At 36.4% G+C, this 115,343-nt stretch carries 106 protein-coding genes and 1 pseudogene (1 of these 107 running past the window's edge); 18 read left to right on the plus strand and 89 right to left on the minus strand.

Annotated features, from left to right (window positions below):
• Together ACFSUL_RS18055 and ACFSUL_RS18060 are read right to left on the minus strand one after the other, a co-directional pair.
• On the minus strand, positions 1 to 1,021 hold the 5' portion of the coding sequence (locus tag ACFSUL_RS18055) for an acetyl-CoA C-acetyltransferase (protein WP_377937285.1). It extends 161 nt beyond the left edge of the window; 1,021 of the gene's 1,182 nt are visible here — the first part of the coding sequence; it begins with the start codon at positions 1,019 to 1,021; its stop codon lies off the left edge, out of view.
• Between the two features lie 170 nt (positions 1,022 to 1,191).
• On the minus strand, positions 1,192 to 1,389 hold the full coding sequence (locus ACFSUL_RS18060) for a hypothetical protein (RefSeq protein ID WP_377937286.1): 198 nt from the start codon (positions 1,387 to 1,389) through the stop codon (positions 1,192 to 1,194).
• A 503-nt stretch (positions 1,390 to 1,892) separates the two neighbouring features.
• On the opposite strand from ACFSUL_RS18060, the gene ACFSUL_RS18065 reads away from it, so the two are divergent.
• The gene (locus ACFSUL_RS18065) at positions 1,893 to 2,387 is read left to right on the plus strand and encodes a sigma-70 family RNA polymerase sigma factor (protein WP_377937287.1); all 495 of its coding nucleotides are present in this window, start codon (positions 1,893 to 1,895) and stop codon (positions 2,385 to 2,387) included.
• Positions 2,388 to 2,659: 272 nt separating this feature from the next.
• Here ACFSUL_RS18065 and ACFSUL_RS18070 read toward each other — a convergent pair whose 3' ends face one another.
• The 19 genes and pseudogenes from ACFSUL_RS18070 to ACFSUL_RS18160 all read right to left on the minus strand — a co-directional run bounded on the left by ACFSUL_RS18070 (position 2,660) and on the right by ACFSUL_RS18160 (position 27,564).
• On the minus strand, positions 2,660 to 3,079 hold the full coding sequence (locus ACFSUL_RS18070; protein WP_377937288.1) for a universal stress protein: 420 nt from the start codon (positions 3,077 to 3,079) through the stop codon (positions 2,660 to 2,662).
• Between the two features lie 17 nt (positions 3,080 to 3,096).
• Positions 3,097 to 3,975, minus strand: a pseudogene (locus ACFSUL_RS18075) (SulP family inorganic anion transporter).
• 158 nt (positions 3,976 to 4,133) lie between these two features.
• Entirely contained in the window at positions 4,134 to 6,086 is a 1,953-nt protein-coding gene (locus ACFSUL_RS18080; RefSeq protein ID WP_377937289.1) for an LTA synthase family protein, read from the minus strand.
• 473 nt (positions 6,087 to 6,559) lie between these two features.
• Positions 6,560 to 7,030 carry a Cys-tRNA(Pro) deacylase gene (gene ybaK, locus ACFSUL_RS18085; protein WP_377937290.1) on the minus strand — a complete coding sequence of 157 codons (471 nt, stop codon included), beginning with the start codon at positions 7,028 to 7,030 and terminating at the stop codon, positions 6,560 to 6,562.
• An 837-nt stretch (positions 7,031 to 7,867) separates the two neighbouring features.
• On the minus strand, positions 7,868 to 9,325 hold the full coding sequence (locus tag ACFSUL_RS18090) for a 4-hydroxyphenylacetate 3-hydroxylase family protein (protein WP_071412666.1): 1,458 nt from the start codon (positions 9,323 to 9,325) through the stop codon (positions 7,868 to 7,870).
• A 171-nt stretch (positions 9,326 to 9,496) separates the two neighbouring features.
• Positions 9,497 to 11,062 (minus strand): o-succinylbenzoate--CoA ligase, encoded by a 1,566-nt coding sequence (menE, locus tag ACFSUL_RS18095; protein WP_377937291.1) that lies wholly within the window; start codon positions 11,060 to 11,062, stop codon positions 9,497 to 9,499.
• Positions 11,063 to 11,093: 31 nt separating this feature from the next.
• A complete protein-coding gene (locus ACFSUL_RS18100) occupies positions 11,094 to 11,903 on the minus strand; it encodes a cyclase family protein (RefSeq protein WP_377937292.1) in 810 nt (269 codons plus the stop codon).
• 65 nt (positions 11,904 to 11,968) lie between these two features.
• Positions 11,969 to 14,125, minus strand: a complete 2,157-nt coding sequence (locus ACFSUL_RS18105) for a hydantoinase B/oxoprolinase family protein (protein WP_377937293.1) — start codon at positions 14,123 to 14,125, stop codon at positions 11,969 to 11,971.
• A gap of 25 nt (positions 14,126 to 14,150) precedes the next feature.
• Entirely contained in the window at positions 14,151 to 16,247 is a 2,097-nt protein-coding gene (locus tag ACFSUL_RS18110; RefSeq protein WP_377937294.1) for a hydantoinase/oxoprolinase family protein, read from the minus strand.
• Positions 16,248 to 16,321: 74 nt separating this feature from the next.
• Complete coding sequence (locus ACFSUL_RS18115; protein ID WP_377937295.1) at positions 16,322 to 17,659, minus strand: MFS transporter; 1,338 nt, start codon at positions 17,657 to 17,659, stop codon at positions 16,322 to 16,324.
• Positions 17,660 to 18,045: 386 nt separating this feature from the next.
• Complete coding sequence (locus tag ACFSUL_RS18120) at positions 18,046 to 20,034, minus strand: sigma-54-dependent Fis family transcriptional regulator (RefSeq protein ID WP_377937296.1); 1,989 nt, start codon at positions 20,032 to 20,034, stop codon at positions 18,046 to 18,048.
• A 113-nt stretch (positions 20,035 to 20,147) separates the two neighbouring features.
• Entirely contained in the window at positions 20,148 to 21,203 is a 1,056-nt protein-coding gene (locus ACFSUL_RS18125) for a zinc-dependent alcohol dehydrogenase (RefSeq protein WP_377937297.1), read from the minus strand.
• A complete protein-coding gene (locus ACFSUL_RS18130; RefSeq protein ID WP_377937298.1) occupies positions 21,203 to 21,328 on the minus strand; it encodes a hypothetical protein in 126 nt (41 codons plus the stop codon). Before ACFSUL_RS18130 ends, ACFSUL_RS18125 begins: the two co-directional genes overlap by 1 nt.
• Before the next feature lie 111 nt (positions 21,329 to 21,439).
• Positions 21,440 to 22,606, minus strand: a complete 1,167-nt coding sequence (locus tag ACFSUL_RS18135) for a dihydrolipoamide acetyltransferase family protein (RefSeq protein WP_377937299.1) — start codon at positions 22,604 to 22,606, stop codon at positions 21,440 to 21,442.
• A 121-nt stretch (positions 22,607 to 22,727) separates the two neighbouring features.
• Positions 22,728 to 23,741 carry an alpha-ketoacid dehydrogenase subunit beta gene (locus ACFSUL_RS18140; RefSeq protein ID WP_071412675.1) on the minus strand — a complete coding sequence of 338 codons (1,014 nt, stop codon included), beginning with the start codon at positions 23,739 to 23,741 and terminating at the stop codon, positions 22,728 to 22,730.
• Positions 23,742 to 23,751: 10 nt separating this feature from the next.
• Complete coding sequence (locus ACFSUL_RS18145; RefSeq protein WP_377937300.1) at positions 23,752 to 24,756, minus strand: thiamine pyrophosphate-dependent dehydrogenase E1 component subunit alpha; 1,005 nt, start codon at positions 24,754 to 24,756, stop codon at positions 23,752 to 23,754.
• Positions 24,757 to 24,913: 157 nt separating this feature from the next.
• A complete protein-coding gene (locus tag ACFSUL_RS18150; RefSeq protein ID WP_377937301.1) occupies positions 24,914 to 25,681 on the minus strand; it encodes an SDR family NAD(P)-dependent oxidoreductase in 768 nt (255 codons plus the stop codon).
• Positions 25,682 to 25,750: 69 nt separating this feature from the next.
• Complete coding sequence (locus tag ACFSUL_RS18155; RefSeq protein WP_377937302.1) at positions 25,751 to 26,389, minus strand: MBL fold metallo-hydrolase; 639 nt, start codon at positions 26,387 to 26,389, stop codon at positions 25,751 to 25,753.
• A gap of 647 nt (positions 26,390 to 27,036) precedes the next feature.
• Positions 27,037 to 27,564, minus strand: coding sequence for a YceI family protein (locus ACFSUL_RS18160; protein ID WP_377937303.1), 528 nt, complete (start codon positions 27,562 to 27,564; stop codon positions 27,037 to 27,039).
• Between the two features lie 260 nt (positions 27,565 to 27,824).
• Here ACFSUL_RS18160 and ACFSUL_RS18165 point away from each other — a divergent pair, with 260 nt between their 5' ends.
• Positions 27,825 to 28,361, plus strand: a complete 537-nt coding sequence (locus tag ACFSUL_RS18165) for a peroxiredoxin (protein ID WP_377937304.1) — start codon at positions 27,825 to 27,827, stop codon at positions 28,359 to 28,361.
• A gap of 196 nt (positions 28,362 to 28,557) precedes the next feature.
• Here ACFSUL_RS18165 and ACFSUL_RS18170 read toward each other — a convergent pair whose 3' ends face one another.
• Positions 28,558 to 29,265: a PadR family transcriptional regulator gene (locus tag ACFSUL_RS18170; RefSeq protein WP_377937305.1), complete on the minus strand. Its 708-nt coding sequence runs from the start codon at positions 29,263 to 29,265 to the stop codon at positions 28,558 to 28,560.
• 23 nt (positions 29,266 to 29,288) lie between these two features.
• The gene (locus ACFSUL_RS18175) at positions 29,289 to 30,512 is read right to left on the minus strand and encodes an MFS transporter (protein WP_377937306.1); all 1,224 of its coding nucleotides are present in this window, start codon (positions 30,510 to 30,512) and stop codon (positions 29,289 to 29,291) included.
• Between the two features lie 483 nt (positions 30,513 to 30,995).
• On the opposite strand from ACFSUL_RS18175, the gene ACFSUL_RS18180 reads away from it, so the two are divergent.
• The gene (locus ACFSUL_RS18180) at positions 30,996 to 31,463 is read left to right on the plus strand and encodes a hypothetical protein (protein ID WP_377937307.1); all 468 of its coding nucleotides are present in this window, start codon (positions 30,996 to 30,998) and stop codon (positions 31,461 to 31,463) included.
• Positions 31,464 to 31,529: 66 nt separating this feature from the next.
• Here the strand turns inward: ACFSUL_RS18180 and ACFSUL_RS18185 are convergent, their stop codons facing one another.
• Complete coding sequence (locus ACFSUL_RS18185) at positions 31,530 to 32,867, minus strand: ATP-binding protein (protein ID WP_377937308.1); 1,338 nt, start codon at positions 32,865 to 32,867, stop codon at positions 31,530 to 31,532.
• A 597-nt stretch (positions 32,868 to 33,464) separates the two neighbouring features.
• Here ACFSUL_RS18185 and ACFSUL_RS18190 point away from each other — a divergent pair.
• On the plus strand, positions 33,465 to 33,890 hold the full coding sequence (locus tag ACFSUL_RS18190) for a DUF2621 domain-containing protein (protein WP_071412680.1): 426 nt from the start codon (positions 33,465 to 33,467) through the stop codon (positions 33,888 to 33,890).
• A 128-nt stretch (positions 33,891 to 34,018) separates the two neighbouring features.
• On the opposite strand, the gene ACFSUL_RS18195 is transcribed toward ACFSUL_RS18190, so the two are convergent.
• The 3 genes from ACFSUL_RS18195 to ACFSUL_RS18205 form a co-directional block, all read right to left on the minus strand.
• Positions 34,019 to 34,501, minus strand: a complete 483-nt coding sequence (locus tag ACFSUL_RS18195; RefSeq protein ID WP_377937309.1) for a CcdC family protein — start codon at positions 34,499 to 34,501, stop codon at positions 34,019 to 34,021.
• A gap of 159 nt (positions 34,502 to 34,660) precedes the next feature.
• On the minus strand, positions 34,661 to 35,023 hold the full coding sequence (locus ACFSUL_RS18200; protein WP_377937310.1) for a response regulator: 363 nt from the start codon (positions 35,021 to 35,023) through the stop codon (positions 34,661 to 34,663).
• Positions 35,024 to 35,146: 123 nt separating this feature from the next.
• Positions 35,147 to 35,854, minus strand: a complete 708-nt coding sequence (locus ACFSUL_RS18205) for a cytochrome c biogenesis CcdA family protein (protein WP_377937767.1) — start codon at positions 35,852 to 35,854, stop codon at positions 35,147 to 35,149.
• Between the two features lie 360 nt (positions 35,855 to 36,214).
• Here ACFSUL_RS18205 and ACFSUL_RS18210 point away from each other — a divergent pair, with 360 nt between their 5' ends.
• Positions 36,215 to 36,391, plus strand: a complete 177-nt coding sequence (locus ACFSUL_RS18210; RefSeq protein ID WP_084778410.1) for a Spo0E family sporulation regulatory protein-aspartic acid phosphatase — start codon at positions 36,215 to 36,217, stop codon at positions 36,389 to 36,391.
• A gap of 166 nt (positions 36,392 to 36,557) precedes the next feature.
• On the opposite strand, the gene ACFSUL_RS18215 is transcribed toward ACFSUL_RS18210, so the two are convergent.
• Positions 36,558 to 38,354, minus strand: a complete 1,797-nt coding sequence (locus ACFSUL_RS18215; RefSeq protein WP_377937311.1) for an ABC transporter ATP-binding protein — start codon at positions 38,352 to 38,354, stop codon at positions 36,558 to 36,560.
• Between the two features lie 3 nt (positions 38,355 to 38,357).
• Entirely contained in the window at positions 38,358 to 40,106 is a 1,749-nt protein-coding gene (locus ACFSUL_RS18220; protein ID WP_377937312.1) for an ABC transporter transmembrane domain-containing protein, read from the minus strand.
• Positions 40,107 to 40,388: 282 nt separating this feature from the next.
• Between ACFSUL_RS18220 and ACFSUL_RS18225 the strand changes: the two genes are divergently transcribed.
• The gene (locus ACFSUL_RS18225; protein WP_377937313.1) at positions 40,389 to 40,985 is read left to right on the plus strand and encodes a YdcF family protein; all 597 of its coding nucleotides are present in this window, start codon (positions 40,389 to 40,391) and stop codon (positions 40,983 to 40,985) included.
• Positions 40,986 to 41,058: 73 nt separating this feature from the next.
• On the opposite strand, the gene ACFSUL_RS18230 is transcribed toward ACFSUL_RS18225, so the two are convergent.
• From ACFSUL_RS18230 to yneA, 8 genes are all read right to left on the minus strand, one after another.
• Entirely contained in the window at positions 41,059 to 42,198 is a 1,140-nt protein-coding gene (locus tag ACFSUL_RS18230) for a CamS family sex pheromone protein (RefSeq protein WP_377937314.1), read from the minus strand.
• A 299-nt stretch (positions 42,199 to 42,497) separates the two neighbouring features.
• Positions 42,498 to 42,713 (minus strand): YneF family protein, encoded by a 216-nt coding sequence (locus ACFSUL_RS18235; protein ID WP_071412685.1) that lies wholly within the window; start codon positions 42,711 to 42,713, stop codon positions 42,498 to 42,500.
• Positions 42,714 to 42,796: 83 nt separating this feature from the next.
• Positions 42,797 to 43,237, minus strand: coding sequence for a sporulation inhibitor of replication protein SirA (gene sirA, locus ACFSUL_RS18240; protein ID WP_377937315.1), 441 nt, complete (start codon positions 43,235 to 43,237; stop codon positions 42,797 to 42,799).
• Between the two features lie 88 nt (positions 43,238 to 43,325).
• Complete coding sequence (locus ACFSUL_RS18245) at positions 43,326 to 43,892, minus strand: GNAT family N-acetyltransferase (protein ID WP_377937316.1); 567 nt, start codon at positions 43,890 to 43,892, stop codon at positions 43,326 to 43,328.
• A gap of 31 nt (positions 43,893 to 43,923) precedes the next feature.
• Positions 43,924 to 45,930 (minus strand): transketolase, encoded by a 2,007-nt coding sequence (tkt, locus tag ACFSUL_RS18250; RefSeq protein WP_377937317.1) that lies wholly within the window; start codon positions 45,928 to 45,930, stop codon positions 43,924 to 43,926.
• 428 nt (positions 45,931 to 46,358) lie between these two features.
• The gene (locus ACFSUL_RS18255) at positions 46,359 to 46,592 is read right to left on the minus strand and encodes a DUF896 domain-containing protein (protein ID WP_377937318.1); all 234 of its coding nucleotides are present in this window, start codon (positions 46,590 to 46,592) and stop codon (positions 46,359 to 46,361) included.
• Positions 46,593 to 46,753: 161 nt separating this feature from the next.
• Entirely contained in the window at positions 46,754 to 47,419 is a 666-nt protein-coding gene (locus ACFSUL_RS18260; RefSeq protein WP_377937319.1) for a YneB family resolvase-like protein, read from the minus strand.
• Positions 47,420 to 47,436: 17 nt separating this feature from the next.
• Positions 47,437 to 47,763: a cell division suppressor protein YneA gene (gene yneA / locus ACFSUL_RS18265; RefSeq protein WP_377937320.1), complete on the minus strand. Its 327-nt coding sequence runs from the start codon at positions 47,761 to 47,763 to the stop codon at positions 47,437 to 47,439.
• A 159-nt stretch (positions 47,764 to 47,922) separates the two neighbouring features.
• Here yneA and lexA point away from each other — a divergent pair, with 159 nt between their 5' ends.
• Positions 47,923 to 48,543 (plus strand): transcriptional repressor LexA, encoded by a 621-nt coding sequence (gene lexA, locus ACFSUL_RS18270; protein WP_071412690.1) that lies wholly within the window; start codon positions 47,923 to 47,925, stop codon positions 48,541 to 48,543.
• Positions 48,544 to 48,895: 352 nt separating this feature from the next.
• Positions 48,896 to 49,081, plus strand: coding sequence for a hypothetical protein (locus ACFSUL_RS18275; RefSeq protein WP_377937321.1), 186 nt, complete (start codon positions 48,896 to 48,898; stop codon positions 49,079 to 49,081).
• A gap of 174 nt (positions 49,082 to 49,255) precedes the next feature.
• On the opposite strand, the gene glnA is transcribed toward ACFSUL_RS18275, so the two are convergent.
• From glnA to hflX, 4 genes are all read right to left on the minus strand, one after another.
• The gene (gene glnA / locus ACFSUL_RS18280; RefSeq protein WP_377937322.1) at positions 49,256 to 50,590 is read right to left on the minus strand and encodes a type I glutamate--ammonia ligase; all 1,335 of its coding nucleotides are present in this window, start codon (positions 50,588 to 50,590) and stop codon (positions 49,256 to 49,258) included.
• A gap of 41 nt (positions 50,591 to 50,631) precedes the next feature.
• The gene (locus ACFSUL_RS18285) at positions 50,632 to 51,042 is read right to left on the minus strand and encodes a MerR family transcriptional regulator (RefSeq protein WP_377937323.1); all 411 of its coding nucleotides are present in this window, start codon (positions 51,040 to 51,042) and stop codon (positions 50,632 to 50,634) included.
• A gap of 141 nt (positions 51,043 to 51,183) precedes the next feature.
• Positions 51,184 to 52,461: a methionine gamma-lyase family protein gene (locus ACFSUL_RS18290; RefSeq protein ID WP_377937324.1), complete on the minus strand. Its 1,278-nt coding sequence runs from the start codon at positions 52,459 to 52,461 to the stop codon at positions 51,184 to 51,186.
• An 11-nt stretch (positions 52,462 to 52,472) separates the two neighbouring features.
• A complete protein-coding gene (hflX, locus tag ACFSUL_RS18295; protein ID WP_377937325.1) occupies positions 52,473 to 53,726 on the minus strand; it encodes a GTPase HflX in 1,254 nt (417 codons plus the stop codon).
• A gap of 246 nt (positions 53,727 to 53,972) precedes the next feature.
• On the opposite strand from hflX, the gene ACFSUL_RS18300 reads away from it, so the two are divergent.
• Entirely contained in the window at positions 53,973 to 54,584 is a 612-nt protein-coding gene (locus ACFSUL_RS18300; protein ID WP_377937326.1) for a trimeric intracellular cation channel family protein, read from the plus strand.
• Positions 54,585 to 54,774: 190 nt separating this feature from the next.
• Here the strand turns inward: ACFSUL_RS18300 and spoVK are convergent, their stop codons facing one another.
• From spoVK to cotE, 20 genes are all read right to left on the minus strand, one after another.
• Entirely contained in the window at positions 54,775 to 55,713 is a 939-nt protein-coding gene (spoVK, locus tag ACFSUL_RS18305; protein ID WP_377937769.1) for a stage V sporulation protein K, read from the minus strand.
• A gap of 717 nt (positions 55,714 to 56,430) precedes the next feature.
• Positions 56,431 to 56,664 carry an RNA chaperone Hfq gene (hfq, locus tag ACFSUL_RS18310; RefSeq protein ID WP_377937327.1) on the minus strand — a complete coding sequence of 78 codons (234 nt, stop codon included), beginning with the start codon at positions 56,662 to 56,664 and terminating at the stop codon, positions 56,431 to 56,433.
• 28 nt (positions 56,665 to 56,692) lie between these two features.
• The gene (gene miaA / locus ACFSUL_RS18315; protein ID WP_377937328.1) at positions 56,693 to 57,643 is read right to left on the minus strand and encodes a tRNA (adenosine(37)-N6)-dimethylallyltransferase MiaA; all 951 of its coding nucleotides are present in this window, start codon (positions 57,641 to 57,643) and stop codon (positions 56,693 to 56,695) included.
• A gap of 120 nt (positions 57,644 to 57,763) precedes the next feature.
• Complete coding sequence (locus ACFSUL_RS18320) at positions 57,764 to 58,558, minus strand: aminoglycoside adenylyltransferase domain-containing protein (RefSeq protein ID WP_377937329.1); 795 nt, start codon at positions 58,556 to 58,558, stop codon at positions 57,764 to 57,766.
• A 56-nt stretch (positions 58,559 to 58,614) separates the two neighbouring features.
• Entirely contained in the window at positions 58,615 to 60,999 is a 2,385-nt protein-coding gene (locus ACFSUL_RS18325) for a penicillin acylase family protein (protein WP_377937330.1), read from the minus strand.
• A gap of 171 nt (positions 61,000 to 61,170) precedes the next feature.
• On the minus strand, positions 61,171 to 61,977 hold the full coding sequence (locus ACFSUL_RS18330) for an alpha/beta fold hydrolase (RefSeq protein ID WP_377937331.1): 807 nt from the start codon (positions 61,975 to 61,977) through the stop codon (positions 61,171 to 61,173).
• A 151-nt stretch (positions 61,978 to 62,128) separates the two neighbouring features.
• On the minus strand, positions 62,129 to 62,875 hold the full coding sequence (locus ACFSUL_RS18335) for a metallophosphoesterase family protein (protein ID WP_377937332.1): 747 nt from the start codon (positions 62,873 to 62,875) through the stop codon (positions 62,129 to 62,131).
• A 547-nt stretch (positions 62,876 to 63,422) separates the two neighbouring features.
• Entirely contained in the window at positions 63,423 to 63,527 is a 105-nt protein-coding gene (locus tag ACFSUL_RS18340; protein ID WP_377937333.1) for an arsenic metallochaperone ArsD family protein, read from the minus strand.
• 106 nt (positions 63,528 to 63,633) lie between these two features.
• Positions 63,634 to 64,053: an arsenate reductase (thioredoxin) gene (gene arsC / locus ACFSUL_RS18345; RefSeq protein WP_377937334.1), complete on the minus strand. Its 420-nt coding sequence runs from the start codon at positions 64,051 to 64,053 to the stop codon at positions 63,634 to 63,636.
• A 24-nt stretch (positions 64,054 to 64,077) separates the two neighbouring features.
• A complete protein-coding gene (locus ACFSUL_RS18350) occupies positions 64,078 to 65,373 on the minus strand; it encodes an arsenic transporter (protein ID WP_377937335.1) in 1,296 nt (431 codons plus the stop codon).
• Positions 65,374 to 65,388: 15 nt separating this feature from the next.
• On the minus strand, positions 65,389 to 65,733 hold the full coding sequence (locus tag ACFSUL_RS18355) for an ArsR/SmtB family transcription factor (RefSeq protein WP_377937336.1): 345 nt from the start codon (positions 65,731 to 65,733) through the stop codon (positions 65,389 to 65,391).
• A 155-nt stretch (positions 65,734 to 65,888) separates the two neighbouring features.
• Positions 65,889 to 66,092: a hypothetical protein gene (locus ACFSUL_RS18360; RefSeq protein WP_377937337.1), complete on the minus strand. Its 204-nt coding sequence runs from the start codon at positions 66,090 to 66,092 to the stop codon at positions 65,889 to 65,891.
• A 43-nt stretch (positions 66,093 to 66,135) separates the two neighbouring features.
• Positions 66,136 to 67,512: an FAD-dependent oxidoreductase gene (locus ACFSUL_RS18365; RefSeq protein WP_377937338.1), complete on the minus strand. Its 1,377-nt coding sequence runs from the start codon at positions 67,510 to 67,512 to the stop codon at positions 66,136 to 66,138.
• A gap of 76 nt (positions 67,513 to 67,588) precedes the next feature.
• Positions 67,589 to 67,924 (minus strand): ArsR/SmtB family transcription factor, encoded by a 336-nt coding sequence (locus ACFSUL_RS18370; RefSeq protein ID WP_377937339.1) that lies wholly within the window; start codon positions 67,922 to 67,924, stop codon positions 67,589 to 67,591.
• A gap of 146 nt (positions 67,925 to 68,070) precedes the next feature.
• Entirely contained in the window at positions 68,071 to 69,531 is a 1,461-nt protein-coding gene (locus ACFSUL_RS18375) for an aldehyde dehydrogenase family protein (protein ID WP_377937340.1), read from the minus strand.
• 97 nt (positions 69,532 to 69,628) lie between these two features.
• A complete protein-coding gene (gene mutL, locus ACFSUL_RS18380) occupies positions 69,629 to 71,524 on the minus strand; it encodes a DNA mismatch repair endonuclease MutL (RefSeq protein WP_377937341.1) in 1,896 nt (631 codons plus the stop codon).
• Between the two features lie 45 nt (positions 71,525 to 71,569).
• Positions 71,570 to 74,182 carry a DNA mismatch repair protein MutS gene (gene mutS / locus ACFSUL_RS18385; protein WP_377937342.1) on the minus strand — a complete coding sequence of 871 codons (2,613 nt, stop codon included), beginning with the start codon at positions 74,180 to 74,182 and terminating at the stop codon, positions 71,570 to 71,572.
• A 305-nt stretch (positions 74,183 to 74,487) separates the two neighbouring features.
• Positions 74,488 to 74,853, minus strand: a complete 366-nt coding sequence (locus ACFSUL_RS18390) for a VOC family protein (protein ID WP_377937343.1) — start codon at positions 74,851 to 74,853, stop codon at positions 74,488 to 74,490.
• Between the two features lie 214 nt (positions 74,854 to 75,067).
• Positions 75,068 to 77,236: a DNA topoisomerase III gene (locus tag ACFSUL_RS18395; protein WP_377937344.1), complete on the minus strand. Its 2,169-nt coding sequence runs from the start codon at positions 77,234 to 77,236 to the stop codon at positions 75,068 to 75,070.
• A 289-nt stretch (positions 77,237 to 77,525) separates the two neighbouring features.
• Positions 77,526 to 78,065 carry an outer spore coat protein CotE gene (gene cotE / locus ACFSUL_RS18400; protein ID WP_071412712.1) on the minus strand — a complete coding sequence of 180 codons (540 nt, stop codon included), beginning with the start codon at positions 78,063 to 78,065 and terminating at the stop codon, positions 77,526 to 77,528.
• 378 nt (positions 78,066 to 78,443) lie between these two features.
• On the opposite strand from cotE, the gene ACFSUL_RS18405 reads away from it, so the two are divergent.
• Positions 78,444 to 79,187, plus strand: coding sequence for a class I SAM-dependent DNA methyltransferase (locus tag ACFSUL_RS18405; protein ID WP_377937345.1), 744 nt, complete (start codon positions 78,444 to 78,446; stop codon positions 79,185 to 79,187).
• Positions 79,188 to 79,236: 49 nt separating this feature from the next.
• On the opposite strand, the gene ACFSUL_RS18410 is transcribed toward ACFSUL_RS18405, so the two are convergent.
• From ACFSUL_RS18410 to ACFSUL_RS18420, 3 genes are all read right to left on the minus strand, one after another.
• Positions 79,237 to 79,665 carry a RicAFT regulatory complex protein RicA family protein gene (locus ACFSUL_RS18410; protein ID WP_377937346.1) on the minus strand — a complete coding sequence of 143 codons (429 nt, stop codon included), beginning with the start codon at positions 79,663 to 79,665 and terminating at the stop codon, positions 79,237 to 79,239.
• A gap of 1 nt (position 79,666) precedes the next feature.
• On the minus strand, positions 79,667 to 81,232 hold the full coding sequence (gene miaB / locus ACFSUL_RS18415) for a tRNA (N6-isopentenyl adenosine(37)-C2)-methylthiotransferase MiaB (protein WP_377937347.1): 1,566 nt from the start codon (positions 81,230 to 81,232) through the stop codon (positions 79,667 to 79,669).
• 274 nt (positions 81,233 to 81,506) lie between these two features.
• The gene (locus tag ACFSUL_RS18420; protein WP_377937348.1) at positions 81,507 to 83,075 is read right to left on the minus strand and encodes an IS1182 family transposase; all 1,569 of its coding nucleotides are present in this window, start codon (positions 83,073 to 83,075) and stop codon (positions 81,507 to 81,509) included.
• A gap of 241 nt (positions 83,076 to 83,316) precedes the next feature.
• Between ACFSUL_RS18420 and ACFSUL_RS18425 the strand changes: the two genes are divergently transcribed.
• A complete protein-coding gene (locus tag ACFSUL_RS18425; protein WP_377937349.1) occupies positions 83,317 to 85,008 on the plus strand; it encodes a hypothetical protein in 1,692 nt (563 codons plus the stop codon).
• Between the two features lie 141 nt (positions 85,009 to 85,149).
• Here ACFSUL_RS18425 and ACFSUL_RS18430 read toward each other — a convergent pair whose 3' ends face one another.
• Positions 85,150 to 86,331 (minus strand): hypothetical protein, encoded by a 1,182-nt coding sequence (locus ACFSUL_RS18430; RefSeq protein WP_377937350.1) that lies wholly within the window; start codon positions 86,329 to 86,331, stop codon positions 85,150 to 85,152.
• 269 nt (positions 86,332 to 86,600) lie between these two features.
• On the opposite strand from ACFSUL_RS18430, the gene sat reads away from it, so the two are divergent.
• The 5 genes from sat to ACFSUL_RS18455 all read left to right on the plus strand — a co-directional run bounded on the left by sat (position 86,601) and on the right by ACFSUL_RS18455 (position 92,040).
• A complete protein-coding gene (gene sat, locus ACFSUL_RS18435) occupies positions 86,601 to 87,755 on the plus strand; it encodes a sulfate adenylyltransferase (protein WP_377937351.1) in 1,155 nt (384 codons plus the stop codon).
• Between the two features lie 33 nt (positions 87,756 to 87,788).
• On the plus strand, positions 87,789 to 89,567 hold the full coding sequence (locus ACFSUL_RS18440) for an SLC13 family permease (protein ID WP_377937352.1): 1,779 nt from the start codon (positions 87,789 to 87,791) through the stop codon (positions 89,565 to 89,567).
• A gap of 17 nt (positions 89,568 to 89,584) precedes the next feature.
• Positions 89,585 to 90,193 carry an adenylyl-sulfate kinase gene (cysC, locus tag ACFSUL_RS18445; RefSeq protein ID WP_377937353.1) on the plus strand — a complete coding sequence of 203 codons (609 nt, stop codon included), beginning with the start codon at positions 89,585 to 89,587 and terminating at the stop codon, positions 90,191 to 90,193.
• Positions 90,194 to 90,269: 76 nt separating this feature from the next.
• Positions 90,270 to 91,061: a 3'(2'),5'-bisphosphate nucleotidase CysQ gene (gene cysQ, locus ACFSUL_RS18450; protein ID WP_377937354.1), complete on the plus strand. Its 792-nt coding sequence runs from the start codon at positions 90,270 to 90,272 to the stop codon at positions 91,059 to 91,061.
• A gap of 97 nt (positions 91,062 to 91,158) precedes the next feature.
• Positions 91,159 to 92,040: a glycosyltransferase family 2 protein gene (locus ACFSUL_RS18455; RefSeq protein ID WP_071412722.1), complete on the plus strand. Its 882-nt coding sequence runs from the start codon at positions 91,159 to 91,161 to the stop codon at positions 92,038 to 92,040.
• Between the two features lie 118 nt (positions 92,041 to 92,158).
• On the opposite strand, the gene ACFSUL_RS18460 is transcribed toward ACFSUL_RS18455, so the two are convergent.
• The 8 genes from ACFSUL_RS18460 to ACFSUL_RS18495 all read right to left on the minus strand — a co-directional run bounded on the left by ACFSUL_RS18460 (position 92,159) and on the right by ACFSUL_RS18495 (position 100,112).
• Positions 92,159 to 93,055, minus strand: coding sequence for an NAD-dependent epimerase/dehydratase family protein (locus tag ACFSUL_RS18460; RefSeq protein WP_377937355.1), 897 nt, complete (start codon positions 93,053 to 93,055; stop codon positions 92,159 to 92,161).
• On the minus strand, positions 93,052 to 93,885 hold the full coding sequence (locus ACFSUL_RS18465) for a dTDP-4-dehydrorhamnose reductase family protein (protein ID WP_377937356.1): 834 nt from the start codon (positions 93,883 to 93,885) through the stop codon (positions 93,052 to 93,054). The genes ACFSUL_RS18460 and ACFSUL_RS18465 overlap by 4 nt, the downstream gene beginning before the upstream one ends.
• Positions 93,882 to 94,871 carry an SDR family NAD(P)-dependent oxidoreductase gene (locus tag ACFSUL_RS18470; RefSeq protein WP_377937357.1) on the minus strand — a complete coding sequence of 330 codons (990 nt, stop codon included), beginning with the start codon at positions 94,869 to 94,871 and terminating at the stop codon, positions 93,882 to 93,884. The genes ACFSUL_RS18465 and ACFSUL_RS18470 overlap by 4 nt, the downstream gene beginning before the upstream one ends.
• A complete protein-coding gene (gene wecB, locus ACFSUL_RS18475; protein ID WP_377937358.1) occupies positions 94,861 to 95,955 on the minus strand; it encodes a non-hydrolyzing UDP-N-acetylglucosamine 2-epimerase in 1,095 nt (364 codons plus the stop codon). The genes ACFSUL_RS18470 and wecB overlap by 11 nt, the downstream gene beginning before the upstream one ends.
• 170 nt (positions 95,956 to 96,125) lie before the next feature.
• Entirely contained in the window at positions 96,126 to 97,106 is a 981-nt protein-coding gene (locus tag ACFSUL_RS18480) for a glycosyltransferase family 4 protein (protein WP_377937359.1), read from the minus strand.
• A gap of 100 nt (positions 97,107 to 97,206) precedes the next feature.
• Positions 97,207 to 98,397 (minus strand): glycosyltransferase family 2 protein, encoded by a 1,191-nt coding sequence (locus tag ACFSUL_RS18485; protein ID WP_377937360.1) that lies wholly within the window; start codon positions 98,395 to 98,397, stop codon positions 97,207 to 97,209.
• A 131-nt stretch (positions 98,398 to 98,528) separates the two neighbouring features.
• A complete protein-coding gene (locus tag ACFSUL_RS18490) occupies positions 98,529 to 99,269 on the minus strand; it encodes a glycosyltransferase (protein ID WP_377937361.1) in 741 nt (246 codons plus the stop codon).
• Positions 99,270 to 99,332: 63 nt separating this feature from the next.
• The gene (locus tag ACFSUL_RS18495) at positions 99,333 to 100,112 is read right to left on the minus strand and encodes a sulfotransferase domain-containing protein (protein WP_377937362.1); all 780 of its coding nucleotides are present in this window, start codon (positions 100,110 to 100,112) and stop codon (positions 99,333 to 99,335) included.
• A 203-nt stretch (positions 100,113 to 100,315) separates the two neighbouring features.
• Here ACFSUL_RS18495 and ACFSUL_RS18500 point away from each other — a divergent pair, with 203 nt between their 5' ends.
• Together ACFSUL_RS18500 and ACFSUL_RS18505 are read left to right on the plus strand one after the other, a co-directional pair.
• Entirely contained in the window at positions 100,316 to 100,846 is a 531-nt protein-coding gene (locus ACFSUL_RS18500) for a sulfotransferase domain-containing protein (protein WP_377937363.1), read from the plus strand.
• Positions 100,840 to 101,070, plus strand: a complete 231-nt coding sequence (locus ACFSUL_RS18505; RefSeq protein WP_377937364.1) for a hypothetical protein — start codon at positions 100,840 to 100,842, stop codon at positions 101,068 to 101,070. Before ACFSUL_RS18500 ends, ACFSUL_RS18505 begins: the two co-directional genes overlap by 7 nt.
• 178 nt (positions 101,071 to 101,248) lie before the next feature.
• On the opposite strand, the gene ACFSUL_RS18510 is transcribed toward ACFSUL_RS18505, so the two are convergent.
• The 16 genes from ACFSUL_RS18510 to ACFSUL_RS18585 form a co-directional block, all read right to left on the minus strand.
• On the minus strand, positions 101,249 to 101,956 hold the full coding sequence (locus tag ACFSUL_RS18510) for a glycosyltransferase (protein ID WP_377937365.1): 708 nt from the start codon (positions 101,954 to 101,956) through the stop codon (positions 101,249 to 101,251).
• A 128-nt stretch (positions 101,957 to 102,084) separates the two neighbouring features.
• Positions 102,085 to 102,495 (minus strand): M67 family metallopeptidase, encoded by a 411-nt coding sequence (locus tag ACFSUL_RS18515; protein WP_377937366.1) that lies wholly within the window; start codon positions 102,493 to 102,495, stop codon positions 102,085 to 102,087.
• Positions 102,482 to 102,613: a hypothetical protein gene (locus tag ACFSUL_RS18520; protein ID WP_377937367.1), complete on the minus strand. Its 132-nt coding sequence runs from the start codon at positions 102,611 to 102,613 to the stop codon at positions 102,482 to 102,484. The genes ACFSUL_RS18515 and ACFSUL_RS18520 overlap by 14 nt, the downstream gene beginning before the upstream one ends.
• 22 nt (positions 102,614 to 102,635) lie before the next feature.
• A complete protein-coding gene (locus ACFSUL_RS18525; protein ID WP_377937368.1) occupies positions 102,636 to 103,541 on the minus strand; it encodes a coiled-coil domain-containing protein in 906 nt (301 codons plus the stop codon).
• 211 nt (positions 103,542 to 103,752) lie between these two features.
• Positions 103,753 to 104,934, minus strand: a complete 1,182-nt coding sequence (locus tag ACFSUL_RS18530; RefSeq protein ID WP_071412735.1) for a BMQ_0737 family morphogenetic spore coat protein — start codon at positions 104,932 to 104,934, stop codon at positions 103,753 to 103,755.
• A gap of 944 nt (positions 104,935 to 105,878) precedes the next feature.
• On the minus strand, positions 105,879 to 106,199 hold the full coding sequence (locus ACFSUL_RS18535; protein ID WP_071412736.1) for a hypothetical protein: 321 nt from the start codon (positions 106,197 to 106,199) through the stop codon (positions 105,879 to 105,881).
• 124 nt (positions 106,200 to 106,323) lie between these two features.
• Positions 106,324 to 106,587, minus strand: a complete 264-nt coding sequence (locus ACFSUL_RS18540; RefSeq protein ID WP_377937369.1) for a hypothetical protein — start codon at positions 106,585 to 106,587, stop codon at positions 106,324 to 106,326.
• Between the two features lie 48 nt (positions 106,588 to 106,635).
• Positions 106,636 to 106,881 carry a hypothetical protein gene (locus tag ACFSUL_RS18545; protein WP_377937370.1) on the minus strand — a complete coding sequence of 82 codons (246 nt, stop codon included), beginning with the start codon at positions 106,879 to 106,881 and terminating at the stop codon, positions 106,636 to 106,638.
• 87 nt (positions 106,882 to 106,968) lie between these two features.
• Complete coding sequence (locus ACFSUL_RS18550) at positions 106,969 to 107,403, minus strand: hypothetical protein (RefSeq protein WP_377937371.1); 435 nt, start codon at positions 107,401 to 107,403, stop codon at positions 106,969 to 106,971.
• A gap of 143 nt (positions 107,404 to 107,546) precedes the next feature.
• The gene (locus ACFSUL_RS18555; RefSeq protein WP_377937372.1) at positions 107,547 to 108,413 is read right to left on the minus strand and encodes a 2-oxoacid:ferredoxin oxidoreductase subunit beta; all 867 of its coding nucleotides are present in this window, start codon (positions 108,411 to 108,413) and stop codon (positions 107,547 to 107,549) included.
• Positions 108,414 to 108,416: 3 nt separating this feature from the next.
• Positions 108,417 to 110,159: a 2-oxoacid:acceptor oxidoreductase subunit alpha gene (locus ACFSUL_RS18560; RefSeq protein WP_377937373.1), complete on the minus strand. Its 1,743-nt coding sequence runs from the start codon at positions 110,157 to 110,159 to the stop codon at positions 108,417 to 108,419.
• Positions 110,160 to 110,654: 495 nt separating this feature from the next.
• Positions 110,655 to 111,578 (minus strand): dipeptidase, encoded by a 924-nt coding sequence (locus ACFSUL_RS18565; RefSeq protein WP_377937771.1) that lies wholly within the window; start codon positions 111,576 to 111,578, stop codon positions 110,655 to 110,657.
• 264 nt (positions 111,579 to 111,842) lie between these two features.
• Positions 111,843 to 112,103: a stage V sporulation protein SpoVS gene (gene spoVS / locus ACFSUL_RS18570; RefSeq protein ID WP_019391885.1), complete on the minus strand. Its 261-nt coding sequence runs from the start codon at positions 112,101 to 112,103 to the stop codon at positions 111,843 to 111,845.
• 371 nt (positions 112,104 to 112,474) lie between these two features.
• A complete protein-coding gene (locus ACFSUL_RS18575; RefSeq protein ID WP_377937374.1) occupies positions 112,475 to 113,275 on the minus strand; it encodes a TIGR00282 family metallophosphoesterase in 801 nt (266 codons plus the stop codon).
• A 294-nt stretch (positions 113,276 to 113,569) separates the two neighbouring features.
• Positions 113,570 to 114,343, minus strand: coding sequence for an enoyl-CoA hydratase/isomerase family protein (locus ACFSUL_RS18580; protein ID WP_377937375.1), 774 nt, complete (start codon positions 114,341 to 114,343; stop codon positions 113,570 to 113,572).
• Positions 114,344 to 114,562: 219 nt separating this feature from the next.
• Positions 114,563 to 115,324, minus strand: a complete 762-nt coding sequence (locus ACFSUL_RS18585) for an SDR family NAD(P)-dependent oxidoreductase (RefSeq protein WP_377937376.1) — start codon at positions 115,322 to 115,324, stop codon at positions 114,563 to 114,565.
• Positions 115,325 to 115,343: the final 19 nt, after the last annotated feature.

The raw sequence follows: 115,343 nt of genomic DNA on the forward strand, positions 1-115,343 counted from the left end.
GAACATTCGTAATTTCCCGGTTTAGGCCTAATGCTTTTTCTACCGCCAAATATTGAGCAGCAAAGGCTTCATTCACCTCTACTAAGTCCATATCCGCTAATGTGAGGTCGGCACGCTGCAAAGCTTTTTTAATTGCAGGAACAGGACCAATCCCCATAATCGTTGGATCTACTCCAGCCACTGCCCATGATTTAATACGCGCAATCGGCTTTAGTTGATTCTCTTGGACAGCATTTTGACCAGCAATCAGTAATGAAGCGGCTCCATCATTTATTCCAGAGGCATTTCCTGCTGTTACCGTTCCGTCTTTTTTAAATGAAGTTCTTAGTGAACTCAACGATTCTACGCTGGCATCTGGCTTTATATGTTCGTCCTCTTGAACTGCGATACTTCCCTTTCTCGTTTTCACTTCCACTCCCACAATTTCCTCGGCAAAAATCTGATTTTCTCGTGCTTTTGACGCTCGTTGGTTTGATTCTACTGCAAACTGATCTTGTTCTTCTCGTGAAATTTCATATTGCTCGGAAAGCTTTTCTGCTGTCATTCCCATTCCATTTCCTGTGTATTGGTCTGTTAAAGTCGCTAACAGCATATCATCAAATGCTAGATTTCCCATTTTTGAACCGCCAAAGCGTTGCTCAAAGTTAGAATAAGGAGATTGTGACATGTTTTCTGCTCCACCGGCAAGTACGATATCAGCATCTCCTACTAAAATATGCTGTGCTCCACTTACAACTGCTTGAAGTCCTGAGCCACATAAACGGTTTAATGTTAGTGCTGGAACCTCCTGTGGAATTCCGCTATGAAGGCCAATATGTCTAGAAAGATAGGATGCATTTTTTTCTGTATGAATGACATTTCCATAAATAACGTGATCAACTTGCTGTGGATCCAACTTGGATCGCTTCAAAGCTTCTACTGCTGTAGCTTTTCCAAGCTCTGTTGCACCTGTTTTTGCAAAGGACCCTCCGAACCTTGTAAAGGCTGTTCTTGCTCCGTCAATAATATACACATCTTTCATTCTAATATCCTCCTATTCTTTCATTTAATCCAAGTGAATGTTTACAAAATGTTATAAGCGAATGATTTTCCTTCCGTCACGACGGCTTCTTTTTTTGGCTCATTTCGTAGAGATGTTGTTTGTTGTTTTTCGGATAGAAGGAACGAAGCGTTTGAGCGTTCCTTTCCGCTTCAGGCACTAGACTCCGCGAGGAGGAAGTCTAGTGCCTGAAGCTCCAATCCACTCTGCGTTTTCCATACTGTTACAATCAACAATCTTTTAGAAAACAGCTTTTTCTTTATCATTTCGATTGCTGAAGCTAGCATTTTATTCTTCTCTTCGAAAGTTTCACAATTATCACCCGCCAATTTATAACCGCTTACTAACAAACTTGTAATCCCATCCTACGATTAGTCTAAATTAGCTGCTCCAAACGGAGAGAAATAGTAAACCCAGTTCAATTTTAGGTATATTCTAATTTTCTGATTATTCTATCTCCTTATACTTTATCAGCTATTTTTAGACACTGCAAATATTTTCTACTATTATTCAAATTCAAAAATACCTCTAATAAGATATGCGTATATTATAGAAAAATTCCGCCAAAGTACTTCTAGCAACGAATCTGCCGATAAATTATTCGTCAGATTGTGTTCTAAAAGGGGTTTTCCCACAAATAATCCCCCTCCCACTTCTTCTCACTAACAATAAAAAACTACCAAACTAATGGTTTCTCCTAGGAAACCTATATTTCCCTATAGAGAAATTCTACGTTTCGGTCCACAAGTATCCAGAAATGAGCGTTTTCCCTTTTTGTTCCAATTCTTTTTCCTTTGTAAAGTAGAGCTACCTAGGAATAACAGAAAGGCGCGCTTTTCAGAAGGAATTTCTTTTGGAGAACTTTGAAGCGTTAGAAAAACAATTTGAACCAATGATTCATCAAATTATGAATTCACTATCTATTTATAAAAACAAGAACGAATTCTATCAAACTGGATTAATTGCCCTTTGGGAAGCACGCGAACGATTTGATCCGGGAAAGGGAGCATTCTCATCCTTTGCTTATTCGTATATAAAAGGAAAAATGTTAACCGAGATGACGAAAGAAAATAAAAATGAGGAGAGAAATATCCATCCGAAAGAAGCGTTTTGGGGATCTGTCAAGGATGAGCATTCCGACTATATGTTTAACGGAAAAGAACTACTCCTTCCTTATTGTGAAGATTTAACGGACAATCAGAAAAAATGGGTATTGTATACTTTTTGTGATATGTTAACCGTTCAAGAAATTGCCGACAAAGAAAACGTCTCTTGTTCGGCTGTAAAGAAGTGGCGGAAGGGAGCGAAGGAGAAGTTGCGGAAAGTAGCGCATACTATTTTGGATTAGGTAGATTGCTATAGTGGTAATTTTTCATCAAAACCGCTAGAAGGTTGTGCATACAAGTGATGCTTCTAAAACTGTACTACAATCTCCTACACATTCTAGTTATGAATTGTTTACTAGGAGCGTGTTCATGTTCCATTTCCGCTATAAATCTAGTATGAATCCGATGCCTGTCCCTCACACTTGTTAACATCTAAAGGATGAGGGCAGGTAACTCTATCTAGATTGAATGAGAAAATAGGTTGATTAACCACTACTACCAACCTATTTACCACCTACTTAACAATCAAAACCGGACAATTTGCACGTTTCGCAACTTTATGGCTTACACTTCCTAATACAAATTCCTGAAGCCCATTTAGTCCCCTGCTTCCAATGACCACTACGTCAATGGCGTTTTTGTTAACATACTCAACAATGGCAGGACCTGGTTCTCCATGTAAGACTTTAATTTCATATGATACACCAGCTTCTTTTGCCTTTCCTTCTACTTCCTTCATTCTTTCTTTGCGAGAATCTTGAAGGTCAGCAGAATTCCAGTTGCTTATAACGTCCGATTTAGCTCGATTAGCATCAACAACATACACCACTTCTATTGTGGAACCTACACTACATTTTGCAATATGTATGGCATTTTCTGCTGCACGTTTTGAATGCTCTGAACCATCTGTTGCTAGTACTATCTTTTTATACATCGTGAAAACCTCCCTGCTTAACGAGATCCCAGCTTATTTGCTAATTTTCCAACCAATTCTGTACTATCCTCATTTAATCCTGTTACATCTACTTGGACACCGTTTGCTTCGAACTTAGAAACAATCTTGTCCACAGCAGCAACAGCGGAATCATCCCATATATGTGATCGACTTAAATTTATTTCTACTCTTTTTACCTCTTCTTTGTAATGAAACATTTTTACTAGTTCCGTGACAGATGCAAAGAAGAGTTCACCGTTTAGTAAGTATATTCTTTTATTTTCCTCTAAAGAACTTTCTACACGTACTTTTGATATTTTGGAAACAAAGAAAATCGCGCTTAATAATATGCCGGTGAAAACACCTATAGCTAAATTATGGGTTAAAACGACCGTTATGACCGTGATAACCATCACAAGCGCATCACTTTTCGGGAGTAAATGTAGTGTTCGCAACGAGTTCCAATCAAATGTGCTTATCGACACCATAATCATAACACCAGACCAGACCAGCTAAGGCAACCATCGGTATTTTCACTACTATCTCACCTAGTACCACAATTAAAAACATTAGAAAAGGATAATGTTCTTTCAATTGACGAACTGCCTTTACCGTTCCATATTTAATAAATATGGAAGTCCATGTTCTGGTACTAAATCAATAAACAAAAGTGCCATTGCACCTGTTGCAGCCGATATCATCCCCGGTCTACCGCCGACAAAAGCGATGGTTACCGCTATGGTAAAAGAAGCGTACAATCCCACCATTGGGTCTACACCCGCGATAATGGAAAAAGCAATGGCTTCCAGGATAAGTGCAAGGGCAACAACTAGACCTGACAAGATATCACCTTTAATATTTCCGAACCAAGATTGTTTATAGGTGAGTTGTTCCAAAATGAATCCCCCTTTTTAATAATGTGTTCTTTTGGAACAATTCCTATTAATTTGTGCTATCACCAAAACACTTTCATTACACAAGGTTGATTTAATTTAATTTTAGTCAACAAAAAAAGCCGCCTGAGAAAAATTCCTCAGACAGCCTTCCATTTATATTACTCGTCAACTTTATCCGTTTCCGATTCGTTATAGTTATATTCTGATGGATCCACTGGAGTAAAGCCTTCCGGTGTGTAGAAGCGTAATAAATCTCCATTCACTACTCTATCAGAGAGTGATAATTTTTCTTCTACATTTTCCCTATACAGCTTCGCCTCTTCTAGTCTATCCTTTTCTAATTCCATTCCCGTAGTGGAATCATAGTATTTACCGCTAATAGAGGTAATTTCAGAACTAACAAAATCCCCGTTTCGGAAAGGAATAATATCATCATGCTGTTCAGATAATAAGTCTGTTCCAAATTGGATATACTCTTTTGTATCAGTTCCTAGCAAGTGAAGAAGTGTTGGAAGAAGATCAATTTGTCCACCGTATTCGTGGTTCACTCCACCTTCCATGCCTGGTACACGAATAAATAATGGTACACGCTGTAGACCAGTACTTTCAAATGGTGTTATTTCTTTTCCAAGAACTTTTTCCATTGCTTTGTTATGGTTTTCGGAAATTCCATAATGGTCACCATACATAATAATAATAGAATTATCGTACAGACCAGATTCCTTCAAGTCTTCAAAGAATTGTTTCAATGCTTCGTCTGCATAACGGGCTGTCTGGAAGTACCTATCAACAGATTTATCCCCCGTTGTATGCGGTGCGATTGTAGCATCTTCCTCATCAATATGATACGGATAATGATGTGATACGGTAATAAATTTTGAATAAAACGGTTGAGGTAATGATTCCAACATTGGAATAGATTCCTCAAAGAACGGTTTATCCTTTAAACCATAATCCGCCATGTCTTCAGGATTTAGTTCATAGGAATCTGCATCAAAAAACTTGTTCATTCCAAACGATTTATAAATTTCATCACGATTCCAGAAACTTCCTGAATTCCCGTGGAAAACCGCAGACGTATAGCCTTGCTGACCTAATATAGCTGGTGCAGCTTGGTACGTATTTAACCCTTTCGTTGTAAAGGCTGAACCTTGTGGTAATCCATATAAGGAATTTTCTATCATAAACTCCGCATCAGCCGTTTTACCTTGAGCTGTTTGATGGAAGAAGTTATCAAAATAAAGTGTATTTTCTTCACTAGTTAATGAGTTTAAAAACGGTGTTACTTCTTCTCCATGTAACTTGTAATCAATAAGGAAGTTTTGAATTGATTCAAGATGTACATAAATTACATTCATGCCTTCTCCAGCACCAAAGTATTTTGGATTTGGTTCAGCATAGTTAGATTTTGTAAAATTAATTACTTCTGTCATATCGTCGCTATCTGCCATAACTCTTTGGGCAGATGCTTTCGTACTTTGAACCGCGTCATAAATAGTGTAATTGTACATACCTAAATATTTCACAATGTAATTTCGGTCGAATCCTCTTGTTAATAATTGAGGACGATCTGATTCTGCTAGCCCTAGGTTCGCACTAGAAATAGCTAGTGAAAATAAAAATAATGCAACCACTCTGCGACGATTCATATCTTTGATTTCAATTTTCACGAAACGAAATGCAAGTAATGCAATCAAAAGAATGATATCAACGAAGAATAAAATATCATATGGTTTTAAAAGAGACGTTACACTACTACTTACATCCCCAAAGTTTTGTGTCTGCGTTAAAGTCGGTAATGTAATAAAGTCATTAAAGAATCGGTAATATAAACTATTAGCGTATAAAAGGAACGATAAAAGAAAATCAATAACAATGAGCCAAATATACTTTTTTCGTCCTTTAAAAAAGAAAGCCAATCCCAAAAATAGTAAGGAAGATCCTAAGGGATTTAAAAATAGTAGAAACTTTTGTAACGAATTTTCAATACCTAAGTCAAATTGTGTTAATTGAACTAAATATGTTTTCATCCAAAGAAAGAAGACAGCCACAAAGAAAAAGCCGATATATTTATTCAAAAAACCTTGACTTTTTTGAAATAAAGTATTCATTTTTGCACCTACCTCCTAGTAGATTATTAGATTTATTTTTGTCATTTTTATAGATACTATTGAAATCAATTAAAAAGCAATAAAAAGCATCGCAAAAACCTATTATACTTTCTTTACTGAAAATGTCAAATCCGGCTATTTTAAAAGGGCAGACCACAAACCTCAAGTGCCTGACCCTCCATGCCTTAATGCATAAGGACATCGGTGGTCAGACACTCAAATTAGTAAAAAATTCGTTTTAGTTTTTATAATTCGAACAGATCATTTTATCAAGTTGCCTATGTAGGACAGCATCGAGAGTTCTAAATGGCATTGGCAAAGTTCCACTAGAATAATCCCATTTGTTTCAAACAGAACATTCATCCTTTTAACTTTAGACATACACCTACTTCTTATATCTATATATACGAACGTAGGGGAAAAAAGTTTCAAGAAATTTTGAATTAACAAGGCCATTTTACATGAATAAATTTTTATTTTGTTAATTGAAGAAACTGTGCTTCAACAATATCTGCAAGCTTCCCTGGTTCTAGTTCAATTTGCATCCCTATTTTACCAGCACTTACGACAATCTTCTGTAAATGATCAGCACTACTGTCAATAAAGGTTGGATAATTCCTTTTCATGCCAACAGGAGAACAACCACCACGAACATACCCTGTCCATTTCTGGAGATCCTTCACTGGAAGCATTTCCACTTTTTTCTCCCCTGCCGCTTTTGCTGCTTTTTTTAAATCCAGCTCCTCCGCTACCGGAATGACAAAGATAAAAAGGTTTTGTTCTCGATGAGCAACTAGCGTTTTATAAACCATTTCTTTTGGTCTATTAATTTTTTTTGAAACTGCAATTCCATCTATCTTCCCATCGCCTACATCATATGTTAGAACATCATAATCGATTTTCTTCCTATCAAGTATTCTCATCGCATTTGTTTTACTACTCATTAGGATCACCCTCCTATTGCATTTGCAGAGCAGAATTTTCAATGGTGTTTCTCGTTTTCAATAGGTACCTAAAATGGAATGATACATTACTCAATCTATTTCTATTTCGTCTGAAAGAAGAGAATGCATGAGTGAGTCTTCCATTCATTCCAACTTTAGCGCGAAATTAGGTGAAGTATCCTTTCTCATTCCCAAATGCCCCCTAAACCGAATACCCATTTCTATAATTATACAATTATTACCATAGAAGAGACAAGACTTAGCTCTTGCCTACTTTTACTCTATTTTATCGAATTCTGTAATTTACTTAAGAAAAGAACTTCTTTAGTCCCTATTAAATATTGACTATTTTCAAAAGCAACGTTACAACAGGGCAAAGAACAAACGTTGAATTGCATTGAAAGGCCGATAAAAGATGAGGGCTAAAGGTCACTCGCTGTTATGACCTAATCCTAAAATAATCACTTGACTTGGCTAAATGGATTCGCTTTTTAACGAATGAGGGCGATAATTGTTGAGATACTTTAGTAAAAGAAGACGACAACATTAGAAAGGAGATAAATAGGAAGGAAGAAAGAAGCAATAAGAGATGTTGCCTTGAGAATGTTGGAAAAAGGAGTGGAAATTGAGTAACTAGTGAATTTTACCGGATTGACAACAGAATTAGTGGAAGAAAATCGTTTAGATGAAAATTCTTTTTATGATAACTCAAAAGTACCAATTACTTTTACTACCTTCTTGTATAGCTTGAAATCTTTTATTAGAATTTTGTAATCCACCCGAGTAGATGCAAATACCACCTACTCGGGTATCAAGTTTAAAGTCTAAGTCTATAAATTAGCGATTAACCTCACTAGTCTCCTCTGTATCTTTGACAATTTCATTAGCAAATTTTATCTTTTCTCCCCACTTGATGGATCTTTGAATTACTACTTTCTGTGCTTGAGGTGACCCAGCACCATGCATGCACTCAATAATTGGTGTAGAACCTGTCATATTTTCAACAAGACGGCCCATTTTAATTCTCTGAATAGGATCTGTGTTTTCACCAGTGCTATAGTATTTATGAATATAAGGAGCAATTTTTGGATTTTCTAATTCTTTTTCTGAAGGAAGTGTGGCAACAAAACCACCTGCTAAGTCTTGAGAAATTTTTGTTACTTCTGGGTAATATCGAGCTGTATTTAGTTTAGAAGCATTTGCAAGAACCGGATCGACAAACGCTGTCCCACAGCCATTTTTAGAACAGTTATACGAACAGGAAAGTGCTCCACTATACATCGTTTCCACTAAATGAGCCATTTCCGATAGTTTATCTTTTACATGGCTAGCTTTCGAAATACCATGCATATCAGCAATTGATGCTGTTGCGCCAATGAGTACGTCTAGATTTCCAGCTTTACAGGCTCCATAGTTTTGACGATGGTATGATGCAAAACGGTCCACAAGCTTTCCTGTGTATTTTGTTTCCTTGTACATAAATACATTTTCCCAAGGGACAAATACATCTTCAAAAATGATGAGTGCTTCGCCGCCTACTACACCATATTTGGCGTTCCCTTGATCGATTTTCCCTTCCCATTTTCGACTGTCATTTACTTGTCTACCAAAAACATAAACGACGCCTTTTGCATCTGCAGGAACAGCAAAGGAAAGCGCATAATCTTCATCTTGTGGTGACATCGCAGAGCCTGGCATAACTAAAATTTGATGGGAATTGATTGCACCTGTTTGATGCATCTTGGCACCACGAACAACAATCCCATCCTCTTTCTCCTCCACTACTCTTACATATAAATCAGGGTCATGTTGTTCTGATGGCCTTTTCGAACGATTACCTTTTGGATCTGTCATTGCCCCATCTGTCATATAATCATTGTTTTGTGTATTAATTAAAAAGCGTTTAAATTTTTCATGATAGTTCGTACCGAGATCTTGATCCATTTCCCATGTTGTGGAGTAAAGCGTAATCAACCCGTCCATTCCAACACACCGTTGAAAACAAGTCCCTGTTATTTGTCCTGCCACACGAAGCATCATCGCTTTCTTAACAAGGTCTTCTTGGTTTTGTGGAATATGTGTCCAACGGTTAATCTTGTTCCCAGTAAGATGGGATGTCGCACTACCAAGCTCTTCATATTCCTCCTCTGTCCCTAATTTATACGTTACAGAGGCTGCGTTAATATGCGGTCGCATTGCAGGGTGATCGACGACATTTTCTACTTTCTCTCCCATAAAATAAACTTCTTTTTTCTGTTTCCGTAAGCTTTCAATATACTCTTCTTGGGTCATCATAATGTTTGTCCTCCTTCTTTTTAGTCCATGTATATTCGAGTAATATAAAAAAGATGATGTAAAATCCCCCATTATAGATTTAGTTCCCATGTAAACAGTTACATTTATTCACAGTCAGATCTATGCTTGGTTCTTTTACATCATCCATGTTATTCACAATCTAGTAGTCTATTACCTTACAACACTTGAGTCTTTATCTAATTTACGTAGTTGTCTACGTAATACTTTCCCTGCAGCATTTCTCGGAAGCTCATCGATAAACTCCACACTTGTTGGCTTTTTGTAGCTTGCCAAGTATTTTTGACAATGTTGAATAATTTCTTCCGGTTCTAGTTTTGCATTCTCTTTTGTCACGACATACGCTCGCGGCGTCTCCACCCATTTTTCATGTGGTACACCTATAACGGATACATCGTCCACTAATGAATGTTTTCGAATCGCTTGTTCTACTTCTGCAGGATAAATGTTCTCTCCTCCACTAATAATCATGTCTTTTTTGCGATCGACGATAAAAATATAGCCTTCTTCATCTTGACGTACTAGGTCGCCGGAATGAAACCAGCCATTTCGAAGTGCTTCTGCCGTTGCAGTTGGATTTTTATAGTATTCTTTAAAAACAGTTGGCCCTCTGTAGACAATTTCTCCTACTTCTCCTTGCTCAACATCATTATCCTCCTCATCGACAATTCGAACTTCCACATTAATTGCCGGCAACCCTACTGCACCAACTTTTCGTTTTGTATCCTCCCCTTTAAGGAAACATGTATTGGAGGACATTTCTGTTTGACCAAAAGCATTAACAATTTCAACTAACGGAAACGCTTTAATAATCCCTTCAATAACTGGGATTGGGGCAATCGATGCTCCCCATAATGCCTTTTTAATTTGTTTAAGGTTATACTTAGACAAATCTTGCTCGATAATTTGCTGCCATTGTGTAGGGACAAAATAACAATGCGTGGCACGGCTTTTCGAAATTAATTCTAATGTAGATTTTGGATCGAAGCCCGTACTTGCAGTTAACACATTCGTCCCACCGACAAAGATAAATGGTAACACACCATTTAACCCTCCAATATGGAATAATGGTAGCCCTGATAACCAAACAGAGTCATTTGTTACTTGCATTTCTTGCGACCAGTTCGTTGTATTCATCCAAAGATTTTTATGTGTCAAAACCGCCCCCTTAGGACGTCCTGTTGTTCCGGATGTATACATGATGAATGCGTCCGATTCATCATGTACATAGACGTTAGGCTCTTCAATGCTTTCCTCTGCAATCAATTGTTCATAATCCTCCGAATAAGAAGAACGTTCTCCTTCTAATTGAACAGCGTACCTGACAACTTTATCTTTCATTAAATTGTCTGCTACCTCAGCAAACTCTTTTCCAAAGATTAAAACCTCACTGTCAGAGTTCGATAAAATATAGCGCACTTCCTCTTCTACAAGCCGAAAGTTAATTGGCACTGCAACAGCCCCAAGCTTATTACAAGCAAAGAAGACCTCCACTACTCGATGTGAGTTATAGGATATGATTGCTACTTTCGTGCCTTTTTGTACATTTTGTTTCGCTAATGCATTTGCCAATTGGTTTACGCGATTATTTAACATTCTATATGTCAATTCTGTTTCTTCAAATACTAGCGCTAGTTTTCCAGGAGTTTTTCGAGCATTACGTGCTAACATTTCTCCTAGATTTAGTGATCGCCAGTTAGCCTGTGGATAATTACTCATATTGGGAAAACCTCCTTTCTTCTTTCATTTATTACACTACTGCGATTGGACGGATTGGAGAGCCTGTTCCTCCAATGATATTTAGTGGAATCATAATAAAAGTAAACTCATAAACGTTTTCAGCAGAAAGTTCCTCTAAATTCACCATTTCCATAATAGGAATTCCGGATTCAGCAAGTAAGTGCGTATGAACAGGTAGCTCCGCACTTGGCCATACTTCATAAGCAAGTGTATCGGCCCCAGTCATTAACGCGCCTTTACTAGAAATCCACTTAGCCCCATCTAAATCAACCCCAGGACAGCCGCTATGATGTCCAGTGTAAAGATCATTATTATCAAAATGTTGAATCCAGCCAGTACGAACGAGCACGATATCATTCTCTTGGATTTCCACACCTTGTTTTTCCGCTGTTTTTTGTAAAAGTTCCCCATTAATTGGTTCTTTAGCGTCCATATGGTCGACACCTAAATACCCCGCGACATCAAGCAATACCCCTCTTGTAATAACAGGAGGAATTTCATTTACTCCTCCTTGTGCTAATCCTTGTTGGCCATGCTGAGTTTCATTTGCATCAATATCGCCATAAATTTTCCCTTCTTTCGCAATATGACCCAATGCATCCACATGTGTACCGACATGTCCCCCCATGACAATTAAGTCATTCGATGGAGAACAACAGCCATTTTGATAGTCCCCATGCTTTGCCCACTGTGCAAATAAAAATGGTGGGTGTAACGGTGCGTGTGGCATGAAATTTTTCAATGGCATTCCTAAATCAAAGATTTTCCCCTTACTAATTGTTTTTAAAACGTCTACTGTACTTTTAGTTGCTGTAAACATTGTAAAACCTCCCATTTAATTTGATATAGTGATAGATTTATTGGAATATAGAATGAATCTATTGGTTAACCGTTTTTTCGAATTGCTGTTTCGATGAGAACCCCACAGCTTGGACAGTAAGATTCTTCTAAAAATAAGTCCGCTTGCTTTCGCTCTTGAATTTCAATATTCAAGCTCTTTAATCTGTCTGCTAAAGGATATTCTTTCGTTTCTACCTTTTCTCTCCAATTTTCCTCGGTAGTAGAAAGTGATGCCTGACAACAAGCACATTTTAGGGCATTATCCTGTGAAATTAAGCCAAATTCCGTATGATTTTTTTCTAAATACGTGACAGGCTTTCCAATTCTGTCTGAAAGCATTTTTGTTCGTAACGCTTCTGTTCCTTCGATATCAGCTTCATTTAAAGAATCTATCAAGACACCATAAACAATTTTTGCTGTTTCTTGCGTTATATAGCCATCCGCTACATCTTTAGCGACTTTATGGATCCCCCTAAATAACGGATCTCCGTAACCACCTCCACCGCCAGTTAGTTGGCGGAATACATCGTTTTCTGACAACTTAATGTTCGTAGCATGATTTGGCAAAATTTCCTCATCGCCGAGTTCAGCTAGTTTGGGCATCCGATTATTACTTTCAATATACGACTGCGCATTTGCATCACGATGAACTTTATAAAGGTTTGTTGCTCCCGGATAACCACCTAAAACACCTCTTGATGGTATTTCTGCCATTGCATTTTCGAGTGTTCCAGATAATGCTTCTGTACCGTATGGAATCCAAGCTATGTCAATTCCTTGTCCACCACGATTAAAGCCGTGACCACCGGAGCCATAATTCAACGATCTCCAAAGATATAACATCGGATATAATCCTTCATTAATTTCCACATCCGGAATCGAGTTGCCTAGCATAACTTCGTGACAAGATATATCTAGCCCGTCTCCTATTGATTGCCCTCCAAGTCCACCACTTCCACAGTCTAGTACAGCAAACGCCGTATAGTTTCCAGCTTTGTCTAATCCTACCCAGCTATTGCCTGGCCATGAATAGTGGCTTAACGCAGCTGTTCTTTCCCTAATGGCTGGGTCTTCACTTCTTTGGAGTGCTTGCACCATCCCTTCCCATAACGCTCGTCCTGCTCCAAGACCACCTTCCATATGTCCGCATGAAACAGGTGCTGGCACTGTCGGATTTACAACAGTTCCTGGTTCGCCAAGCTCTATCTCGATTGGTCGTAATATCCCTGCATTGATAGGAATATCAAAAGCCAGTCCAATCATCATTAGACCATTTACAATACCTAGCATGACCCCGGAACCTGCGTTAATGAAAGCATCTAATTGTGGATCCGTATCACTAAAATCAAAATGTAAAGACGAATCTTTTACCGTTAGGGTACAACTTACTCTCACTAATTTGTTATCACCATAACCGTCATATTCTACCCAATCCTCTGTTTGAAAGATGCCATTTGGTATTTTAGAAATCTTTTCGCACATCTGTTTTTCCGAAAGAGCTTTGTTTACTTTACAGTATTTTCTGTATTCTTCGAGCCCAATTTGGTCGATAAGCTCCGTAACTCTTCGCTGACTAACGTTATTTGCTGCAATTAAACTTTTAATATCATTCACTACCGTTTCCGGTAGACGTACATTACTTCTAATTAAGTTAAATAATTCATAATTATATTTCCCTTCGCTCACTAGCCTTGTCGGAACAAATCGCAAAGCTTCGGAATAAACGTCACGTGCAACAGGAGCCCAACCGCCAGGAGACATTCCACCGATATCCGCAATATGTGCGTTCGAGAAAGACCAACCAATAAATTCATCCTTATAGAAAAGTGGACTAATTATAGCGACATCTCCCTGATGAAGAGCACCAGCGGTATGCGGGTCATTCACAATAAAATGATCCCCTGGTTTGATGGATTCCATATCATAGTAATTTGGAATACTTTTTACCCCTTCAACAGAAGAACCGATATGGGTAATAACATATCCTGAAAAAGCAATATGTTCATTTTCTTCATCAAATATAGCAGTACAAAAATCCTGTGCTTCCGTTAAAATGGGAGAACCTGACGTTCTTTTTAATGTTGTCGCCATTTCACCAACAATGTTTACTAATCGCATTTGAACAACTTCTGCTGTTACTGGGTCATAATCAACACGATTCAAAGTAGATGTAGTTATCTCATCAATTGTTTTAAGCTTCATAAATTCCCCTCCTAGTAAGAGTTTATTATCTAACTTCCATAACGTAGTTTAGGTATTCGTCTTTGGTGATGTTAGAGTTTTCTGGCACGTAAATGGTCGTATCACCAGCTTCTACAATTGCGGGGCCACTAATTTGATCTCCGACAGAGATATTTTGTGAAACAAAAGTTGGAATTTGTCTCGCCTCGTTCATGTCTGGTAAAAACACTTCACTATATTTATGTGCTTCCACCTTCTCTTTTCCTTCTACTTCATTGCTTTTAATTTTCGGTTTAACTGTCTTTCCTACGCCTGTTACACGGCAATTCAACATAATGACATCGGAACCTTCCCATGCTGTACCTTTTCCATACAACCGTTCATATGTTTCAACAAAGTTAGCAATGATTTCTTCTTTATCTAACTCGGTAATATTTCCATCTGGTAGCGGGATTGTAATTTCAAATGCCTGTCCAGCAAATTTAAAATCACCTTCTTTTATTACTTCAATATTCTCATCAGCAAAACCATTGGAATATAAAGCATCCTTGGCTTGATTTACTAAGTTATTTAATAACTCATTGATATCCGCTGTTTGGCCATTATTCACATTCCAGTTTACTGTCTGGGCAAAACTTCGGATATTATCCGACCATAACAACCCATAAGCAGAGAATACAGATGAGTTTGCTGGAATAACTACCTTTTTAATTCCTAAATTTTTACAAATCGGTGCAATAAATAACGGGCTTGCACCGCCATAGGAAATGACAGTAAATTCGCGTGGGTCAAATCCTTTTTCAATGGATACCGACCTTGCAGCATTACTCATCGAATCTACGACAATTCGATATAAACCGGAAGCTGCTTGATTGACATCCCATCCAAGTGGGTCAGCAATTTTCGTCTTTATTGCTTCAATCGAAGCCTCCTTGCTTAATTCCATTTCCCCACCGAGGAATAAATCGGGGTTAATCATACCTAGTGCTACAACAACATCTGTTATTGCTGGGTTTTCTCCACCTTGCCCGTAACAAGCAGGTCCAGGAAATGATCCGGCACTTTCTGGCCCGACTCTTGGCGCGTTTCGGTCATCAATCCAACAAATACTTCCACCACCAGCACCAATAGCTGTAATATCAACCATACTTAACCCTGTCATAAACCGATTCAGTTCAGCACGGTGTCCTAAACCGAGTTGATTATCTTTAATTAACGCTGTATCAAAGCTCGTTCCACCCATATCGGCTGTAATAACGTCCTTCAGTCCTAACAGTTTCCCTAGGTTATTCGCACCCAGTACTCCACCAACAGGACCTGAGTTGATAAGGTTAATTGCGCGATACTTCGCTTCTTCTGACGATAAAACTCCACCAATTGACTGCATTAGTCCTACCGGAACATGTAACCCACGTTCTCTTAATTCGCTTTCCAAAATATCTACGTATTTTTCTACCGCTTGTCCACTAAACGAGTTTAAAACTGTTGTCACCATTCGTTCATATTCCCGTTCAACCGGATAAATTTCACTTGATATCGTAATAAACTTATCGGGATACATTTCCTGAACAATTGCTTTAATTTGTTTTTCATGCTTTGGATTTTTAAATGACCAAAGTAAACAAACCGCAAACGATTCTACCTTTTCTTCTTCGACAAGATAACGTATCTGCTCTCTTACTTGATCAACGTCTAGCTCAATTACAACCTTTCCACTAGAATCAACACGCTCATCTACTTCTACGATAGCGCTTCTTTTCACTATCTCTGGTAGATTTGTTTGGGTATGCATATTATATTCATTCGTTCTTGCCGACCGGGCGATTCTCATCGTGTCTTTAAAACCCCTCGTTGTAATCAATCCGACAGTATCCCCTTTTAATTCGGCGATTGCATTGGTCACAATAGTCGTTCCGTTAATAAATAACTCGGTTTTACTTAACAAATTTTCAATTTCCGTATTCAATTTCTTTGAAACCTTTGTTAAGGCATTAATAATCCCTTCTGTATATCTCCCATGAGTTGTCAGTGCTTTCGCTCTATGTACATTTCCTTCATGGTCTGATAAAACTAGATCCGTAAACGTACCACCAATATCGATTCCAACATGATATTTCGTCTCTTTTTCGACTAAAACTTCCACCTGAGATCCCCCTTTGTTTCGAGTGTATAGATGTGATAGATAAACAGAAACATTGTTTCTGTTTATCTATCTATTTATACTTCTATAGCATCTTTAACCTCTTCCGTTTGACTAGTTTCTTTTTGTTGATGAATCATAATTTCTTTTGACATGTATATCAATACAATTGTCGCAAGGAAGACAATTCCACCAATTAACCAGACTTTGCTAAAAGCGGCAGAGCCTGCTACTGATGTGTTTACCCAGCCGCCACTCATACTAACGAGTGCATAACCAAACGCAACTTGTAATGCAGAACCCAGTCCATTTAATGTACCTATAACTTCTGGTCTAGCTATTCCAGACCAATAAACATTGATAGTACCCCAGAAGTACACATTACTTACAGCGGCAAACCCATAGACTAATAAGGCATAAACCAAATAGTTAGGTACAAAGAAACTAGCAATTATAAAGGAAATACCCCCAATAGCCGGTCCAATAGCTAATGCAGCCCTTGTATACCCTTTACATAATTTATTTACGACCCAACCATTTGTAAAACCAAGAACCATTGGTATTGCATACATCAAAGAAATAATTACTCCAGCAGTAGAAGGAGAAACATCGAAGCCATTAATTAACCCAGTAGATCCCCATGTTGTTGCTAACCAGTTTGGTGTTGTTGCCAACCCAGCGGCAATCGCCATAAAATACACACTTGGGTTTTTTAGCACTTCTTTAAAATAGCTCCATTTAAATTTATCAACTTGTAGTCCCGATTCATTGCCATCATGAATGAATTTCATCTCTTCTTGAGAGATTCCTTGTTTCTCTTCCGGGCGATCCTTTACGACTAATGAAAAAAATAGCAGGATTGGAAGTCCAAGAATCGTGACCGTAATAAATGACATCTCCCAGCTAAAGATCCCCGCGATTGTAAGTCCGATTGGTCCAGCTAATGCAAATGCTGCCATTGTTGAACTGAACCAAAGAGCAGTGTATCTTACCCTTTCATGAGCTGGAAACCACAATGCCAATAAACGATTACAAGGTGCCCATAGGAGACCGAAAAACATGCCAAAAATGAAATTTCTCCACCAAAGTTGAGTAAAGTCATTTACAAATATTGTAGAAGCACTGATGATGGTACAGCCAATTAAACAAGCAATTAATAAACGCTTGGCACCAATTCTATCTGCTAAAATCCCTGCGATGAATAAAAATGGAAAATAGCCAAGTAAATAAGCAGAAGAAACGGAAGCGATCTCTGTTGTTGATAGCGCAAATGCCTCACCCCAATACGGTGTCAATGTTCCAAATATCGCCTCATCCAGCCAAACAACAAAATTTGTAAGAATTACTGCAAGGAAAACGGTATGACGTTTCCTCCATCCTTTCATTTGGATGGTACTTTCAGCAGTAGTTGACATTTTTCCATCCCCCATTTTTTATAGATTCATCAACAAAAAGACACTTCTTCTAGACCACCCCCTCAAAAAAAGATCCTCTAATAACTTCTTTAAAGTTTAAACACGATGATAGAAAACACTTACAAATAATGGATTTTTCGCATTTTCTCTTTTGACTCTCTTACCTATTTATATGCAATTTCCATGCCAAACTGAATATTCCCAATTTTTCAATATTTAATAAGACAACTTCTTTATTTTTCTATATTTCGTAGGAATTTTATTAGGAAATTCTTATTTTTGATTGAGTATTCCACTTTAATAACTTTCCTCTATAATACATACAAAAAAGACCCACCCGTTTTTATTAAACCGTGTGAGTCCTTAAAAATGTGTTGCTCCATTATTTATTTTTTTCCTTTTTTCATATATTCCTTAATATTTATTTGATAATCACTCGCCCAACGGTATAACGTACTTGAGGAGACACCTAATTTTTTAGCGGCTGCTGCGGCACTCTTACTATTCTTTAATGTCATAATTAAAGTATCTCTTTTTGTATCATTAGCGACTGACTGATAGAGACTTTCCGGAGTATTCTTATCCTCAAGCTGCATCATTAAATAGTCTGGTAAATATTCTTCTGTGACAAATGAATCATCACAAAAAATCTCTATTTGTTCCATCACATTTTTCATTTCTCTAAGATTTCCTGGCCATTCGTACTCATAAAAACGTTTTAAAACATCTACACTTAATGTTTTCTGCGGCAGAAAATGTTTGGCCAATAATTCGATATCCTGTTTTCGCTTTTGCAACGAAGGTATGTTAATTGAAATAACATTTAATCGATAATACAAATCCAAACGAAATTTATTCTCTTTTACTAAAGAAAATAGATCCTTATTTGTAGCAGCAATTACTCTAATATCAATTGGTCTTGAAAAATTAGATCCTACTGGCGTAATCTCTCTTTCTTCCAACACACGTAATAAATGGGCTTGTAATTCTAGAGGCATATCACCAATTTCATCAAGAAATATCGTACCTCCATTTGCTTCCTCAAACTTTCCCGTTTTTCCGCCCTTTACTGCATTCGTGAACGCACCTTCAACATATCCAAACAACTCACTCGCAATTAAATCTTTCGGAATAGCTGCACTATTAATAGCAATAAATGGTCCGTTTCGTCTCATACTTTCATTGTGGATTGCCTGGGCAAATAGCTCTTTACCTGTCCCGCTTTCCCCAATGATTAAAATACCTTTATCCGTTGTAGCCGCTTTAGAAGCAAGTTTAATCGCTCGTTTAAAGCCATTATCTTCACCAATTAGAGAAGAAAAAGTATATTTTGCTGTATTTTTTATTATTTCTTTCTTTTTCTTTTTCTTTAAAATAATTATATTTCCTAAATGGTCTCCCTCGACAATGATTTTTCTTGATGTAAACAGTATTGTATACTTCTCATCATGAGGCAAAGTTAATGTATCCTGCAACACTACATCATTTCCACTAATCTTTTCCTTTAAATTTTCAGAGAGCTGCTGTAATTGTTCGATATCACTTAATTTACGTTTAAGCATATCTGCTATTGGGACTTTTAACATATGAGAAGCAACCTTATTTAAACGGATAATTTCTCCCAATCGGTTTACGATGATTATCCCATCTGAAATCGAATCAACCGCAGCATTAAAGTAATTGTTCATTAAATATGTTTCTTTTTGAATACCTTTTTGCTCGATTAATTTTACAATTGTGTCGGCTGCTGTCTTAACAAGTCCTAAGGAATGAGGATTTGCCGAACGTACATATCCGATTAACGTAATGACACCAATAATTTCATTTGTAAATGGGTCTTTAATTGGCGCACTGGAACAGTGAGAGGTATGCCATATTGTACTATAATGTTCGCCACCTATTACTTGAACCGCTTTTCCTTGTACCAGTGCTAGTCCGATTGAATTCGTGCCTATCCACTGTTCACTCATATTAGCCCCGACTGTAAAGTTTACATATGCAGCATTAATTGCTATTTCACTATCACCACATAAATCTAACACAACCCCGTCTTTGTCACAGAATGCAATAATACTATCCGTCCCTTTCACGATATCAAACAGATCATCCATAAACGGTCGGATTAAAGCTAAAATATCTTTATTTCCTTCTTGTTTTTGGATTAATACCTTTGGAGAACATATCGGAGCTTGGTTTACATTTGGATTAACACCATATTTTTGCGAACGCTTCCACGAAGACAGAATAACTGGACGAACCTCATTAAGAACAACGCCATTCTTAAAATAATTCGCCCAAGATTTTTTTAATTCCTTTTCCTTTTCTGATACTTCAGGAGAGCGAAAGCGCCCTTTATAAGTATATATGTCTACCATATTATTTACCCTCCAAACAAAAGGTTATAGAAAGACAGAATTAGTCTTCTAATACAGATTCCTCATTCAGTACCCGTGTTAGGAGAGATGACTGACGTAGCATGCCATTATCACTAAAACTCAATCATAACCTTTACTGATTCGTGTGGTTTCATTTGTGTTTCAAATGCTTCCTTTGCATGAGTAATCGGAAATACATGGGTAATTAGTTCTTTTGTATTTACTTCCTTATTTTTTAACAATTCAACAGACTTCGTAAAATTTCCTCCTAGGCACCCTAAAATTTTTGGCGCTTTGTGTACAATTTTCGTTGTATCAAGTGCTGCTTTCTTTTCAGGAAGACCAACAAATGCGATCGTTCCACCACTTCTCACCATCTCAAAAGACTGTTCTACTGCAGATGGTGCACCAGCTGCATCGACAACAATATCCGCCATTGCTCCTTCATTAAAATGGTAAGGACCTACCCCTACGATTTCTTTTACCCTTTCTAGCACATTTTCTTTTACAGCGTTTATTACATGATCTGCTCCTAATTTTTGCACATATTCTAACCGTTGTTCCGATACTTCTGTAACAACGATCTCATCAACCCCTGTTACTTTAAAAATCTGCATTATAGCATTTCCAATTAAACCTGCTCCCATAATAACAACTTTATCCTCTCGTTTCGGAAGGCATTGATCTACCGTGTGAGCTGCAACAGATACAGGCTCAATGGTCGCTGCCGTAAACTTATCCATTTCGTTCGGTATAGGAAAAAACGAAATATTTTTCTTGGCATTCGGGATAAGTAAATATTCAGCAAATGCACCGGGAAGTCCATAACCAGTTGAAGCCTTAAACAAATTCGGACATAGGATGAATTGCTTATTTTTACACCAATAACAAGAACCACAAAACTCGGAATAAAACCCAGTACCTCTTTCTCCTACTTGTATATCCTGAACATTTTGTCCCGCCTTCACTACTTCTCCAGAAAACTCATGCCCCATTATTTGCCCTTTGTTTATATACAATCCAGTTCCATAACTATGAACATCTGATCCACAAATGCCACATGCGTCAACCTTTAATAAAATATCATTTGTACCAACCTCTGGAATATCAATAGTCTCCACTCTAAGGTCACGTGCCCCATAGTATACAGCTGCTTTCATTGTTCCCATTATAAAAACCCCTTTACTAATTGATAATATTTATTTAACGTAAATTGTTTTGCCCACGACGGATTGTTTTTTCTTTTCCCGAGCCACTTCTCTTCTTTGTTCAATCGATTCATCTGGATTTTCAATCAGTTCCTTCTTATTCCTGGAGTGTTTTCACACTAGCGAATCACTTTTTCCTCTCTAAATACATTCCTCTTTTTGAAGCAAACTGTAAAAAAAACTGTAAGAGTAATCTCTTACAGTAAGTCGTCAATCGTGATATTTTCTAATGTATTTTTCACTTCATTTGTAAATTGTGCGCCTGCAACACCATCAATGAATCGGTGATCATAACAAATAGATAGTGTCATAACTGGCGCTACAACGATTTCATTATTCTCGTTCACTACTGGAGTTTTGCGAATCGCACCGGCAAACACCAAAGTAGATTGTGGTGCATTAATGATTGGAGTTCCTGTTTCAATTCCTAGACTACCAAGATTCGATACCGTAATTGTACCGTTAGCATAATCTTCTAACGTCAATTGGTTATCTTCCGCCTTTTGCGCTAAATTTTTCACTTCCGTAGAAATTTCAGAAACAGATTTCGATTCTACATTTTTTATAACCGGAACAACTAAACCATGCTTACTATTAACAGCAACAGATACATTCACTTCATCATAAATGACAATCTCTTTATCTTCTAATTTACTATTAACGATTGGAGTTGATTTTACTGCACTGCCAACAGCTTTTACAATAATGTCGTTTAATGAAACATTTTCAATCTCTTTTTTTACATTTAAAACATTTTCCATATTTACAGAAACCATTTGCGTAAATTGAGGAATGTTTCTCCAACTATCTAGCATATTGTCTGCCATTGCACTTTTTACATTATTTAATGTAATTCTTTCTTTTACTGGAATATCGGATGTTGGATTTGACGCATTTCGAATATCCTCTTCCGTAACTATTCCGTTTTTACCTGTCCCAACAATATTATCAATGTTGACTCCGAGTTCTTTTGCAAGTTTACGGGCCCGAGGTAAAATTCCCCCAGTTCGCTTTTGTTTTTGCGGTTGCGGCTTTTCTTCTTTAGGAGTTTCTAGTTGTTCTGTTGCTGCAGCAGTCTCAACACTTGCAGGCGTATCATTTGTATATGAAGATAAATCAACTTCTTCCCCTTCATCGGCGATAATAGCAATAACCGTATTAATGGGAACTTCCTCGCCCGCAGGTATAATTACTTTTTTCAAGACCCCTGATGCTTGGGATTCAATTTCCAATGTTGATTTTTCTGTTTCTAATTCGAATAAATAATCCCCTTTTTCAACGGATTCGCCTTCTTCTACGAGCCACTCAGATACCGTACCATTTTGCATCGTTACACCTAAGCGTGGCATTTTTACCTCATTCATTTCTCCCACTCCTGTCAGCGTCAATTTTTATCTATTTTCTATTCAAGAATTAATAGGTTACTTTCGCTAGGTTCCGAGTTTCTAGCTCACAATGCAAGCTAGAAACCCAAATTCTATTTCATTAGTACTCCATTAACTCGTTGACTACATCAATAATTTGTTCTTCACTTGGGCGATAAAACTGTTCTAGATAAATGCTTTGGGCAATAGGAACATCTGGACTTCCAATTCTTTTAATCGGTGCATGAAGGTCAAATAATGCTTCCTCTTGAATTTGAGCAGAGATTTCGGCACCAGATCCCCCTGTTGTTGGTTCTTCATGGACAATTAATACACGTCCTGTTTTGCGTACGGAATTTAAAATTGTTTCCATATCAAGTGGAGCTAGCGTACGAGGGTCGACTACTTCTGCCTCCACCCCTTGTTTAGCTAAAGATTTTGCTGCGTTTAAGGCTGTTTGAACTTGAAGAGCTGTTGCAATGATTGTTACGTCAGATCCTTCCCGTTTTATATCTGCCTTCCCTAGTGGAATTAAGTATTCGCCTTCTGGAACTTCTCCTTTTACATCATATAAAACCTTATGTTCGAAAAAGAGTACCGGGTTATTTTCACGAATTGCCGATTTTAACAAGCCTTTTGCATCCGCTGGAGTCGATGGTACACAAATTTGCAAACCTGGTGCATGCATAAAGAGGGCTTGTGGACTTTGCGAATGCTCAGGTCCAGCTCCACCAGCAATGCCAATTGGTAACCTTAGCGTTACAGGAACTTCCATTTGTCCACCGTGCATCCAACGCCATTTACCTAATTTATGGAAAACTTCATCAAATGCAACTCCCACAAAGTCGCCGAATTGTAACTCTGGGATTGGTCTCATTCCACCTGAAATGGCCATTCCCAATGCTGCAGCAACTATAGTTGTTTCGGCAATTGGCGTATCAAATACTCTGTTACCAAACTTTTCGTGTAGCCCCTTAGTTGCACCAAATACCCCACCAAACTTACCAACATCTTCACCAAATAATACTGTGCTAGGATCTCTTTCCATTTCTTCCGTAAGTGCCTCTATAATGGCTTGACGCATATTTAATGTTTTTACCTTTACTTCTCCTGCATTCGTTGATATTGTCATCATTTATTCCCCCTTAAGAAAATAGTCCTTCATAAATTCTTTCTGGTCCTGGTAGTGGAGAATCTTCTGCTTTTTTAATAGCTTCGGCAACTTCTTCCTCAACTTGTTCATCTAATTTTATTAACTCTTCTTCCGAGCAAATTCCTTCATTAAGTAACCTTGCTTTATAATTTTTAATTGGATCTCTATTTTCTTTCCAATCTTGCAGTACTTCAGGATCCACATAATCATAAGGATCTCCCTCAAAGTGCCCGCGATGGCGGAATGTTTTTGCTTCAATAAATGTTGGACCTTCTCCTCTTTTCGCTCTTTCTACTGCTTCCTTCACTACTTCATGCATTTGGAGAACATCATTTCCATCCACGACACAGTTTGGAATTCCATATCCTTCCGCCCAATCGGCAATATGTTCTTTTACAGAATGCGTTTCTGAAACATGACACGAGATTGCATACTCATTATTTTCACATATATAAATAAGCGGTAATTTATACAGGCCCGCCCAGTTCAATGAGCCATGTAATGGTTCCCTTGATGCAGCACCATCACCGAAATACACAAGCGTTACTTGGTCTGTTCCTTTAAATTTCGCTGAATAAGCAGAACCTACGCTAATCCCAAGTTGGGAACCAATCGTACCAGCTTGTCCTAATACTCCTCTTTCTGGATCTGCACTATGAACAATTCCTGCACCTAGCCCTTTTGTTGTTCCTTCCAATGTTCCTAAGAAGTCTCCATACAGTTTCGAAAGTGGCACACCCTTTGCAATCTTCTGATTACAACCACGATGGTTATAATAGATAAAGTCTTCGTCTCGAAGATTATTAACAATAGAACCAACGGAGACACCCTCTGAACCGATGCCAGAATGATAGAATCCTGAAACCTTACCATCTTGTATTAATTGAATTAAATTTTCATCAAACTTCCGAATCTTTACCATTTTTTGATAAAAATCCAATAATTCATTTTTACTATAATCTTTTAAATTAATTTCTTTTTCATAGATTTTTGCCACGAAACTCACTCCCTTTATAAAATTAAAAATATTTATTTTAAAAGAATATTCTGAATTATAATTCTATAAGTCTACCTTATTTTTTCATATAGGCTGTTTTCGTAAAGTGTATTGTTTGTGGGAAATGGACCGTTCCTTTCCGCTGCAGGCATTTGCTTTATACAGCGCTCCATCCACCATCTACCGGCATGATTAAACCAGTAATAAAGCTTGATTCATCAGAAGATAAAAATAATGCTGCTGATGCAATTTCTTCTGGTTTCCCTACTCTTTTAAGAGGGTTAGTAGCAAAGTTTTTTGCGATTTTTTCATTATCGAGCACTTCTGCTATCATCGGAGTATCAATTGCTCCTGGACAAATACAATTCACTCTAATATTATGTTTCCCATAATCTACTGCCATAACTCTAGTTAATGCGACAACACCCCCTTTAGAGGCTGTGTAGGCATCAGCGCCTGTAACGCCCAAGATTCCATTTAATGAAGAATTATTAACAATGTTACCGCTTTCTTGTTCTATCATAATGGGTAACACATATTTCGACATAAGGTACACACCATTAAGATTAATAGACATGATTTTATTCCAGTCCTCCAAAGGTGTTTCCATAAGAGAGGCCATTTTATATTTTGACCGTGCTGAAAATCCTATCCCGGCATTATTAAATAAAATATCAATACGACCAAATTTTCCGACCACTTGATCAATGACCGAACGTACATTTTCTTCGCTAGAAATATCCGTTTTTATGAATATAGCCTCATGACCCTCGTCGATGATTTCTTGTTCGACCTGTTTCCCATTCTCTTCATTCCATTCGACAATAACTACTTTAGCTCCTTCTTTTGCAAATAATTTTGCTGAGGCTTTCCCTTGACCGCTACCTGCTCCAGTAATAATTGCGACCTTGTTTTTTAATCTCATAATCCTCTTTCCTCCTTTGTAAACTCTTAAAATTGAAACTATTCATTAACAGTAACTCTATAGATTCTATTAATAAAACGCCTTTATATTTGGTAATAAATTATTTTCCTTCTCAAATTCGAGTGATGTTACCTCACCATGGCCAGGATAAATAGTAATATCACCAGAGAGTCTATAAAGTTTGTTTTTTATAGAATCCTTTAGAACTTCCCTATTTCCAAATGGAAGATTTGTTGGACCTACAATCCCAGCTAATAAGGTGTCCCCTGTAAACAAATAGTCATTACCCAACAAGAAACATGTACTCCCCGGGGAATGCCCTGGAGTATGAATCGCTTTAATGCTGAAAGAACCACATTGAATTAATTCATCACCATTTAATAAAACATCCGGCCACTCACTTTCAACAGGTTTATTCGTTTGAGCTGAGCGGTTTAATTCTGGATCAAGCAACCATTCTGCCTCTAAGTGATGAACAATTACCGAAGCGTCTGTATAGTTTTTAAGTAAATTTAATCCAGCAATGTGATCATAGTGACAGTGAGTTAATAAAATATAATCGACTTTCCTTTCACTAATATATTGAATTAATTCATGAGGGTTTTCACCTGGATCGATAATGATACAAAATGACTCGTCATCTGTAATAACATAACTATTCGTTTTAAGATTTCCTAACGTAAATTGTTGTATATTAATCGGTTTCATTCGAAGCTTCCTCCTGTCTGTCATCCAAAGAGAAAACAAATAATGTTCATATAATTCTTGTAGATGTCCATTTCATGTCAAAGCATTATCTAGCAAAAAATCACATTCAACATGAAGATATGTAAGTATTTATTATTACACTTAAGAAATTCCCAATAATTCTTATTATTGATAAAAATCTAGCTAACGATATTTTTTTCGCTGTTTCTACTAAATATCATCGCATTCCTCCCTTCATTTCATTTGTTACCTTCTAACATGCAAGTAGTGTGCCAACTTCTTTAACCACGTCGCTATCTCTTTATTAAGTGACTAAATTTTGAATTCGTCCCATTTTCAATAAAAACAACAGGAATATTCTCATTATTAGTAATTTTTCTCAATCTAATAGTTTAGGTTTACTTGATTGGTTTGAAAAACAAAATGACCTAGTAACAAAAGATTCAATAATAATCTTTTGTTACTAGGTCATCCTTACTGCTATTCTGTTTGTATCTTAAATCAATGATGAGGCTAAGGCATGGAATTGTATTGCGGTTAGTTATGGTCTCGTACAAAGCCAAGGACAGAATTAACAATTTCTTTTAACTAATTTTATAGCCGCACATAAAAAAGCGCAGCAATCAGCTACGCTTTCTTACCAACTATTACTCTACAATAAATTCTAAGTTTGCACTTAATTTAACATCTTTGCCAACTAGTACTCCACCAGTTTCTAGCGCTGCGTTCCAAGTTAAGCCGTAACTTTCACGATTAATTTTCCCTTCAATATCAAAACCAGTTACAGTACTGCCGTCCATTGGGCTTTTAGACGTTCCGTTATACTCTACAGTGAACGTTTCTGTGTTGGTAACACCTTTGATTGTTACTTGTGCTGTTAATTCATACTCTTCGTCGGAAACTTTTTTTATTGATTGACTTTGAATTTTAATTGTCTGATAGTTTTCTACATCAAAGAAGTCGCCTGAACGTAAATGACCGTCGCGATCTTCGTTGTTTGTATCAATAGATGCAGCATTGATTGTCGCCTCAATTTTTAAGCTTTCCAAATCAGTTAAATCTCCTTCAAGTACAACATCAAAGTCTTTGAATTCCCCTTTTGTTTTCGCTACCATCATATGTTTTACTTGAAAAGCTACCCCGCTGTGTACTTTGTCTAATGTGAATTTTGTCATGTTATCTATTCCCCCTGCATTTTATTAACTAAGTTACTTTATGTAACTAAATACAAAATGATTATTCAGCGATGTCAAACAATTTGTTTTTTTATAATTTAAATTTACCATTTTTATATGTATTCAAACGTTACCTTTACTATGTCAAAAAAGATGATGGAATCCACTTTTATAAAAACTTAAAGCTAAATATTTTGAAAGTCATACATCTGTTAGGTATAATAACCTAGTTAATTGATACTAGAAAGGATTGTGCACACATGCTAAATATCGGAGTCAAAGCACCCGACTTTAAACTGGATTCGGTTTCTACTTTATCAAGCTTACCTATTCCAACAACGCTAGAAAACTATAAGGACAAATGGGTTATCCTTTTCTTCTATCCTTTTGACTTTTCTATCGTTTGCCCAACTGAAATTCGTGTCATGAATAGTTACCTATCAGAATTTGAGAATCTTAATACGGAAGTGCTAGCAATAAGTACGGATAGTATTTATACCCACCGTGCATGGTTAAAAGCAGACCATCCAAATGCTATAGGGGATATTGATCTTACTCTTGCATCCGACTACAGTAAAGATGTATCTAAAGCATATGATGTGCTAGATCCTAACACAGGTGCTGCTTATCGTGCTTTATACATAGTAAACCCGAATGGAGTTATTGAGTACGCAACAATGACAAACCATAATGTAGGCAGAAGTGCTGCGGAAACGCTTCGTGTACTTCAAGCATTACAAACTGGTGGAATGTGTCCTATGGATTGGACTCTAGGCGATAAAACAATAGAATCATAGGTTTAAAAAGAAGCTAGATTGACTAGCTTCTTTTGTAACTACTCAGTCACCTATCTCATATGAAGGTGGCTTATTTTCTATATCTTTTAGTTTTAATACTATCCCCCACCCCTTAAAAATTTCCAGATAAATGGAATGTCAAGCACCTTGAAATCTTGCTATCCGTTATTGCAGAATAAATCACCTCATACCGCTGTTACCTATTTCTACCTTTATCATCTATTAAATCACCAAAATACTCTAGAAAGATATCTTCGACTTCCGAAAATGAAACAGCAGTAGGAAATGGAACTTCGGCATGTTCAGTTTCAGCATATGTATTCTGTGTTTGAGCAGCCTCCTCTTTTCCCCAAAGATTTTTACACGCTTCCACTAAACGTATTGTTTCCTCACACCATTTAATATATTGTATTTCTTGTTCCATCCCCCGTTTTAGAACGGCCGTGCTCATTAAAATTCTTGCCTTCATGACATTTCTTTCTTTTATACTTTCCCACCTTATTTGGATGATTTCCCTCATCTTATCTAACCGCTGTTGACGCTCTTTTTTATACATTTGTAGTTTAAGCAAAACCTCGCCTACAGGGATATTGTCCATAAAAAATGTTTGCATAAGAAAAACATCTTTCATTTTTGGTGCTTCAGGGGGAGCAAGTAACCAGTTCATTAGCCACTCTCTTCCCTTTCTTGTTATCGTATAAACCTTTTTATCCGGTTTTCCAGCCTGAGGAACAAGTTCGCTACTAATTAGCTCTTCTTTTTCGAGTTTATTTAATTCCGGGTAAATTTGTGAAAGGTGAGAGTGCCAGAAAACACTCATGACATCATCAAATTCTCTTTTGATATCATACCCACTTGCTTCCCACTTGCTTAAAAAACCAAGTATTCCATACCGCAAAGACATTACCTTCATCCTTCCTAATAATATTAGATAGCACTTGTGTTATTGTATTCTTTTGTATAACCATTCCCTAATGGTGGAATAAAGTAGATTCCGAAAATACCTATCATATATAAAATGCCAGAAAAAGCAAGAATAGCGTTCAGTACCCCGAAATTACTTATCAGAACACCTACTAACAATACACCTGGCAATGCCATTGAGCTTGAAATCATATTGTACAAACTAAAAGTTCTTGTGTAATTTTCGCTTGAAACAACATCTTGCAAATACGTAACAAACGTCACATTAAAACAGCCTAATGCTATTCCTTGAATAAAGAAAAACGGAAGGATAAATAGCCAATTTGTAATAAAAAAGAGACTTCCTATACTTATACCTAGAGCAAAAAGTGGTGGTATAATCAACCACTTTCTTTCTATCTTTTTATACCACCTCGGAACGATTGATGCTCCAATAGCTATACCAAAAAGTGACGCAGTACCGATAAAACTTAAATTCTCGACTCCCACTAATAATACATCGGTCAAAAAAGAGATTAAAATTAAATCGACCGAAGTAGCAAAAAACATAGCCAAAGCTAAAAAAGAAAATAATAATCGAAGTTGAGGATGTCTAACGATATACTTTATTCCTTCCTTCATTAATTTCCATTGACCTCGTTTCTTCACTGGCTGTTTCTTCACCATAGGAGTAATTTTCCTAATAAAAACTAATGAAAAAAGAAGAAGCCCTGCGGAGATCATTAATAAAACAGAAGGGATAAGAGACCATTTTACCATTAATGCAGTAAATACTTGCCCGAATATTTTAACAACGGTAAAACCTAATTGTAACAAACTGTTAGCTTTCGGACGATGTTCATTTTCTATAATCTGTGGTAAAAGCGATTGATTGGCAGGAGTAAAAAAGAGACCTAAGATACTTAAGACTATTAGTAAAAGGTATACCCATTGATAAGCTATGAAGGACATCACAAACAAAAAGGCAAGTAGCATCACTATACGAAACGCATTTGAATATATCATAACTTTCTGTAAGGATTTATTATCTAACCAAGCACCAATCGGTAAGGCCAAAAGCGTAACCGGCAAATAATAAGCAACATAAAAAAATGTAAATGCTTCACTTGAATTTGACTGAATTTCTATCCACTTCAATAATGAAAAAAACATGACAGAATCTGCAAACACACTTAAAATTCTTCCTAAAAACAAATGGCGAAAAGCGCTGTGGTATTTTAGTAACAATTTAATATCCCCTTTCTGCACATGAATTGTTACATATATCTTACCTCTCAATCCACTATATGTAAATATTTATATATAAACATTTACATATAAATTATTCAATAAATAACTCACTCTAATCAATGAGGAAATAAATTTTATAAAAAGAGGCTCAATTTCATTTAGAACTGAGCCCCTCACCAGTTATCTTGTTACTTTTTCAGACTGTTCATAGATAAAAAAACGTACACTTATCAATTTTCTACTAAATTATACGGTGTGAAAAATTCACAATTTAGCTTTCTAAAATCCTTTTTACCCAAATTTAAAACATGAACCCTTACCTTACTTAATTGATGAAATTTTTCCCCTTTAATTCTACTATTCGTAAGTTATAAACAATAACAAAATTTCCCCCGACAAGTAATGTTGAAATTCTATAAGAAAACGAATGTAAATACGTTTTTCGGTAATAACTATAATAAAACCAAGATGGGGGATAGCATGACACGTATTTTACTTTATATCGCTCTAATATTACCGTGGTTTTCTTTATTTTTTATAAGAAAATCAACTATAAAACGATTTATGCCTGTTACAATATTCACGGCTTTGCTGATGACAATTGTTTTCCAAATTGCCTACACGTATGATTGGTGGGTAATCCATGAGTACATTGCTCCTTGGGGGCATATGATTGATGTTAGCTTTGCCTATGGAGTGTTTGCGGTCGGGACACTTTGGATATTTATTTTGACTCATCATTCTTATGTAAAATATTTGATAACAAATATGGTTTTTGACGGATTTTTTTCCTTTTTTGTTTTTGATATTCTTGACAAACTAGGCATCGGTACAATAAAAAACTTAAAGGAATGGCAGTATTTTTTAATCATGCTCCTCGTTTCTGTTATCATTTATATTTATTTTCGCTGGCAGGACACGATATGGAAAGAAGATGATCACGAGTAAAGCACGTAAAAAACAGGTGACTCCTTTCTTGGTGTCTCACCTGTTTTCTGTCCTGAAAGAAATAAATTAACCAACCGGCGCTTTCAACATGCCGGTGCTTTTCTTCCATTTCTTCTTTAGTTTTACTTCTTCAAAATTCAAGCGGAAGGTAGTTCCTTCTCCTTCAAAGCTTTGAACTTGAACATCTGCTCGGTGATCTCGTAGGATCCTTAAACAAATCGTTAATCCTAAGCCGGTACCTTTGGTCTTTGTAGTGAAGAAAGGCTCTCCTAGTTTATCAAGAGTTTCTTTTTTCATTCCCGCTCCTTCATCTTCTACACTTACGAAAACTTTTCCGTTCTCTTTGCCAGCTTTGATTGTAATAGTACCTCCGTTTGGCATTGATTCTATCCCATTTTTTATTAAATTAATAAAAACCTGTTTTAACTGATTCTCGTCCCCTCGTATATTAAGGGTATTTTTTTGAAACTCCGTATGTATGTTCACATTATAAAGGATGGCGTTTGTACTTAGTAATTGCGAAACGTTGTAGAGCGTGTCAACAATATTAAACTCTTTAAACACGATAGCCTGTGGTTTTGCTAGGATGAGTAGTTCACCAAGTACTAATTCAATCCTCTTAATTTCTGCAAAAATAATGTCTAAATATTCTCTTTGCTTTTTAGTTGCATTATCCCGCATAAGTTGAAGAAAACCACTAATAGAAGTTAATGGATTTCTAACTTCATGTGCAATGCCTGCAGCAAGCTGGCCTGCCACAGCTAATTTTTGTGACTCAATTGCCAATTCTTCATTCATTTCTAATAACTCTTCTTCTGTATGTATCCGTTCCGTAATATCCATAATAGTCCCAACTGACCCAATGAATCGACCATTATTATCATAATGAAATTTCAGATGAATTTCTCCCCATAAAACGCCGCCTTCTTTCTTTTGATAACTTACATCAAATTTATGTTTATCTTTCCCCTCATCTTTCAACCTTTTTAATAGAGGCAGAATCTCTTGGCGGTCTCCTAAAGAAAGAAAATGGAAAGCATTTTTATATAGACTTTCGATAACAGAGTATCCAGAAAGTGACTGCCACGCTTGATTTAAATATAAGAAATGACCCTTTTCGTCCGTTCGAAACACTACTTCTTCAATATTTTGTAAAACATGCTGCATCTCATCATTGATCTTTTTATTTTCTGCTTCCTTTTCTTTCATCTCTTGAAGGTTATTATTGTTGATATCATAAGACTTTCCCGAATAAAAGCCAACAACACAGAGAATGACAGTATACAAAAGATCTAATGGAAGATTAATTGGGCTTTCTAATAAAAAGTAAAAGATAAAATTCCAAATAATAACTAATAAAAAACCGATCAACATCCCAGCAATTCTACCCCGATATTTAGACATCTTCTCCCTTTAATCCCCCTAACATTAAATATTAACTCGAAAAAGTAAGAATTTTTGCGAAACTTGTCTTTTTACTAGTATAACAATTAACAGAGGGAATTGGAATAATATTCTTATCTGTTTATCAATAGAAGAGGATTTTCTTGTCACTTTACTGTACGTTGTCTATAATTATAGACGATATCTATTGCTTTTTTGTCTAGTTTCAGTGGCTAGAGGATAGAGGTCATTTGAGTACAAACAGCCGAGGTCAAAGAACGACCTCATTTGTTTTCAATCAAATGCTTGTCGCCTCTGATTAAGCTGCTTACACTTTTCGGGTTGTCTAGTTCCAGCGGCTAGCCCCTCGAGGTCATAAGCCATTCATCCCAAAAAGGCAAAGAACGCCTTTCCGGGATGCTCGTCTTATGCTATGCCTGAGGCTGATCGAGCCGCTTACACTTTTCGGATTGTCTAGTTCCAGCGGCTAGCCCCTCGAGGTCATAAGCCATTCATCCCAAAAAGGCAAAGAACGCCTTTCCGGGATGCCCGTCTTATGCTATGCCTGAGGCTGATCGAGCCGCTTACACTTTTCTAAAAAGAAGTTGAGGTGAAAGTATGTTAGACGGTTGGTTTTTATATTTTATCCTTTTTTGGGTTGTCTTTTTAGTGGTTTCTTTTGCTATTGGAGGCTTCTTTATGTTCCGAAAGTTTTTAAAACGATTACCAAAAGAAGACGGAAAATCCGATATGGATTGGGAAGAGTACTATGTTGACCAAACTATCCATTTATGGAATAAAGATAATAAGGATATGCTAAATGAACTGGTAAGCCCTGTACCTGAACTATTTCGAGATGTCGCAAAGCAAAAAATTGCAGGTAGAATTGGAGAACTCGCTCTGAAAGAAAAAGCATCTTCTATCACAATAGATTTAATAATCCGGGGATACATATTGGCAACACCGAAAAGAGACCATAAGTTTTTGCGAAAAAAACTAGATGAAATGCAAATTGATGTATCTCCCTATGAGAGTCTGTTTTAAAGTTATTTCGATATAGTGAAAAGAAGAATAAAAAATGTTCTTCATTCTTGTAACCCCAAGTAAGAACAGTAACAAAAAGGATGACCTCAATTGGTCATCCTTTTTGCTACTCTCTTTTCTTCAACCACTTATATGGAATTTGGCGAAATCATATTTTTCTTCGTTTGATGGAGCTTTTTGTACTGAAGATACATCGCCACTCTCCAAGGAACAATCATACCAAACGCGAGTATCCAGAACATCCCACTCAATTCTCCATAATCAATAGATGTGCTCAACACTAACTTGGCGATAATTCGAACTAATAAAAGCCCTATTAGTATAAAAGCAAATGCTTTCGAACGTTTTAAATAAATATCATTATCACGAATTTCAAACCGGGAAGTTTTTATTAATAATATCGAAAAAATCATTCCTACTGCTAGAGCCTCTAAAATTTCCGCCGGTGAAACGCGAAACATTGGGAATAAGAACATTAAAGCTCCCGTGCTCATGAAAATAGGTGGAAGAATGATTTTTCTTGCATTTACAGGTTTTTTCTGTGCTTTCGTTCTAATAATAAGAACGAAAAATCCCATACATATCGCAACAATGGATGAAGCAATAGCCATTTTCATCATCCTTTTAGCTGTGTTTTCTATAGAACATTATAGCTTATTTTATGTAAAATCCAAAATAAAATTGAATGATTGAAACATTTCTTTAGTAGAAATGTGATCAGGCAAAGAAAAAGAGCCGAGATGGATTGTATTATCCAACTCTCAGCCCCCTTATAATCCTAATACTCTTTTAATAGCCTCATCTACTCTTACTTCATCAAATGGTTTTACAACAAAGTCTTTTGCCCCAGCCTCAATGGCCTCTACGACAACCTTTTGCTGTCCCATTGCAGAGCACATAACTATTTTAGCATGTGGAAAGTCTGCTAGTATTCCTTTCACTGCATCCACACCATTCATTTCAGGCATTGTTATGTCCATCGTAACTAAATCAGGTTGTAATTCTTTATACTTTTCAATAGCAATTTTTCCGTTTTCCGCTTCTCCAACTACAGTATGACCGCTTGAAGCGAGCATATTAGAAAGCGTCATTCTCATAAACTTTGCATCATCCACTACTAAAACTGTTGCCAAAGTGATTTCCCCCTCACTAGCACTAACAATTATCTTTTATCTATAATTTCTTCATACAATATCCTCCATAAATATACCATTAATTACATATAACTTTCAATTATTAACATTTACTACTAATAGTTAGAATCCTTGAAAACCCCCAAAAAGGGAAGTGAATAAACTTAATAGCATCGTCATCCAATCAAAAAATAGCATAATACCAAACAAAATCATAATATATCCTCCGACTTTCATGATTTTGCCGCTATTTCTTTTCACCCATTGCATTTTTCCAACGAAAAACGATAGCACTAAAAATGGGATAGCAAAACCTAGTACATAGGAAGTCATATAAATAACACCTGACCCTGGATTGGAGGCAGACAAAGCAAGAACCGCAGCCAAAATCGGACCAGTACAAGGTGTCCAACCTGCCGCAAATGCCATACCGATAAAGATTGAACCAATATAACCAGAGGGCCTGTTTTTAAATTCGTATTTCCGTTCCTTCATCAGAAATTCAGGAGTAAAGATCCCAACAACCATTAACCCGAATACTACGATTAATATTGCCCCTAACTGCCGAATAAGGTCCTGATACTGATAGAAAAAGTTTCCGACAAAGGAAGAGGTGAAGCCAAGCATAATAAAGATTGAAGAAAAACCAATTAAAAAGAAAATCGTATGTATAAGACTACGCCGCTGCATAAGAGCATTTCCCGTTTTTACATCACTGACGGACATACCAGTTATATAGGATAAAAATGCTGGATAAAGCGGTAAACAACATGGTGATATAAAACTAAGTATCCCCGCTCCAAAGGCCAATAATAAATTCAAATCGTCCATTTTCATTCACAACTCCTAACTTCTTCCTTCCTCCCTATTCTATCAGATATCTTAACGAACTATGAGTGGGCGTTGTGTGAAGAATTTGTGTCAATTTATTGAAACTAACACGATATACCTTGCATATTCCTTTTTAAACTTTTATATTCATACAGTGTTCATCACTTCCATTAGTTTGATTAGAAAGTAGTCCTATTCGGTTATAATTGTCGGAAAATTTTTACTTAAGAAACATAAATTTACGAGAAGATTTTTCTTTGTATTCCCTCCTGATTTTCGTTATACTATTAAATAAGTTACAATAATTACTAGTTCTGTATACAGAATGTAAACAGAAAGGAAAAGAAAGGACAAAGGGCCGTGTCTAAACAAGAACTACTAGAACGAATTGAAAGAAAACGGGCTCAATTAATAGATATTGTGGCTGAAACTGGATTTAACTCCCCAAAAGCCATTCAATTCAGTCAAGAACTCGACCGTCTGTTAAACAGCTATAATACTAAACATATAAAAGAATATTCCACTCAATTCAATTAATGTTGTGAAACCTATGGAACTACTCCAGTTACCTAAGTAGTTCTTTTTTTTTGGAAAAATTCCTTTTCATTCGCACGGATAGTACATCCATGTGTTTTTTATTTCACCACTTTCATGTACGAAAGAAAGCTATACTCCAATTGAAGTATAGCCCTTTAGTTAATTATCATTTCCCTACTGCGTCCTTCATCGTTTCTACTAATCCATTTTGCAAAAGATACATTTTATGATAGAGTCCTTTTTGCATCAGAAGCTCTTGATGCATTCCCCTTTCTACGATTTCCCCTTGATGTAGTACAAGAATTAAATCAGCGTCTTGAATAGTAGATAGTCTATGAGCAATGGCAATAGTCGTTCTACCTTTTCGCATTTTTGCAAGTGCGCCCTGGATTGCTTCTTCTGTTTCGGTATCAATATTAGCTGTCGCCTCATCCAATACTAAAATTTTTGGCTGCGTCGCAATCGTTCTTGCAAAAGCAATCAACTGTCGCTGACCACTCGAAAACGTTGAGCCTCTCTCCACTACTGGATGAGCATAGCCATCTGGTAGCTTCTCAATAAAGCTGTGAGCCTGAACGAACTCGGCAGCAGCAATTACCTCCTCCTCCGTTAACTGTTCTGAATGGAGACGGATATTATCTTTTACCGTACCAAAAAATAGAAATGGATCTTGTAAAACTAAGCCCATCTGTTTTCTTAACGCATCCATTTCATATGCCTTAATCGATTTTCCGTCTATCATTATTTCTCCCCTATTAAACTCGTAAAACCTCATTAACAAGTTAATAATAGAGCTTTTTCCACTACCTGTGTGGCCAACAAGTGCAACTGTTTCTCCTGGTTTTGCGGTAAACGTTATATTTTTTAATACATCTTTTTGATTATCATAAGAAAAAGAAACGTTTTTAAATTCAATTTCCCCAGCATTAATTTCAGCGTTTTCGTCGACTGCTTGAGCTGGTGCCATTTCCTTTTCATCGAGCAATTTAAACACGCGAGAGGAAGCGATGATTGCCTGCTGAAATAAAGAAAGTCGTTGCATGATTTGGTTAACCGGTTCAAAGAAGCGATCTAAGTAATTAACAAATGCATACAGCACACCAATTTCAATTGGATTTTCAAATGACGTTATTCCAAAGAAACTCAGCACGAGAACAAGTGCCCCAACGTAAACTAAATCAATTGCAGGACGTAATAACAACCCATCAATTTTTATATTTTTCATGCCTGCATCATAATGTTTGTCATTAATTGTGCCAAACTCTTCCCTCAATCTTTTTTCTTGACGGAATACTTGAATAATTGACATTCCTTGTAATGATTCGCTCAACTTGGCATTTAGTTGACTTAATCTCTCCCTCATATCTAAATAAAAGATAGAGCTATACTTTCGATAAGCCTTCATAATAAGAAAAAGGACAGGAAGTATTAGTAAACAAAAGAGTGCAAGTTGAACATTGAGGGCAAACATGGCAATAAAAATACCAATAAGCAGGAAACTTCCTTGAATAAAAGATACTAGTACACTAACAAACATTTCTTTAATTGCCTCTGTATCATTTGTTACTCGCGAAACGATACTTCCTGCCGGTGTTTTATCGAAAAACCTCATTCCTAGACTTTGTACTTTGGAAAACACATCGACTCGTAATTGCTGAATAATTTTAAGAGCGATTACTTGGAATTTTAATAATTGATAATAGGAAACAATAACATTACCAATCTGAATGCCAAGATAAGCAGCAGCTAACCCTAGTAATGGACCAAAAGGAAATTCTCTTGGTGTGAGGTAATCATCAATGAAAACCTTTACTAAGATAGGGCCTAACACATCCCCTATTGTCATCAGTAACAAAAGAAAAAATGCAATCGTAATCGTTTTCTTATGCGGCTTCGTATATTTCATTAATCGGATAAAAACATTTCGCTGTTCTTTCGTTGTTAATGTGGGTATTTTTTCCATTGTCTATCCTCCATGCTCCACAAGTTCTTCTAATTGCTGACGGAGGAACATTTCTTTATACCATCCATCTTCTCTCATCAATTCATCATGTGTTCCTTTTTCAACAACTTTTCCGCTCTCTAGCACAAGAATAAGATTGGCGTGCTGAATAGCACTTAATCGATGCGCTGTTATAATCGTTGTTTTTTGCTGTCTTTCTGTTCGAAGCGAATGGAGAATCGTTTCCTCTGTTTTCGCATCTACTGCGGATAAAGAGTCATCTAAAATTAGTACCTCTGGCTCCATCAGTAAGGCTCTTGCTATACTGATGCGCTGTTTTTGCCCTCCAGATAACGATACACCACGCTCGCCAACAACTGTCTCATAGCCATCAGTGAATGCAAGAATATCGTCGTGAATATAAGCAAGGCTTGCTGCTTTTTCAATTTCTTCGCGCGACGCTAATGGATCTGTAAAAGCAATATTTTCCGCAATCGTAGCCGAAAATAGAAAATGATCTTGTGGAACATACCCAAAAGCTTCTCTTAGTTTTGTCATTTCGTATTCTTTAATAGAATGGCCACCAAACTCTATTGTTCCTTCATATCCTTCAAACTCACGTAGCAATGCTTTTAAAAGCGTCGTCTTTCCTGCTCCAGTTTTCCCTACAATTCCTAATGTTTCGCCTTTATTTAAGGTAAAATGGATGTCCTTTAATGCAGGTTCGTCTTCATTTGGATAAGAAAACGCTGAAACATTAAATTCAATATTTCCTGTAGGTCTTTCTTTAATTGGGTCGTCTATATTTTTTATTTCAATATCCTCTGATAATAATTGCGAAACACGATCATACGAGGCTCTCCCACGCTCTACGATATTAAATAACCAACCAAAAGCGAGCATTGGCCAAATTAACAATCCTAAATAAGTAGTAAATGCAACAAGTTCCCCTATCGTCAAGTCACCATGCATAACAAATCGCGCTCCAAAAGTAACAGATAAAAAGAAGGATATTCCGACAATTATAGAAATAGTAGGGTCGAATAAGGAATCCACCTTCGCAACAGAGATGTTCTTTTGGACAACATCTTCGGATTGTTTTCGGAAATCTTCAATATCTTCTTTTTCTTGACCAAATGTTTTTATAACCTTAATCCCTGATACACTCTCCTGTGTTTTATCATTCAAAGCAGAAAACGCTTCTTGTGCTTTATGAAACCGTTTGTGAAGCAATGTTCCATAATAACTAGTCAAAACCGCCATAAACGGCATTGGTAGTAAAGCAATGAGTGTCAGCTTCCAACTTATCGTTGCCGCCATCGCAATAATGACAAATCCGCCCGTTGCCAATGAATCAACAAGCGTCAAAATACCGGAACCTGCCGTTTGCTGTATCGCTTGCAGATCATTCGTTGCATGTGCCATAAGATCTCCAACTCTTCGCCTTTGAAAAAACGAAGAAGTCATATTAGTAAAGTGTTGATAGAGACGATTTCGAAGTAGACGAGAAAGTTTTACAGCAGAACCAAAAATCATAATTCTCCAAAAGTATCTTAAAATGTACATGAGGAGAGCGGAAACAATTAGGACTGCAACCCACGTCCATAAACCTTTCGCCGTAAGCTCATCCGCTCTTATCGCATCTACCATGTATCCGACAATCTTTGGCGGAACTAACTGTAAAAAAGCTACAAATAGCAATAAAACAATTCCTATAGTATACGATTTTTTTTCCTGCTTAAAAAACCACATTAAATCCAAAAAAACCTTCATATGTAACCTCCGAGTTGGTTCAAAGTATTCTATTAATAGTAGGATGATTCATGGATGTCTAGCACTCTTTACATTCAACCTCAACTTTCTATGCAATAGTTTTAAATTTATTTAGAAGCATGTCGTCAAAAACACCATTTTATTTTACCAAATTTTAAAAAAATTAGAAATTATTTTTTCACTAATTATATATGAATTATAGGGACAGTAAGAAGTATGATAATCTAAATTAAAATAGATGCGTTAAATAATGATATGATGGAGTTGGGGGATTGTAACGATATGATAAAAAAATTGTTACTCAAAACAGCTTTAATCGTAGTCGTGTTATTCTTACTTTTTATTTGCTACTCTGCTTACGGTATTTGGTCTTTCGCTGACAAAAATCAATTAGTTAAAACGGATGCAGCTATTGTACTTGGTGCAGCAACTCTCAGGGATAAGCCGTCACCTGTACTAAGAGAAAGAATAAATCATTCCATCTGGCTTTATGAGAATCATTATGTAGATAAATTGATATTTACAGGTGGTAAAGGCGACGATGATACGTTTGCTGAATCAGAAGTAGCAAGAATGTACGCCATTAAGAATAACGTGAATTCAGAGGATATTTTCATTGAGACTAAATCTAAAATAACAGAAGAAAACCTTCAGTACGCAAAAGGCATAGCAGTAAAAAATGATATGAACAGTTTTACTATTGTTAGTGATCCGCTACATATGAAACGAGCTATGTTAATGGCAGAAGATTTAGATATGGAGGTTTATTCCTCGCCAACACCAAGTTCTGTGTATAAAAGCTTCACGACCAAACTTCCTTTTTTCTTTCGAGAATTGTTTTTCTATGTCGGCTATATTATAACCCTTCCCTTTAGGTAGCTAATATTCTAATCACCAACAAAAAACACATGGAATTTTCATCCATGTGTTTTTGTATACAATTAGATTTGGATTAGTTATCTTCATGAATGTGAACGAAAGGTTCTTGATCCTCTTCTTTAATAATCGTTGCTTTAATTCCTTTTGGTGTTTTCACATATACATACGCAGGCGTGTGTGGAAAATAATCGACCAGTTCTGGTACGATTGCTTGTGAAAAACCAATAATTTCTGGAGATTTAATCATTTCTGAAGACACTTCTATAACCAGTTTCGTTATATCCTCTTCTTCATATAACGCTTTTCCAACAAAATCAATATCTTGATTTGTAAAATATTGATTCACATAATCTTCAAGGTTTAGTAAACGTTCTGCCATGTCCCTATCCTTTTTTTCTCCAGCATCGGATGGAAAATAGTAGTATTGTTGGTTTACCTGTTCCCAATTTTTTATCTTGTTCTCATTTTCCTTTACAAAAGAATAGGCATAGTAATTTCCTGGAATAACACTATTTTGCTCTTGTACATTATAAAGTGAAATCATAATTGGAATATTTCCTAGCCCTTCAATCTTTCTTACGCGGCTAATTACCTTTTCTGCCATTTCTCTTCCTTGCTTTTCCATCTCTTTCTTATCGATTCGTACTTCACCAAAGTGCATGAGCCCTTGACTATCTTGCACACGTATATAATCAATGGTGTTCATCGCTAATCCTAGTGAAATTCCCTTTATATTCCCTTTTGTGTCAACGTAATTTTGTTCATGGATATAAGCTAAATACATTGGGTTCTTCTTTTGAATCTCCATTTTCTTTTCCCAACCCATGTCATCCGTTACTTTTATCTCAGGATTCAATCCTTGTTGATTATCCGCAGATTTTCTTCCAATCCAGCTCGTAACATCCGTTAAAAACTGCCCTTCTTCATAAAGAAATGTGTCAGGTGAAAAGAATTCTTTTGATAACGTCATAAGCCCTGTTTCGATTTCATCCATATCAATTTTATTGTTGATTGTTTCTGTAATTAGTCCCCTATTAACCGCAAAGCTATCACTTTTCACATTATATTTTAAGTACTCTCTTGCACCATTGCCGCTTGTTTGGTCATGAATATCAATTTTATTTTCATCCATTACTTCTTCAGGTTCATTCGTAGATCCACACCCCGAAAGCAGGAAAAGCAAAGATAAAGAAACTGCTATTGTTTTTTTCATATGTCTCCCTCCGAGACCTAATTCTATCATAATTTTCTTGCTGACACCCTATGTAAAAAGAAGTTTTATAAAGTAAAACTTCCCTTTCTCAACCATTTCCATTCACTAGACTTCCTCTAGAAAGAAAAAAAGACTGACACGAGAAGCGGAATCCCACTTACTGTCAGCCTTCTTTTCAGCACGTATAGATGGAATACCTTTGCTTTAAGATTGTTCATCTTGCAAAGTCTAATCTCCAACTAAGACCGAAAGTTTTCTTCTAATTAGCAGGAATTAACCTGATTAATGGAAGTATCACTTTATTTACCTTGTTGTTTATTCATAGCATTCATCATTTGATTGATTTTCTTTTGCGATGGCTTTTGACCCATTTGCATCATCATCATTCGTAACATTTGTTCATTAATTGGTGGATTTTTCTTTAGGTAGCTCATCATATATTTACGAGCAATGAAAAATCCTAGTGCGACTCCAGCTAATAGTGCTAGAACACCGACTAGAATGTAATAAAACATATTTCCACTTCCTCCTTCATGTTGTCCTTATCAAAGTGTACTAAACCAAGAAACATTATACAATATTTCCGTGATAATTTCTTTTAATATATATATTTTCTTTGTTTTATTGGTTTTAACCAGCCAAATCTTTCATTTTTTAAATCAATCGCAAGGAGTTTTTGGTCACTTTTCCGAAGGATTTCAAAGAAAAAAGACTCCCAATCTTTCGTACCCCATACATCAAGCTTTATACAACGCTCTGTAATCACTATTTTAGCTCCACAACCACTTTCTTCCACTATCATTTCATTATCTTTTGGTTTGATACTATCTTTTTTCGATAAGCCTTGTTCAATCATTCTCTTTGTTGGCAAAAATGGGATTGGCTTCGTAATATAGTTAACTTGCGTATTTATAATTGTATGTAAGGAACCTTTTGCACTTTCTAGTTGAGAAAATAGATTATAAAACGTTCTCTCTCGTCCGTAAAAGTAATCGGCAAATTCATTTTCGATCCAATAGACTTGATATGAGCGTACCATTTTTTCTCCCCCTACTTTCCTTTTTCCTTTCATATTAGTATAAAGGAAGGCAAGTAGATTGACTGTCACAAACTGTTAAAAACATCCACTAGTTTTGTCGAATATCCAATTTGAACATAATCATATCAACAGCTTGTATTCCATTTTCATAGATTGGTTCCGGATAGTCCAAAAAGAAGTCTTTCTTTATCGCAACCATTCTAAACCCACATTTTTGATAGAATATAATATTATCAATACTGGAATTTGCCGTACCGACAATAATAGATTTTTTTCCTAACCGCTCTACTTCCGCTACTAGCATCTGCAAAACTTTTTTTCCATACCCTTTTCCTTGATCCTCGGGCTTAAGTGCAATATTTTTGATTTCCATTGTCGCATCATCTAATTCTATTAATTGAACAACACCAGCCACATTACTATTCACCCAAATAGTATATAAAATACCTTTATCGATATATTCCTTAACTACTTCCTCCGATTCATCCGCTAAAAGTAGAAGTGGAAGGAATCTGCTACGATCGCCTGAAGTTTCTTTTTTTATTATGACGATGGAGACCACCTCTTTAAAGTTCTTTACATGGTTTATTGTACCTGGTACATATAGTAGCTTCTGTGCCAGGCACAATCGAGCAAAAAGAAAAGCTGCTAACAATTTTTTGTCAGCAGCTTGTTCTGTTTCACTCTTAATTTTGTAATAATACTTTCACACGGGACACAACGTTTTCAGGAGTAAAGCCATATTCCGCAAGAACCTTCTCTCCAGGAGCGGATGCACCATAACCATTGATAGCTAAAATGTCTCCTTCATCTCCAACGTAGCGGTCCCAACCAAGTGGGGCAGCCATTTCAATACCAAGACGTTTTTTCACTGATTTTGGAATAACAGACTCTTTATACTCTTTAGACTGCTGCTCAAAGCGATCCCATGAAGGCATGCTGACAACCGAAACGCTGATACCTTCTTTTTCTAGAATACTTTGTGCTTCTACTGCTAAGTTAACTTCTGATCCAGTTGCAAGAAGTAATGCATCAGCTTGTTCTTTACCAGCTGGAGAAACAACATAAGCACCTTTTTCCACACCTTCTTGAGCATTCGTTGCAGTATCCTTTAATGTAGGTAAATTCTGTCTAGTAAGAACAAGTGCAGTTGGTTTGTCTTTAGAAGTTACCGCTACTCTCCAAGCAGCTGCGACTTCGTTACCATCAGCTGGACGGATAACAGAAAGGTTCGGCATTGCTCGTAGAGATGGAAGCTGTTCAATTGGCTCATGTGTTGGACCATCTTCTCCAACGGCAATACTATCATGAGTAAAGACATATGTTACAGGTAGTCCCATAAGTGCTGCCAAACGAATAGCAGGTCTTAAGTAATCACTGAAAACAAAGAAAGTACCGCCGAATATTTGTAACCCACCATGAAGAGCTATACCATTCATCGCAGCTCCCATACCGAATTCACGAACACCAAACCAAATATTTCTTCCTTCATATGACTCTGCTGAGTAATCGGCTTCATCTTTAATCATTGTTTTATTAGATCCAGCTAAGTCAGCTGATCCACCAATGAAAGATGGAAGGTTTTTCGCAATTGCATTAAGTACTTCACCTGAAGATGCACGGCTAGCTACACTTTTACCTTCTTCATAGACTGGGATATCTTTGTCCCATCCTTCTGGAAACTCACCTTTAATCGCTGTTTCAAACTGCGCAGCGAGTTCTGGGTATTCTTGTTTGTATTGCGCAAACATTTCATCCCATTGTTTTTCTTTTTCTTGTCCTGCATCTACCATTTGTTGCTTAAAGCGTTCATACACTTCTTCTGGCACATGGAAGTCTTCCTCAAAAGTCCATTTATATGCTTCTCTAGTAAGTGTACGTTCTTCACTTCCAAGTGGAGCACCATGAACAGCTGATTTTCCGGATTTATTTGGAGATCCGTAGCCAATTACCGTTCTTACTTCGATCATTGTTGGTCGGTTAGTATCGGACTTGGCTTCTTCAATTGCCGCAGCAATTTCATCTAAATTATTTCCGTCTTCTACGCGAATGTATTGCCATCCATAAGACTGGAATCTTCCTTCAATACTTTCAGAGAATGACTTATTCAAATCTCCATCAAGTGATATGTCATTTGAATCATAAAGAACTACTAAACGCCCTAATTTGAGGTGGGAAGCTAAAGAAGCTGCTTCTGAAGAAATACCTTCCATTAAATCGCCATCACCACAAATAGAATATGTAAAGTGATCTACTATATTATAATTGTCTTTATTATAAACAGAGGCTAAATGTCTTTCTGCTAGAGACATACCTACTGCCATTGCAAGACCTTGTCCTAATGGTCCAGTTGTTGCCTCTACTCCTGGTGTATGACCATATTCAGGATGTCCTGGTGTTTTACTTCCCCACTGACGGAATTCTTTTAAATCTTCCATTGAAACATCATAACCTGATAGGTGTAATAGACTGTATAACAGCATAGAACCATGACCCGCAGATAGAACAAAGCGATCGCGGTTGAACCAATCAGGATTTTTAGGATTATGGTTCATAAATTTAGACCATAAAGTGTATGCCATAGGAGCTGCTCCCATCGGCATTCCCGGGTGACCGGAATTGGCTTTTTCAATTGCATCAATCGATAGTGTACGAATAGTATTAATAGCTAACTGATCTGTATTATCAAACATAAGTCAGACATCCTTCCTTTTCTATCTTCCCTTATAATATAATATTCTTTACGTGTTTATACAACTATCTTGAATAATATCATTATTATTATTCACAAAAAACTTTTTTCCGCTAAAAGTTCACTTTAGTCAAGTGCAACTTAGTTTAAGGAGTTTCATGAAAAAATAGTTACGGGATACGGGAGGGGATAAAAATAAAGGCTCTTTTCTCATGGATTGTTGTTTTTACTTATGAATTTTTCCCGTTGATTTCCGTTAAAGAGCAACAATCTTTACAAAAACAGCCAAAATACAAAAGAAGTTGACCCAAAAAAAGTGCTAGGTACCTCCTTAACTAAATACAGTACCTCGAAAACTAGTACTTTCTATTAGTTAATTGGGAGGGCTAGGCACTTGTGGTCAACCCTTTTAAAAACATGTTATATTTATTAATGCATTTTTTTCTTACTTTGTATATCTTGAAGTTTCTGAGGTGTTACTTCATTGCCGTCAGGATCGAATACTCTTGTACTTTCAATCGTACTTTTCATTGATTTGCGAAATGTCTCTAAATATTCTTTCCTAAGTTTTGTTTGCTCTTTCGCCTCTTCAGGTGATAACCCTGTGGCTTTTGCCTTTTTAGCGAGTTCGTTAATTCTATTCATTTTCTTTTTTGAAAGCATGATAAAAACCCCTTTATATCTATTCCATAACGTATTTTCAAGAATAATTATATCGACATGTTACTAGAAAAAAAGGAATAAGACAAGAATTACGGATTTGAAGTTGTCCTTAATATTCCCGATACTAAAAGTTTGTTCTAATTGCCAGTTAAACTTATTTCCTAGTATTCAGAGGTTTCTTCTTCGTTTTGGTTATTGACGTATTCCTGATATCGTCGATGTACGGTTGCTTTGGAAATGTTGTACCCAAATCCCCTTAAAGTTGCAGCTATTTCAGAAAACGTAAGATCATTTTTTCTTAGGCGAATAATTTCCTCTATCGGTACTTCTATTCTTTCTCTTCCCTCAAGATTACCTTTATTTTTTAAATTTTTATATGGTCGGTATCCTTTTTCTACCGCTCTTTTCATGCCTCTTTTAATTTTTAAATTATGTAATTTCCTTTGGTATTCTTCTACCATGCTTACGATATTGATTACCATTGAATCAGATTCAGATAAATGCAATTCCCCACTATGACTTAAACTGATAATTTTCACATTCTCTTTTAAAAGACAATGTATTAGAGCTATTTTTGCGTTTCCTCGTCCAATTCTAGTTTCATCTTGGATAAATATTGCTTCTATTTCAGACTCTTTTATAAGGTCTAATATTTCAAATACACCTGGACGGTCTAAATCGTAACCGCTCGCCTGATCTTTAATAACCTTGTACACTTCAAACCCATGTGATTCGGCAAGGTTCACCAATTCAATTTCTTGCCTTTCCAGCGACGATTCTTGTGTCTCTTTTTTTGTACTTACTCTACAGTAAATCAACGCCTTCATCGTATCCCCCTCTATTCTTAATCTTCATTTAATGCAAGTTGGACATCGGTGTTATGTTTTATTGCTTTTTCTGTAACAGGTAATGTTAGTAATTCCCCCTCGGTTATTTTGAAAGTGGAGAGATTATTTTCCTTACCAATCCAATCAATAAATTCTTCACTCGTCATACTATGGCTTCCTTCATACCGTTCTGCTATAGTCCAAAGCGTATCACCCTGTTTTACCGTTATTTGTTCATATTCTGGCTGCGATGATACATGAATTAAAAATAACGAAAAGGATGCAACTCCTAAGATTAATAGAATAATAACATAAGAAAATCGTTTCCAAATAAAATTTAACATTATGATAACCCCCATACGAATACTTGTTCTGTTTGTAGTTACATTCTAATACGAACATTCGTTTGTAGTCAACTAAAAAATTCGAACTTATGTTTGTATCTACTAGGATGCCATGCTATACTATAATTACCAGAATAATTATAGTAGAGGTGTGTGCAAATGAGTAAATTGTCCAAAAGACAAAATGATATTTTGGAGTATATTAAAGAAGCAGTTAGGACAAAAGGATATCCACCTTCTGTAAGGGAAATAGGAGAAGCTGTCGGGTTAGCCTCTAGTTCAACGGTACACGGTCATTTAGCCCGATTGGAAAGCAAAGGCTTGATTCGAAGAGATCCCACTAAACCAAGAGCAATTGAGATTTTAAATCTAGAAGAAGACAACATCCCAAGACAAAATGTAGTGAACGTACCGTTAATCGGTAAAGTGACAGCCGGACAGCCTATTACTGCAGTAGAAAACGTGGAAGAGTTTTTCCCCTTACCTGAAAGATTAGCTCCAGCAGATGAACAAGTATTTATGCTTGAAATTATGGGAGACAGTATGATTGAAGCAGGAATACTGAATGGAGATTTTGTTATTGTCCGTCAACAACAAGCAGCTAATAATGGTGACATTGTTGTTGCAATGACAGAAGAGGACGAAGCAACTGTTAAACGTTTCTTCAAGGAAAAGGATTATATCCGTTTACAACCAGAGAATTCCATAATGGAGCCCATCATATTAAGAAATGTTTCTATATTAGGAAAAGTCATTGGTGTATATCGTCAAGTCCATTAATGCTTTTGCTTATTTAGAATCGCACACAGGCAACATCTCTTAGTATACAAGTCTAAATAATTATTACAATAAAGAAAGGGATAACCAGTTTAGTTAGTTGTCCCTTTTTACTTTCCCGTTATAAATGGTATCCAATTCTATCTACGTCTGTACTATTACCGTACTTTCTTCACTCATAGCCCCCCTCCTTTTTTCAATTATTAGTTTATGAAAGAGTGTACTCGTTTTTTAGACACTTTAAAGGGCAGAGAATAGATAGTATTTCAGTCTGCAATTAGGACGTTTTTTTGTAAATCAATACCTGTCAATAATCATTCTCCTTGAACATATATTGCTATGGGAGGAGATTTTTATGGACAGATTTATTTTTACAATGATAGCTGGTATACTAGCTGGGTTTGCACTTCTAAAAGTACCTTTAGATATTCCATTTTTATCAAGCTTCCAGACTATCATTACTGCCATTGCTATTTTTGCTGTTGTAGTGTTTTCGTTTGTCCTTATTTATAAGGCCATAATGACACTGTTTGGTAAGTAAATCATCGTATTTTATGCAGGCTCAGTTTTTCTGGGCCTTTTTTATATTGTTATAAAAACGTTGTAGAATGGAAACCTTTTGGTCAAACTTTGATCTTAGATGCAATTTGTATTAGAAGTTTCACTTTGACTAAAAAAAGAGCCCTGACACTAGTAGCGTCAAGGCTTCATCTTATTAATACATCTTCATATACTGCTCGCGTTCCCAAGGATGAACCTGCGTACGGAACATATCCCATTCGATTTCTTTCGCTTCGATAAAGTGTTCAGTAATATGTCCACCTAGTGCAGCTGTAATTACTTCATTTGCTTTAAGTTCTTCTAACGCAGCATGTAATGTTGCTGGAAGATCAACAATTCCTGCTTCTTCGCGTTCTTGTTTATCCATTACATAAATGTTGCGGTCAATTGGAGCTGGTGCTTCTAACTTATTTCTAACTCCATCTAATCCTGCAGCGAGTAAAACAGACATTGCTAAATACGGATTAGCAGCTGGGTCAACAGAACGCACCTCTACACGAGTACTCATTCCACGTGAAGCAGGGATACGGATTAATGGACTTCTATTCTGAGCAGACCACGCTACGTAACAAGGTGCTTCGTATCCTGGTACTAGACGTTTATAAGAGTTAATCGTTGGGTTTGTAATAGCTGTAAAACTTGTCGCATGTTTAATGATTCCAGCTAAAAATTGACGCGCAGTATCACTTAGTTCTAAATCACCTTTTGTATCATAAAATGCATTTTCCCCTTTATTAAATAGAGACATGTTACAGTGCATTCCAGATCCGTTTACGCCAAATAGTGGTTTTGGCATAAACGTCGCATGTAAACCATGTTTACGAGCAATTGTTTTTACCACTAATTTAAATGTTTGAATGTCGTCACATGCTCTTAACGCACTCGCATATTTAAAATCGATTTCATGTTGACCTGGTGCTACTTCATGGTGAGATGCTTCAATCTCAAAGCCCATTTCTTCTAGCTCAAGGACAATATCACGACGGCAATTTTCACCTAGGTCTGTAGGTGCTAGATCAAAATATCCACCGTTATCGTTAAGTTCTAACGTTGGTTCACCTTCCACATCTAATTTAAAGAGGAAGAATTCTGGCTCTGGTCCAAGATTGAAATCTGTAAATCCAAGTTCTTCCATTTGTGAAAGAACCCGTTTTAAATTATTACGTGGATCACCATCGAATGGCGTTCCATCTGGATTGTAGATATCACAAATTAAACGTGCTACTTTTCCTTTTTCCGCAGTCCACGGGAATACAACCCACGTGTCTAAATCAGGATATAGATTCATATCAGACTCTTCAATTCGTACAAACCCTTCAATAGAAGAACCATCAAACATCATTTTATTGTCTAACGCCTTTTCTAATTGACTTACAGGAATTTCCACATTCTTGATTGTTCCTAGAATGTCCGTAAATTGTAATCGAATAAATTTTACGTTTTGCTCATCCGCTAACCTTAAAATATCTTCACGAGTATACTTTGCCATTGTTCCTAATTCCTCCCCAAATTAATTTAAAAGGATTTATTTTAATGAAAAAAGCGTGACATATCACCTTGACGCAAAGAAGCTCGCTTAAACCTTCCTGCGTGGATCATCTCATTACGCAGTAGCTTTCGTAGCTCATCATCGGTAAGATTTTGTCTTCCTTTTTCTCCTTTTTTCTTTTGTTCGTCAGATTCAGGTTGATTTTCTTCTCTTACGGCAAGTAATTTTTTTATACCAGCCATATTGATGCCTTGATCTAAAAAATCCTTAATTTCTAGCAGTTTATCAATATCATTTAAGGAAAAGAGCCTCCGATTCCCTTCTGATCTCACAGGTGAAACTAGATTATGCTCTTCATAATAACGAATCTGACGGGCAGATAAATCGGTGAGCTGCATTACAATTCCGATTGGAAATAATGCCATGCTACGTCTTATTTCACTTCCACTCATCACGATTCCCCTCATTTCTTTCCCTTTGATATCTTTATTATATGAAATGTCAGGTTTATTGTCAATGATATGTTAGGTTTTATTACATCAAAAATCAAAAAATAGGATAGCCATCTATTAGACTATCCTATTACTTAATCTTTATCCTTTTGTAATGGTAAGTAAACCTTTTTCAATTAACTGATCAACCGCAATAAGGATTGCCATTTTAACATGGGAGTATGTTAGTCCCCCTTGCACATATGCTACATACGGGGGTCTAATTGGACCATCTGCCGAAAGTTCGATGCTCGATCCTTGCACAAATGTTCCTGCAGCCATGATAACATCATCTTCATATCCCGGCATGTAGTTAGGATATGGAGTGAAATGAGAATTAATTGGTGAAGCAAACTGAATGGCCTGGCAAAATGCTACCATCTTTTCTCTATCATCGAATTGAACGGATTGAATGAGATCCGTCCGCTTTGCATCCCATGCCGGATTTGTATTCATTCCTAATTCGCTTAACAGTCCAGAAGTTAATACCGCTCCCTTTAAAGCCTGTGCCACAACATGTGGCGCAAGGAAGAAACCTTGATACATTTCTTGAAGACTGTATAAGGAAGCGCCGGCTTCTGCACCAATCCCAGGTGATGTCATCCGATAAGAGCAAGCCTCTACAAGTTCTTGTTTCCCAACGATATAGCCACCTGTTTTAGCAAGTCCTCCTCCAGGGTTTTTTATAAGCGAACCTGCCATTAAATCCGCTCCTACATGGCATGGTTCTTGTTCTTCTACAAACTCACCATAACAATTATCAACGAAAACGATAATATTTGGATTAATTTCCTTTATAAACCTTATCATTTCCTCTATTTGGCTTATGGTAAAAGAAGGGCGATTGGCATACCCTTTAGACCTCTGAATTCCAACTACTTTTGTTTTAGTGGAGATTGTTTTAGATACCTTTTCAAAATTAATTTCCCCTGTTTCTTTCAACGGAACTGTTTGGTATCCTATTCCAAAATCCTTTAAAGAGCCGTTGCCAGTTCCCCTTATTCCAACGATTTCTTCTAGCGTATCATAAGGTTTTCCGGTAATATAAACTAACTCATCACCCGGACGCAATACACCGAATAAGCTTATTGCAATCGCATGCGTCCCAGAAATAATCTGAGGGCGAACAAGTCCTACTTCTCCACCAAAAACATCCGCATAAATTTTTTCTAATGTGTCTCTCCCTATATCATCATACCCGTAGCCTGTCGACGGAATGAAGTGGCTATCACTCACTTTATGGTTCTGGAAAGACTGTAGGACGCGAAATTGATTTTTTTCTGCCTTTTCGTCTATTTGACGCTGAATTTCATTAATTTTATCTTCTACTCTCGTTGTAATGGGCTTTAGAACCTGCCCATTTTTTAATTGATCAAACATGTATTTCCCCTCTACTTCTTGAATTTCTTCGTACTACCGGAAACCGGGTGATCCTGTAAATGGTAGCCCGCAATCTCATATTCCTGGTTTTCTTCTATAAAATCAAGCTTCGTGAGAATCGTATCGTTTTTCAATTGCGAAAGAACTTTTCCTTCCGCTGCAGGAACTAATACATGATAGGCAACCATATGTTCTTTCACAATTTCTTCAATCCTTAATAAAAGCGTTTTACGATCTGCTTCTTCTAATGCACTAAGAACAATCTTCTCAGAGCTACTATCTGGAACAAAATCAGCATGCATTTCATCCTTTTTATTATAAACGGTTAACTGAGGTAAGTGGTTCATCTCCAATTCTTCTAACAATCCCTCTACCGTTTCTTCATGCTGTTTATAATCAGGATTGGAACTATCAACGACATGCAATAATAGATCTGCTTCCCTTACCTCTTCTAATGTCGAACGGAATGCAGCGACTAATGTCGTCGGTAAATCTTGAATAAACCCAACCGTGTCTGTTAAAAGTGCCGTATATCCGCTAGGTAAAATCATTTTTCTTGTCATCGGATCAAGTGTTGCAAATAGCTGGTTTTCCTCATACGATTCGGCTATCGAAATCCGATTGAATAAGGTTGATTTCCCAGCATTTGTATAACCAACAAGGGCAATTTGGAACGTTTTGTTGCGTTTTCTTCTATCCCGGTAGCGTTCTCGATGCTCTACAATTGATTGCAATTGTTTCTTAATATCATCAATACGTTTCCGAATATGACGACGATCACTTTCAAGTTTTGTCTCCCCTGGTCCTCTTGTGCCAATTCCTCCCCCAAGCCGTGAAAGTGCTGTACCTTGACCAGTTAGTCGTGGTAATAAGTACTGTAACTGTGCCAGCTCCACTTGAAGTTTCCCTTCTTTTGACCGAGCTCTTTGGGCAAAAATATCTAATATCAATTGTGTTCTATCGATGATTCTGACATCTATCTCTTTTGATAGGTTCCTGATTTGACTTGGCGATAACTCATCATTAAGGATGATTAAATCAGGCTCGAATTGTTTTACTAAAAGGACCAGTTCTTCCACTTTTCCTTTTCCAATATATGTACCTGGGTGAACCCGGTCCCGTTTTTGAGACAGGGTTGCAACTACTTCCGCCTGTGCAGTATCTGTTAAAGCTTCAAGCTCTGTCATCGAATAGTGAAACCGTTGATCATCTTCTTCTAATTGACATCCAACCAATATCGCTTTTTCATATACTTTTTCGTTCAACTAACATCCTTCTTTCTCATTGGTTTTTATTGATATGTAAAAGGTTTTTACGCAAAATGTCATTCATATCATATCAAAAATTAAGCCTAATCTCTATTTTATTAAAAAAGTGGTTACAAAAACGCAAAATGCATGTTAAAATCAATTGATTTGAAATGAAAACAATATTAGTATTCGCTCATATATTACACAGAATTCACCTATAACAGATGTTTTTCATATACACACAAAAGAGGAGGAATGGGTATGACGTGGGATGTATTAACGATTATTGGAACTGTTGCTTTTGCTATTTCTGGAGCGATTGTCGCGATGGAAGAGGAGTACGATATTCTTGGTGTGTATATTCTTGGAATTGTAACAGCATTCGGTGGTGGAGCAATTAGAAATTTGTTTATCGGAGTACCTGTTTCTGCACTCTGGGAACAAGGGATGCTCTTCCAAATAGCTTTGCTCAGTATAACAGCAGTATTCTTATTTCCTAATAATTTGTTGAAGCATTGGAACAGATGGGGCAACTTTTTTGATGCAATTGGATTATCCGCATTCGCAATCCAAGGTGCCCTTTACGCATCAGATATGAATCACCCTATGAGTGCTATAATTGTCGCAGCAGTATTGACAGGAAGCGGTGGTGGAATGATTCGTGACTTATTAGCTGGTAGAAAACCTTTAATATTAAGAGCAGAAGAAATATATGCTGTATGGGCCATTATCTGTGGGATAGCTATAGGATTAGATATAGTTAGTTCGCCGGTTGAGCTATACATTTTGTTTGTTTTAGCGACTAGTCTTCGTGTTCTTTCTTATATATACAAATGGAGGCTACCAAATAGAAGTTTAAAGGCAAGGGCATAGTGTTTGTTCTATTCTATTACTCTATAAAATTACGAAATACAAAATGGTTATCTAAAATTTGTTCTACACCGATAAGGTAATGATCGTGCGATTATTTTAATACACCAAAAACTGACCATAAATGATGCCAGACTCTTACATCAGATTCACTATCTGATAGGAGCCTGGCATTTTACGTTTGGTCCGTTTTTTAATCATCTTTTGGAAAAAGTAAATCATTGCTTCTTATCGTCAATAACTCATTCCGATTATAGTTATTCTCCATTAGCAATCTCATCGCTTGTGTCCGGATCGCCTTCTCTAAAATATTTCTAACGTATCTACCGTTAGAAAATGCTTTAGCTGTTATCGAGTTTTTCACGGTTTGTAAATGTTCCTTTACCCTTCTTTCTGCATCATGACTAAGTATATATTGTTTATCGTCGAGCATTCTACTCCCGATTTCCATCAATTGATCAACAGAATAATCTGGAAAGTCAAAAACTAACGGAAACCGAGATTGAAGCCCTGGATTTAATGTAAGGAAATGATCCATTTCTTTTGAGTAACCAGCTAAAATTAAAATGAATTCATGTTGCTTATCTTCCATATGTTTTACAAGTGTATCAATCGCTTCTTTCCCAAAATCTTTTTCCCCACCACGTCCGAGTGAATATGCTTCATCAATAAAGAGAATACCGCCGAGTGACTTTTTTATTAAATCTCTTGTTTTTTGTGCTGTATGCCCAATATATTCGCCAACTAAATCTGCACGTTCTGCTTCGATAAGATGTCCTTTTGAAAGTACATTCATTTTGTGGAATAGTTTCCCAATGATTCGTGCAACAGTTGTCTTCCCTGTACCTGGGTTACCTTTAAACATCATATGAAGAGCCTGTTTTCCTGTCTTCAAGCCCATTTCTTCTCGCTTTTTATTTACATAAATCCAAGCATATATCTCTTTTACCATTTTTTTCATTTCTTCCATCCCGACTAATGTTCCGAGTTCCGTTTCTATTTCTTTTAATGCAAGATGCTCTGGAGGAAGAGCGGGAGGTGGCACATCTTGCTGAATTGATTTTTTTACAGGGTTACTACGTTTTTGGGAGCTTAAAACAATGCTTATCTGACCATTGTTTTTCATTCTCATTGGTTTCTCATCCAAAGGATTCACCTCGCAATTCTATAGACAGTATACTCATTAGCTTAATGATTGTGACAAATACCTAATTTATCCCACTTTAACGAGCAGTAAGACTCCATCTCAAAGTTTGAGAAGTCAGAGAAGCATAGGTTCCCCGTAAATCCCTAAGTAGTGAGATACAGTAAAACTTACCGATGCGTTAGAAGAGGTTTAGTTGAACCATTTGGGTTCTTACTGTCGGTTAAGTATCAGCTGACAAGCAGGGCTTTACCAACAGTGGAACGGGACTAATAATTAGTGGGATGGAGGAAAGACTCACTGATTGAAGTTTCACCTTATCAGTAATTGTTAGAAACCCTTATTCAGTTTTCGACAACGCCAAAATAAGTTGTAATATTCTGTCTATTCCTGTGGTTTCCCAAGAAATATAATGACTGTCTCTCCTATCATCCTATTCATTTTCATACCAGTTCATTAATTATTTCTTTAAAAACGAAGAATAAGGCTGTAGTTCTGTGCCTGGCACAACTACGGCAATCTATACCAAGTACAAATACGATATTTTATACCTGATACAAACCGGGAAATGCACCCTTATTATAATTCAATGCTATTTACGAAAAGAGCCAATAAAAAAGGTTAACTGCACATTGCTCTGTACAGTTAACCCTTCCCAAAAGCTATCATTATTTTATCCCACTTTAACGGGCAAGTTTCCTTATATTAAGACTGCTCTTCATAATTAATTTGCACGTTTCGTTGTGGAGCAAACGTGGAAATCGCATGTTTATAAACTAATTGTTGTTTGCCCTCTGATTCAAAAAGAACCGTAAAGTTATCAAAACCTTTTACCTGTCCACGAATTTGGAAGCCGTTTAACAAAAATACCGTTACTGATGAGTTGTCTTTTCTTAATTGATTTAGGAATTGATCTTGGATATTGATTGGTTGTTTCATTTTGAGTCCTCCTCTTTCTATCTCTACCTTACATATTCGACTTTAATTGAAGCTTTCCTGCTATAAAATTAGAAATATCTTGAATAATTTTCGACTGCCCCGCTTCGCCTGTCACATCAAACCACTTAACATCCATCTTATTGCGGAACCATGTTAGCTGCCTCTTGGCGTATCTTCTTGAATTTTGCATTAAATTTTCAACTGCCTCTTGTTCAGTAACTTTTCCATCAAAATAATCATAAAGCTCTTTATACCCAATCGCTTGAATCGATTGTACATCTCGAAGACCACTATCATAAAATCTTTTCACTTCTTCAAGGAGACCTGCTCTCATCATAAGTTCCACACGATAATTAATTCTTTCGTATAGCCTATCTCTATCCATTGTTAAGCCTACTATTGCTGTGTCATAGAGTAATTCATGTTGCTGTTCCTTTTGGTACTCGGACATCGTTTTTCCAGTACAATGAAAGATTTCCAATGCCCGAATAACCCTACGAATATTATTTGGATGGATACTCTTTGCCGCATCGGGATCAATTTTTACTAATTTAGCATGAAGTCGTTCTTTTCCATATTCTTCTACCTGTCTTTCTAGTTCTTTGCGATATTTTTCGTCACCTGGTGTTTCCGTAAAGTGATAATCAAATAAAACGGATTGTATATATAATCCTGTACCTCCGACAATCATTGGTAATTTTCCTCGGGAATGAATGTCACTAATTTTCTCTCTAACCATTCTTTGAAACTCAGCAACTGAAAAAGATTCATCCGCATTCTTAATATCAATTAAATGATGAGGAATTCCATTCATTTCTTCTTCTGTAATTTTAGCTGTTCCTATATCCATTCCTTTATATATTTGCATCGAATCTCCGCTAATAATTTCTGCTTGAAACGCTTTAGCAAGCTCGATACTTGTTTGCGTTTTACCAACAGCTGTTGGACCAATAAGTACGATAAGTTTCTGTTTATTCATCTTTATTCACGTCTTTCTATGTAAAACTGTACTGTAAACTATCGTACCATAATTAATATGTTAGAATAACCTGTCTAGAAATTATTTTCGGAAGAGGGAAAATTCCATTTGAAATCATAATCACATCTGACCATTATCTCCCTTTATTCCATTTTTATACTTTATTTTTTCAGATTTTATTTTCGCTAATATTGATTGACAAAAACTATGAAAATGCTCTTTTTCACTAATAGATAATTCCCACCTTCTTCCATCATTATAGGCATCCAATGCACCATCAATTAACGCTTTATATTCAGCGGGAAGATTTTGTGTTCCCCACTCCCCACCTTCCTTTTTTGATGAAACAACGCCTTCCTTAAAATAGTACAAAGCTCTACATAGGTTCAAAACATAATAGGTTGAATTATCTCTCCCCTTTTCCATCACGTCGGAAACATCACGATAAATCGAATCTTGATAATATAGCGGTGATATCTCCCCAAACATACTGCTTATCTCTTCCCCAAAAAGAGTCCTTCCCCTTTCTTTTATAACAGTAATATGTGCTGCAATGTCATAATCAACATCATTTTCTAATATGTAATCGGAATCTTCAATGTACTTTTTCTTGTGATCATTAGAATAGTGATACTCAAATGGAGTTGGATAGAGAAAAGGATTAATCTTTTCTTTGCGGACAATACTAAGTTCTACCCCTTTTTCGGGAAATTCCTTATCTAATTCTAATATTTTTGTAGTGAACTGTTTTTTCACTTCTCTTTCAACCTGAGAGTCAACTACTACTAATAAATCGATATCACTTTTAGGTGTAAAGCACCCCATCGCGACAGAACCATGCAAATAAATTCCTTTTACATTTCCATTTAATAATTCATTAAAAATTACTACTAACCTTTGAAGTAAAGACTCCATTTCTTTCATCTCCTGAAATTAAATAGAAGTTGAGGAACATTCCCCAACTCCTATTCTTACTTTGCTTTTAAAATTAATTTTTTTGGATCTTCCGTATCCATAATATCTGTTGTATGGTATTCCCCATTTACCCAGTCATCCGTTTGATCAGCGTACCATTCACTTTTAAAGTGGCCTGATTGACCTGGACCGACAATATGATACGCTTTTGTCATATCATTTGTATCAATTGTAAATCGCCAGGAAGCCCCGTGATTAACCGTACCGTCCGATTTATAGCTAGCAGCCTGGACGGTTACGCGGCTCCCGCCAACAGGTATCGGCTCCTCCTTATTAAAAATCCATTTCAAAACGCTTGAAGCAGACGATACTGGATGTTCAAAATACACTTGATGGTAGTCACCCCATTTCCATTCTTCGATTTTCTCTCCATATTCATCTTGTAGAATTTGGATAACCTTCGCTAATGAGGTGTGGAGAAACTTCTCATATCCACCCTTTTCCTCGAACCAAACAGATTCATTTCCATTATTTGCTTTTCGAATCAATTCATCGACTACACTCTGTCTGCCTTCAAATAACTCCATCATGTCTTTCGGAATTTGCTTTTTAAATAACCCTGTAGAAATCTCGTTCATCCATGTATGAAAAACTAATGGTGCAGCTGCGTCCTTGTCATCAATGAAATCCCATTCTTTTAAAAGAGAAATAGCTGTTTCCTCTTCTTTTGTCAAGGATGCATTCTCAAGTGCACTCGTTAAAATTGGCACAAATTCTCGCGCATGTAAATTCATTTGATCCATTTGCAAGTTTTGCATATCTTTTACCGTTAAATCCTCTTTTTCTTTAATAAATTCCTCAATTCGCATATAACGGTATGGTTGTGCCCAGTGGTTGCTAATATGGTAAGGATAGTCTTCATTGACCACCTTATTATTAGCTGTTGCAATAAAACCTTCGTTAGGGTTTACCGTTCTTGGAAGCTTATCAAAAGGAATAAATCCTTCCCACTCGTAATCGGAATTCCAACCAGGAACAGGTAATAAACCGTCTCCTTTTTTACGAATTGGAATCTTCCCGTTAGCTTTATAGGCAATCGTTCCATCTTTACTTGCAACAACAAAATTTTGCGTTGGTACATGAAAATCCTCTAGGGCTGTTTCAAATTCAGCCCATGTATTCGCTCTGTTCATATTTAAGACTGCTTGTAATTCCAAACTAGGATCTAGCGCCGTCCACCTCATCGAAAGTGCCGTGTCTTTCTTATCATCATGGGCAAATTCAGAGATAATCGGACCATGACGGGTGATGACAACCTCATACGGAATCGTTTCTTTTCCTTTTACCTTTATTGGTTCTTTTACAGTGGTTGCTTGCTCCCATTTTTCATTATATAAAAACTCAGTAGGATTATCGGGATTTCGTTTTTCTACATATAAATCTTGCACATCAGGTCCTGTATTTGTCACACCCCATGCAATATTTTCGTTATGGCCTAAAATAATACCAGGTACTCCTGCAAAAATGACCCCACTTACATTGACCGTTGGTGATTTTAAATGCATTTGGTACCAAATGGAAGGGGTTGCTAAGGAAAGGTGGGGGTCATCCGCTAATAATGGTTTTCCGCTTGCTGTTTTTTCCCCACTAATAACCCAGTTGTTACTTCCATTAAATTCAGGTGGAATTACTGCTCCTGCAAAGGCTTTCGTTATATCTAAGTCTAGATTTTCCATTTCTGATAAAATAGTTGGTGCTTCTTCTGGATAGGAAGGAAACAGATCAAATGCTTTTTCTTCTCCAAATTCTTCTATCGCCCAATAACGAAAAGCTTGCCCTTGCCAGTGTCCCCCTAAATCAAATGCCATATATTTTCCAATTGTAAGGGAATCAACAGGTGTCCATTTTTCGGGCTTGTATCCTAGTAATCTAAATTCAACAGGCAATTTCCCATCTTCTTGTGCCTCTGTCATATACAGATTCACGCCTTCTGCATACCACTCTAATACCTGTCTTGCTTCATCCGAGTAACTGGTAAAAGACACTTCTGCTGCTCTTCTTAACCCTAATGTCCGAAAAAATTTGTCTGTATCAACGGTTGTGTCTCCAATAACCTCGCTTAACCGGCCAGAAGCCTGGCGTCTACTCAGATCCATTTGAAAAAGACGATCCTGAGCCTGTGTGTATCCTTGCGCGATATAAAGATCTCTATCATTTTCCGCAGTAATATGCGGCACCCCCATATCATCACGTTCGACAACGACATCCTCCGTTAGTTCATCCATTTCAATTGTTCCTGAAGTAACAGGAAGAGAACGCGATACATAAACGTTCACAAAAATAAAAGCGCCAATTACTAGTAATAATAAAATCCCAATTATCCAGCTGAAAATTTTGTATCGCCTTGTTCGCTTCCTTTTTGGTTCTAAAGAAACCTCCATCCCCCAACCCCCTAAATAAACAGAATTTTCTAATATAACATATCTATATATTTCCCTTTACTATTCTTAAATCCTGCTAAAACTTTTGCTGTTAATAAAAAACTCACATGTATAGTTGAGAATAATACATGTGAGCAATCGTAGCTATATTAATTTAATCCTTGTCTATCTCTACAACAATTCTTTCACAAACGTACTAACAACCTCATTAAATCGATCTGTTTCTTCTAAAAATGGACAATGACAACTATCTTCAAAAATTTCTAATCGAGAATTAGTAATCTCACGATGAATTTCTTCCCCTGCTGCGACTGGGATTAGTTTTTCTTCTTTCCCAAAACAAAGGAGAGTTGGTGTTTTTATCGAAGAAAAGAAGCTGCGATAATCTACTACCGTTTGGTCAAATAAAACAGCACCTGCAACCGATTCAGACATTTTCGTTGTTTCTTCTAACATCCAGGAAAGCGTTTTTTCCTTCATTTCTTCTTTGAACATTAGTGGAAGGAACCCCTTTAAAAATCCAACTCGATCGGTTTGCATCGCTCTCATAATATCAATTAACGCGTTCATATCGAACGCCCCTTGTGGGTAATCCTCCCACTTAAAATCCGATGCCATCTCATCAACGATAACTGACCCTTTTATATTTTTCTCACCAAATTCTTTTAAATATTCCCAAACAACAAAGGCGCCCATCGACCACCCAACCAAAACTACATCTTTTAAATCTTTCTTCGTCATGAAATTGTGTAAATCCTTTGCATATCCATTTATCGTATTTCCATGCGCCGGTTTAGATGACTCCCCGTGTCCACGCAAGTCTAATAAAATCGTATGAAAATCCTTTTTGAAAAAATTTAATTGCTGCTGAAAAAATCGACTACTCATCCAAACACCATGGATGAAAATAATCGTTTGTCCATTTCCGGCCTCTTCATAATATAAATTTACATCTTTTTCAACTTCTATATACGGCATTCCTAAGTCCCCCTTTCCCATTAAAAGGTGACGCTTCTATTTTAAGCACAGCACTTCTCCTTTGTAAAACAATTCAGTTATTTATATATGTATTCTCGCAGTTCTTGAAAAATCCTTTTATTGAAGAAAAATACAATTAGTTAGCAAAGTATTATTCTACTCCGTAAAATATTTTTAATAGTGTCTTTCTTTCCGGTACTTTCAACCTTTCAAAACCATTTAGAAAAGAGGACCAATCATACTCAATCTCTTTTCGTTGGTAGCAGACATTATTATCTTTTTCTTCTATTATATAGTAGTAAGCCTTATTAACATGCTGACATCCTAAAGCTCCAGGATTTAAATATAGTTTTTGTCCGTTAAATTCATGTGACGGGTGGTGATGACCGAACAAAATAATATTCTCCTTTTTTGAAGAAAATAACCTTTTCATATTTTTTAAACTCGGCTCTTGTATTCTCTCAAATGGATCAAGATCAATAGGGTGGGACTCCATTCCCTTTTTAAAAGCATAATGGGTCACCAATCCCTTTTTATTCCCTAACAAAAAAGAGTGTTGTCTAGGAAGACTTGCTAAATAATTCACATCTTTTTCCGTTAAACGATCCGCAAGCCATTGATGATGTTCCCTTGCATGTGCGTGACTTTTCGGATGTGGTCCTCCCTTTTTTAACGCCAGTATCGCTTCGTCGTGATTTCCCGTTACAGATAGGAAACTTCCGCTCCAATCAAGGATATGGTTTATCACCTCACTAGACTGATATCCGATTCCAATTAGGTCTCCCCCACAAACGATATGCTGTATTCCTTCCTTTTGAATATCCTTTAGCACTTCTTTCAAAGCCTTTGCATTACCATGTATGTCTGTTAAGTAAGCAATTCTGTTAAGATTCTCCACATTTATCCACCTCCGAAAAAAGTTTCATTATAAGTTAACATAATATAATTATGATATTCTAAGTGATAAGATATATATTCTATACTTTCTAGTCTACTACATAAACAAAAGACAGCAAAAGAAAACCAGAATTCTCCAATCTATGGATATGGAGATCCTGGTTTGGTACTTATTTAGTTTCAGTGGCTAGAGGATCGAAGTCCTTTTCGCAAAAGCTTGTCGCCTCTGTTCAAGACACTTCTACTTTTCTATCTATTAACTATCCCTGATTACTAGAAACTTCAGATAGAAAGATTGAAACATACTGTACCTTCTTTCCTGTTACTGTTGTTTTAAATTAATAGAAAGACGAACTTTTGACCTTTCCGTCAATTCTTCTGGTTTTACTCCAAACCCTTGCCCAAGTTCTTTGTTTGTTGGATAACTACCTTTACAACCTCGTCATTTACTAAAATAATCGGTAAAGCACCCGGCCCTTTTTCATGCAAAACACTATTTACCTCATTGCTTTTTCTGCAAATTCACCTTGTTCACTAGTTAAGTTATATCATTTGATATCAAACTCCTTTTTCTCTAATGAATAAACAGCAGAAGTCACTCTTGTAAGTTCAGGATCAACACTCGGACCACATACCCCAGTGAAACAACTCATCGAAGAGTTAAAAATCTACACCTTCACTGTCATATAAGCATATGCTTATATTTAAATAAAAAGAAAACCAAGAGAATGCTCTCTTGGTTATTGTTATTTGATTGTATTATTCTCCCGTTTCTGAAAATCGTTTCATTCTTTCACCAATTTCATCACGAACACGCCCGAAAAAAGCCCACTTTTCTTCTTCTGTTCCTTTCGCTTTTGCTGGATCATCAAATCCCCAATGTTCCCGTTTAACATGTGGAGGAGTCATTGGGCATTTATCAGCCGCATCACCACATAAGGTAACGACTAAATCAGCATTATTTAAGATTTCAGGATCAATAATATCCGATGTTTGATTGGAAATGTCAATTCCAGCTTCCTTCATTGCTTTTACCGCATTGGGGTTTAGTCCATGTGCTTCAATACCCGCACTACGTACTTCCCACTCATCACCTAAGTGTTTTTTTGCCCACCCCTCTGCCATTTGGCTTCTGCAAGAATTACCTGTACAGAGAAAATAGATTGTTTTTTTTGCCATGATGTACGTCTCCTTTATTGTTTTTTAGATAATTAACAACCATATATAAAGACCAACTAATGTAATAAACAGTGTTGGGATGGTTAAAATGATTCCAGTTTTAAAGTAAGTTCCCCAAGAAATCTTAACACCTTTTTGCGATAATACATGCAACCATAATAATGTTGCAAGCGATCCAATTGGAGTAATTTTGGGACCCAAATCGGAGCCAATAACATTGGCATAAATAAGCGCTTCCCTTATGACACCGCTTGTATTGGTATCGGCAATAGCCAGTGCATCAATCATAACTGTTGGCATATTATTCATGATCGAAGAAAGAATAGCAGCAATGAATCCCATTCCTACTGTTGCAGCAAATAAACCTTGATCCGCTGTTACTTGAATAAGATCAGCTAAAATATCCGTCAATCCTTCATTTCGCAAACCATAAACAACAACATACATACCGATGGAGAAAAAGACGATAGCCCAAGGTGCACCTTTTATAACAGTACGAGTGTTAACAGCAGGACTTCTTCTAGCCATAAAAAGGAAAAAGATTGCGACGATACTAGCGATAATCGAAACAGGAATTCCTGTAAATTCACTCGCAAAGTATCCAATAAGAAGGATTGCTAACACAATCCAAGATAAGCGAAACATTTTTTCATCTCGAATTGCTTCCACCGGCTTCTTCAATTGGGCCATATCATAATTCTTTGGAATACTTTTACGGAAAAATAAATATAAAACTAAAATACTTGCTGCTAATGAAAACAAGTTTGGAATAATCATCCTTGAAGCAAACTCTGCAAATCCAATATCAAAAAAGTCTGCTGATACGATATTAACTAAGTTACTAACGACAAGTGGAAGCGAAGTTGTATCCGCAATAAATCCACTCGCAATAATGAATGGAAATACCAGTTTTTCATTAAAGTTTAAATTTCGAACCATCGCTAATACAATGGGAGTCAAAATAAGCGCGGCACCATCATTTGCAAAAAATGCTGCTACTAATGCTCCAAGTATGGATACATAGACAAACATTAGAACCCCGTTTCCTTTTGCTGCTCTTGCCATGTGAAGAGCTGCCCACTCAAAAAATCCAATTTCATCAAGAATTAACGAAATAATAATAATTGCTATAAATGCTAACGTTGCGTTCCAAACAATCGATGTCACATCGATAACATCATTAAAATCAACTACTCCGACGATCAATGCCAGGATAGCTCCTCCACAGGCAGACCAACCGATAGATAAACCTTTAGGCTGCCATATTACTAAAATTAATGTTACTAAAAAAATCACTGATGCTAGTATTACTGATGTCAATATATTACCCTCCAATTACTCACACGAAATCCGCATTCCTTGTTCTTCTAGCTCTCGTAGCCTATAGTCTTGATCTGGAAGATTTTGCAGTAGGCTTTGAATTAATGGATAATAATCACTATCTTTATTCAAAGAGTAGATGATCCATTGCCCTCTTCTTGTTTCTCGCACTACTCCAACATCTTTCAACTTTCGTACGTGCTGACTAATAGCAGGCTGGCTAGCTTTAAATATTTCAACAAATTCACAAACACAACAATCATTGGAGTCTAGGATCTTCACCATTGTTAGACGTGTTTTATCACCTAACAATTTTAAAATTGTTGCGGCTTTTTCAATCTCAATAACTATTTCTTGCATGAATCCACCTCCTAATTCATCCAGATATTAATATATAATAATCTACTTATATATTCAACGTAAAAGTTGAATTTTTCTATAATCCGTACATAAAACCAGATTGAAATCCTTTAAGTTTCTTCAATAAATACAAAGATATTCAGACAAGTAAGACATTAATGAGGCTTCTTTAACTCTTCATAGGCTAAAAGAAATTGCTGATATGTTTCCTTTCCCATACTTTCTTCGTTAAAACCAAATAAACGTTGAAAAGTTAATTCTTTGGCTTTCTCAACAGGACATTCAAAAGCATTCATCACCATTTTCATATAGGCTGTAAAATATTCTTTTCTCAATGCACCAGCATGATTAATAACCATTATCTTTCCTCTCCTTAGTATGTTCATTAGGTTTTTACTTTTATTAACAACAGGATGTCGAATTTTCACATGAACTTTTTGCATTCAAATTCACACTGCAAACCCCGGTTTCTGGCAAATCCAATTCCACTTTTTCTGCTGCAACAAGATCTCCACTAAGGTGGGCAACAACAGACCTGACTTGTTCATATCCAGTTGCCATTAGGAAGGTCGGCGCCCGTCCATAACTCTTAGCACCCACAATATAAAAGTTTTTTTCCGAATGACGAAGCTCCTTTTCTCCATGAGGGCGAACAGTACCACAACTATGAATATTTGGATCAATAAGTGGGGCTAACAATTCTACACTTTCCGTTGCTGAATCAATGGATGTGCGGAGCTCGTTTACTATTGTTAAATCAGGACGGCTCCCTGCATTGACAATCATCTCATCTACGGCAGAAAGAGTAGTTTCTTTTTGATTTCGAGTACCGATAATCTCCATTTTATTACTAGATTGTTTGACAAATTGAATGCGGAAAGGAGTTACAATGGACACTCTTTTTGCATCAACTAATTGGTGAATGCGACTACCAAGAGCACCCCTAGCAGCAAGAGCATCTTTTTCCTCCCCACCGTAAGCGTCCTCCACCCGCTGTCGTCTCATAATCCATAGAATATCCATTTCTGGGAAAGACTCTTTTAGTTTAGCTAAATCCAATAATGCATTAACAGCAGAATGCCCTCCGCCAACAACTGCTACACGTTTATTGGCATACCGCTCCTTTTCATTCCCTAAAATATCAGGAATGCCATAGAAGATTTTTTCTTTAAGTGACTTCTCCTCTTTTAACCAAATTCCACTTGAGTTAGAAGGATTAGGATTCCCCCATGTTCCAGAAGAATCCAAAACAGCACGCGCTTCAAACGTTTTATAGACTCCATCTTTCTCTGTATAGATAATAAAAGGTCTATTCTCTCTATTTGCTGTTTTCATTTTATCGGTATCTTTTTTACTAATAGACAATACCCTTGTATTTAAATGTACAAATGGTTTTATTTCCGGAAGGTTTGAAAGTGGCTTTAAGTACTGGTCAACGACTTCTTTTCCTGTTGGTAACACTTCTGGATTTGGTTGTTGCCAGTGATGTTTTTCAAGTAACGTTAATGCTGCTTTATCCATGTTGTAACGCCAGGGTGAAAACAAGCGAACATGCCCCCAAGTTGCTATATTAGCCCCGACTTGATTGCCGGCTTCTAACAAGAAAAAAGACTCTCCTCGACTAGCTAAATGTGCTGCCGCCGCCAAACCTACTGGACCACCACCAATAACAGCAACTGGTAATCGATTCATTTGTTGTTCTCTCTCGTTTTCAGATGAGTACGTTTTTAGTGAACAACAGCTTTGCGCTCTTAAAGGGATATTAATTGCTTGACTCATTAACAATCTCCTCATTTCTTTTAATAGTTAGTGTAAAACATTAAATCAAAAAAATTTGATTTATACTTGAAAATTTTTAACAACAGCGACCTTTATTAGTATTTTTAAAAATGCAACAAAGCTCTTCCGATAATAGACCATTAAGCTCTTTATCATTTAAATCATAATAGCTCCATGTCCCTCTTGTTTCTTTTTTAATAAGATTTGCATCCAATAAAATTTTTAGATGATAAGACAATTTGGACTGGGTCATGCCGAATATTTCGGTTAGGTCGCAAACACATGTGTCTCCACGTTGGCAAAGTTCATACATAATATGAAGTCTCTTCTGATCCGCTAATGCTTTAAACTTCTTTTCATACGTTTCAAATGACTGGAAAACAGATTCGTTGTATAAAGGTAGTTCTTTCATATCCCTCTCCTTAATCAATTTATTTTGATATATAAACTATATGCATAATTTTCCTTTTATGCAACTATTAAATCAAAAATAGTTGATATTAAATGGAAGAAATAGAAGCGTGGGCAACACCCATGCTTCTATCTAAGTCATAACAATCAAAAAGGATATTTCCGATATTCCGACTGAACAGAAACCCATTTTGCCACGGTAAATTCATCAACAATCCACGGATTACCAAAACGCCCCATTCCACTTTGTTTATTGCCACCAAATGGTACGGTAGGATTGTCATTTACGGTTTGGTCATTGATATGTGTCATTCCACTATTAATTTTTAGTGCAAGCTTATGTCCTTTTTCTAAATCTTGCGTAAAAATAGCTGAACTTAAACCATATTTAGTATCATTCGCAAACTCAATCGCTTGATCGTCGGTCTCTGCTTTTATAATCGTTGCGATTGGTGCAAATAATTCAGTTTGTGCCAAATCGCTAGCATTATCCACATCCGTAAACACGTACGGAGTTATAACATTTCCTTCTCGTTTTCCTTCTAATGCTAATGTTGCTTCAGAATTTTTGGCATCCTCTATTAATTTCATGGCCTTCTCTACTTGACTTTCATTTATTAACGGTCCTATTATCGTTTCCGAATTCAGCGGATCCCCATATGGTAATGATTTCGTTCTTTTAATAAACTTTTCTACAAATTCGTCATATACCTTTTCATGAACAATCATTCGATTGATAATCATACAAATTTGTCCTTGGTGTATAAACTTTCCAAAAATAGCTGCATCGACGGCACGGTCTACTTCTGCATCAGAAAGTACAACAAACGGATTATTCCCACCAAGTTCTAGTGCCACACGTTTCAGAAGTTTTCCGGCAACTTCACCAATATGCTTCCCAACTGGTGTAGAACCAGTAAAACTAATCAACTGCGAGTCATGTGTTGTTAACATTTCATCGCCTATTTCATCAATATCGGTCAAAATCACATTCAGCACACCCGCTGGAAGACCTGCATGTTCAAACGCTTTTGCAATAATAGAACCACCAGTCAGTCCTACTTGAACGTCCGGTTTGTGTACGACACCATTTCCTAGAGCAATTGCTGGCGCTATCGTTCGCATTGATAAATTCATTGGAAAATTAAAAGGGGAAATAGAAGCAATCACCCCTAAAGGCAGACGGTGAATATAATTTGTTTTTCCTTCAATAGGGGAGCCCTTTTCTTGTTTTTCGGAAAGCTCGTCGGGTAATTCAAAGGTTGATTCTAAATAGGTAAGCGTGAGATCGAGTTCAACATTTGCTTTTATTACACTACCACCTGTTTCACGGGAAATCATACTTACAATTGCGTCACGATTGTCTTTTAAGTATTCCGCGGCTTTTTTTAGCACTTTTCTTTTTTCTTCTGGAGAAGTTTTTCCCCATTGTTTTTGCGCTTCTTTAGCATTTTTAAATGCTGTTTGCAGTTGTTCTTTCGTCGCTAATTTTACAGTTGTGATGACGGTTTGATCATACGGATTTATAATATCGAATGTCCTACCGCTGTTGCCCTCTGTCCATTCCCCATTAATAAAACTTTTATTTAATTCTTCAAATTTTGTCACGAAAATCCTCCTTATCATGGTGATATACGTTAGGATTTCCAAAAGGAGGGTATTTATAGGCAAGAAAAAAGAGAGCCATTAAGCTCCCTGTTCATTATTACATTACCCGTTTGAACATCTTCTCCATGTCATAAATAGAGTACTGAATGATAATTGGTCTTCCATGTGGACATGTGAATGGATCCGTTGTTTGCCTTAGTTCATCTAACAGAGCGGAAATTTCATCGTCTCGTAAATGACGGTTGGCTTTTATCGAACCTTTACAACTCATCATAATCGCTGCTTCTTCACGTAACCTTTTTATATCTACTTTCCTCATATCAAGAACCTGTTCAATCATCTCTTCAATTGTTTCTTGTTCTTCGCCTGGCGGAAACCATTGTGGATGAGAGCGAACGATAAAGCTGTTATGGCCAAACTCTTCTAAAAACACGCCGACTTCCTCGAGTAACCCTCTGTTTTCCATGATTTTGATATACTCATCCGTAGAAAACTCTAATGTTAACGGGACCAAAAGCTCTTGCAGTTCCTTTTCTACACGTCCAACCTTTTCTTTGAAAAATTCATATTTGATACGTTCTTGTGCCGCATGCTGATCAATAATATACAAACCGGTTTCGTTTTGGGCAAAAATGTACGTCCCATGCATCTGCCCAATAGGGTAAAGAGGTGGTACTCGAGAAGAAATTCTCTCCTGAGCCACTTCTTCTTTTTCTACTTGAGGTTCTTCAGAAAAAATTTCATCCTGTTCCTCATCATCGAATTCGTAGCTAGGTACGTGCTGTGGTGTTTCAGTCACCATCGGCTGCTCTACCTTTGGTTCAAGTGAGGGCTCGTACAATGTTTTCATTTCTTCTTTTGGTAGTAATTCTTCTTTACGATAATTAGAGTTGGTTTCAAAAACATTTTTGGTTGTATTCGTACTCGACAAATGATCAAGGCTTAAAAACGTTTGCTCTGATTTTGGCTTTTCCTTTTTCACTGAAGTGTATCCAGATGGAATCAATTCCTTCTTTTTAAAAACCGACTTAATCGTTTCAGAAACGAGTTCATTTAATTCTTTTTCCTTACTAATTCTTACTTCCAATTTTGCTGGGTGGACATTCACATCTACAAGTATTGGGTCCATTTCAATTGAAAGAAAAACAATTGGATGTCTTCCGATTGGCAATAATGTATGATAGCCTTCTCCAATTGCTTTTGCCAATGGGTAGTTTTTTATAAAACGACCATTAATCATCGTCGAAATATAGTTTCTAGAAGCTCTGGTTACCTCCGGAAGCGAGATATAACCTGAAATCGTAAAATCAAGTGAGCTAGCTTGAAGTGGTACCATTTTTTTTGCAATTTGTACTCCATAAATGGCAGCAAGTACTTGACGAACATCGCCATTCCCATTCGTATGAAGTAGTCTTTTTCCATTATGAAGGAGTTTAATAGACACCTCTGGATGCGATAAAGCGATTCTATTTACCACATCTGTTATATTCCCTAGTTCAGTATGAATCGTCTTCATATACTTTAAACGAGCAGGTGTATTAAAAAATAAATTGGCTACGGTAATATCGGTTCCTTTTCGTGATGCACTGCTTTCTTGTGACTTTATATGTCCACCCTCAAGTTCAATAAAGGTTCCAGGTCCATTCCCTGTACTTGTTTTCATTTGAAAATGGGAAACAGATGCGATACTCGGCATTGCCTCCCCCCTAAATCCAAGCGTACGAATCCGGAATAAATCATTTTCATCCTTTATTTTACTTGTCGCATGTCGTTTAAATGCGGTTGGAACATCCTCCCTTTCAATCCCATCCCCATTGTCAATAATGCGAATCGAACTAAGTCCCGCTTCCTCCACATGTATTTCAATGACCGTACTATTTGCATCAATTGCATTTTCTACTAATTCCTTTACAACAGATGCAGGACGTTCGACTACTTCACCAGCAGCAATTTTATTGGAAAGTGCATCATCTAATTGAATTATTTTTCCCATTTTGCCACCCCTTTTAGTAAAAAATATCTAGAAGTTCCAAACCTTTTACTTCTTTAACCTTTTCTGCAAGTCATATAGATTATTAATAGCATCAAGCGGTGTCATCTCTAAAATGTCCAGTTGCTTTAATTGCTGTAATATTTTTTTCTCTTTTGGTGTAACAGGAGCAGAAGGCTTTTCCGTTTTTGTTTCCGATTGGAAGAAAGACAATTGTGCTAATTCCTCGTTAACTTCAGGTTTGTCTTCCTCTGCTTTCATTGGAACTGTTTCCGTTGTTTCTGCTTTCGATTCAAGTTTTAATAAAATTTCATTTGCTCTCTTAATAAGAGGCGTTGGCAATTGTGCCAGTTCGGCAACATGAATTCCATAACTTTTATCCGCCGCACCTTCACGAATTTTATGCAGAAACACAAGCTTGCCGTTTTGTTCCATCGCACTAACATGAACATTTTTCACTTTTGTTAACTCTTCTTCTAAGACAGTCAATTCATGATAGTGCGTAGAGAATAATGTTTTAGCACCGATATTTTCATGAATATATTCAATCATCGCTTGTGCGAGTGCCATTCCATCATAGGTAGAGGTACCTCTCCCAATTTCATCGAATAAAATTAAACTTTGCTGTGTAGCATTACTAATTGCATTTTTTGCCTCGAGCATTTCAACCATGAACGTACTTTGTCCTGAAATTAAATCATCCGCTGCACCAATTCTTGTAAAGACTTGATCAAAGATTGGGAGTGTTGCCTCGCTTGCCGGCACATAACAACCAATTTGAGCAAGAATAGAAGTTAATGCAAGCTGTCTCATATACGTACTTTTCCCTGACATATTCGGACCAGTAACAAGAAGAATCTCTCTCTCACTGTCCATATAACAATCATTCGGCACATATTCTTGGGCGTCCATCACTTTTTCGACAACAGGGTGACGACCATCTTTAATAAAAATACTTCTCTCATTACTGAATACAGGTTTCGTATAATGACGGTTTTCACTTACGGTTGCAAAACATTGTAAAACATCAATTTTACTTACTGTACGTGCTAAAGTTTGCAATCTTGGGATAAACTCTTTCACTGTTTCGCGGATGGTAGTAAATAATTCATACTCCAAATCAACGCTTTTTTCTTCCGCTTGCAGAATGAGCGATTCTTTTTCTTTTAATTCAGGAGTAATATAACGCTCCGCATTCGTCAATGTTTGCTTCCGTTCATATCTACCATCTTCTAAAAGATGCAGATTAGCTTTTGTCACTTCAATATAGTAGCCAAAAACGCGATTATATCCGACTTTTAGCGATTTGATTCCTGTTTTTTCCCGCTCTTGTTTTTCTAATTGAGCAATCCATGTCTTTCCGTTTCTGCTAGCATCACGATACTGATCGAGTTCGGCGTTGTAGCCATCGCGAATAATATTTCCTTCTTTAATCGATAGAGGAGGATTTTCCACTAAAGCTTGCTCTAAAAGGTCTGTTAACTCTTCGCATGGATCCAATTGCTGCACTAAATCAGATGCAATGGCGGTTTCCATTGATTCAAGAATATGCTTTAGTGCAGGGATTTGTCCGAGGGACCGATTTAACTGCTGCAAGTCACGTGCATTGACATTACCGAATGCGACACGCCCTGCCAATCGTTCTAAATCATACACCTCTTTTAACAACTCCCGTAAATCCTGTCTTTCAAAGAATTTTTCAAGCAACAACTCAACAAATTGCTGTCTCTTTTCAATCTCTTCTTGGTGAATCAACGGACGGTCTATCCATTGTTTTAACATTCTTCCACCCATCGCTGTCATCGTTTCATCTAATAGCCAAAGAAGCGAGCCCTTTTTCCCTTTCGAGCGGATTGTTTCTGTTAACTCCAAGTTGCGTTTTGAATAGTAATCCATTTTCATAAATTGATGAATATGATACATTTCTGCTACTTGCAGGTGATCCAAACTTCTTTTTTGCGTTCTATATAAATAGTGAAATAATCTAGCAACCGTTTCTTTTAATTTATCTTGCCCAAGAGACTCAAGAAGTCGCTCGAATTGCTCCGAAATAGAAGAATCCTTTTCAAAGGAAAGTGTTACTACTTCCCTTTCCCTTATTTTCTTCTGCTTCTCTTCTTCCATATCCGGATCAATAACTACTTCCTTTGCTCCAAGAGTAGAAAGTTCGTTTAACACATAATCAAACGTTTCGGGAATAAGCGTTACTTTTGTTTCTCCTGTAGAAAGATCAGAGTACGCAATTCCATATGTTTTATCAGGAAATACGGTAACAGATGCAATGTAATTATTTTCTTTATCTGCAAGACCTTTCCCTTCCATCACAGTTCCAGGAGTAATCAATTGAACAACTTCTCTCCGGACAACCCCTTTTGCTTGTTTCGGATCTTCCGTTTGTTCGCATATTGCCACTTTATAACCTTTTTGGATAAGCTGCTCTATATAGGTAGGAGAGGAATGATAAGGAATACCGCACATTGGAATTTTTTCATCTCCGCCGCCTTCACGACTTGTTAATGTAATTTCAAGTTCCTGCGATGCTTTCAGTGCATCTTCGAAGAACATTTCGTAAAAGTCACCTAAACGAAAAAATAAAAAGGCATCTTGATAGTCTGCCTTGATTTGTAAATATTGGATAATCATTGGAGTATATTGTGCCATGAATCTAACCAAACCTTTCCGACTAATTCTACTAATCTCAGCTTTTAATTATATCATATTTGAAACGGGACTAGCATTTACAAGATTGAGGAAATCGACAGAAGAAACTCTAGGAATGGCTAAAATGAAAAAGGAGTGGTTTAAAAAATAGGCTGTGTTCATAAAGTTAGTTTTCTATGGACAATGGACCATTTCTTTCCTCTCCAATCCACTCTATGTTTTCAACCGTTGTTAAGAATCTTTTAACAAGCAACTAAAGAATAAAACCTTCAGAGAATTGTCTCTGAAGGTTACTTGTGTATAAATTAATATTCTAAAAACTCAATGCGATTACCAAAGGGATCACTTACAAACATTCTTTCTCTATCTGTTAATCGAAAATCTTCCTTAAAGCTGATTCCATTCTTTGTTAAATGCTCTTTTAAGCTTCCTAAATTCGTAACAAGCAGAGCTGGATGAGCTTTTTTTGCAGCAATAAAATCCTCCTGTACACCAACATGAATTTCTTGCCTGCCACATTGAAACCAGCACCCCCCACCACTTTGTAAGCTCTCTGGTTTCGGAATTTCCTTTAACCCAAGAATATCAACAAAAAACTTTCTTGCTTCCTCTTCACACCCTTTTGGTGCCGCTAATTGAAAATGGTCAATACCGTTGAATGAAAATACCATATGTATCCCCCCTTTAGTTTTATTATAAAGTAGAAGGAACAGAAATAGTAATTCAAAAAGTGAAAGGGTAACGATAAGTTTCATTTTAGTTGACGTAATAATTTTTTAGTTAATAGTATGGGAAACGAAAAAGAAGCATCAAGTTTCTGATGCTCCCGGCTGAATGAAATTTTTCTAATTGACTTCTACTACATTGAAATGTATTACTATCCAATTATTGATCTAGCTTCAATTTTGCCAATGCGTCTGCAAGTGCAGTGTTGACGGGTTCGTCTTTTTGTTGTGTTTTCAAGTATTTATTTACATCTCGTTTGGACACTTTATTATTCTTTTCCTTTTTTCTGCGTTCGTTAAAGGTGGAGAGTTTTTCTTTATGTCCGCAAACACATACAAATTTTTGCCCTTCTCCTTGCCCAAACAAATTAAGTTTCTTGTGACACTTTGGACAGCGGGCATTCGTTTTTTTGCTGACATTTTTTCTGTGACCGCACTCTCTATCCTGACAAACTAGTTTCTTCCCATGTTTATTTTTAATTTCTAACATAAGATTTCCACAGTCGGGACATTTCGTTCCTGTTAAGTTATCATGAGAAAACCTTTGATTCGAGTTCTTTATTTCTTGAACAGACTTTTTCGCATAGTCTTTAATTTCTTTTATAAATACCTCTTTTTTTAGAGCACCTTTAGAAATCGCTTCAAGTTTTTGCTCCCACTCAGCAGTTAATGCTGGTGATTTCAACTCGGATGGAACTAAATTCAACAGCTGTTTTCCTTTTGACGTAATGGAAATTTCTTTTCCTCTTTGTTCAATTAAAGCTGTATTAAAAAGCTTTTCGATAATATCTGCTCGTGTAGCAACCGTTCCAAGCCCACCAGTTTCACCAATCGTTTTAAGCAGTTCTTTATTATTTTCCTGCATAAACTTTTTAGGGTTTTCCATTGCAGATAAAAGTGTCCCTTCATTAAATCGGCTTGGCGGTGTTGTTTTGCCTTCACTTCTTGTTACTGAGTGGAGTTTTATCTCGTCACCTTTTTCGATTTTTGGTAATTGGACATCCTTTTCTTCATCAAAATTATGCACATCTTTCCAACCATTTTGAATAACCCTTTTCCCGCTTGTAGTAAATGTCTCACTTCCGATTTTCCCTTCTACACTTGTTTGCTCGTATGTAAAAGGTGGGAAAAAAGCAGCCAGAAAACGTTTAACAATTAAATCATAAATTTTCCGTTCCCTGTCTGATAAAGCAGCCAAGATTGGTTGTTGTTCAGTAGGAATTATTGCATGGTGATCCGATACTTTCTGGTCATTCACATAGTTCTTCGATAAAGGTTTTGATTGCTTTAACGCGCTCATTGCATTTGCCTTATACGGACCAATTGCAACGGCATTTAGTCGATCTTTAAGTGTCCCCACAATATCCGATGACAAATGTTTAGAATCTGTCCGCGGGTATGTGACAAGTTTATGTTGCTCATACAACTTCTGCATAATCGAAAGTGTTTCTTTTGCTGAAAAGCCAAAGAATTTATGACCATCCCGCTGCAACTCCGTTAAATCATAAAGAGAAGGAGCGAATGATTTCTTCACTGTCTTGTTTACTTCTGTTACTTTTAATGTATTAGCATTTTTTATTTTACTTAAGATATTTTCAATTTCTTGCTCTGAAAAACATCTTGCATCTTTTGATTTCGGATTTCTCCAAGTAAAGGATAGTTTTTCTCCAGTTGCTTTTATTCCATAATACGTTTTCGGCTTAAATTGCTTTATTTCTTCTTCCCTCTCGGCAATCATTCCTAGTGTCGGGGTTTGCACACGGCCACATGACAATTGTGCATTATGTTTTGTTGTCAGTGCTCTCGTTGCATTAATCCCTACATACCAATCTGCCTCTGACCTTGCTTGTGCCGATGCATAAAGATTTTCGTATTTTCTCCCATCTTGTAAAGAACGAAATCCTTCTCTAATTGCTTTATCGGTTACAGAGGAAATCCACAATCTTTTTAACGGTTTCTTCACTCTTGCTTTTTCAATGATCCAACGAGCAACAAGTTCCCCTTCTCTGCCTGCATCAGTTGCGATGACAATATCGTGAACATCGTTTCGGTTCATTTGATTTTTCACTGCAGAAAACTGTTTTCCTGTTTTTCGGATAACGACCAGTTTAAGATGGGATGGAAGCATTGGTAAATCTTCTAACTTCCATGTTTTCAATTTTTCATCATACACTTCCGGGTCAGCCAATGTAACGAGATGCCCTAACGCCCAAGTGACAATATACTTATCCCCTTCAAAATAACCATTTCCTTTTTTCTTACAATTTAGAACTCTTGCTATATCTCTGCCGACAGAAGGTTTCTCTGCCAGAACCACTGTTTTTTTCATTGTAACAACCCTCTCAATTATGCTTATCAGACTTCATTTTACCATACTTATTGTACCCGTATCGATTTGTCATCCTCTTGTACCGGATTTTCATTGTCAGATCCATTTATGTGACTACAGACCACTCATATTTTTTTGCAGATTGTTTCCCTTCCATTCTCAGTCGTTTCTCCTTATTTCTGGACCGATACTTCTCTATTTTGAATCAATTATTTGTTCAAAGAATAAACTACTTTTCTATTATTCTATAATAAAAAAAACTAGGAAGAATGGTTCTTCCTAGTCAGATTTACTCTTCTTCAATTCCTTCTAAGAAATCAGGGTCTAGTTCTTCGAATTCATCATCGTCTAAGTCGCAATCCCAGTCGTCATCGTCGCATCCTTCAGGGTTCACGAGGACACATACTTTTGTTTCTCCGATAACTTCCACTAGGAATTCACGTTCTACATGGACAATGATTTTGTTTCCATTTGGTGAAATTACTGCTTCACAGCAATTAGGCTGTTGAAGTACACGAGCACAAACTTCTGAATCATCTAAGCAATCAGGGTCACGGTATTTTAGTTTGATGCAGTCTGTGTATTCCACTGTTTCCGTAACAACGGTTGTTTTTGTATTGTCACTGTGTGAATACCAAACGTTGATATCATAGCACCCATGAATTTCAACCTTCTTACCAACTTTGTGTGCTTTGTACTCGTGATTGATGATCCAGCAGCCTAATATGCTCGAAGGATTATGCGGTGGACAGATCGTATGATGAGACTGTGTGAATTTACGTCCCTTCGCTACGACCGCTTTAGTAATAATCTCTCTATATTCTGCCATTCGAGCGAACCTCCTCATTCATTTTCAATTCATCTTATGCGACAATATAGGTGTTTGTGCGAGAGTTTTTTTCCTATAAAGGATGTTCAATTTCCCGAAAAAAAACAACCGTCGAAAGTCCACATCAGCTTAACTATCCGCTTCCTTAAACTCCTCGGTTCTTTTTGTCCTTATGTCTGAACATCCCTTGCAAGTAGGATTGTTTCGAAGATAGTTCATTGTATGCTAATACCTAATGGATGTTCCGAGAACTACTATTATGGTAAGCTAAAAACAAATGCGAAAAAGACTTCTAGTCGCTGAAGAGCAAGATGTGACTTGTTCTTTTAGAACAGTAGATTTTACTGAGTTAAAATGGCTTTAATGGGGGGATAGGAAATGGAATACACAGGGTCTCGTGCTTACGAAGAAAATGCTTTTTTTGATCAGTTTATAAAAAGAAGAATGAGGAAAGAAAGCCCGAATAATTTAATTGAAAAGCCTGTATTGTTAGAGCTAATCGGAGATATTACTGGAAAAAGGATACTTGATTTAGGTTGCGGAGAAGGGATGTTCGGGGCTGAGTTACTTAATGATGGTGCAGCTTATTATCATGGTATCGATGGTTCACATAACATGCTCGAAAAAGCAAAAGAGCACTTAGCTCCATACCCACATTCAAGCTCTTCTCTTACGTGCATAGATTTAAATGATTGGACAGAAAACGCTTCTCAATATGATTTGGTCTTATCAAGAATGGTGTTTCATTATATCGAAGACTTAGAGCCGATTTTCAATAAGGTTTCTTCGACATTAAAACCAAACGGCTCATTTATTTTTAGTGTCATGCATCCTACCATCACAGCTACTTTCGATCACTTCACCGGCAAACAAAAACGGTCTCATTGGGTCGTTGATGATTATTTCTCTACAGGCAAACGCGTTGAACAGTGGATGGATCACTCCGTCGTAAAATACCATAAAACAATAGAAGATTATGTATCATTGCTTATACGCTCTGGGTTCCAATTACAAAACTTAAAAGAAGGAAAACCACGGGAAGAACTATTCGAAGATGTTTCCGAATTTAATAGAAGAAACCGAATCCCACTGATGCTTATTCTCTCCGCAACAAAAAAGTAATAGTAACGAAAAGAAGCAACCTCCGATGGTTGCTTCTTTTCATTACCTGTTAACAGCTTCCAGGTGTAGAATTCTTTACTTGCGAACCAGTTTCTCCACGTAAAAGATCTCCACCAGTGGACGTAATAATATTGTCTGTTACATTATTAGAAATAACAGATGCGACAATTTGAAGCAGATCATTTACGTCTGTTTGTGACTGCTTAAATTCCTGGACAACGGGAATTTCATCAATTTCCTTCTCCAGGTTTTCAATTTTTGCTTCAACCATTTTTAATGCTTCTGTTTTTCCGTAGTGTTGGAAGTTCACTGCTTGTTTTTGTAAGCTTTTGATACTCGCAATCATTTCACGAACTTTTTGGTTTTCATTAATTTGTGCCTCTGCACGTTTAAAGAAATCGACTTCTTCTGTTTCCGAAATCATTGTTGCAAGTTCTTCTGCTCGTTTCATAATGTCGTCTTTTGTATATTTTGTCATATCAGTTCACCTCTACCGCTTCTTCAAATTCAGTGCCGATTTGTCCTTCTTCCACGAATTCCCCAGTTAAAGACCAAGATTTTGCTTCTGTAACTTTTACTTTCACAATTTTTCCGATAGTCGTTTTCGGTGCTTTGAAGTTCACTAGTTTATTACGACGAGTATAACCAGCTAAAACGTCTGGATCCTTTTTACTCTCACCTTCTACTAACACTTCAACCGTTTGACCTTCGTATTTCTTTAATGCTGCTCCAGAAAATTCGTTTACAACCGCATTTAATCGTTGCAAACGTTCTTTCTTCACTTCCATCGGAACATTATCTTTCATCTTAGCCGCTGGTGTTCCTTCACGTGGCGAGTAAATGAATGTATAAGCAGCTTCAAAGCCTACTTCTCGATACATCGATAATGTCTCTTCAAATTGCTCTTCTGTTTCATTCGGATAACCGACAATGATATCTGTAGATAAGGCAACATCCGGCATTGCCGCTTTTATTTTGCGAACTAATTCTAAGAATTGCTCACGTGTATATTTACGTGCCATAATTTTCAATACATCTGTTGACCCAGATTGTACTGGTAAATGAATATGCTCTACAAGATTACCTTTTTTCGCAAGAACTTCAATTAAATGATCATCAAAGTCACGCGGATGGCTCGTTGTAAATCGGATACGCGGAATATCGATTTTACGTAGTTCATCCATAAGATCACCAAGACCATAATCAAGATCCTCGATATCTTTCCCATAGGCATTAACATTTTGGCCTAAAAGCGTCACTTCTTGATAGCCTTGTGCAGCTAAGTGACGAACCTCTTGAATAATTTCCTCAGGACGGCGGCTACGTTCTTTTCCGCGCGTATATGGCACAATACAGTACGTACAGAATTTATCGCATCCGTACATAATGTTTACCCATGCTTTAATATTACCACGGCGAACTTTTGGAAGGTTCTCGATAACGTCCCCTTCTTTTGACCAAACTTCTACTACCATTGCTTTTGACATATACGCTTCAGCAAGGATATTTGGTAAACGGTGAATATTATGCGTACCGAAAATCATGTCTACTTGTTGGTATGTTTTCAAGATTTTGTTTACTACCGACTCTTCTTGCGACATACAACCGCAAACACCGATTAATAAATCTGGCTTTTCACGCTTTAAGTGTTTTAAGTGGCCAAGTTCACCAAACACTTTGTTTTCTGCGTTTTCGCGAATTGCACATGTATTTAAAAGAATGACATCGGCATCTGCTGTTGAGTCTGTTGCTTCATAGCCTAGTGCCATGAAGATACCTGCCATAACTTCTGTATCATGTTCGTTCATTTGACAACCATACGTACGAATATAGAATTTCTTTCCGTCCCCTAATCCACGGAACTGATCATCAATTTTAAAATCATTATGATACTGAACCTCTTCTTTTCCACGCTTTTTTGCATCTTTCAAAGATGGTGGAATATACACACTCTGAAAATACTTACTATAATCCTTTTCGGATTTTTTGTCCGAAGGAGTAGCTGAATCTACTTGCTGCCCATGTTTACGTTGTTCTTCGTTCATGAAAAATCCCCTTTCTTACTCTCTATATTTCACGATGTAAAATCATTCATGTCATATAAAAATGAACTTCATTATTGTACAAGTAATCTTGCCATTATACTAGTATAAAGGTTTTTACTTCTGTAAACAATACACCACCTAAACTGTTAAAAAATCGATACATTTAAAAGGGGCTGACTCAAAACATCGCTTATCGCGATGATGAGTCAGCTCTTTTTTCTCTTTTTACCCTTTATATGGAAATTCCCCTTTAAAAAACACCTCTCTAGGGTGATTAGAGGGTCATTTTTTTGCTTGATTGTCCTTTAAGACTCCATTTTAGTAGATTATGGGCAACACAAATAAGCCCCCACTCTATGGTTGTTTTTTCGAGGCTTCTTACATGAAATCGTTGAAAGCGTTGGTTATGTTTTATTTGACCAAACACGGTTTCCACATCTATTTTTCTTTGGCTATAAATTTCTTTTCCTTCGGGTGAGTTTAACCGACTTTTCATCTTGTCACGCTGCTTCCGATTCTTCATCGAAACAGAGACACTTTTTGTATCTTTTCCTTTTGCACACGTTGATTGAAAAGGACATCCTTTACAGTCAACACAGCGATAGTTTCGCTTTACCGAGAAATATTCTTCTGAAACCTTCCGTTTCGATTCATGATGAAAGATTAATCGCTTTCCATTCGCACAGACAAACTCATCGAGGTCTTCATCGTATTCCATATTCTCTACCCGTTCTATCTTCGTTTTCCATGACTTCTTTTTTTCTTTTTCGAACGTGTTATAAGGAATATAAGCTGTCCGATTTTTATCCTCTAGGTAAGCGTAATTTTCTTCACTTCCATATCCCGAATCTGCGATGACGTTTTGGGGAAGTCCGATGTAGTCGGAGCGTTGTTCCAAATGAGGAATTAGACACTTGGGATCTCCAGCTCTTTGATGAAGGGAAAAGCCTGTAATAAACTGATTTTCTGTTCCTATTTGAACATTGTAACACGGCTTTAGTTGTCCATTTTTCATATGATCATCTTTGGTTCTCATAAAGGTAGCACCCTGATCTGTCTTTGAATAACTATTTCTACCTTGGGCAATGGCTCGTTGTTGTTCATATTTTTTCTTTCGAGGGAGTAGGTCTTTCTCTAATGAACGTTTCACTTTCTTTAATTCTCTGTCTTTTGGCTTTTTTTCAAGCTGCTCGTTCACTGTATTCATGGTCTCTTCAATTTGTTGAGAAGTGATTGGGTTTTGAGAAAGTTTTTCGTTCAGGTTGCTTTCCGTATCCGCCATTTCTTTTTCACGAACTTCTTCAATATCGTGAAGGATTTTACGAAATTTCTCATCCACCTTTTCTTCATAACGTTTCGTGGACTTTAACCATACCCATGTATATTTGTTGGCATTCGCTTCGATTTTTGTCCCATCTACATAGTAATCTTCCAGCTTTACCATTCCTTTATTATGAAGAAGATGGACGACAGAAAAGAATACATCATAAATAATCGACTTCATTCGTTCGGAGCGAAATCGATTAATCGTACGAAAATCTGGTTTTTGATGGTCACTTAACCACATGAAGTAAATATTTTCTTCGAGGGCTTTTTCGATTTTTCTTCCAGAGTAAATACGGTCAGCGTAGGCATAGACAAGAATTTTCAACATCATTTTAGGATGATAGCTACTTCGACCGCCACCCTTATATTGCTGAATTAGTACGGATTCACTTAGTTGTTCGACGGCTTCGTGAACAATACGGGAAAGGTGATGGGGAGGAATTTTAATCTCTAAATCTAATGGTAGAGTTAATTGGTTCATGTTATAATTAATAAAGGAAATATGATCATGTTTCATAAAAGAATCGTCCTTTCTTGGTTTAGTGTGTTGTGGTGACTTCATTATACTAAATGAAAGGCGATTCTTTTATTTTTTTGCCTTAAATGATAAAAAGAAAAGGGGCGACCCTCACAAGGTTTTTTTAAGAACCTTTTGGGTCAGCCCCTTTAGTAAATGGGCTTAGGTGCTTGTAACAGCGTCCGTTTCTTCCACATAACGTAAAGTAAGGAAAATACCTAGAAAAGGAGTTTAGTTTAAGGTGGAAAAGCAATTAAAACCGCTCTATCATCTTTCCAATCAAGATGTCATTTTTTTAAAATCGAAAATACAAGAATACGAGAAAAAGATAAAAAAATTGCAGGACAGCTATCTTTATGCTGAAAACCAATATTTAAAAAATCAGCTTCATGCAAAGGAAGAGGAACTCGACTTAGCATATGAACAGATTAGAATTAATGATCAACACGAAACAGAACTATCAAAGGAACGAAATAAACTCAATCAAAATAAGGAACATCTTGAAAAAGAATTACTTTCATTACACAAAATAATCGGTGACCGCGATGCCAGCATTCAGTTGCTCGAACGTAGAAAAAATGAAATAGAACAAAAGCTTCTTCAATCACAACTAGATACTCGCCAGTCAAAAAAAGATATCCAACTACTAAAACAAGAAAAAGAAAAAATAAACGAATTATACGAATCTCTTACCCGGGATAATAAACAACTTAACAATAAGTGGGTAAACGCTCAAAAGCGAATAGAAGCACAAAAAACAGAGATTTCCTCCAAATCGGAAAAAATCCAAGATTTAAAAATAGAAATAGAAAAAATGAGAAAACTCTATGAATCAATGCTTCAAGACAATAAACAACTTCATACTAAATTAGCAGATACCAAAAACGTGGTTATATCACAAAAAAACGAGATATCTACTAAAATGGACCAAATTCAAAACTTAAAAGTGGAAAAAGAAGCAATCAATGAATTATATGAATCGACGCTCGAAGAAAACAAACAACTTCTTAATCAATCAACAGATGATCAAAAACGAATAGAAGCACAAAAAACAGAGATTTCCAGTAAAATGGAGCAGATTGAAAATCTAAAAGCGGAAAAAGAAAAGTTGAATGAGTTATTTGAATCGACCCTTCACGAAAACAAACAGTTGCACACTAAATGGACAGATGAACGCAAACGAATTGCTGTACAAAAAGCAGAAATCTCTTCTAATTTTCAACTTATTGAAGACTTAAAGGCGGAAAAGGAAAAGGTTAAAAATCTATATGAAGCAACGCTACAAGAAGTGAAACAACTTCAGTCAAAGTCGATCAATGATCAAAAACGAATGGAATCACAAAAAACAGAAATCTCTAGTAAAGCTGCACATATTCAAGATTTAAATGATGCCCTTCACCATTCGGAAACGACAAAGAGAGAACTCTTCCAAACGTTACTATCGAAATCAGAAGAGCTCGAAAGATTAGTGACAGAAAGAGAACAGATACTGGAACGGTTTGAAGAATCAAAACAACAGTTAATAGAAGCGGAGAAAGGGAAAGCTCAATACTTTGAAGAAATCATTGAGGCATACAAAAAGCAATTTGAAGAAAACGAATGGTGGCTTACCAATCAGTTTGCAGATATCGACCGAATTACAAAAGAACAGCAAGAACGGATGGCCTCACTTGAAAATGATCAAGAAGAATCGGAAGAAAACTTTCAAGAATATAAACGATTCGTACTCTCTGGATTTCAAGAGTATGAAAATAGATTCTCCAGATTTTTAGAGAATATTAATGATTTAAAATACCAGAATCATTTATTAACTTCAAACCTTGAAGAAATAAAGGAATTTGTAAAAAAACAAAAAAGCACTGCACATACAAGAATCATTCAGAGACGAAAACAACAAAGTGCTAGCAATAGAAGAGGGAAGAAAAACCCTTGACATCATGGAACTTTTATCCAAATCAAGCAGATAGGGACTCACGTCAGATAACCTCCCTCAAGTGAAGATTAAAAAGCACATCTTCACTTGAGGGATAACATTTGCTTTTCATCTCTAACCAGACCACTTCCGCATTTCTGTTCAAAAGGAAAAAATAATTTTGTTTAGAGAGCTAAACTGGAGTTTTTGTTCTTGGAAATAGACAAAGCCGACTATCGTGATGTCGCCTTTTTCTTCAAGCGGTTCTAACGTAAATTTCACTTGTTCCATTGCCATTTCCTCTCCCGGCTTTATCGTTATTTCTTGAAGTGGCTTTACCCAATATTCACCCGTTTCATATGCTTTTTCCAACCAATCTTCTCCAATATATTGCCAACCTTGTGCTCCTTGTGATCCTTGTACAGAAAATAATTCACTCATGGTCGGAGGCAAAATTTGTCCTCCGATTTCCACATTTCCTGGAGGATTTGTTCTAATACAAACGGTTGGATTTTTTAGGTTGATATTTCCTATATTTTTAAACCAGATATCAGAAACAATTGTATAATGATTCGTATGTTGATTTTTAGAGATAGTATAATCAAAATACATATCACAGCTTTTTATTGCTTTGTTCGTTACTTCTTTCACTTCTTCTGTTATTGGCCGACGTTCCCTTTGTTTTTCTACTTTCTTCCTTTCTGTCTTCCTTTCAAGTGTATCTGCCATTAACAAGTGTTTAAAAGCATCAATAGACAAGTCTAGCATGGATACATTTTTCTTTTTCAATAAAAGACGTGTAATAACATTTGCGAGTGAGATTGGAAGGTTACTATTCCTCTCCTGTTCCCCTATGTTAATGGACAGGCTTAAAAGGGGAATGTTTGTATCTTCTTTTGTAAAAATTTCTTGACCTTTTATATGATATTGCTTTAATTCTGGATACACCTTTTCCTTCAATTCTTTCCAGTATAATCGTTTGTTTACGCCGATAAAAATCCCTTCATCTTTCCCCTGGTTATTAGACGGTTTTACAATCAGTCTTACAAACAAGTCCCCACTTAACCCTTCAAGGCTATTCTCCTCTGTTATTTCCATTTTCACTCCAACATACTGTAAGTATTTTTTTAGCTCTTCCACTAACATCGTGTCCGATTCTGTTACTTGTTCTAGATAAACAAAGACTTTTTTATTGTATAAGCTATTTGTAACGTGCAATATGCGATTATCTTTATCCCAATTTGATTCTAAGCCAAGTTCATTAAAATAAAGAATCGTAGAAGCTAACGCAGAAAAGGGTATCGTTCCGCTTGGTCTTCCATTGTAGTGGACCTGTATATTCAAAGAAATCACCCTTAATTGTTGATGGTTTCTTTTCATTATATGTAGGAATTATTCGCCTATGATAAAAACGACAGGAGCGATTAGGTTAACGCTTATTTTTCCCACTTGCCCTCGCTACTTTAAGTATAGATTCATAAACTAATAGAATAGAAGAGAATGTTCAAAAGCTAGGGAAATAAATTGCCATTCTATATCCCCTCAACTTTTTACCTCTTCTTGTTCTATACTAAAACACACACTAAAAACGCAAAGAAAGGAGAAAACAAAAAATGGTTAAACCTCATGGCGGAACGCTTGTAAACAGAATTGCGACCGACAACGAAAGAGACGTTTTATTGAAAGAAGCCAATTCCCTTCCTTCTGTCACTCTTTCCGATTGGAGTCTTTCTGACCTTGAACTTATTGCTAATGGAGCGTTCAGTCCCCTTGAAGGCTTTATGAACCAAAATGATTATTTACACGTATTAAAAGAAATGAAATTAGCGAACGGAATAGTTTGGAGTATCCCCATTACTTTACCCGTTTCAAAGCAGATAAGTAACGGTCTTGAGATTGGACAGGATATTGCGTTAAAGGGGAGTGACGACGTTATTTACGGGATCCTTACATTGGAAGAAAAATTCGAATATAACAAAGATGTGGAAGCACTTTTTATTTATAAAACATTGGATAAAAACCATCCTGGCGTAAGGAAAACGTATGAGAAGGAGGATGTTTACCTTGCAGGGCCTATTACATTACTAAATCACCCGCTAAAACAATTCAATAAATTCCAGTACGATCCTAAAAACTTAAGATCATTATTTAAGAAACGTGGTTGGAATACGATAGCAGCCTTTCAAACAAGAAATCCCATCCACCGTGCTCATGAATATTTACAAAAAACAGCTCTTGAAATGACAGATGGATTACTGATTCATCCACTTGTAGGGGAAACAAAAAAAGATGATATTCCTGCAAAGTTGCGATTTGAAAGTTACCAGGCTTTACTAGAAAAGTACTACCCAGAGGAAAGGGTTCAACTATCTGTCTACCCTGCTGCAATGCGGTATGCAGGACCAAGAGAGGCTATCTTCCATGCACTTGTGCGAAAGAATTATGGATGCACACATTTTATTGTTGGACGAGACCATGCAGGAGTAGGAGATTATTACGGAACATATGAATCACAAGAAATTTTCGAACAGTTTTCTTCAGATGAAATTGGAATTGAAATCCTTAAATTTGACCATGCATTCTACTGTAAAATTTGCGAAAATATGGCGACTGCCAAAACGTGTCCTCATTCAAGCGATGCCCACCTGCATTTAAGCGGGACAAAGGTTAGGAGCATGCTAAGAAAAGGTGAAGTCCCTCCGAAAGAGTTTTCTAGACCAGAGGTAATTGACGTATTAATAAAGGGAATGCATTCCGATGAAAAATAATCGACATTCACTACTATATTACGGGGCCAACTAATGTTTGAGTGGGAGTTTTATTTTGTTCTTTTTTCTATTGCAGCAATGATTGCTTGCCTAATATGGGAGATAAAGAGCCCAGAATTAATCATAGCTTCTACGGTTGTTCTTTTTTTATTAACAGGGATACTAACTCCAAAAGAAGCAATAAATGGGTTCTCCAATGAGGGTGTGATGACAATAGGACTTCTGTTTATTATCGCAGGAGCGGTAGAAAAGAGTAAAATCGTAGAATCCTTTTTTAATAGATTAATTAAGGGACCACCTACTACCCGACTTTTCCTATTTAAATTACTGACACCTATTACGTCTCTATCTGCATTCATGAATAATACACCCATTGTAATCACATTAACACCTATTATCAGAAAGTGGTGCGAAAAACATAACATCTCCCCTTCTAAACTATTAATCCCACTATCGTATGCAACAATATTAGGCGGAACTATTACGCTTATGGGTACATCAACCAATCTAGTTGTTCATGGATTGCTCGTTGAAAAAGGAATGAGCGGTTTTTCCTTCTTTCAATTCGCAATTATTGGAGTTCCAATAACGATCGTAGGTTTATTGTATTTAATCTTCCTAGGATACAAACTACTCCCTAATAATCAGGTAACAATCAATTCAACAATAGAAAATTTGAGAGAATATGTTTGTGAAATATTGGTTGGGAAAGAGTATGCCTTTATTGGAAAATCAGTAGAAGAGGCTAAGTTACGTAATCTCAAAGGATTGTTTTTAGTAAGTATTATTCGAGACTCAGAACATATTACACCTGTTGCAAACACAACCGTATTGAAACATGGGGATCGCTTATTATTTTCTGGAGATATATCAACTCTTTCGGAGCTTCAGCAAACGAAAGGATTAAATCTACTAACAAATCAAGGAACCTATTTTCTTTCGAAACCGCAAAATCGTTTAGTAGAGGCCGTCGTTTCTCATCACTCCTCTCTTCTTTATAAAAAATTGAAGGACACCCATTTCCGTAGTAAATTTAATGCAGCCGTGCTTGCTGTTCATCGTAAAAATCATCACATTAAAACAAAAATTGGGGAGATTGAGTTAAAGGCGGGAGATATATTATTAATGGCAGTTGGTCAAGATTTTTACAAGAATGACCACCATAAGGATTTCTATTTAATTTCACCCGTAACACCAAATACATTGGTGGATAAAAACACCAAAAGAAAAGGTTGGGTATCCCTATTCCTTCTCTTATGTATGATTACTTTAGTAACTTTAAAGGTTTTATCCATCATCACTGCGTTGGGACTTGCTGTAGTAATGCTATTTTTATTCAAAATCATTACTCCTAGCGAGGCAAGAAGATATATCCAATGGAATGTTCTCATCCTTATAGCTAGTTCATTTGGAATTGGAGTTGCTATTCTAAAAACAGGTGTTGCAACATGGGTTGCCAATTTAGTTATAGGGAATACGGCATCCTTTGGGATTTTCGCTACAATTCTGGCTATTTATTTTCTCACTAATGTGTTTACCGAAGTAATTACTAACAATGCCGCTGCTGTTATTATGTTCCCTATTGCTTATGAAATTTCCGAAAAAATGCAACTCAATCCAATACCACTAGCAGTAATAGTCGCCATTGCCGCATCAGCAAGTTTTTCTACACCAATTGGTTATCAGACAAATCTCATTGTTTATGGACCTGGCGGGTATTCCTTTAAGGACTATTTAAAAGTTGGTATCCCGTTAAACTTAATTACTATGTTCGTAACAGTAACGATCGTCTACTTCATATGGATTTACTAAAGAAAGGAGGACTATGTATGAAGGCAGAAAACATTGTTTGGCATCATGGGGAAATAACGAAGAAAGATCGACAAGTGCGAAATAAGCATAAGAGCGCTGTCCTTTGGTTTACTGGATTATCAGGATCAGGAAAATCAACACTTTCTGTAGCACTAGAAAAAGAATTATTTGACTTAGGAATCCATGTCTACAGATTGGATGGTGATAACGTCCGACATGGTTTAAATGGTAATTTAGATTTCTCAGAAAAAGATCGAAAAGAAAACATCCGTAGAGTCGGAGAAGTAGCAAAACTTTTCGTCGATGCTGGAATCTTAACACTTACCGCATTTATCTCTCCCTACAAACAGGACCGAGATTGGGTAAGGTCGATTTTACCAAACGGCGAGTTTATTGAGATTTATATGAAAGCAAGTTTGGAAGAATGCGAAAAACGTGATCCAAAAGGACTTTATAACAAAGCAAGAACCGGTGCAATCAAAGGATTTACTGGTATAGACTCTCCATATGAAGTACCTTCTTCTCCTGAAATTATCGTTGACACGGAGAAACTTTCTATAGATCAGTCTGTTGACAAAATTGTCGAGTATTTAAAGCGGAACAACTATATCACTTTAAAGAAATAAGGGAAACTGATGTAGGGTTTCCCTTTTATGCCCTACTGAAAAATCAGTAGTTTAAAAGCGAATGGAGGTGTTAACAATGCTTAATCTTGCTATTAAGTTGGCAATTTCTGCTGGAAATGCGGTAATGAAGATATATAAAACGGATTTTGACGTAGACATAAAAGAAGACAAATCACCGCTAACAACTGCCGACAAGTACTCCCATAATATAATCACTAAAGGATTATTAGCTAATTACCCAACTATTCCAATACTCAGTGAAGAAGGGAAGAACATTCCTTTTGAAGAAAGAGAAAGATGGAAAACATTTTGGCTAATTGATCCTCTTGATGGGACAAAAGAATTTATTAATAGAAACGGAGAATTCACTATAAATATTTCCTTTATAAAAGATTCCCGTCCTGTTTTAGGGGTAATTTACGCACCTAATTTAGATTTACTTTATTTTGCTGAAAAAGGAAAAGGCGCATATAAAGTAACCAGTGCAAGTACCAGTCAGAACCCAATAAGTGACGCGTCAAAGCTACCCCAAAGCAATCAGAATGAAACACTAACAGTATTAGCGAGCCGCTCCCATCTTACAGATGCGACGAAACAATTTATTACTAATCTTGAAAAAGTAAAAGGGAAATCTAAACTTATATCAGTCGGAAGCTCATTAAAGTTTTGCTATGTAGCAGAAGGATTGGCGGACATCTATCCAAGGCTTTCTCCAACAATGGAATGGGATACTGCTGCTGGACAAATGATTATAGAAGAGACAGGGGGCTTTGTCTTAACCGAAGCGGATAAAACGCATTTATTTTATAACAAGCCAAGTCTAATAAACCCGTCATTTTTGGCTTATAATGCTTCTTTTAAGGATTAACATTGGTTAGTCCTTTTTTGTTGAATTAAGTCTTTTCACATTCACTTTCTTTTTACATATTATACAAAAGTATATTCTACTAGAAAGGGAGAAGAATATGTCTAAAACTCCACCAAAGGTTTCCATTATCTTTCCTGCTAAAAACGAAGGGACAAATGTTAAGAGTACATTAGATTCCTTATTCACTGTGAAAACAAATATTGAGTTTGAAACGATTGTTATTGACGATGCTTCAACAGATGGGTGTTGTGATTTTCTTACTACTTACCAGTATCGGAATAAAGTTCAATTGATCAAAACAAATGGGATTGGTCCCGCCAATGCTAGAAATCTTGGGGCAGAACGTTCTTCTCATGATTATTTAATTTTTTGTGATGCACACCTCACTTTTGAAAATTTTTGGATTGACCGGTTGATGTTCCCAATCCTATCTAGAACCTCTGATGCAGTATGTCCAGCAATTGCCTCTATGACAGATTCAAATGTTATTGGATTTGGACAGTCCTTAACACAAAGCCTAAAGGTAAAATGGAATAACCGTAAAAAACATTTATTTGAAACAGCCGTCCTTCCCGGTGGATGTTTTGCCATTTCAAAAGCTGCATTTCAAAGTGTTGGAGGATTTGAAACTGGGTTTGCTAGCTGGGGGCATGAGGATGTAGAAATATCAATTAAACTCTGGTTATTTGGATATCGCTGCCATTGTGAACCGAATGTTACAATCCTTCATTTGTTTCGAACCTATCATCCTTATAAAGTAAATTTTGATGATATAAATTATAATAAACTGCGGATGGCATATTTACATTTTAATGATTCAAGAATTCAAAAAATTAGAGGATTATTGCACCATAGCAATGCAAAGATAATTGAATCGAAGGTATTACGAGATGGTGTATTAAAGAAAAGGCGGGAATATTTTAAGAAAAGAGTGCTAGAGGATGATGCCTATTTTTCAAAGTTTCACATTTACTTTTAACTACTCTATATGTAGGCTTATGAAGTAGTGATACTGTGGCTTTCTTATCTAGCATATAGTGTATCTACTTTATCGAATATTTAGTACCTTTGCATGTTACCTTCATAAGCTTCTTTAATTATAGTTCAAGAACTCCCCTGTAATAATTCAGTGTGTCCTCCATCGATTGTTCGAAAGGAATACTAGGAGCCCAACCTAATTCGGATATTTCACTTGTATTGACAAGAAAGGGAGTCTGGGGTTCCGCTTGAGGATCTGTTTGACATTTCACTTTAGCTTCAGAAAATACTAACAAGGTGGTCACAACTTCCATTAGCGACCGGCTGACACCGGAGCCAATTTCATATGTTTGCTGTACTTCTCCTTTATTTAACAGTACTTCATATGCTTTCACCGCATCCCTCACATCAAGAAAATCTCTTTGTGCGTGAATATTTTCAATAGGTAGTTCAGCCATTCCCCTCCTCTTCTCTATCGTGGCAATTTTTTGTGCAAATATTGAAGAGACACCAGATGACCGACCTGGGCCAACTAAATTAGACGGCTTTGCCAATAAAGCATGAATATTAAATAATCCTGCCCAGTACTGTGTCAACACGGATTGGAAATACTTTGTTATACCGTATGGATGATTTGCCTGCATCTTATTACATGGATTAAAGTCAATCATTGAGCCAACAATTAGTACTCTACAAGCGGGAACAAACTTCCGAACAGATTCTAAAAGATTCAATGTTCCTGTAACATTAACATGAAAAGAGTGAAGTGGATTTTCCCAAGATTTCTTGACATTATTCTCACCAGCCAAGTGTAATATATAATCGGGCTTAATTTTTTCTATTATTATATCTAGCTGTTTCTGCTCCATTAAATCACATTTATATATGGGGATATTATCTCCTTTTGTCTTATTACTATTTACTAAACCAATAACCTTGTAACCACTGTCCGAAAAATGTTTACATGCATGAAGGCCAGTAAAGCCTGAAGCACCCGTTATAAGGATTTTCTTCATTTTGTTTCATCTCTCATCCACGCCTTTAATTCATACAACATCTCTTCGTACCCTGGAATACCAGATGGAACGTCGTCTCTAGTATTTTTTAAACTTTTATCGTTTTGTATATGCTCATATGGCAAAATCGTTACATCTTCCTTATTAAAGATCCTTTTAAATAATTTTAATAGCTCATACTTTGAAATTTTCGTTTCATGACAGAGATGATATAACCCACTGACATTTTCTTTTATACACCGTTCTATTGCTTTAGCTAACTGAAGAGTTGTTACCCCATTCCAATACACATTACTATATCCATTAATCGTCCCTTTTTGTTTCATAAACCATAAAAATAAGCCTATGCCATCTTCTTTTAACTCTGGACCGATAATCGATGTCCGAATTGTTAGATGTGGACTTCTTTCTATTTCTCCTAATGCTTTTGTTTTCGCATAAACACTCGTTCCATCTTTTTCATCTGTTTCTACATACTCTCCCTTATTACCAGAGAATACACAATCAGTACTTATGTGAATGAGTTTAGAATGCATAGAATCTAATAGATTGGCTAAATGATAAGGAAGGAGACTATTAACAAGTAAAGCGTCTTCTACCTGTTTTTCTGCATGGTCATTCAATAATCCTACGGCATTGATCACGATATCCGGTCTATGCTTCATTATTACATCCTCTACATCTGTAAAGTTTCGGACATCTAGTGAAATACTATCTTTACTATGGGAACCTCTTCTAGTATACATAACATCAAAATCTGTCTTTTTCTTTAAATAGTTGACGATCATATGTCCTGCCATTCCATTCCCACCTAAAACCAAAACCTTCATTCTAGGAAGCCCCCATCCCTTAACATTTCTTTGATTTCGTCTTTCGAAATTAGGTTATCGCTAGAACAATAATTATCGAGATTTACCTTAGGATAGGAACTGTAAAACTCTCTAAGCCCCTTTATTTCAATTGTAGGCAGGATAACAAAATATTCATTATCATAAATAATAGTATTTTGGCTCTCAAATTCCGTTAGTAAAATTTCGTGAAGTTTCTCTCCAGGTCTTATCCCCGATTCAGCTATTTCAATATTCTGATCTGCAAATTCTTCAATTAACACATGAGCAAGATCGATAATTTTGCAAGTAGGCATTTGCATAACAAAAATCTCTCCACCATGGCTTTCGTAAGTTGCTTTAAATAATAGTTTAATAGCGTCTTTAATGGTTAAAAAGAATCTTGTCATCTCATTGTCCGTTATACCAATTTTCCCTTTATTTTTAATTTGATGTTTGAATACATGAATAACACTCCCGTTTGTTCCTAAAACGTTTCCACCTCGAACACAAACAAATTTTGTTTTATTTGTAAGCATATTAGCATTTATTATCAACTTTTCTCCCATTGCTTTTGTGCAACCATAAAAATTGGAGGGATTCGCTGCTTTATCTGTCGATATATTGATTACTTTTTCCACATCGTTTGCTATTGCTGCTTCAATAATATTTTGTGTGCCCATTACATTTGTCTTCAATGCTTCTAGAGGCTGGTGTTCGCAAACAGGAACATGCTTTAATGCGGCCAGATGAAAAACATAATCTACACCTTCACACGCTTCTACTAGTGCTTCCTTATCTCTTACATCTCCTATCACAAATTTCAACTTCGGATTATACTCAAATTTCTGCTTCATTAATACTTGACTTGTTTCATTTCTAGAGAAAATTCGCACTTCTTTTGGTCCTTTTTCTAATAGTTGTCCAACTAATTCATACCCCCACGAGCCAGTTCCACCTGTAACCAAAATAGTTTTATTAGTAAACAATATCTGAACCTCCTAAAATAATTTTAATAACTTTATCTGATACATTTAAATCAAGATATTCAGGGGGACAAACCCAATTTGCGGGACTTGATGTCATTGCTTTCACACCATCAATAATATCCTTTTCTTTTAAGCCTGAAATTAAATTACTCCCACAATCTACTGTTTCCGGTCGTTCCGTCGTTTTTCTTACGGTTACAGTCGGAATATGAAAAATACAACATTCTTCTTGAACTGTCCCGCTATCCGTCAATACACAAAATGCATTTTTTTCTAGTGTAATAAAATCAAAAAAACCAAACGGCTCATGAAATTCAATTAATGGATGTAAGGTCAATTTTTTTGTTTCTTTAAGCTTAGATCTTGTTCTAGGATGAGTACTAAATATAATCCTGTTACTATATTTTTCTGCTATTTTATTTAGAGCATTAACAATGCTTCTCAAATGTTCAGGGTTGTCTACATTCTCTGCTCTATGAATTGTTACAAGGAAATAATTCTGTTTCTTCACGTTTAACTTTTTTATAATTTCACTCCCCGATATTTGTTTTTCATAGTGCTTAATCACTTCATATATCGGGTTTCCACAGATAGCTATTCTACTAGGTGTCATTCCTTCTCGGAGCAGGTTGTTTTTACTATAATTTGTATATACTAAATTGAAGGATGAGATTGCATCAATGATTTTCCTATTCTTTTCTTCTGGTACATCTAAATCGAAACAGCGGTTTCCGGCCTCCATGTGTACAACCGGAATCATAAGCCGTTCCGCTAAAATGGAACTTAATCCACTATTCGTGTCTCCTAAAACTAGTACTTTATCTGGTTTCTCCATAAGTAAAATTTCTTCTAAGTCTGAAAATAACGTAGAAAGTTGCTTTCCAAAGGACTGTTGTTTCGTAGATAATGTATAATCCGGCATACGTATCCCAAGCTCTTTAAAAAAAACACCGTTTAATGAATGGGTAAAATTTTGCCCAGAATGAACAATGATATGCTTTTCCGCTAATTCATCTAACTTCTTTATTATTAGACTTAGTCGAATAACTTCAGGTCTTGTTCCTAGTACAGTTAATACCTTCATATTCACCTCTCCTTAATTTCCTTTCTCTTAATATGTTTATGATAAAAGGTAGCTCGTGTCCTAGACTAATCTCTTATTATTTAAAAAAGGCATTTAACTAAAGGGTTTCTCTTGTTACTCAAGTTTAATCATGGTATTACCCTTTCTCACTCAAGAGTCTATTTCATCCATTAACTAGTACTTTTAAATTGTTGAATTGCTTTTTCAAATAGGTATACACTTCTTTCCCATGTCCACTTCCTCGCTTCCTTTTCACCCTCATGTATAAGTTTGGTTCGAAGTTGTGCGTTTTCTATTAGAGTGGATACATGTGGTACTAGTTTATTTTCATACCTATAAGAAAGTAGACAGTTTTGACCATGCCGGCAATAATCCATGTTCCCCCCCGAATAGACTGTTACAAGTGCTGCTCCACACTTCATTGCTTCCAATCCAGGTAAGGAAGCTGTATCATATGTGGAGGAACTCACAAAAATATCTGTTCTATTTAAATACTCATTAAGTTGCTGATCATTTTTGGGGCTAAGCGAGTTAAATAAAGGATTAGAATGGAATTGTCGAAGAATTGGTGACGACATTTCACCTGGTGGGGTTATTAGGTTAAATGTAACGTTGGGGTATTTATGCTTTAGTGCTGTGAAAGATTCCATTAGATACTCCTGCTCTCTATGCCAAGAAAATCCTCCATCGGGTATTCGTAGTATTCCGCTTACTTCAAGATTCTTATTGATTACTCTTTTTCCTAAATTACTAAAATTTTTACTTACACCTACAGGCACTATTTCCCCTTCTATCCCATGATTTAATTGTATAAGCTGTTTTTGCCAATTCGATAGTACTATAAGATTCTTACTTGTATGATAACTTTTAAACGAAGATTCATGGTCTGGTAAAAATACTGGTTCATAACATAGGCTTAAGCGAACGTGAACTCCTTTACCAGATTGACTTGCCTGTTCACAAATACTTGTTAACGTGTAATAATTAGAAATAATTACATCACTTTTAGGAATGTCCCCTACGGTAATATTTGGACGTCTTGTCCTTTTCACATTTACTTTTAGAGGGTATTCAATAACGCCTTGTGGTGGCATTATCACCGCTACCTCATGCCCTCTTTCTGTTAGTCCATTGGCAAGTTCTACTAACATTCTTTGGGCCCCCCCTTTACAGAGGGTAATCGCTACAAACGTTATTTTCACTTGTACTCCCTTCCTTTCTCAATATACTAAATCTAAGTTTAGTTTTAGACTACAGATTTTCTAAACGTTCGAAACATTGTAGAAAAGGCTGAAATATAGCCAGGTTCCTCAGTTTTTGTTTCTCAATATGAAGTGCTATTTTCTCTGACTGCTTCAACGGCTGTCGGTTAAGAGCTGTTATCCTCATATTCTCGTTAAGCAAGGCCCCAATTTGACGTAACATACTATGAAACATTTGTTTCATTAACATAAAATTATTTGGATATTGTCCACAAAGAAGCTGGTAATTGATTAATAATTGATTGATTTGATGCAAGTTATACGGCACTGGTAGAAAAGTTAAGCCAATAATCATCTGATCAACTGTTTTATATGTTTCTTGAAATTTATAATAATTTTTTTTAGACTGATCTTCAATTACATTTGAGATAGGGTGCTCTTGATGATAACTAATTAAATATTTATCAGTGAGAAAAGTGGCTCCATTTTTATAAAGACGGTATCCCATCTCACAGTCATCCCACCCATATCCTGGATACTCCGCAAACAATCCAACTTGATCGATTGCTTTTCTAGAAGCCGATACATGCCCCGTACCAAATAGCTGCCAAGGAATGCGGTAGCCTTTAAGGTCATACCCATAGTTTGATATAATCGTATTTAAATAATATGATTCATATGGAGCAGTAAAAGAGAGTTTTCGATAATTTTCTTCGACTATATCCTTCTCACTGATTAAAGGGGTTACTTGATGTAGTTGTTTAAAAGGAGCAATTTTCTCCTGAAATTCTGAATGATTCTTAATTAGATTGGTGCAATCTCTGAATTGTGTAGGGGAAAATTCAGGAAACAAGACAGAATATACTTTTTTCATCAACATTACTCCAGTAACAACAAGGTTAGGGTATCGTTGGTGATATTGATAGTGAATAGCTAAAAAATCAGGCTGTACAATAATTTCCGCATCTAAGAAAATAATAATATTACCTGTAGCAGCTTTAATTCCAAGATTACGTGCCCTAGGTCTTCCAAGGTTTTGCTTAACCGATATAAGCTTAAAATGAAAAGAAAATGTATGGTTTTCTAATGTTTTTGTTTGATCTGTTGATCCATCATCTATCATGATGACTTCTACTTTAGAAAGGTCAAAATTTTGATTTTCAATTGAATAAAGTGTAAATAGATTTAGTGGAAATTTATTATAAGTTGGAATAATCACACTAACTTCTATATTGTTCAAAATAGTACACCTCCAATACTAAAAAATTCAAAAATTAGAAGCCACTTAAAAAGACTATCAGATAGTCCCCCCCTCTGCTATCATTCCAATATTCTAAAGGCCCTACAGACTTTTTAATAAGTTCATAATTACTAGATGCTACCTAAACCCGCCTCTCCATTTTCTTCAAGATAGATTAACCTATCCAAAATATCTTTGTATTTTTCCTGAACCACTTCTATTTCTTTTCGCTGTTCATCAGCGAAACGTTGTGACCCCATATTGCTGTGTACCCGATAATCAAGTAATGACTCATTTAGAATTTCCAAATGATATTTACAAGCTATTCTGTTCCACATATCGTAATCCTGTGTATATTTTAAGCTCTTATTAAACCCCCCTACCAATGAGAGAACTTCTTTTTTTACTAAGACTGTACTTCCATTTATGGGACAGCTTTTTTGAAGTTGCCTTAAAAAGTCTACTCTCCTTTTAATAACAAGCCCTACATTTTTATTTATTGTTTCGTTCGATTCATTTATTAAATTGTAGTTTGTATATACTAAGTCCGCTTTTGTTTTCTTCATAAACTCTACTTGCTTCTGTAGTTTATCGGGATGAAAAATATCATCCGAACTCAACCACGCAATAAGATCTCCAGAAGCAGCTTGTATTCCCACATTTAAGGCTGTTGCTGTTCCCCCATTTTCCTTATAAATGTATTGAATTCTATCCATATACGGATTTAACAAATCCTTGTTTTTAATAGATCCATCATCTACTAAAATAATTTCAAAATTCTTGTATGTCTGATCAAGGACACTTTTAACTGCTTGATCAACAAATTCACAATTGTAAAATGGGATCACAACACTTACCATAGGATTTTCCATAAAAATTCCCCATTTCAAAAAATACTAAAACAGTAGTTATTCCCTAAACAATCATTAATCCTTTTACCAATTAGTATCTTTTTCGTAGTTTAGATCAATTAATAATTGACCTGCAAATCTCTTAAATAATAATTTAAGTTCTTCATCAAATTCATCTTCCCATCCACCAATTTTCCCTTTGCGAAAGGTCGGCGAAGTTGCTGGGTTAATATTTAGGATCATTTTATTAACCATATTTGTTTTAGAATGTGAAGATAGCTTATCTTCCCAGAGAAAGTCTACAATTCTATTAATTGTTTGGATTCTACCTGCTTCCGATGAAATTATGTCCTCAAACCTTATAGATAGGACACCTTCATGACCAATCCATTCGCTAAAGCTTTTGTACCAATCGTTTACATTAGGGTTATCTATATATTTGTAATCGGTTCGATATCCACCTTCAATAAGGAATTTAATACGGTCTTTATGAGTAAAGCCTTCTTGGTGAAACGTGTTATATAATGGATGTATTTTTAGAGTAGGAATAAAATAGGAATAGGACACCACAACGTCTCTAGGGTCTCTCAATACAAATATATGTTTCATATTTAAGCTTTTAAATAATTCTTCCCATTCTTTAGAATAAAATATATGTCCATTAATAAATTCATTAGTTGAAAGAGTCTTTAATCCTTCAATCTTTTGTTCCGGTTGATAGTGAGTATGCCCCATCAGCCCTTTATCTGGGTGATGTTGCATCCCAGGTATTCCAAGTAATATCTGCTTTAATAAATGAGTCCCGCTTTTCGGAATTGAATTTAATACAAATGGTGCCAGATCATGTAACTCATCCGATTTCATATTTCCCCCACCTTACTTTTTGATAATAAAATTTTCTTTATATCCTATGTATATTTTAAATGAATGTTTGGACAACTCTCCCAGTTTTGGAATCTATTTATAAATTAATTATTTTATAGATAACCTATCTACATCTTTGCTTGTTTACTGCATAAAATAAATAGGAATTGTTTATTAAATGAAATAGAAAGGAATGAAAACACTTGAATCTGCCCCAACGGAACAAAATAAAACCATTCTTCGTTAATTCCATACCCAAAAGTGGTACACACCTAATCAGACCACTACTAGAAGGGATTCCACCACTCCAACATCATGCTTTCATATATCCTGGCAAGCTAGATCAAATTTCTGAACATCAATTAATTCTGTCTAAAATGACCAACAATCATTTTTCAAATGGACACTTTTACTACTCTAAGGAATACGAAACAATGTTAAACAACTTAAATTTAAAGCAAATATTTCTATATAGGGATCCCAGAGATATCGTAGTATCGTATGCTTATTTCTTTATGAAATTAGAAAATACTCCGACCTATCATTTTTTTGTTAAAAACAATATGGATTTTAAACAACGCTGTTTAGCATTAATAAATGGAATTGATTCGCTAAATAGGGTAAACATTGATTTATGGTATAGGTTATTTATAGATTGGAAAAATAAGAATAATATTCCTCCTATAACTTTTGAAACCCTTATAGAATCCTCACAATCGCAAAAAAAGTGCTAGAGGCAATAATCCGCTATTTAGAAATAGAAAATGATTCAAAAAGACTTAATCCTATGATAGAAAAAATGCAAAGTAACGTATCCCCTATTAAATCCCCAACTTTCCGAAAGGGACAAGCCGGAATATGGAAAAAGGAATTTGATGAGGAAATCAAAAATCACTTTAAGAATGTGGCTGGTGGTTTATTAATTGAATTAGGCTATGAAAAAGACTATGACTGGTAAATAAGTTCATGAGAAAATATCATATGGTGGCTTAGAATCTAAATGCCCCCTATCCCCCCTCCGTTAACCCCAATAACAGTTTTTGGTCCTTAAGTGTAGCTTTAGTTATTTTTCCGCTAGTGTTCTTTCTACTAATAAAAAGCAACCCCGCCAATAATAAAGTAGACGGGATTGTTTTTTATTTTCTTTTTTTCTTTCGTAAATCGAGAAAAAACAATTTTTTATATTTACTTTTTACTCTTTCTGTTTCATTTACTATTCCACCTGCATGTTTCACCGACCCCATAGAATTATGAACACGGTATAAAACCAATAGTTCATCTAAATAAAAAATACTAGTATGAAGAGTAAGTCTACACCACATCTCATAATCTTGAGCATATTTAAAACTTTCATCAAACATTCCTGCTTTTTCTATTAAATCCATATCTGCCATCACTGTACATCCATTAATTGGACAGCCAGTTAATAGCAATTTTATTAATCTACTTCTACTCATCGATCGTGAATGTATTTGATTTATCGCTTTGTTATTAGCATCAATTGTCGTAAACGCAGTATACGAAACAAGTGCACCTACTTGTTTCATAAATGCCAGCTGCCGCTCAATTTTATTTGTGACAAACATATCATCCGAACTTAACCATGCAAAATATTTCCCTGTAGCATGTCTTATCCCCGTGTTCAGGGCGGATGCTGTTCCACCATTGGCTTTTCGTATATAACGAATTCTATTTTTAAAGGGTTCTATTTTTTCCATATGTTGTGTTGAACCATCATCAACAACAATCACTTCTATATTTTTATACGTTTGATTTAGTGCACTTTTTATCGCTTGATCTACAAATGGACAATTATAAAACGGGATAATGATAGAAACTTTCATGTCACTACCTTCTTTCAGAATCATCTACATTATTATATGTAACTCCCCCCTTTCTTGGTTGTACCATCTCCCAGTTGTTGCATAATGTTAGGCATAAAAAAGAGCACTTCAATGAAGCGCTCTAAAAATTAATAATATAATATCTCCACATTTTTTACTTTTCCTTCCTTTATTTTATAACATCTTAAATCCTCTTTTTTATGACTGATAGAAATTACAAAATAAAAGGCTTCAGGATATACTGCATGCTTAATATCGTCTTCAGAGGGAACGGCTATTCCATTTGGGTGCGAGTGATAAATACCAATAAAATCTTCATTAATATCTTTCATTTTTTTTAAAGTTTTCTCTTGTTGGTTAATATCCATCGCAAAGGAAAAAGGAGTAGGTTCTATATTTTTCATAGGCCATACAGTTAAGCAACGATTCCCCCTACCTGATAGTAAGCCACAAGCTTCATTTGGAAGGCCACGTCTACACTTGTTTATCATTTTACTATACATTTTTTTTGATAAGAGAACGGTATTATCTTGCTCCACAGCCGCATCCTTTGAACTTAAACTTCGTTCTCTTTGCCGCCACTTTCTTTTGTTTGGCTGTTCCAATGGGTGTACTTTTTGACTGTTTGTAAATTTTATTTAATTCCTTTGATTGCATCTGTTTCCCCCCTTTCTAATAATCACTTTCTGCTATATCTGTTTGGGTCGAACATTGTTTTCTTCGATTCGTTCGATATTGGCATCGTACCGTATTTTTCATATTCCGGGTTAATTATATTCTCAGGTTGAGTTTTCCTCTTTTTTGTATCCGACTGCTCTTTCATCTTTTCAAGTAATTTATTTTTCTTATTTGACTGCGATTGAATTTGCTTTCTAAGGTTTTCTATCTCCCTTTCTAATTGCTCTTCTAGCTGCCTTTTTTCCTGATCCTGTTCTTGTTTCTCTGAAAGATGTTTATTTAATAAAGACACTTCCTTTTCAAGGTCCGCTTCCTTTTGTTTGTATTCCGTTATTTTTGTTTTTAATGCATTTAATTCTTCTTCGTAGTACTCTTCAATTTTTTCTAGTTCCGTATGAAGGGTACTCATTTTTTCAAGGTATTTCTGCGTTTCTTTATTCCTTTCTTCTGCTTCCTTCATGGACGCACTAACTTCCTTAAACTTGTTCGAAAAAAAATCTAAATGTTCCTCAATTGCATCAAGCTTTTTCCATATTTCAGGATTCCGTTCTTCTTCACTCTTTCCCCATAAAAAATTCCACACTTTATTCAGCCACCTTTCTTCCTTTTGTTTTTGTAAAAGCTTGCTTCTGTACATTTTTATTTCATCTATTTGCTTTTCCGTTAACAGACAGTAAGCTTCCATGTCCCAGTAAACACTTCCTGAATGGAGCAAAAATGTTTGAAATTCTAACAGAAATGAAAGAAATTCCTTTTTGTATTGTTCAAACAAAAGTAGTCTCTCCTGATGATTATTTTCATAAAAAATTGTAATCTCTGGAACTGTAGTTGAAACAAAGTCCATCTTTTGTTCACCAACAAGAAACTTTCCTTTATCTTTTTCAGAGAGTGTTTCTTTATTTGCCATTGACCTTCACCTCCGTCACGTATAACGTTGTACTATTGTATGTATCATTTGTTTCCAAGGTTAAAACGAAAGGACTAACACCAATACTTCTCCCTACTTACTGGTACTTACAAAATCTATTTATTTGTAAGTACACTAGAAGCAAAATCCTATTAAAAATTTATGTCAATGAAAAAGAAAGAGGAGTAGAGTTACTCCCCCTCCTCATCACTTAGTCATCAAAAGAATCTCCAATTAGGTCAGCGAAAGTATCACACTCATCAAATTCTACTAGGGCATCTACTACGCCACTGTCAAAGATAACGACATTCGCTGTATTTCTAAGGATCAATCGGAAACCTTCTCCTCCGTTTGCAAAGATTTGAAGTTCATAGAATAATTGTTCCGGCACACCGTCAAAGTAGCGAGTACCTTCACCAACTGCTGTTAGTGCGTCGTCTCCACAAGTTACACTGTCGATAGAAGTAGGGTTGAATGTAAAACTAAAGTCTGGTTGGAATCCTGTTGCAGTTGGAGTTGGTGTAGGACCCTCTTCTGTATCTGTGAATGAGTAAGTGAATGTACTGTCTGCCAACGAACATTCTTGGCAAATTTCTGCTCTCAAAGTAGAGAGACCTGTTACCGTATCTGCTGTTCCTCCTGTTCCAAATGTAGCTATTGTGTCTTCATTTCTTGCTAGGGCAGTTGCCTGACATTCACAGTTATCAACTGGGAATAAACCAGGGCATTGTTGAGGGAATTCTAGTAGGTCTAGGTTACAAGAAATTTTTTCTTCTGGTACTCTAATATTATTTGGACGAGGGAAACAGAATTTAGCTAAAACTTCTAGTTTAACTGGGAATTCCACTTGAACATCTTTACATAGAACAACTTTCAATGGAATCATTGGTCCAAATGGATCCGGTCCCATTAACACGCCACCTGAAGTAGCAATAACCTGAGTTGCTCGAATGTTCAAATTGTCGTTTGTAATACCTGTTGGTACGCAAAGCATAATTTCATCTGTAAATTGTGTACGAACAACAAAGGAACATTCAGCGTCTCCATCAATTAAGATAGTAACTTCTACGGGTACTGTCCAAACAATCAATACTCTTCCCGGATTCCCATTCTCAAGGATGTTTCCAGTTACACTAACATCTTCTGGATCAACTGGTGCTGTTTGAACCTCTACTCTTTGGCCAGCCGCTAACGCTGCACTCACTGCTGCACGACAGTCTTCATCAGGAATGAAATTTTTATTTTCATACTTGTTAGCAAAAAACACCCAATCATATACCTTATCGACTCTAATACATTCTGGTGCTAAGTCGTTAGGATCTAGCGGGATTGGAGAAGGCGATGGCGTTGGAGTTGGGGTCTGGGAACCCCTAATAGCTTGACGCTTCTTCACATAAATCCTTCCTTTCTTTCAAATGAATATTTTTGATACACTATATCCTATGGACGAGAATAAAAATGGTATAGAGAAATTACCTATTTTTCCAAAAAAATTTAGTAGGCTATTTAATAGTTTTTTTATTTCAAAGGCATTTGGAGACAAAATAGGCTAAAATTTGGGTTTTTGTCAGTGGAATAGTAGAAAATTATTCATAGAATAATTAGTGAAAGGAGGGTGATCATACCTTCTTGTTAACAAAATAAAACACTATAAAGGGCTTGTACAGCCTTTATATAAAAAACAATTTTACCATTACTGCCTATAGGCATTTTAAAATATATTAGTTTAGAGTTAACTAAAACGCTCACTTTCAAATGAATATTAGATGAACGGATAAAAAATTATCATTGCGCGATGATATTTAAATAGATAAAAAAACCATGTGAATACTGGGAAATTCACATGGTTTTTTGTTAGGCTCTTTTCATAAAGTTTGCTACTTTTCAACCGAAAACTACGTTTCGCCAATTGAGTTGATTGGAGCTATGGGGAAAATTGATAAGTGAAACAATAATCTACGAGAAAAGAGCCTTTTGTTACAAGCCATATTAATAGTAAGCTTCCTTTGTCTTAGCGCTACAAAATTAAATAAGCAGAGATAGCTGTAACGACATGCCCATTTTTATCGTTACAGCTGACTAACATCTTAACTTATAATGTATACTACCTGTTGTTACTAGCAATCCTCTTCATTTTAGGAGTAAAGGAAACATCTACTTGGTAAAAGTAATAAAGGCCTATTCAATGGAGTATACATCCCAAGCGGAATCCCACTTATAAGAGCACAGAACTAATAATGTGAGGGTTTACTGACCGTTAATCTGAGATAAATGGATACATTAAATCAACGATTATAAATGAAATTTATAGATGAAATACAACATGTAAAATCTATTTTATTTCATTCCCTCAATAATTTCTTTAAAAGAATTACGATTATCATCAACGATATTATTAAGTTTGTCTAACATCTGATCAAAATCTGTGTCCTTTATTTTTTCCTTCATAAAATATTGATAAAATAAAATAAAGGCATAGGCGATACCTGTGTTATCAACGTAAACAATACCATTGCCACTCTGCTTGATACTGGCGTTTCCATTTTCATTTTTAATTTCTGCCGACATCATACCTAACATTTCATCTAAGTGCTTTTTTAACGATTTCTCGACCATAGAATCTACTAATTCCTCTAATTCATGATTATTTGTAGCCATAACAGCCTCCTTATAACTCTTTTTTTTAGCTTATGTTTCATCAAACAATACAGTATAGACATTCGTATCGGTTCTGCAAACTTCATATAAAAAGGCCCTAATAATAAGGACCTTTTATTTCCTTTTATGCTTGACCATATCCTCCACCAAAAGGAAACTCTTTACTGTTTCCACTATTCTTTATCGAAGCATTACCATTTTTAGCAGATACATAAAATTTTTGTTTTGTTTCTACATCGTTTTCTTGTTCATTTTCTAAATCATTTTCTGGACTATACTTTTGATCCAGGGATTGTTTTTGTTGTTGTTGCTGAGCTTGAAGCTTTTCCGCTACAAGGACAGCAAGTCTTTCAATATCAATTAAAGAGCCATTTGATCCATATGACATTTCTATTCCTCCTTTTTTCATCATTTATTTTTTATAGAAGTTTAAATATTATGCTTGTCCCCAAAATGGAGATTCTTTGCTATTTCCACTGTTTTTAATAGAGGCATTACCATTTTTAGCAGACACATAGAATCCTTGCTTTGTTTCTACATCGTTTTCTTGTTCATTCTCTACATCGTTTTCCGGTTTGTATTCTTGATCAACGTGCTGCTTTTGCTGCTGCTGTTGGTATTGAAGTTTTTCTGCTACTAAAACAGCAAGTCTTTCAATATCAATTAAAGAACCATTCGACATCATATCCCCCCTTTTTCCTTTGATACATTAGTATATGAGAAAGTCATTATCTCGTATGGTTAAACTTACTGATACAACTGTTGAATTTTACGTTTTACTATGACTACTACCACTATTACTAATACTAGAGTTTCCATTTGTATTGGAAATTGTTAATCTTTTTAGGAGGGCATTTTTAAGTAGTTGTTTTTCTTTGTCTACATGAATGGATGGATTACTCTTTTTAGCGAAGGGCTGCTGCGGAGGGGTGCTTTCATTTATTTTCTTAGTAGGATGATTACTTAATTTATTGTGATCTTTCTCTTCTGATTGATTAATAACCTCTTTTTCTTCAAGCGAAGGCCATTCTTTAAGAATATTAAATCCTAATACGGTTGCTAAATTTATATATATTTCGTTCATTTGTTTATCTATACCAACTAAGTAGCTATTTTCTTTACAGATCTTCTTTACCTTCAGCACTAAAGTATTATTTAAAAAATACAATTCTACAATCGCTTCTTTTTCTACATTTTTTAACATTTTAATCACCTGAAAAATGTTTTTATTATACAGTATGTCTCTTTCTTAATTAAGTGAAGATTCAACGAATTGTTTATTACTAAAAAATAGTTGAGACTAGTAGAAAAGCCGAAATTTCCTAATCGGAAATTTCGGCTTTTCATTTACATAAATTCTTTTACCAGCTCATCAAATGTTTCTTCGTCAAGCTTTAATCTCTGGTTGTTTAGTGGATCTTCTGAATACCCTGCAACAAGCTCTTGATAGGAAGGCTGCTCCTTATTCTGATAAATTAGCCCCGTTACCAATCCATCTTTTTTCATTAGCATACTCATCGCTTCTTCGCGATTAGAGGAATCATACCCTTCTACATCACTAAGTTTTGTTAAATTTTCCTTAAACCAGTCGTATGTGTTGATTTTATTATACGTAACACAAGGACTGAAAACGTTAATGATAGAGAAGCCTTTATGATTAATTCCTGCTTCAATCAATGCTGTTAGTTCTTTTAAATCAGATGAAAAACTTTGCGCGACAAATGTTGCTCCTGCCGTTAATGCCATTTCCATTGGAGCAATTGCTGGCTCAATGGAACCTTCAGGCGTTGACTTTGTTTTAAATCCACTTGCAGAACGCGGGGATGTTTGCCCTTTTGTCAATCCATAAATTTGATTATCCATAACAATATAAGTAACATCTACGTTTCTACGAATAGCATGGATTGTATGTCCCATTCCAATTGCAAATCCATCACCATCGCCACCAGACGCGATAACGGTCAAATCCTTATTCGCCATTTTCAAGCCTTGAGCAATTGGTAGAGAACGGCCATGAATTCCATGGAATCCATATGAATTGATATACCCTGAAATACGACCAGAACAGCCGATACCGGAAACAACTGCTAATCCTTCTGGGTCAAGGCCAACATTTGCTGCTGCTCGTTGAATTGCGGCTTGCACGGAAAAATCCCCACATCCAGGACACCAGTTTGGCTTCACATTATTCCGAAAATCTTTGAACGTTGCCATAACCTATATCAACTCCTTACATTGTAAATGGATTTCATACGGCAAGTAAGGTGTTCCATCATACTTCGTCATGTTCTTAATTTTGTTTGCATGTCCTACATTCATTTTTATAATGTTCGCTAATTGACCTGTTGCATTATGTTCAATAACCGCAACTCGTTTTGCATTTTCAACAAGCGGACGTAACTCTTCTGCAGGAAATGGGTGAATTAATCTAACTTGAGCATGATTTACTTTCACACCATCTTCTTCTAACCGTTCCATTGCTTCTTCAATAACACCACGAGTTGAGTTAAAGCCAATTAGCAATAAGTCTGACTCTTCATGTGGAGCATTAATATGCAGCGGATTCGAGAAGTTTATTTTTTCAATTTTCCTCATCCGTTTATCCATTTGCGCCTTTCGGTTGGCCGCTGATTCAGATGGCTTTCCAGTTTCGTCATGTTCTACTCCTGTCACATGATGAATTCCATTTTTCATTCCTGGAGTTACACGCGGAGAGGCACCATCTTCTGTTACTTCATAACGTTTAAAATAATCTTTCGGTTCAAGTTCTGGAAGATCTGTTTCATCTGCTATTAGTTTTCCTCTACGAATCTCTACCTTACTATAATCTAGCGGTTCTACCGTTTGCTTGCCTAATGACAATTGCAAATCGGAAAGAATAATAACTGGACATTGGTATTCTTCCGCTAGATTGAAAGCTTCTACCGTGTCATAGAAAGCTTCTTGAACTGTACTAGGTGCAAGAACGATTTTCGGAATTTCCCCATGCGTCCCGTAAATCATTGCCATCAAATCCGATTGTTCTTGCTTTGTAGGAAGACCTGTAGACGGTCCGCCACGTTGCGTATCTACTACAACTAATGGTTGTTCCGTCATACCAGAAAGACCAATTGCTTCCATCATAAGGGAAAGACCCGGTCCTGCTGAAGCTGTAAAAGAACGGATACCTCCATAGTTAGCCCCTATGGCCATCGTAGCAGCCGCAATTTCATCTTCTGTTTGGATAACAGTTCCACCTACACTAGGTAGCTTCTTAATTAAGTACTCCATAATTTCCGATGCAGGTGTAATTGGGTAGGCCGGCATAAGTCTAACACCAGCGGCTAAAGCCCCCAGTGCAATCGCATCGTTACCAATCATGAACATGCGCTTTTTTCCATCTGCTTCTGCAAGTTGCAGACTGCCCACTTTCTCACCAAGCTCATCTTTCATCGTTTCATAGCCTTGTTTAATTGCTTCCATGTTCTTATCTACTACCGCTTGCCCTTTACGACCAAAAATTTCTTCTACTACTTCTTGAAATACTTCTGTATGTATATTTAATACCGCACAAGTTGCACCAACTGCAACCATATTTTTCATTAGAGATGTTCCTAGTTCTTTCGCAATCTCTGTAAACGGAATAATGAATAGTGAGGCATCTGTATCCTGAGGCTTTTCTGGTTTACATTTACTATCTGCAATAATTACACCTTGATTATGCAATTCTGTGTAATTTACATCAATTGTCTCTTGATCAAAAGCTACTAAAATATCTAAATCATCCGCAACCGCTCTCACTTGCTTTGTACTCACACGAATTTTGTTGTTCGTATGCCCCCCTTTAATACGCGAGGAAAAATGACGGTACCCGTATAGATAGTAACCAAGTCGGTTTAAGGCCATGGAGAATATTTCTCCTGTACTTTCTATCCCTTCACCTTGCTGACCTCCAACTTTCCACGAAAGCTGTTCCTTCATCTTTTCATTACATCCCTTCTGTGAATCTCTACTATCTTCTTTATGTAATAAGAACTAACCACTATATAACTAGAAGACTTTTAAAAATACCATCTATAAGTTTACCATTTAAACATTATATGCACTATAGAAATATAGAAAAATTCACCATAACTCCTTATCCTAATTTCTTTTAATATAAATGTCTATATTTTTTGAAAATTCCCATTTAAAAAAGCGAGATTCCTATCCCGCTTCCGCTTTTCTCTGTCTAGCTACTGCGGCTAGCTCGCTGTGAAAAAGATAATTTCCCTCTAAAGGCAAAAAGCGCCTTCACGAGGGAAATTCCTATTTTCTTCACGAGCTAAACGAGCCGCTTCCGCTTTTCTCTGTCCAGCTACTGCGGCTAGAGGCTTGAGGCATAAGTCAAGCATACCAGTAAGGCGAAAACCATGCCTTTCTGGTATGCTCGTCTTATGCTTGTCGCCTCTCTACAAGCCGCTTCCGCTTTTCTAATTAAAATGGAATTTTGTCTGTAAAGTTTTTGTATAAGAATTGATGAACTTGTGATTCTGAATAGTAATTTTGAAGGGAATTAACTAAGTTATCGTATTCTTTATAACTTGACAACCCTTTCACCGTTTGGGAAATACCATCGAAATCGGAGCCAAAGCCTACATGATGTTCTCCACCAACACCGCAAATATAGTCTAGGTGACGTAGCACATCGTTAATATCTGCTGTGCCTGCTGAATTAAGAAAATACGGGACAAACGTAATTCCGATTACCCCATCTTGTTTAATGAGTTGTTGAATTTGATCTTTCTTTAAATTTCTTGGGTGAGGGCAAAGATCATGCACATTAGAGTGTGATGCAATTGGGAAATCCGCAATCGCCATTGTATCCCAGAAAGATGCTTCACAAAGATGGGATACATCCGTCCACATGCGTTTCTCATTTAAATAGCTCACCACGTTTTCACCAAACTTTGTTAATCCAGCCGCTCGAGGTTCAAGTGCGCCATCTGCTACTGCATTAGCCCAGTTCCACGTTAAACCAACAGATCTAACTCCAAGTCGATAAAGCGTTTCAAGCTTAGTCAGATCTTCTTCAATCGCTTCTGCTCCCTCTAATGTCAGCATCGCCCCGATTTCATCCGGTTTCAAGGCTTCAATATCTGCTTTTGACGTAACCATCTTCATTTTGGGATTAGGTTCTAAAACTTTCCGGTGAAACACTTCAATCATTTCTAGGGCTGTCTGAAAACGTACGCCAGGTTTTAATTCAGAAGGCAAATAAATCGCAAATAATTGTACTTTACTATGTCCAGAAATAAGCTGAGGATATGTAATATGTAAATCACCAGCACTTTGAAATGAGTGATCCTTTGAATGATAATGCAGTTTTAAAAGTGCATCACAATGGGCATCAAATATCATAAAAATCTTCCTTTCAAGTTTTTCTTCATGTATACTAATTCGGCTTATATTCACTTTTTTCCTCTTTAAAATAGAAATAGGCTGTCCACATTTTTAAAATCTTTGGACAGCCTTGCATGTTTTTGTTACAACGGGCAGAAACGGCTTCACTTACTAATAATCAACTGTTTCCATAGGCTTTGACCGTCTCTATCACTGTCAGTAATTGCCCGACTGGTTCAACTAACCACCCGCGAAAAGGTCACCACGGGTGGAAAATTCTCTTTATCTCGGTTCTACAATTAATTTAATTGCAGTACGTTCTTCTCCATCAATTTGAATGTCCGTAAAAGCAGGAATACAAATGAGATCCACGCCACTCGGAGCAACAAAACCGCGGGCTATTGCGACGGCTTTAACAGCTTGGTTTAATGCACCAGCTCCTATAGCTTGGATTTCAGCTCCTCCTCTCTCACGAAGAACACCGGCAAGTGCACCAGCTACAGAATTGGGATTAGATTTTGCTGAAACTTTTAATATTTCCATTCCTTTTCCTCCTTGTCATTTCCCCATACCGAATGTTCACAGGTAAGAACAATCTTGGTATAAATCATTCCACTGCTACTATATTCACGAACAGAGCAAATCATTCCGGCTTGGACGAAAAAGACAAAGAGAAAAGCGGAAGCGGCTTAATCAGCTCGCGTGGAAAATAGGGATTTCTCTCAAAAGGCGCTTTTTGCCTTTAGAGAGAAATCATCTTTTTCGTAGCGAGCTAGCCGCTGAAGCTGGATAGAGAAAAGCGGAAGCGGCTTGGTTAGAGGCGACAAACATACCAGTAAGGCGTGGTTTTTGCCTTACTGGTATGTTCGTCTTATGACTCGAGCCTCTAGCCGCTAGACAAATAAAATAACAAATTATTCAGCTATAAATTGATGATCCTCGTTTATAAGAATACGTTGTATTGACTTTGCTTCACCTGTTTTATCACTTATTTCAATAAGACACCCGCTCAACACTTTCCTTCCAGTTTTCGGAACTTCAAAACGAACAGGCAAGCTTGTTTGGAACCTTTTAATAACGGACTCTTTACTCATTCCTAGCACTTCATCGTATGGGCCAGTCATACCGACATCACACATAAAAGCAGTCCCTTTCGGAAGAATACGATTATCTGCTGTCTGCACATGTGTATGCGTACCGATGACCGCGGATACCTTCCCATCTAGGAACCAACCCATCGCTTGCTTTTCACTTGTTGCTTCTGCATGGAAATCTACAAATATAATTGATGTACGTTTTTTTGCTTCCTCCACAAGCTCATCTACTACCAGAAAAGGGTCATCTAATGGAGGCATAAAGGTTCTGCCCTGTGCATTAATAATTGCTATTTCTTTCCCATGAACGGACGCAAAAACCAATCCTTTACCAGGAGTTCCTTTAGGAAAGTTTGCAGGACGTACTATTTGTTTTGTATTATCAATAAAATTAAAAATCTCTTTATTATCCCATGTATGGTTACCCATTGTTACCATATTAGCTCCGTCTTGGAGAAATTGTTTATAAATTTTCTCCGTAATCCCTCGACCTGATGCTGCATTTTCTCCATTTACAATTGTAAATGCAGGCTGATATTTTGATTTTAATTTAGGTAGGTATTCTGTTACCATCTCACGTCCTAGTGATCCGACAACATCTCCGATAAATAGTAGTTTCATGTAAATCCCTTTCTAGCTATGTATTTTAACAGGTGTTTAACCTATCACATTTTTCTTATTGTATCACAATTTCATATTTTAATGTCTCTAAAAATGCCCTTCTTGCTAGTAATCAAACTTAAAATATAGTCGATTTCAGCTGTTGAATTCCGATAAAAACTATAAAAGGATCACCCAAATTTTTTGAGCAATCCTTTTATAGTTATGGAACCAAAACTAATTTATCCTTCGTTTTTCTCTTGCAGTAATTTATGAACTTTGGCAGCATCTTTTAAAGAAGATGTTGTAACTCTCCTATTTTCCTGTAAAAACAGGCTGACGCTTTTCTTTAAATGCGGATACACCTTCTTTATGATCAGCAGATTCAACCATAAGCATTTGAGTAAGACGCTCTAATTCTAACACATCTTCCAAGCTTTTATTTAATCCTTCTTGTAAAAGATTTTTCATTTTACCGTAACTTTGAACTGGGCCTTGAGAAAGCCTTGTAGCAAAACTAATAGCTTCATCTTTTAGTTGTTCTAGTGGTACAATTCTGTTCACGATTCCCATTTGTTTTGCTTCCTCCACTTTTAATGGTTCCGCTAGGAAAAATAACTCCTTCGCTTTTTGTAGACCAATTAATCTCGGTAGGAAGTATAAACCGCCACCATCTGAAATTAACCCTACTTTTGAAAAACTTAAAACAAAAGCAGTATCTTCTGCAGCTACAATTAAGTCACATGCGAGAGCAAGATTAAATCCTGCTCCTGCAACAAATCCATGGACAACCGCTACGACCGGCTTTTCTAAACGCTGAATAGCAAGGATACATTTGTTTAGCCTTCCGATATGCTCATAAACCGCACTGCCTGTATTTTGGCCCATTGTTTTTACATCTCCGCCTGCTGAGAACGCTCTTCCCGAACCTGACAGCACAACCACTTTAACAGAATCATCATTCGCCGCATTTGTCATTTCCGTCGTAATATCTTCAATCATTTCCCCACTAAATGCATTTAAAGCCTCTGGGCGATTCAATGTTAAATATAGTACAGCACCATTCTTTTCTACTAATAAGTCTGTCATTTTTTTCTCTCCTCTCGATTTGTCTAGTTCCAACGGCTAGGGGCTGGGGGTCATTTGTGTAAATAAGCTTTAGGCCAAAGAGCACCCTCTTCTGTTTTCCCCCAGATGCTTGTCGCCCCTAAGCAAGCCGTTTCCTCTTTTCGATTTGTCTAGCACTATTTCCTCTTAACCTTCTAATTGATTAATGGATAATCCTGGTACTTCCGGTGAAAGTTTCCTTTATACTACAAGCCATCCACCATCAACTAATAAGTCACTTCCAGTCATATAAGAAGCCTCACTGGATGCTGCAAAACAAATGATATTTGCGATTTCTTCCGGCTTTCCTACTCTTTTCAATGCCGTACTTCTTTCAATTGCTTTTACAAAACGATCATTTTGTAATCCTTTCTCCGTAAGCGGTGTTTCTACAAATCCGGGTGAAACAGAATTAACCCGGATTCCGAAAGGCGCAAGTTCTAAAGATAATGCTCTTGTGAAATTGATTAATCCCGCCTTAGCAGAGCTATAATGTGGAATATGTGCCCCAGGTTTATGCCCTGAAAGAGAAGCAACATTTACAATACTTCTATCCTCTTTTAGGTTCTCATTTTTCATAAGTGGCGCAAGATGTTTTGCGATGAGAAAAACACTAGTTAAATTAACTTTTTGGACGTTCTCCCATTGTTCTAATGTTGTCTCAAATATTTTCGAGTGAACCGATGCCCCCGCATTATTCACAAGAATATCTATTTCACCAAAGTTTTTTTCTAGGTAGTTTGCAAGTTTTTCTACTTCTTCCTCTTTTGTAACATCAGTCGGAAATAGATAAGCCTCTTTCTGATATACTTCTTGAACACTTTCTTTTACAGCTATTAACTTTGCTTCGGTTCTTCCAACCAATACAACTGTAGCTCCTTCTGATGCAAAACGCATAACAGCTGCTTTTCCAATTCCGCTTCCGGCACCAGTTACAACAATTGTTTTATTTTCAAATCGCATTAGCACTCCCCCTTCACTA

It is taken from the genome of Bacillus seohaeanensis, from assembly GCF_042684945.1.
Lineage (GTDB): Bacteria > Bacillota > Bacilli > Bacillales > Bacillaceae_B > Rossellomorea > Rossellomorea seohaeanensis.

Bases quoted from the DNA above. Each gene is read 5' to 3' on its own strand.
- ACFSUL_RS18160 (WP_377937303.1), bottom strand. From the start codon at position 27,564: ATGACAAAATTCACATTAGACAAAGTACACAGCGGGGTAGCTTTTCAA.
- ACFSUL_RS18180 (WP_377937307.1), top strand. From the start codon at position 30,996: ATGACACGTATTTTACTTTATATCGCTCTAATATTACCGTGGTTTTCT.
- ACFSUL_RS18165 (WP_377937304.1), top strand. From the start codon at position 27,825: ATGCTAAATATCGGAGTCAAAGCACCCGACTTTAAACTGGATTCGGTT.
- miaB (WP_377937347.1), bottom strand. From the start codon at position 81,232: ATGAACGAAGAACAACGTAAACATGGGCAGCAAGTAGATTCAGCTACT.
- cysQ (WP_377937354.1), top strand. From the start codon at position 90,270: ATGCTTAATCTTGCTATTAAGTTGGCAATTTCTGCTGGAAATGCGGTA.
- ACFSUL_RS18220 (WP_377937312.1), bottom strand. From the start codon at position 40,106: ATGAAGGTTTTTTTGGATTTAATGTGGTTTTTTAAGCAGGAAAAAAAA.
- ACFSUL_RS18330 (WP_377937331.1), bottom strand. From the start codon at position 61,977: ATGCCGTATATAGAAGTTGAAAAAGATGTAAATTTATATTATGAAGAG.
- ybaK (WP_377937290.1), bottom strand. From the start codon at position 7,030: ATGAGTAGTAAAACAAATGCGATGAGAATACTTGATAGGAAGAAAATC.
- ACFSUL_RS18140 (WP_071412675.1), bottom strand. From the start codon at position 23,741: ATGATGACAATATCAACGAATGCAGGAGAAGTAAAGGTAAAAACATTA.
- ACFSUL_RS18205 (WP_377937767.1), bottom strand. From the start codon at position 35,854: ATGGACGATTTGAATTTATTATTGGCCTTTGGAGCGGGGATACTTAGT.
- ACFSUL_RS18325 (WP_377937330.1), bottom strand. From the start codon at position 60,999: ATGGAGGTTTCTTTAGAACCAAAAAGGAAGCGAACAAGGCGATACAAA.
- ACFSUL_RS18550 (WP_377937371.1), bottom strand. From the start codon at position 107,403: ATGTTAAAAAATGTAGAAAAAGAAGCGATTGTAGAATTGTATTTTTTA.
- mutL (WP_377937341.1), bottom strand. From the start codon at position 71,524: ATGGGAAAAATAATTCAATTAGATGATGCACTTTCCAATAAAATTGCT.
- ACFSUL_RS18120 (WP_377937296.1), bottom strand. From the start codon at position 20,034: ATGGTAGACATATATACTTATAAAGGGCGCTTTCGCTCTCCTGAAGTA.
- ACFSUL_RS18285 (WP_377937323.1), bottom strand. From the start codon at position 51,042: ATGAGTGGAAGTGAAATAAGACGTAGCATGGCATTATTTCCAATCGGA.
- cysC (WP_377937353.1), top strand. From the start codon at position 89,585: ATGAAGGCAGAAAACATTGTTTGGCATCATGGGGAAATAACGAAGAAA.
- ACFSUL_RS18560 (WP_377937373.1), bottom strand. From the start codon at position 110,159: ATGAAGGAACAGCTTTCGTGGAAAGTTGGAGGTCAGCAAGGTGAAGGG.
- ACFSUL_RS18225 (WP_377937313.1), top strand. From the start codon at position 40,389: ATGATAAAAAAATTGTTACTCAAAACAGCTTTAATCGTAGTCGTGTTA.
- ACFSUL_RS18520 (WP_377937367.1), bottom strand. From the start codon at position 102,613: ATGCAATCAAAGGAATTAAATAAAATTTACAAACAGTCAAAAAGTACA.
- ACFSUL_RS18535 (WP_071412736.1), bottom strand. From the start codon at position 106,199: ATGGCTACAAATAATCATGAATTAGAGGAATTAGTAGATTCTATGGTC.
- ACFSUL_RS18575 (WP_377937374.1), bottom strand. From the start codon at position 113,275: ATGAAACTACTATTTATCGGAGATGTTGTCGGATCACTAGGACGTGAG.
- ACFSUL_RS18540 (WP_377937369.1), bottom strand. From the start codon at position 106,587: ATGTCATATGGATCAAATGGCTCTTTAATTGATATTGAAAGACTTGCT.
- ACFSUL_RS18365 (WP_377937338.1), bottom strand. From the start codon at position 67,512: ATGAGTCAAGCAATTAATATCCCTTTAAGAGCGCAAAGCTGTTGTTCA.
- ACFSUL_RS18080 (WP_377937289.1), bottom strand. From the start codon at position 6,086: ATGAATACTTTATTTCAAAAAAGTCAAGGTTTTTTGAATAAATATATC.
- menE (WP_377937291.1), bottom strand. From the start codon at position 11,062: ATGAGTAATTATCCACAGGCTAACTGGCGATCACTAAATCTAGGAGAA.
- ACFSUL_RS18185 (WP_377937308.1), bottom strand. From the start codon at position 32,867: ATGTCTAAATATCGGGGTAGAATTGCTGGGATGTTGATCGGTTTTTTA.
- ACFSUL_RS18355 (WP_377937336.1), bottom strand. From the start codon at position 65,733: ATGCAAGAAATAGTTATTGAGATTGAAAAAGCCGCAACAATTTTAAAA.
- ACFSUL_RS18125 (WP_377937297.1), bottom strand. From the start codon at position 21,203: ATGGGAACAATGAAAGCAGCTGTATACTATGGGGCACGTGACCTTAGA.
- tkt (WP_377937317.1), bottom strand. From the start codon at position 45,930: ATGTTTGATAATACAGATCAGTTAGCTATTAATACTATTCGTACACTA.
- ACFSUL_RS18230 (WP_377937314.1), bottom strand. From the start codon at position 42,198: ATGAAAAAAACAATAGCAGTTTCTTTATCTTTGCTTTTCCTGCTTTCG.
- ACFSUL_RS18300 (WP_377937326.1), top strand. From the start codon at position 53,973: ATGACGTGGGATGTATTAACGATTATTGGAACTGTTGCTTTTGCTATT.
- ACFSUL_RS18090 (WP_071412666.1), bottom strand. From the start codon at position 9,325: ATGATGACCCAAGAAGAGTATATTGAAAGCTTACGGAAACAGAAAAAA.
- ACFSUL_RS18420 (WP_377937348.1), bottom strand. From the start codon at position 83,075: ATGAAACATGATCATATTTCCTTTATTAATTATAACATGAACCAATTA.
- sirA (WP_377937315.1), bottom strand. From the start codon at position 43,237: ATGGTACGCTCATATCAAGTCTATTGGATCGAAAATGAATTTGCCGAT.
- ACFSUL_RS18410 (WP_377937346.1), bottom strand. From the start codon at position 79,665: ATGACAAAATATACAAAAGACGACATTATGAAACGAGCAGAAGAACTT.
- ACFSUL_RS18215 (WP_377937311.1), bottom strand. From the start codon at position 38,354: ATGGAAAAAATACCCACATTAACAACGAAAGAACAGCGAAATGTTTTT.
- ACFSUL_RS18390 (WP_377937343.1), bottom strand. From the start codon at position 74,853: ATGGTATTTTCATTCAACGGTATTGACCATTTTCAATTAGCGGCACCA.
- hfq (WP_377937327.1), bottom strand. From the start codon at position 56,664: ATGAAACAACCAATCAATATCCAAGATCAATTCCTAAATCAATTAAGA.
- glnA (WP_377937322.1), bottom strand. From the start codon at position 50,590: ATGGCAAAGTATACTCGTGAAGATATTTTAAGGTTAGCGGATGAGCAA.
- ACFSUL_RS18405 (WP_377937345.1), top strand. From the start codon at position 78,444: ATGGAATACACAGGGTCTCGTGCTTACGAAGAAAATGCTTTTTTTGAT.
- wecB (WP_377937358.1), bottom strand. From the start codon at position 95,955: ATGAAGGTATTAACTGTACTAGGAACAAGACCTGAAGTTATTCGACTA.
- ACFSUL_RS18135 (WP_377937299.1), bottom strand. From the start codon at position 22,606: ATGAATGAGGTAAAAATGCCACGCTTAGGTGTAACGATGCAAAATGGT.
- ACFSUL_RS18395 (WP_377937344.1), bottom strand. From the start codon at position 77,236: ATGAAAAAAACAGTGGTTCTGGCAGAGAAACCTTCTGTCGGCAGAGAT.
- ACFSUL_RS18510 (WP_377937365.1), bottom strand. From the start codon at position 101,956: ATGAAAGTTTCTATCATTATCCCGTTTTATAATTGTCCATTTGTAGAT.
- ACFSUL_RS18580 (WP_377937375.1), bottom strand. From the start codon at position 114,343: ATGACAGACTTATTAGTAGAAAAGAATGGTGCTGTACTATATTTAACA.
- arsC (WP_377937334.1), bottom strand. From the start codon at position 64,053: ATGGCAAAAAAAACAATCTATTTTCTCTGTACAGGTAATTCTTGCAGA.
- ACFSUL_RS18070 (WP_377937288.1), bottom strand. From the start codon at position 3,079: ATGTATAAAAAGATAGTACTAGCAACAGATGGTTCAGAGCATTCAAAA.
- ACFSUL_RS18565 (WP_377937771.1), bottom strand. From the start codon at position 111,578: ATGATATTTGATGCCCATTGTGATGCACTTTTAAAACTGCATTATCAT.
- ACFSUL_RS18360 (WP_377937337.1), bottom strand. From the start codon at position 66,092: ATGGTTATTAATCATGCTGGTGCATTGAGAAAAGAATATTTTACAGCC.
- ACFSUL_RS18545 (WP_377937370.1), bottom strand. From the start codon at position 106,881: ATGTCGAATGGTTCTTTAATTGATATTGAAAGACTTGCTGTTTTAGTA.
- ACFSUL_RS18115 (WP_377937295.1), bottom strand. From the start codon at position 17,659: ATGTCAACTACTGCTGAAAGTACCATCCAAATGAAAGGATGGAGGAAA.
- miaA (WP_377937328.1), bottom strand. From the start codon at position 57,643: ATGAATAAACAGAAACTTATCGTACTTATTGGTCCAACAGCTGTTGGT.
- cotE (WP_071412712.1), bottom strand. From the start codon at position 78,065: ATGGCAGAATATAGAGAGATTATTACTAAAGCGGTCGTAGCGAAGGGA.
- ACFSUL_RS18585 (WP_377937376.1), bottom strand. From the start codon at position 115,324: ATGCGATTTGAAAATAAAACAATTGTTGTAACTGGTGCCGGAAGCGGA.
- mutS (WP_377937342.1), bottom strand. From the start codon at position 74,182: ATGGCACAATATACTCCAATGATTATCCAATATTTACAAATCAAGGCA.
- ACFSUL_RS18100 (WP_377937292.1), bottom strand. From the start codon at position 11,903: ATGTTTACAGCAACTAAAAGTACAGTAGACGTTTTAAAAACAATTAGT.
- ACFSUL_RS18275 (WP_377937321.1), top strand. From the start codon at position 48,896: ATGGACAGATTTATTTTTACAATGATAGCTGGTATACTAGCTGGGTTT.
- ACFSUL_RS18255 (WP_377937318.1), bottom strand. From the start codon at position 46,592: ATGCTTTCAAAAAAGAAAATGAATAGAATTAACGAACTCGCTAAAAAG.
- sat (WP_377937351.1), top strand. From the start codon at position 86,601: ATGGTTAAACCTCATGGCGGAACGCTTGTAAACAGAATTGCGACCGAC.
- ACFSUL_RS18195 (WP_377937309.1), bottom strand. From the start codon at position 34,501: ATGGCTATTGCTTCATCCATTGTTGCGATATGTATGGGATTTTTCGTT.
- ACFSUL_RS18170 (WP_377937305.1), bottom strand. From the start codon at position 29,265: ATGTCTTTGCGGTATGGAATACTTGGTTTTTTAAGCAAGTGGGAAGCA.
- ACFSUL_RS18260 (WP_377937319.1), bottom strand. From the start codon at position 47,419: ATGAAGGCGTTGATTTACTGTAGAGTAAGTACAAAAAAAGAGACACAA.
- ACFSUL_RS18465 (WP_377937356.1), bottom strand. From the start codon at position 93,885: ATGAAGGTTTTGGTTTTAGGTGGGAATGGAATGGCAGGACATATGATC.
- yneA (WP_377937320.1), bottom strand. From the start codon at position 47,763: ATGTTAAATTTTATTTGGAAACGATTTTCTTATGTTATTATTCTATTA.
- ACFSUL_RS18150 (WP_377937301.1), bottom strand. From the start codon at position 25,681: ATGAGATTAAAAAACAAGGTCGCAATTATTACTGGAGCAGGTAGCGGT.
- ACFSUL_RS18480 (WP_377937359.1), bottom strand. From the start codon at position 97,106: ATGTTAGTAGAACTTGCCAATGGACTAACAGAAAGAGGGCATGAGGTA.
- ACFSUL_RS18440 (WP_377937352.1), top strand. From the start codon at position 87,789: ATGTTTGAGTGGGAGTTTTATTTTGTTCTTTTTTCTATTGCAGCAATG.
- ACFSUL_RS18340 (WP_377937333.1), bottom strand. From the start codon at position 63,527: ATGAGTTGTTTCACTGGGGTATGTGGTCCGAGTGTTGATCCTGAACTT.
- ACFSUL_RS18525 (WP_377937368.1), bottom strand. From the start codon at position 103,541: ATGGCAAATAAAGAAACACTCTCTGAAAAAGATAAAGGAAAGTTTCTT.
- lexA (WP_071412690.1), top strand. From the start codon at position 47,923: ATGAGTAAATTGTCCAAAAGACAAAATGATATTTTGGAGTATATTAAA.
- spoVS (WP_019391885.1), bottom strand. From the start codon at position 112,103: ATGGAAATATTAAAAGTTTCAGCAAAATCTAATCCCAATTCTGTAGCT.
- ACFSUL_RS18495 (WP_377937362.1), bottom strand. From the start codon at position 100,112: ATGAAATCGGATGAGTTACATGATCTGGCACCATTTGTATTAAATTCA.
- spoVK (WP_377937769.1), bottom strand. From the start codon at position 55,713: ATGAGAATGAAAAACAATGGTCAGATAAGCATTGTTTTAAGCTCCCAA.
- ACFSUL_RS18490 (WP_377937361.1), bottom strand. From the start codon at position 99,269: ATGGAAAATCCTATGGTAAGTGTTGTGATCCCATTTTACAATTGTGAA.
- ACFSUL_RS18155 (WP_377937302.1), bottom strand. From the start codon at position 26,389: ATGAAACCGATTAATATACAACAATTTACGTTAGGAAATCTTAAAACG.
- ACFSUL_RS18290 (WP_377937324.1), bottom strand. From the start codon at position 52,461: ATGTTTGATCAATTAAAAAATGGGCAGGTTCTAAAGCCCATTACAACG.
- ACFSUL_RS18455 (WP_071412722.1), top strand. From the start codon at position 91,159: ATGTCTAAAACTCCACCAAAGGTTTCCATTATCTTTCCTGCTAAAAAC.
- ACFSUL_RS18235 (WP_071412685.1), bottom strand. From the start codon at position 42,713: ATGTTTTATTACATTCTAGTCGGTGTTCTAGCACTATTAGCTGGAGTC.
- ACFSUL_RS18105 (WP_377937293.1), bottom strand. From the start codon at position 14,125: ATGAAGCTTAAAACAATTGATGAGATAACTACATCTACTTTGAATCGT.
- ACFSUL_RS18320 (WP_377937329.1), bottom strand. From the start codon at position 58,558: ATGGAGTCTTTACTTCAAAGGTTAGTAGTAATTTTTAATGAATTATTA.
- ACFSUL_RS18460 (WP_377937355.1), bottom strand. From the start codon at position 93,055: ATGAAGAAAATCCTTATAACGGGTGCTTCAGGCTTTACTGGCCTTCAT.
- ACFSUL_RS18370 (WP_377937339.1), bottom strand. From the start codon at position 67,924: ATGAAAGAACTACCTTTATACAACGAATCTGTTTTCCAGTCATTTGAA.
- ACFSUL_RS18190 (WP_071412680.1), top strand. From the start codon at position 33,465: ATGTTAGACGGTTGGTTTTTATATTTTATCCTTTTTTGGGTTGTCTTT.
- ACFSUL_RS18555 (WP_377937372.1), bottom strand. From the start codon at position 108,413: ATGGCAACGTTCAAAGATTTTCGGAATAATGTGAAGCCAAACTGGTGT.